Genomic DNA, 115343 nt, shown 5'->3' with positions numbered 1-115343 from the left:
GTGACTGGAACGAAGCAGAAGCGCTTCGCAAGCAATCTGAAAAACTGCATCGCGAATTACAACGTCAAATTATTGAATTTAACGAAGAACGTGATGAACGATTATTAAAAGCGCAAAAAGAAGGAGAAGAAAAAGTCGAAGCTGCAAAGAAAGAAGCAGAAGGCATTATTCAAGAACTTCGTCAATTGCGCAAAGCACAGCTTGCAAACGTGAAAGATCACGAGCTAATTGAAGCGAAGAGCCGTCTAGAAGGCGCAGCGCCAGAGCTTGTGAAGAAACAAAAAGTAAACGTGAAAAACACTGCGCCGAAACAACAGTTACGCGCAGGTGATGAAGTAAAAGTATTAACGTTCGGTCAAAAAGGTCAATTGCTTGAAAAAGTAAGCGATACAGAGTGGAGCGTACAAATCGGTATTCTGAAGATGAAAGTAAAAGAATCTAACATGGAATACATTAATACACCGAAACAAACAGAGAAAAAAGCAGTTGCAACAGTAAAAGGTAGAGACTATCACGTTTCTTTAGAACTTGATCTTCGTGGTGAACGATTTGAAAATGCAATGGCGCGCGTTGAGAAATATTTAGACGATGCCCAGCTTGCAAGCTATCCTCGCGTATCAATCATTCACGGTAAAGGAACAGGAGCACTTCGCCAAGGTGTACAAGATTACTTGAAGAAGCACCGCGGTGTGAAAACATTCCGTTACGGTGATATGGGCGAGGGAGGCCTAGGTGTAACAGTTGTCGAATTAAAATAGAAAACAACGAAACAAAGGGGAAACCATTATATGTTTATGGACAAACTTGCAAAAGTATTGTTAGCTTGTTGCGGAATATTTTTGGTGATTGGGGTTATTTATTTAGTTGTTTTTGCGAAGTAAAGAATTATGAACAGCGTCAATCTTTAATGGTGAACGTATCATTGGATAGACGCTGTTTTATTTAGAGATAAGAACGTATCCTTGTATAAGGCTATATGGATACTAGAGAAGGGGACTAAGAATATATGAAAAAGTTTTTTGGGGTAGCTATAGGGAGTATATTTATATATTTTGTATTAACTATCTGTAGAATGAATTTAGTTGCTTTAAATAATTTATTTACAAATAACATGATGAAGATAGTCCTTATTGCAAGTTTTACATTCGTATTAGGTTTTATGGTTTGTCTGAATATTAAATTAGAACGAAAAGGTTTGTATTATAGGGAACATGGCTATTTGCCGAAACGTTATCTAATGCAGTCAGTGTTCTGGTTAGGGATAGTTGTGAATTATAAAACTGGACCATTACATCAGGTGTATTTTCAAGGTAATCTGTTATCAAATCTATTTGATATAGCTTTTTATTATTCACTTATTTGCCTGATTATTTTTGGTCTCTATTTGTTTGTGAAGATTATAAATAGGCAAATAGAAAAGAAATTTAAAAAACAAAAAAGCAGTAGGAAACCATATTTTTATTCTGATAATCCAGTTATTAATAATAGAGATGATAAATTACATAGAGAAAAATTTGTTAATCATGTTATTAGTAACTTAAATAAGATAAATGGAGAAAATTTAACAATTGGATTTTATGGTAAGTGGGGCACAGGGAAAACATCTATTTTCAAGATGATTAAAGAAAAAATTGAGCATGCAAATAATAAGGATGAATACTTGATTTTTGAATTTAAGCCTTGGTATTTTGGGAAAGATGATCATGAAATAATTGTTGAATTTCTCGAACAATTATTAAATGAAATAAGGAAATCGAATGGATTTGACTCTGAAATCGAAAAAAATATTATTAAATATTCAAATGCCCTTTCTTCAGTCAGCTTGCGTTTACCAGGAATTACAATTAATTTTAAAGAAACTCATAGTTTAATTGAAGAAATATTTGGTGGGAAATCTCAAAGTATAAAGGATATTAAAGAGGTTATTGAAAAATCACTTAAAAAATCTAATAAAAAAATTATAGTATTTATTGATGATATAGATAGGCTAAACAAAGAAGAGATTCAAACCATATTTAGGTTAGTAAGGTTAATTTGTGATTTCCCTAACATAACATATATTGTAGCATTAGATGAAGAAATTGTAGCGTCTGCTTTAGCTGAACTACATGGAAAAGATGAAAATGTTGATGCGAAAAAACTGGGTAGAGATTATTTAGAAAAGTTTATTCAAATCCCTTTGTATATACCAGAAACGGATGTTTATAGTATGAATAAAATGCTATGGGATGGTGTAAGAGAGATATTGGAAGAAAATAATTTGTTAGAAGAATCCGAATTTCTAAATCTGGAATTCTCAAGTACAGAGAGACTAATTGATTTACAGGAACTTGAATTTACACCTCGAAATATTAATCGGTATTTAAATACTGTAAAGTTTATGGTACCACTTTTGAAATCTGAGACTAATATTGATGATTTGTTGTATTTATTACTAATTAAAATTGGATCACCAGGGTTATATGAAACTATTAAAGTTTCATCGAAAGTGTTATTGAGAATTGACTTGAAAGATAACAAGCTGAAAACGGAAATTGAGGAGAAATACCCTGATTATAAATTGATAATAAGGAGGATTTTTCCTGATTTCTGGACGGAATCTGAAGACGAAAAAAACTATGTAATAGACAGGGAAAATAGAATTTGTTCACAAAATCATTTTAAAAGGTATTTCATGTATGATGTACCGGAAAGTGAAAAGAAATTATCAGTTTTTGTTAAAAATTTGGAAATGCGTGATATAAACTCACTAAGTATAGAATTTGAGCGTCTTCTAAGTTTATATTCTGCAGAGAAGGTATTTTCGATTATTGAGTACAATATAGAAAAAATGGATATAGCTGAATATAAAAATGTAATAAAAATCATGCAGATTGCGCTTAGTAAGGAGAGAGAAAATAACTTAACTTATTATACGAATGAATATATAAGAATAATATCTATACAATCAGTATATCTAGGAACTCATAAAGATAATCCAATTATCTCTAATAGTATAGATATTTGGTTAATTAATAGAGTTTATAAAATTTTAGATGGATATTTAGAGGGTAAGCAAATTAGTACAATTCATTTAATAGAAAAAACCAATGTATCATCTTTTATATCCGTTTTAGAGAACAGGATAAAAGAATACTGCTTATCTAAAACGTTGGAGGATATTTTTGAGAAGTATAGTATTGAAGAGGGAGCACAGTTCATTTTGTTATGGGATAATATTGAAGAAATAGGGCGCAAAAGGGAAGTTATTCGTAAATGGATAAAAAATGAGGACAACTTTAAACTAGTATTAGAGTTAATTATGCGCTCTCAAACTCAAGGTGAAAAGTTTAATAGAGCTTTAAAGCAATATAAAAAGGTTGTAAAATTGATAGATATAGAAGTGCTTAACTATTATTTGAATGATTTTAAAAAGGCCGGAAAAGAAGCTCCTTTGTATTACAATAAATTTTTAAATTTACATGAAATGGTGATAAAAGAACTAAATGACAAAATTAGCGATGAAGAGAAGAGAGCTTTAGAGAATAAGTGTGAACTTAATTATGGAAGAGGAATTAAAGGAGATATAGAGATATTAAAAGAATATGGAGATAATAAGATTAAGAAAAAGATACAAGAACATGAGACTAGAGAAGCAGAATTCAATAAAAACATATATCCAGAAATTGCGAGACAGGAAATGATAGAAGAGGGAATTAAGGAAGAATTCGATTTTTAATATATGAAAAGGAATAAGCTATGAAAATCAACCAATATATAAGCGAAGCAAAATCCTGCTCAAGACGCGAAACAGATAGCCTTATTAAAGCCGGGCGCGTAGCGATTAACGGCGAAATATGTACGCACGGTGCACTTGTTAATGAAGGTGATGTTGTAACGATTGATGGACAGGTTATTGCAAAAGAAGAGAAAGAAAAGGTGTATATCGCCTTTCATAAGCCAGTTGGTATTACTTGTACAGCAGCTGATCATATTGAAGGTAATATTATTGATTATATTAATTACCCAGGGCGTATCTTTCCTGTTGGCCGATTAGATAAAGCGTCAGAAGGACTTATTTTATTAACGAATGACGGCGGGATTGCCAATCAAATTTTACACGGTGATCATGAGCACGAGAAAGAATATGTTGTTACAGTTGATAAACCTTTTACAGATTGGTTTATTAATGAGATGTCCAGCGGTGTAAAGATTAAAGATGGAATGACGAAGCCGTGTAAAGTGACGAGAGTAGATCAGTCTACGTTTCGCATCGTTTTAACGCAAGGAATGAACAGACAAATTCGTAGAATGAGCCGGGTTTTCGGGTTTACTGTAAAAAAGTTAAAGCGAGAACGTATTATGAATATAGAGCTAAATGATCTTGAAGTAGGAAAGTGGCGAGACATTACAGCTGAAGAATTAGAATTATTAATAGGACAGTTATAGGGAGGAAAAATTTTCTCCCTATATTTTTTTGTCAGAAAAAATAAAACTATTGATTTTTTAAAAAATAGCCCATATAATAAAAAACAACAAGTTTCGACAAGATATTTTATAAAAGTAATGATGAGGACATGAGTTGTATTTTACGATTCTCAGAGAGGGAAGCCTTAGGCTGTGAGCTTCCTAATACGAAAAGACAAGCTTACCACCTCTAAACTTCAAGAGTGAACTGCATGTATAATGCATTGTAATTCTTGGCGGATAAAACCGTTATCAATTTACACGAGCTATAAAATGAGCTTATTTCGTTATAAATTCATTTTATTAGAATAAGGGTGGAACCACGATTTCAACACTCGTCCCTTTGTTAGGGACGGGTGTTTTTTGCGTTCTTTTACGGGGAAGTATGCTTGAAAGAGGATATATGACGGATTTTAATTCAGAATATTTTGTTAAATTTAAATTAGGAGGTTAGTAGAAATGAAATCATCTTTAAAGTTTTCTGAGATGTTTGCAATAAGTTTAATGTTATTTGCACTATTTTTCGGTGCGGGTAATATGATTTTTCCACCAGCATTAGGACAAGGCGCTGGAACAGATGTATGGATCGCACTATTTGGTTTTGTCGTAACAGGCGTTGGATTGCCTTTATTAGGCGTTATCGTTATAGCTTTAAAGGGAGATATTAATGAGCTAGCAGGGCGTGTACACCCTATATTCGCACTAGTTTTTATTACTGCAATTTATTTATGTTTAGGCGTATTTGTAAGTGTGCCGCGTACAGGAACGGTTGCTTATGAAATGAGTGTTGCACCATTTTTACCAAGTGAAATAGCTGGTCAATCGTATCCACTTGTTATCTTTACATTTATTTTCTTTGCTCTCACTTTCTATTTAGCTTTAAACCCATCAAAATTAGTGGGCCGCATCGGTAAAGTATTAACTCCGATTTTATTAGCTGTTATTGCAATTATTGTAGTGAAAGCACTTATTACACCAATGGGTGAATTTGGTGCACCAACAGAAGCATATAGTGCTCCGCTATTTAAAGGTTTTATTGACGGATATTTAACTTTAGATGGACTTGCAGCACTTGTATTCGGAAATGTTGTAATTCATGCGTTAAAAGAAAAAGGTATTACAAATAAAAATAGCATTGCAAAAGTAACAATTTTTGCAGGATTTATTGCGGCACTTGGTTTACTACTCGTTTACTTAGCGCTTGCTTATCTTGGAGCTTCTAGTGTCTCTCTTGGAATGGGAGCCAACGGAGGGATTATTTTAACAAACGTTGTAAATCATTTATTCGGTAGTTACGGAACTCTATTATTAGGAATCGCAATTACAGCAGCATGTTTAACAACTTCTGTAGGTATTGTTGCAGCTTGCGGAGAATATTTCTCTTCTTTATTACCAAAACTTTCTTATCAAAAGGTTGTTTTCATTTTCTGCGTATTAGCATTTATGGTAGCGAATCTTGGATTAACTCAGTTAAATGCATTAGCATTACCGATTTTAATTGCAATTTACCCAATTGGTATCGTGCTTATTGTATTATCACTTGTTGAAAACTATATTCGTCTTCCTTTAGTCATGTATGTAGGTGGTATTGTAGGAGCATTCATGATTAGTTTCTTTGATGGGTTACACAATGCAAATCTTGAGATTGCAGCATTAACACCAATTTTAAATAAAATTCCATTATATAGTGTTGGGATTGGTTGGTTCGTTCCTGCTCTAGTAGGTATTGTAATTGGATATGTCTTTTCATTGTTTCAAAAGAAAGAAGTTGCTGTAGAAAAATAGAGAAAAGAGGCTTTCTATGAAAGAAAGCCTCTTTTTTTGTAGAAAAAGCCATATATAAGGAAATTCAGATATTTAAAGTTTTATACGTAATATAGTTGACAAAAAAATTATGAGTAGGCTAAGATTGATTTAGTTGTGGAAATATTGGAAGGAAAGTGAGGAGTGAAAGGTATAAGACTTTCTATAACGATATCATTTTGGTAGATAGAGGTGATAGAGTAGAAAAATGGTTAGTTTTATTTTTTTGAGCTTTATTGAGAATGATAATCAAAGGGAAATAGGGACTTATGTTAAAATACGAATCGCTCTTTATAAAGAATAGAGAGGGATATTATTTTTAACATGAATTGAGAATGATAATCAATAATATCTGTATTACATAAACAAATTACAATTAAATAAGGATAGAAGATTATTATTTTTTTCTAATATAATGAGAATAATTATCATTTTCAAAAAAGTATGGATGAAAGATAAACAAGGAGGAAGTAAGCCAAATGAGAAAGATTTCTGTATTACCCGCTTTTATTATAACGTTCGTATGTATGCTAGCTTTTCTTGTCATGCCATATGAGAAAGTTGCAGCACAACTAGCTGACGGTACTTACGATATTAACTATGTCATTCAAAAAGCGGAAAATGATTCAGCTTCAATGGCAAATGATTATTTTGAAAAACCAGCTAAGCTAGTTGTGAAAAATGGTGAGATGAGAGTGCAAATCCCGATGAATCATAGTGCTTGGATTACAGAATTTAAAGCACCTGAGAACGGGAATTTTGTTGATGCAAAAGTCGTTAGTAAAGATGAATCGGCAGATAAAAGAACAGTAGAGTTTAAAATAGATGATTTATCTAAACCAGCAGCTGCAAAAATTCATGTTGTTGTACCAAACGTAAATTATGACCATAACTACACAATTCGCTTTGCATTTGATGCAAATGTAAAAGCGGTAGGTGGAGAAAATAAAGCAACAGCTGTAACAAAGAATAACGATCAAACAAAAACAGATACAAAACTAAAAGAAGAAGTGAAAAAAGAAGAGAGTAAAGAAGCAAATAAAGAAGCGAACAAAGGAACAAATGAAAGTGGTAAAGCTGAAAAAACAGATAACCCAAAAACAGGCGATGAAGCAAGTATCGGATTATTTGCAGCGTTAATCCTTATTTCAGGAGTTTTCTTCATTCGTAAAGTACGTCAAAACTAAATAAAGGAGCGGTATTCCATTGAATAGATATTTTAAAATTGTTGTTGCGATGTTCTTAATGATATTTACATTCGTATCAACATTACAACCTCTTGCAGTTCAAGCAGCGACTCAATTAGCTGACGGTGAATATTCAATCGGTTTTAAAGTTCTTAAAGATACATCGGATGAAGTATCTAAGATGAATGATTATGTTATAAGTCCAGCTACTTTAAAAGTAAAAGATGGCAAACAAAAAGTCTCATTTACTTTAAAAAATAGTGAATGGATTACGAAGTTTATAACAGAAAAAGATGGTCAGTTTGTTGATGTAAATGTGATTGAAGAGAATAAAGAGAAGAATACTAGAGTAGTAGAATTCGATGTGGCAGATGTAGCAAACGTTTTAAATGGAAAAGTCAAAGTCGATATCGATGGGATGAATTATCATCATGTTTTTGATGTTCGCATCAAATTTGATTCAAGCAGTATTACACCAGTTCATGTAGAAAAGCCAAATGAAAAAGAGGATCCAGCAAATAAGCCAGATCCAAATGAAAAACCGGATCCAAGTCAGAAGCCCGACCAAAAGCCTGACCCAGATCAACAACCAAATTCTAACACAATTACAGATGGAGAGTACAGCATTCCATTTAAAGTGTTAAAAGATCAAACAGATGAAGAATCTAAGATGAATACTTACATGGTAAATCCAGGAGTATTAAAAGTAGAAAACGGTAAGAAAAAAGCATTTGTAACACTAAAAAGTAGCTCATTAATTAAAAATTTTCAAACGGAAAAAAATGGTGCATTTATTGATGCAAAAGTAGTGAGTGAAGATAAAGAAAAAGATACAAGAGTCGTAGAATTTGAAGTAGACGATGTATCTAAAAAACTAAATGCAAAAGTTTTTATTGAAATGGCATCAAGAAATTATAAACAAACGCATGAGGTACAGCTTTCATTTGATCAAGAAAAACTTGAGCCAATTAAGAACGAAGAAAAGCAACCGGATGAAGATAAAAAGCCAGAAGTAGAAAAACCAGATGGAAACAAGAATCCAGATGCTGACACAATAAAAGATGGTGAATACAGCATCGATTTCAAAGCTTTAAAAGATCAAACAGAAGAAATTTCAATGATGAATACGTATACAAAAAGTCCAGGCGTGTTAAAGGTAAAAAACGGTAAAAAATATGTATCATTCACATTAACGAATAGTGCATGGATTACAAAGTTTGAATTTGAGAAAAATGGTTCGTTTATTGATGCAAGTGTATTAAGTGAAGATAAAAAGGCTGATACACGCGTAGTGGAAGTAGAAGTAAACGATTTATCTAAAAAGTTAAATGCAAAAGTGAAAGTAGATATCGATTCAATGAATTACCATCATTTCTACAATATCCAATTTGCATTTGATAAAGATAGCATTCAGCCAGTAGAAAACCAAGGTGGAAACAACAACGAAGGTGGAAACGAAAACCAAGGTGGAAACAACAACGAAGGCGGAAACGAAAACCAAGGTGGAAACAATAACCAAGGCAATAACACAACCATTGATCCAAAAGCTCTTAAAGATGGTGAATATAGCATTGGTTTTAAAGTTTTAAAAGATAAAACAGAAGAAATTTCAATCATGGACACATATACAAAGAGTCCAGGTGTATTAAAAGTAAAAGATGGTAAGAAGTATGTATCGTTTACATTAACGAATAGTGCGTGGATTACAAAGTTTGAGTATGAAAAAAATGGTTCTTTCGTTGACGCGAAAGCGTTAAGTGAGAACAAAGAAAAAAACACAAAGGTAGTAGAAATAGAAGTAGATGATTTATCAAAAAAATTAAATGCAAAAGTAAAAGTAGATATTGATGCGATGAATTATCACCATTTCTACGATGTTCAATTTGTGTTTGATCAAAATAGTATTAAAGTTTCAGGTAACGAAGATGGAAACAACAACCAAGGTGGAAACAACAACCAAGGTGGAAACAACAACCAAGGTGGAAACGACAACCAGGGCGGAAACGATAGCCAAGGTGGAAATGACAACCAAGGTGGAAACAATAACCAAGAAGGAGATAATAAGCCGAAAGTAATCGTTGATCCGAAAAATTTAGTAGATGGTCAATACGATATTCCATTTAAAGTGTTAAAAGACAAAACAAATGAACTTTCAAAGATGCATGACTATACTGTGCATCCAGCAAAATTAATCGTTAAAGATGGTAAAAAGTACATTGAGATGACACTGAAAAATAGTGCGTGGATTACGAAATTCCAAACAGAAAACAATGGTCTATTTGCTGATGCGAAAATAGTGAGCGAAGATAAAAATGCAAATACGAGAGTAGTGCAATTTGAAGTAAGTGATTTATTTGCAAAATTAAATGCAAAAGTAAAAGTAGATATTAACGAAATGAACTACCATCATTTCTACGATGTACAAATCCAATTTGATACAAATAATATTGGTGCGTTAGGAACGATTAAAGAGGATCCCAAAAAAAATCCGAAGAATGATTCGAAAAATCCAGTAACTACACCGAAAGTAGATAATGTAAAAACAGTAGGAACTCCTGATTTTAACCGAAATGCAGATGGTAAAAAGAAAAACGAAGCTACAAATAATGATGCGAAAAAAGAGAAAAACTCAAAAACTGCAGATACAGCACAGCTTGGTTTATACATGGTGCTACTGCTTGGGTCACTCGCTTTACTAGTTCGTAAATATAGAGCTGGTAGATTGTAATTTTGGGAGTCTTGATGCGTTTTCGGGCGCATCAAGACTTGTTTCATATTGTTTGGAAAGGAGTGGTGATTAAGAGTGAAGAAAATTGCAAGTGTACTAATGGCTATCATTTTATTAGTGAGTATAGCTGGTTGCTCCCCACAAAAAAAAGAAACAGCGAAGCCGGCAAAGAGTGAAGATAAAGAGAGGGTTGTTGCAACGACCGTCGCTGTTACTGAAATTATGGATGCGTTAGAAGTAGATTTAGTTGGTGTGCCAACGAGTACGAAAGATTTACCAAAAAGATATAAAGGTTTAGCTGAAGTCGGGAATCCGATGAGTCCTGATATGGAAAAAGTAAAGTCGTTAAAGCCGTCAGAAGTATTATCCGTGACAACACTTGAATATGAATTAAAGCCAGTGTTTGACGGTGTAGGTATGAAAGCAAATTTTGTGGACTTAACTAGTTTAAAAAATATGCAAAATTCCATTAGTAATTTAGGTAAGCAATATGGACGCGAAAAGCAGGCTGAAGCAGTTGTAACGAAGTTAGATAAAAAGGTTGCTAGCATTCAAAAAGAAGTAAAAGGAAAGAAAGAACCGACAGTGCTTATTTTATTAGGTGTACCGGGGAGCTATTTAGTAGCAACTGAGCATTCCTATATTGGTGATTTAGTGAAACAATTAGGTGGTAAAAACATTGTACAAGGTGAACAAGTAGAATATTTAGCTTCTAATACAGAGTATTTAAAGAAAGCTGATCCGGATATTATTTTACGAGCAGCTCATGGTATGCCTGATGAAGTTGTAAAAATGTTTGATAAAGAATTTAAAACAAATGATATTTGGAAACACTTCGCTGCAGTTAAAAATAATCGTGTTTACGATTTAGAAGAGCGTTTATTTGGAACGACAGGAAATTTAGCAGCAATCGAAGCTTTAGATGAATTGAAGAAAATGATGTATCCGTGATGCATTTTCATATAAAGGAAGAGTGAAATGAATAAAAAAACTTGGAGTTTCTTCATTGTTACTGTATTGCTTATTGTTATGACGTCATTGTCAGCAATGAAAGGGAGTTTAGAAGTAGGTATTGTTGACCTTGTGCAAGGGATATTTACAGGGGCAAATGAAGATGTTGAAGTCATTAAAGATTTACGTTTCCCACGTATTATTATTGCACTGTTTACTGGGGCGGCTCTTGCTGTTTCTGGTGTGCTTTTTCAAGCTGTTATGAAAAATCCACTCGCTGATGCTGGAGTGATCGGTATATCTTCAGGAGCAAGTTTTATGACACTTGTTATTATTACGTTATTCCCGCAATTCTTTTTCTGGACACCAGTATTCGCCTTTTTAGGTGGTGCGTTTGCGTGTTATCTCGTTTATGCCTTTTCATGGAAGTCAGGGTTAAGTCCACTTCGTATTATTTTAGTTGGTATAGCTATTAATGCGATGTTTACTGGATTAAATGAATCTTTCATTACGATTTGTGGATATTTCATTAAGAGTATTAAGCAAACGACGACTTCTAATATAACGATGAAGACGTGGAGCGATGTAGAAATAATGGTTACGTATGGAACAATTGGTCTTATTCTTGCACTGTTTGTAGGAGCTTGGTGTAATTTATTATCGCTACAAGATAAGACTGCGAAAAACTTAGGTTTGCACGTGACGAGAGTTCGTCTTATTATTTCTGCTATTGCAGTACTTTTAGCGGCAGTATCAACAGCGATTGCAGGAGTCATTGCTTTTGTTGGATTACTTGTTCCGCATATTTCGAGACAACTAGTTGGTTCAGACCATAAAGTGTTGATTCCATTTTCTGCACTTGCAGGAGCGTTATTAATTTTGACGGCGGATACGATTGGAAGGTTAATTGTGCCACCTAATGAAATTCCAGCAGCAACAATTATGGCAGTCATTGGTGGACCATTCTTAATATTCTTGCTTAGAAAGAGTGATAAAGTTCATGGAAATTAAAAATGTAACCTTTTCGTATGATAATGTAACAAATCGTTTAAAGTCTGTTAGTAGTGAAATAGAGATTGGGAAAATTACAACAATCATTGGTCCGAATGGTTGCGGAAAATCAACATTACTTGGTGTTATGTCTAGAAATCATGCTCCTAATAGTGGGGAAGTAATACTTGATGGAAAAACGATTAGTGAGTATAAACCGAAAGAGTTTGCTAGAAAGTTAGCTGTTGTCCATCAACAAAATGAGGCGCCAGCAGATATTACAGTGGAAAAACTAATAAGCTTTGGGCGTATGCCATATAAAAATGTTTTTTCTTCGCAAACTGATGAAGATAGAGAAGCAATTGAGCGTGCACTAACATGTACAAATTTGCAAAGTAAGCGTGAAAAGCCAATTCATGCTTTATCGGGCGGAGAGAGACAGCGAGTTTGGATCGCGATGACATTAGCTCAAAGTACACCAATGCTTTTCTTAGATGAACCGACAACATATTTAGATATTTATTATCAGCTAGAAATATTAGAGTTAGTGAAAGAGTTAAATGAAGTGTATGGATTAACGATTGTGATGGTACTACATGATATTAATCAAGCCATTCGTTATAGTGATCATATTATCGTTATGAAAGATGGGGAAATTGTTACGAAAGGTAATCCTAATGAGGTAATAACAGAAGAAATGGTTAAAGCAATATATGGTGTAGATGTCGTTGTAAAACAAGACGAAGATACAGGGTTATACATGGTACCAATGGGAATTTAAAGGCTGGGCATAATCCGTTTTGAGGTGATAATTTGAATAGTAAGAAAGAACGGAAAAAGAATTCTTTTTTTCAACGAATACTTACAATTGTATTTTTAGGAATCTTTTTCTATTCAATGTATGAATTGGGTGGGATTTTCATGGATTATTATGAAAATCGTAAAGTAATGGCTGAAGCGCAACATATTTATAAGAGAAGTCCAATGGAAGGAAAATCAGAAGATGGGGAAGTACGTAAACAGTTTCAAGCTCTCCAAAAAATTAATCCAGAAATAGTGGGATGGATTACGATGGATGATACACAAATCAATTATCCAATCGTTCAAGCGAAGGATAATGATTACTATTTATTTCGTAATTATAAAGGCGAGGATATGAGAGCGGGAAGTATTTTTATGGATTATCGTAATGATGTGAAATCTCAAAACCGAAATACTATTTTATATGGTCATCGTATGAAGGACGGTTCTATGTTTGGAAGTTTAAAAAAGATGTTGGATGAAGATTTCTTCATGTCCCATCGTAAATTGTATTACGATACATTATTTGAAGGATACGACGTTGAAGTTTTTTCAGTATATACGACAACGACGGACTTTTATTACATTGAAACGGATTTTGAAAGCGATGCAGCGTATACAGCGTTCTTAAAGCAAATTCAAGATAAATCCCTTTACAAAACGGATACGAAATTGACGGCTAATGATGAAATTATAACACTTTCTACATGTGACTATGCACTTGATCCAGAAGCAGGAAGATTAGTCGTACATGCGAAACTAGTAAAAAGACAGTAAATAAAAAAGTATAGAATATGAGAAGTGGTAACGCTTCTCATATTCTATACTTTAAAAAAGAAATATGTTTACTGTGCTGCAGCCATTGGCATACGTACAACTTTTACATCATAGTAAGAGATTTTATTATCAAGAATATAATCTGGCATTCCGCCTTGATGGGAGTGAGCAGCTTTAAATGCTGGGCTCTTTGTCCAACCTTGGAAATCTTCTTTTGCATTCCAGCGCGTGCTAATTGTTACCTCGTCATAATCAACTGTATTTTGCGTTAGAAGAACTTCTAATCCTAAAAATCCTGGCATTGTTTCCACTTGACCTACTTTATTAAAACGATCAATTAATTTATGTCCATTTCCCTTTGTAATTTTAGCTGTATTTGTAACAATAATCATGTTTATTCCTCCTATAAGTTGTAGCCTTTATTTTCGAGAACTCATATACATTAAATGATAATGAAAATCATTATCAATGTCAATGGTAATCTTAAATTATGATAATATTTTTAATCCCGCTATTTGTTGAGCAGTAAGACCCCCACCTCAAAATTTAGCGAAAGCGAAGAAGTTAGGTGGAGGGCGGGCTGATTAAAGTTTCACTTTATGTAGTATAATATCCTCCTGTTGACTATATATTTAACTTGGTTATATATTATGTAAATAGAATCAATCGAAAATATATAGAAGTAAAGTATGGTTTATACTTTGCTGTCGCAATACTATGAACAAGGAGGGCATTATGGTTGAATCACTTTTACTTAGTATCGTTATTATTATTACATTAGGTATTGCTTCACAATGGACTGCATGGCGCTTCCAGCTTCCTGCGATTGTTGTTATGGCAGTTGCTGGATTATTAATTGGTCCGGTTTTCGGTATTATTAATCCCAAAGAGGTGCTTGGGGATGTTTTTAGTCCACTCGTATCACTCTCTGTTGCGATTATATTGTTTGAGGGTAGTTTAAGTTTAGATATACGTGAACTGAGGGGGCTATCAAAACCAGTATTTCGTATCGTTACGTTTGGTGCGTTTATCGCGTGGATTGCTGGCTCGCTTGCAGCTCATTACGTCGCTGGATTAGATTGGGCGGTTGCATTTATTATTGGAGGACTTTTTATTGTGACAGGTCCAACGGTAATTATTCCGTTGTTACGCCAAGCGCGATTAAAACCAAGAACAGCTGCAATTTTAAAATGGGAAGGGATTATCGTTGATCCATTTGGTGCTTTGCTTGCTGTATTCGCCTTTCAAATTGTAAATTTCTTAACGAAAGAAAATGTACAATTACATACGTTGCTGTACTTCTTTGCAGGTTCATTATTTGCAATGGTACTCGGTTATGTATTTAGTATTTTTATGAGCTATATGATTTTAAAGGGAAAAGTACCAGAATATTTAAAAGCCCCAATTTTGCTAGTTACGGTACTGTTATGTTTTGGCATTGCGGATGAAGTGATGCATGAAACAGGTATGCTAGCTGTGACAGTAATGGGGATTACCCTTGCGCGGATGAAAAAATATATTTCTTCTATCGGTGATATTCGTCATTTTAACGAAAATATTTCTGTGCTACTAACGTCGACTGTTTTTATCATATTAACAGCATCCCTTCCAAGAACAACGATTATGGAGATTTTCAGCTGGCCTATTATAAGCTTCGTACTTATGATGCTATTTGTTGTACGCCCTTTATCGATTTGGATATCGACAATCGGCACAGAGTTAACAAAAGCAGAACGGGCGCTAGTTGGCTGGATTGCGCCGCGAGGTATTGTTGCATTAACGGTTTCAAGTTACTTTGCGACGGAGTTATTACAAGAAGGTTATAAAGATGCTTCTATATTAACGGCACTTACATTTGCACTCGTTATTACGACCGTTTGTGCTCATGGATTTTCAATTGGGTTTTTAGCGAAAAGATTGGGATTGGCAAATACGGAGCCACCAGGAATTTTAATTTCAGGTGCGAGTACATTCTCATCTGCTTTTGCATTGCACTGTAAAGAGATGGGTATTCCAAGCTTAATTGTAGATGTATCAGAAGAGCATTTGCAATGTGCAAAGGTGAAAGGGCTTAATACATATAATGGTCAAGTACTTTCTGAACAATTACAATTTGAAGTTGATATGAATCAGTACGAATACTTAATTGCAGTTACAGATACGGATTCTTATAATGTATTAGTCGCAAATACATACGTACCGCAGTTTGGACATCATAATACATTTTTACTTCCAATCCATGATGTGGAAAAGATTGAACAAGAACGCATTTCCCTTTCGAAAAAAGCTCATTTACTGTTTGGTCAAAATGAAATTTATGAAGAATTAAATAGAAAAATTGAAGATGGTTATACGTTTAAAACGATACAAGTTGCAGAAGAACAAAAGATTAATAAAGAAGAAATCGATTCAGAGGATTTAATACTATTTATTCGCCATAGAGATGGTAGTCTTACTTTTTCAACATTGTATAAATATATAGCTGTTATGCCAGGGGATGAGCTAGTTGTACTAGCAAAGCAATAATATGGTATAGTGAAACGAGGCTGTTTTTCAGTCTCGTTTTTTAAGTGCTTCCTATAGAGAAAGCATGCAAATGGAAAGGAAGTTTTTATATGCGATCAGAAGTAACTGTAAAAATAAAACCGAAATTTATAAAAGAAATTAAAAGTGGGTATCCACTTATTTTAAAAGATGCAATCCAAAATTTAAATGATGTTCAGGAAGAAGGAACAATCATTAAAGTAGTAGATGAGAAGAACCAATTCATCGGAAAAGGCTATTATGGAAAACAAAATAAAGGGTACGGCTGGATTTTAACGAGAAAAGAGAGTGAACAAATTAATCAATCTTTCTTTGAAAGTAAAATTAAATCTGCCTTACATAAACGAAAACAATTTTATAAATCAAGTGATACGACAGCATTCCGTGTGGTGAATGGTGAAGGTGATGGTCTTGGCGGACTAATTATCGATTATTATGATGGCTATTATGTAGTAAGTTGGTATAGTGAAGGGATTTATACTTTCAGAGATGAGATTATAGCAGCTCTTCAAAAAGTAGCAAACTTTAAAGGCATTTATGAGAAGAAGCGTTTTGATACGAAAGGGAAATACATTGAAGGCGATGATTTCGTAGCAGGAGAGCGTGGTGAGTTTCCGCTTATCGTAAAAGAAAATGGTGTGAACTTTGCTGTTTATTTAAATGACGGAGCGATGGTTGGTGTATTTTTAGATCAGCGTAACGTTCGAAAACAAATTCGTGATAAGTATGCAAAGGGAAGAACTGTTTTAAATATGTTCTCTTATACAGGTGCTTTCTCCGTATTTGCAGCGCTTGGCGGAGCGAGCAAAACGACGAGTGTGGATCTTGCCAATCGTAGTTTAAGTAAAACGATTGAGCAGTTTAGTGTAAATGAAATTGATTATGAAGCGCAAGACATTATTGTAGAAGATGTCTTTCTTTACTTCAAATATGCAGCGAAGAAAAAGATGAAGTTTGATATGGTCGTACTGGATCCTCCAAGCTTTGCACGCTCAAAAAAATATACATTTAGTGCAGCGAAAGATTATAAAAACTTATTAAAAGAAACAATTGCCATTACAGAAAATAACGGGATTATCGTTGCTTCTACAAATTGTAGCGCATTCGATATGAAAAAGTTTAAAGGCTTTATCGATACGGCATTTAAAGAAATGAATGGCAAATATAAAATATTAGAAGAACATTCTTTACCGGAAGATTTCCGTACCATTGATCAATTTAAAGAAGGAGACTATTTAAAAGTAGTTTTCATCGAGAAAATTAAAGGTTAATAAAGAAAAGGAGCTCGCGTTTACTTGAGCTCCTTTTTCTTATTGAACGATATTTTGTACTCTACCGACTTGCCCGTCCTGTAATCGCACTTTAATGCCATGCGGATGGGAAGGGGAGTTTGTTAAAATATCTTTTACAATTCCACGTGTTAGTTTGCCTGTGCGTTGATCTTGTTTTAATACAATATCAACTTCAAGGCCGGGTGCGATATTAGAACGTTTTTGGCCGTTCATTTATACACCTGTACGTCTACGTTGGTTGTTTGTTTTTTTCGTTTGTTGGTTTTGTAATTTTTTTGTTTCTTGGCTTTGGTTTTTGGCATTCTGACCATTACCGTTACCTTGCTTTTTCTTTGCAAGTTGTTCACGCATTAAATCAGCTAAGCTTACTTTTTTGTTTTCTGACATGATAAGTCTCCTTTATATAAAGTTAATTATGAACTATCGTAGTAAATTTCATCATATCATTGTTAGGGAAGGAAGGGAAGTTGGTTTGAAAATTCATATAATTCTTCACAGTATTCATTCGTTACGATACAATTAAAATGTTAATGTTTGTAAAAAAGGGGATAGACATATGTCACATCATATTTTATTAGTTGAAGATGATATTTCAATTCAAGAGATGGTGGAAAAGTATTTAATAAAAGAAGGATTTCAAGTAACAATTGCGTCTGATGGAGAAGAGGGCGTGAATACATATTTAAAAGGTTCATTTGATTTGATTATCCTCGACATTATGATGCCGAAGTTAGATGGCTTAGAGGTTGTGCGAATCATTCGAGAAAAGAGTGCTGTTCCGATTTTAATGATGTCGGCAAAAGATACAGATGTTGATAAAGCTGTTGGATTAGGACTTGGAGCAGATGATTACATTTGTAAGCCATTTTCTATGATTGAATTAGCTGCACGTGTAAAGGCAGGTATTCGGAGGTCTACGAAGTATTCAGCTACAGAAGAAACAGAAAAGATGATTCAAATTGGTGATCTAACAATTGATCCAATTAATTTTACGGTTGAAAAAAACGGGAAGTCGCTCAAACTTACTTTAAAAGAATTTGAGATTTTAAAGCTATTCGTAAAGAATCAAAATCGTGTATTTACGAAAGCACAAATATACACGTTAGTTTGGAACGAAGAGTATTACGGTGATGATAACGTTATTAATGTTCATATGAGAAGATTGCGTGAGAAAATCGAAAGCGATCCATCTAATCCAGAATACATTAAAACGTTATGGGGCATCGGTTATAAGTTGGAAGTGATGTAATATGGTCAATTTGTTAATAAGTATTATTTTTATATTGTTATGTGTCATTTACATACAATATAAAATGAGAAAAAATAGTAGTAAAAATTTACGATACACATATGAAAAATTAGAAAGTATTGTAAATCAACAAACAGGCGAGAAGTTACTCGTTATGACAGATGATCTAGAATTGCAAAAATTATTAGTAGCAATTAATCAATTATTAGATGCAAAACAGAAAACGAATGCAGATCATGCAAAAGTAGAAATTTCGATGAGAAAAATGCTTTCAAATATTTCACATGATTTAAAGACGCCGCTAACAGTTATTCTTGGATATACAGAAATGTTAAATAAGGATAAAACGATAACTAAAGAAGAACAGCAAATATTACTTGAAAAGGTGCATGTGAAAACATTAGAAGTAATGGAACTAATTCATAAGTTTTTTGACTTAGCAAAACTAGAATCTGGCGACAAAGCAATTGAAATGACAAAAGTAAATATGAATGAAGTTTGCCGCGAGAAGATTTTATCTTTTTATGATTTAGTGACGACGAAAGGGTTTCAAGTTCATATTGATATACCAGAAAAAAATATATATGCACTTGGAAATGTAGAAGTATTAGGTAGAGTATTGAATAATTTAATATCAAATGCAATTACATATGGAGACGATGGAAAGACACTTGGTGTGACGTTAAGAGGTGATGAAACGAGTGTGTATATAGATGTATGGGATACAGGAAAAGGAATTGATGAATCTCATATTGATAAAGTGTTTGAGCGTATGTACACCCTTGAAGATTCAAGAAATAGATTGTACCAAGGAAGCGGTTTAGGATTAACGATTACGAAAAGGCTTGTGGAAGCGATGGATGGAAAAATACATCTTTCTAGTAAGCCATATAAAAAAACGATTTTTACAGTTGTATTAAAAAAGATGTTGTTTTAGCTTGTAGAGAATTAGATTCTACAAGCTTTTTTTCAGCGTAAGGAATTTGTAAGGAATGGGTAAGAAAAAAGAGATTTCCATTGTCTATTATAGAAATATAAAGTAGTGCGAAAGGAGAAAGCGATATGACATATATATTAAAAACAAATCAGTTAACGAAAGTGTTTAAAGGGAAGGAAGTTATTTCTAGCGTTAACATGCATGTGAAAAAAGGAGAGATATACGGTTTCTTAGGACCAAATGGTGCAGGTAAAACAACGATTATGAAAATGATCACAAATTTAATAAAACCGACGAGCGGTGATATTGAAATTTTCGGTGAGAAGTTAACGGATACATCTTATGAATTGTTAAAGCGCATGGGGACAATTATCGAATATCCAATCTTTTATGATAAATTAACGGCGAAGGAAAACCTAGAATTACATTGTGAATATATGGGGTATTACGATAAGAACGCAATTGATCATACTTTACATTTAGTGAAACTGCACGGTATAGATGATAAAAAAGTAAAAGATTTTTCATTAGGGATGAAGCAACGACTAGGTATTGCAAGGGCAATCGTGACAAAGCCAGAATTGCTCATTTTAGATGAACCAATTAACGGTTTAGATCCAATTGGTATTAAAGAATTAAGAGACTTATTTAAGATGCTCTGCAAAGAATATGGTATTACATTATTAGTCTCTAGTCATATTTTAGGTGAGATGGAGCTAATGGCGGATACAATTGGTGTCATTCAAAATGGAAAACTAATAAAAGAAGTTTCAATGAAGAGTATTAACGGAAAACAAACAGAGTACATTGAAATCACTGTTCCTGATGTGAAGCGTGCAGCTTATATTTTAGAAGATAAACTTGGCATAAAAAATTATAAAATAATGAGTGGAAATATGATTCGTGTGTATGATACAGCAGTGTCTCAGCAAGCCATTTCAAAAGCGCTTATTATGAACGATGTGGAAATTGAAAGTATTAATAAGAAACATAGTTCCTTAGAGGAATATTTCTTAAATGTAATGGATGGAGAGGGCATTCATGCTTAATGGATTGTTAGTGAATCTAGTAAGTGGATTGGTCGTAATGTTCATAAGCGGGATTTTATATTATAGGAAACCAGAGCGGAAATGGTTGTTAATTCTACTAATGATAGGAATGTTAAGCGTAGTTACTGCTGGAATTAGAATGTTAGCAGTGTAGAGACAGTTATATAAAGAATGGAGGCGTGGTTTATATGTTTAAATTAATGAAGCTCGAATGGAAAAAACATCAATTATCTAGTTACTTTAAAAGTGTAGCAATTTGTATTATAGCAATTTTCGCTGTAGTAAGTCTTATGGCATGGGGAATGAAAGCTGAGGAAGACGTGCTCTTCTCTGACTTTACACAGAACATGGCTTTAGTAAATATTTTTATTAGAATAACATTCATTATTTTTAGTTCGGTCATTTTATCACGTTTAGTAATTGATGAGTATAAGAACAAAACGATCCAACTATCATTTATGTATCCGCTGCAAAGGAAACTGCTAATGAGCGCGAAATTAACAATTGTTTTTTGTTTTTGTTTTGTGAGCACGATTATCGCTACTTTCATTATTAGTTTGCTCGTATATTTTGTGAGCCCAATGATGGGACTGATTGAAACACCTGCTACGATAGGTGAAATAATCGCTATCATTCCAGCTACTTTTATAAGTGCATTTATGATATCTGGTATAAGTTTAATTCCTTTATTTTTTGGGATGAGAAAGAAATCGACACCGACAACGATTACTTCGGCAGTAATAATTAGTATGCTGATTAGTGGTAACGTTGGGGCTGAAAGCAATCAAGTAAGCATGTTTGATTTTATAGCTATCCCAATCGTGCTCTGTTTATTAGGGATTTTCATTAGTTATCTATCGTTTCGTAAAATCGACAAGATCGATGTGGCGTGAAGCAAGCCTAAAACAATAACGAACTGGGGTATGGGTAGTGAAAAAGATAATAGTAATTGCAATATTATTCATTACAATTGCTAGTGTAGTTTTTGGTTTTAAGGTATTTAAGGGAAAAGATTTTAAGAAAGAAAAGTCTTTTGAGATCAATAATATAAAAGAAATAGAAGTAGACAATGAAAACTGGGATATTGAATTTAGAAGTACAGACGCTAATAAAATAGTAATTTCCGCTCAAGGTGAACGTTTAGATAAAGAGGTAGATCCTGTCGAAATAGAACAGGCAGGGAATAAAGTTATAGTTAAGCAAAAACAAAAGTCGACCAAATTCTTTAATGGTTTTACGTTTAGGAAGAAAAATAGTATATGTATAGCTATTCCGAAGAAAGAAATAGATGAAATTGTATTAAATAATAAATCGGGTGATGTGAAAATAAGCGATATAGAAGTGAAAAATATCGTGACAAAAAGTAAGTCTGGATATGAAATGGTTGTAGGACTATCAGCCGAGAAAGGTGAATTCATATCGAAAAGTGGAGAGTTAGCTGTAAAAGATAGTTCAGTACAAGAGTTAAACATAAAGTCTACGACTGGCGATAACTATATAACAAATGTAAACAACTTAAATATGAACATCACTTCAACATCTGGGGAAGTATTACTGAAAGATATGACAGAAGGAAAATCATTATTTATAGAAACAAAATCAGCGGATATTGGCGTACGGTATAAAGGTGTCCCGGCATCATTGAAGCTTATGGCTAAAAGTAATTCGGCTGACGTAATAGTGGATTTAAAAGGACTTAAGAAAGATAAAAATACAGAAAAAATAAAAGTAGGAACGGTTGGTGATGCAAAAAATAAAGTGGAGATTTTAAGTGAAACAGGGGTAATTTATATCGATTAAAATGTAAATGAAAGGAGGACTATTATGCTACGTCTTATGAAGTTAGAACTGAAGAAGTTTAAGATTGGATGGTATGTGAGGGGAGCGATTATTGCAAATATCGCTATACTGGCATTACTGATCTTTACGAGCATCGTTTCTCAAATAGAAGGAGAACCAGAAATGAGAGATCCACAGATGGTTTTGTTAATGGCTAGTACATTAGTAAGAGCAACATTTATTATTTTTGGTAGTGTGTTAATCGCAAGGTTAATCATTAGTGAATATAAAAACAAAACAATACTACTTATGTTTTCTTATCCAATTAACCGAAAAAAAATGCTGGTTAGTAAGTTGGTTATTACAGCAACATTAACATTTATAACAGTTATTTTATCTAATATTTTAGTAGTAGGAATGTTCTTTGGGATAGATAGCTATTTTTCAATTCTTCCTAATTCATTCACAGTAGATCAATTGACACGAGAAGGGATAAACCTTGTCCCTTTAGCTATTGCTACTGCGGGAATAAGTTTAATCCCATTATATTTTGGAATGCGTAAACGTTCGGTGCCGACTACAATTGTTTCATCTCTTATCGTTGTATCCATTGCAATTAATAATACTCCGATGTTTTCTACAGCAACTTTTCTTCCCCTTCAACTAGCACTTGCTGTAATTGGAGTTGCGATTGCATATTACGGAATTAAAAATATAGAGAAGGAAGATGTAACTGTATGACAAGAATACGAAAAATAGTTTCACATGAAACAAGTTACAGAAAAAGACAAGATGTGTAAACACCTTGTCTTTTTTTGTTGTTACATTTTAGGAGCAACCATTCCAGCTGCAGCCCATTCTTCTTTTGCAGGACCATATACGCCAGGGACTGTTAAGCCGGCTTGTCGCATTAAAACCGTCATTTGCCCGCGGTGATGATTTTGATGATTAATAAGTGTCATTAAAAATATAGAATTCGGCATAGGGCGGCCGAAGAAGTCATTAATAGTAGTTAAGTCTTTATCAGTCCATTCGCTTTGAAGTGCTTCAACAAAAGCCGCATTCACTTTAAGATACCTATCTGCAATTGTTTTAGCTGAAGTTGGTACAGGATAATCTTTCGTTTCTCCTTCAAATTTAAGTCCCGTACCAGATAGTATAACTGGTATTGCCGTCACGATATGCCAAGAGACTCTGCCTAACGTCCAGTGCCCAGGTGCAATTTCTTGTGATAAAGACTCATCGGTTAATGCATCGAGTATCTTTTGAGTAGACTCAGCCTCGTATGTCCATGATTGCAAGAAACCTTCAATAGTTTGATACATATTTATCCCCCCTAGTTATGTTCATAGGTTAAATTCGTGAAAAAAAGATAGTTTCCTTTGGGCTTATGAAAATGAATAAAAAAAGAGGCTTCTCACATAAGAAGCCTCTTTTTTTAATTAATCTTCTTTCCACTCTTCCTTATTAACCATAGGAAATAAGTTGATCCAAGTACAGCAACGTTCAAATCTGTGTTAACAATAAAGGGGTGAATAATCGCTGAGCCGGGAGTTGAAATACCGATTCCTATTAAAGTAAGGGATGTTGAGCTAAACTCTAATTTTCATGAAAAGAAAAGTAAAATTCCAACTGCAAGTAATCCACCAATGAATATACCAATTGGATTGAAATTTATATGTATATGCAGAATGGAGAAAAAGAATTTCGTTTGAGCAAGAAGGCGAAAGTACAAGCAAAAGGAGAGCAAATTGCATGTAATAATTACTAGAATGTATGGAATAAATCTGCGTTTATCCCCACTAGACAAAGTATGTCTTTGTTATTTAGATAGTTGTTTTCTAACTCGTTGATTGTACTTAAAAGATCGAATGTAAAGGAAGTGATCAACATGTCTTCATGGCTCAATAATACAAATGGATATTGTAGTTGTAATAATCAAAATGGTGTACATGTTGATTCATGCTGTTTTAGTTGTGATGGGACAGTACCTAAGGTTGGTCCAACCGGTCCGACGGGGGCAACAGGATCAACGGGAGCGACAGGCCCAACAGGAGCAACAGGTGACATAGGTCCAACGGGAGCAACAGGTGACACAGGTCCAACCGGATCAACGGGAGCAACAGGATCAACAGGGTCAACAGGCGCGACAGGGGTAACAGGGTCAACGGGGGCAACCGGATCAACGGGATCAACGGGAGCAACAGGATCAACAGGATCAACAGGGTCAACAGGTCCAACGGGAGCGACGGGAGTAACAGGAGCGACAGGGTCAACAGGTCCAACGGGAGCGACGGGAGTAACAGGATCAACAGGTCCAACAGGAGTGACAGGAATAACAGGTCCGACGGGCTCAACGGGAGTAACAGGTTCAACAGGATCAACAGGTCCAACAGGAGCGACGGGAATAACGGGAGCAACAGGAATAACGGGTCCAACAGGAGCAACAGGTTCAACGGGTTCAACAGGAGCGACCGGTCCAACGGGAGTAACAGGTACAAGTATCACGGCGACGTATGCATTTGCAAATAATACGTCGGGAACAGCAATATCAGTACTTCTTGGTGGAACGAATGTCCCGCTTCCAAATAATCAAAATATCGGTCCTGGTATTACGGTTTCCGGGGGAAATACAGTATTTACGGTTGCAAATGCTGGGAATTATTATATTGCATATACGATTAATATAACGGCTTCATTATTAGTCAGTTCACGGATTACAATTAATGGAGCACAACTTGCTGGGACGGTTAATGCTCCTGCGTTAGCAACTACATCCTTTAGCGCAACAATTATTACAACTCTTGCAGCAGGAGATGCTATTAGTTTACAACTATTTGGTTTGTTAGCTGTTGCAACATTATCAACAACTACACCAGGAGCTGTATTAACGATAATAAGATTAAGCTAAATAATAACTCTCTTACTTTTTTAAGATTAGGAGAGTTTCTACATATAATAAGAAGTTAATGAAGTAAAGCATAGTTATGTAAAAGTCAGAATATTATGATTGTAACGTTATGGTGACTATAATATAATGAAAACAACCTCATGAATGAACATTCATTTATTTTTTATGTATTTGAAGGGGGAATGAAGGTGGAAAAACCATGGTTGAAAAGTTATCCAGAGGAAATTCCAAGTACGATTTCTTATGATATTCAGCCGCTTCATAAATATGTAGAACAGATGGCTTCTCGCTATCCAGAAAAGAAAGCGCTTCACTTTTTGGGGAAGGATATTACATTTTCGGACTTCCATGATAAGGTGAAGAAGTTTGCAAATTATCTTCAAAAGCTCGGTGTGGAAAAGGGAGATCGAGTTGCTATTATGTTGCCGAATTGTCCGCAAGCTGTAATTGGTTATTACGGTACATTACTTGCAGGAGGTATCGTAGTACAAACAAATCCACTATATACAGAAAGAGAATTAGAATATCAGCTTCATGACTCGGGAGCAAAAGTAATTCTTTGCCTAGATTTAGTATTTCCAAGAGTAACGAATGTTCAATCTGCTACAAAAATTGAGCATATTATTGTAACGCGTATTGCGGACTTTTTACCCTTCCCTAAAAATCTATTGTATCCATTTGTGCAGAAAAAACAGTCGAATTTAGTTGTGAAAGTATCAGAGAGTGAAACGATTCATCTTTGGAATTCAGTAGAAAAAGAAGTGAATACGGATGTTGAGTTGCCTTGTGATCCTGAAAATGATCTAGCACTTTTACAGTACACAGGAGGAACAACTGGATTTCCGAAAGGCGTTATGTTAACGCATAAAAACCTCGTTTCTAACACTTTGATGGGAGTTCAATGGTTATATAATTGCAAAGAAGGAGAAGAAGTCGTTCTTGGGGTTCTTCCATTTTTCCACGTGTACGGCATGACGGCTGTCATGAATTTAAGTATTATGCAAGGATACAAAATGGTTCTTATTCCAAAATTTGATATGAAAATGGTTTTTGAAGCGATTAAGAAGCATAAAGTGACATTGTTTCCAGGAGCACCAACTATTTATATCGCTCTTTTAAATAGCCCGCTTTTAAAAGAATACGATATTTCTTCTATTCGTGCTTGTATTAGTGGATCAGCACCACTGCCGGTAGAAGTACAGGAAAAGTTCGAAACAGTTACAGGGGGTAAACTAGTAGAGGGATATGGTTTAACAGAATCATCTCCAGTTACACATAGTAATTTTTTATGGGAAAAGCGAGTGCCAGGTAGCATTGGAGTTCCGTGGCCAGATACAGAAGCAATCATTATGTCGCTTGAAACTGGTGAGGCATTACCACCGGGAGAAATCGGTGAAATTGTAGTAAAAGGTCCTCAAATTATGAAAGGGTATTGGAATAAGCCAGAAGAAACAGCAGCTGTACTGCAAGATGGATGGCTCCATACAGGGGATGTTGGCTACATGGATGAAGATGGCTTTTTCTATGTGAAAGATCGTAAGAAAGATATGATTGTTGCGAGTGGATTTAATGTGTATCCTCGTGAAGTAGAAGAAGTATTATATGAGCATGAAAAAGTGCAAGAAGTAGTGACGATTGGAGTTCCTGATCCATACCGAGGAGAGACAGTTAAAGCGTTTGTTGTGTTAAAAGAAGGTACGGAGTGTTCTGAGGAAGAATTAAACCAGTTTGCGCGTAAATATTTAGCGGCCTATAAAGTGCCGAAAGTATATGAGTTTAGAGATGAACTGCCGAAAACGACAGTTGGGAAAATTTTGCGCCGTGTCCTAATTGATGAAGAGAAAAGAAAGAATGAGGATGAGCAAACGGGCTAAGGCCCTTTCTTTTTGAAAAAATAGGATTGACACTTTTCTAAATAGTCAGTATTATAAGAATATGAATGACTATTCATTCAGTCATCTTCTTGAAGGGGACAGTAAAGTGAAGAAAAATAGACCGAAATACAATCAAATTATTGATGCGGCAGTCATTGTGATTGCGGAGAATGGGTACCACCAAGCGCAAGTTTCTAAAATAGCAAAGCAAGCTGGGGTAGCTGATGGCACGATTTATTTATATTTTAAAAATAAAGAAGATATATTAATATCCTTATTCCAAGAGAAGATGGGAGAATTTGTCGAAACAATTCGTCAAAAAACAGCAGGAATTGAAAGCGCTGTATCGAAGTTATTCATGTTGGTAGAAACGCACTTCTTGCTGTTGTCGCAAAATGATCCTCTTGCTATCGTTACGCAATTAGAGCTAAGACAGTCCAATCAAGACTTACGCCTGAAAATAAATGAAGTATTAAAAGGCTACTTACAAGTTATGGATGAGATTTTAGAGACAGGTATAAAGCAAGGTGAATTCCAAGCGGATTTAAATGTTCGCGTGGCAAGACAAATGATCTTTGGAACAGTAGATGAAGTTGTGACCAATTGGGTAATGAGCGATCATAAGTATGATCTGGTCGCACTTTCAAAAACGGTACATGGGCTACTTATTGCAGCTTGTGGTTATCGTCAATAATGGGAGGGATCATGTTGAAATTCCTATCTGTAAGAGTTGAAGATCATATCGCGGTGGCTACGTTAAATCATGCGCCAGCTAACGCGATGTCTTCACAAGTTATGCATGACGTTACTGAATTAATTGATCAAGTGGAGAAGGATGATAACATTCGTGTTGTTGTTATTCACGGTGAAGGGCGCTTCTTCTCGGCGGGAGCAGATATTAAAGAATTTACATCTGTTACTAAAGCGAAACAAGCGACTGAATTAGCGCAGCTTGGACAAGTTACGTTTGAGCGCGTTGAAAAATGTTCAAAACCAGTTATCGCGGCAATTCATGGAGCGGCACTTGGCGGCGGCCTTGAGTTTGCTATGTCTTGCCACATGCGCTTTGCAACTGAAAGTGCAAAACTTGGTTTACCTGAATTAACACTTGGATTAATTCCTGGATTTGCAGGTACACAGCGATTACCGCGTTATGTTGGGAAAGCGAAAGCTTGTGAAATGATGTTAACAAGTACACCGATTACTGGTGCAGAAGCATTAAAATGGGGACTAGTTAACGGAGTTTTTGCTGAAGAAACATTTTTAGATGATACGCTTAAAGTTGCAAAACAGATTGCTGGAAAAAGCCCAGCGACGACTCGTGCTGTACTAGAGTTATTGCAAACAACGAAATCGTCTCATTATTATGAAGGTGTACAACGCGAAGCTCAAATCTTTGGTGAAGTATTTACGAGTGAAGATGGAAGAGAAGGTGTAGCAGCGTTTTTAGAAAAACGTAAGCCTTCATTTAGCGGCAGGTAGTTCAATTATTTTTTTAATATAAATTAACAGAAAATTAGAATTGATAGAATCTTTCTGAAAAACAAGGGGGTAAATGGAATGAACATCTACGTACTCATGAAACGAACATTTGATACAGAAGAAAAAATCGTAATTAAAAACGGTGCAATTTACGATGGCGAAGCGGAATTCATCATCAACCCTTACGATGAATATGCAATTGAAGAAGCAATTCAAGTAAGAGACGCACAAGGTGGAGAAGTTACTGTCGTAACAGTCGGTGGCGAAGATAGTGAGAAAGAACTTCGTACGGCGTTAGCGATGGGCTGTGATAAAGCGGTATTAATTAATATTGAAGATGATGTAGAGAATGGTGACCAGTTTACGACAGCAAAAGTGCTTGCTGAATATTTAAAAGATAAAGATGCAGATTTAATTTTAGGCGGAAACGTTGCAATTGATGGTGCATCTGGACAAGTTGGCCCGCGTGTAGCTGAAGCGTTAAATATTCCGTATGTAACGACAATTACAAAACTTGCAATTGACGGTAAAAACGTGAAGATTGAGCGTGATGTTGAAGGCGATACAGAAGTGATTGAAACTTCATTGCCAGTTTTAGTAACAGCACAGCAAGGTTTAAATGAACCACGTTATCCATCGCTTCCAGGTATTATGAAAGCGAAGAAAAAGCCACTAGAAGAATTAGAATTAGATGATTTAGATTTAGAAGAAGATGATGTGGAAGCAAAGACAAAAACAATTGAAATCTATTTGCCTCCTAAGAAAGATGCAGGAAAAGTGTTACAAGGCGAGCTGCAAGACCAAGTAAAAGAACTTGTATCGTTGCTCCATACAGAAGCGAAAGTAATCTAATAAAATACGAAATTATATATGCAGGAGGGAAAATCTATGGCTCGTAAAGTATTAGTAATGGGTGAAGTTCGTGATGGATCGCTACGTAACGTTTCATTTGAAGCGGTAGCAGCAGCAAAAACAATTGCAGAAGGCGGTGAAGTAGTAGGTCTTCTAGTTGGAGACAGCGTTGCCTCTTTTGCAAATGAATTGATTCATTACGGTGCAGATCGCGTTGTGACAGTTGAAAATGATAAATTAAAATCATATACATCTGATGGGTATGCACAAGCATTTTTAGCTGTATATGCTGAAGAAAATCCAGAAGGTATTGTATTTGGACATACAGCACTTGGTAAAGATTTATCACCAAAATTAGCAGCGAAGCTTGAAGCTGGTCTAGTTTCTGACGTAACTGCTTTAGAAGTTGAAGGTGGAAATGTTATCTTCACTCGCCCGATTTACTCTGGTAAAGCGTTTGAGAAGAAGATTGTAACAGACGGCATCTTATTTGCGACAGTACGTCCAAATAACATCGCAACGCTTGAAAAAGATGAGTCTCGCAGTGGTGACGTGTCTTCTATTACAGTAGATGTGAAAGACTTACGTACAATCATTCAAGATGTCGTCCGTAAGACGGCAGAGGGCGTTGATCTTTCTGAAGCAAAAGTTATTATCGCTGGCGGACGCGGTGTGAAGAGTGAAGAAGGATTCAAGCCATTAAAAGAGTTAGCTGACGTATTAGGCGGCGCTGTTGGAGCATCTCGTGGTGCTTGTGACGCTGAGTATTGCGATTACTCATTACAAATTGGTCAAACTGGTAAAGTTGTTACGCCAGACTTATACATTGCATGTGGTATTTCTGGTGCGATTCAGCATTTAGCTGGTATGTCTAACTCAAAAATAATCGTTGCGATCAATAAAGACCCAGAGGCAAGTATCTTCAAAGTAGCTGACTACGGTATTGTTGGCGATCTATTTGAAGTCGTACCTCTTTTAACAGAAGAGTTTAAAAAGTTAAAAGTACATTCATGATTTGAGTACCCTTGAGTTCCAAGTGAAGTACCCCTATATATAGAAAAAGGTGAGAGATCCCCTGTCTCTCATCTTTTTAGTATTTAATCCGTATTTTTATATAGTATAAAGGAACACTTTTTTGTTACAATACATAACGATACATATTATTCGCCACGTATATAAGTTAATGATATACTCTTGGTAGAATATACTTGAAGGAGGAAATAAAATGGCAATTGTAAACGCAAATGACCAAAGCTTCGCAGCAGAAACTAGCGAAGGTGTTGTATTATTAGATTTCTGGGCACCTTGGTGTGGACCTTGTAAAATGATCGCTCCTGTATTAGAGGAAATTGATGCAGAACTAGGCGAAAAAGTAAAAGTAGTAAAAGTAGACGTGGATGAAAATCAAGAAACTGCTCGTCAATTCGAAGTAATGAGCATTCCAGCTCTTTTCGTATTAAAAGACGGTAAAGTAGTTGATCAAGCGTTAGGTTACAAACCGAAAGAAGCGTTAGTAGAATTAGTTTCTAAACACTTCTAAAATAAAAAGGCTACCATTTGGTAGCCTTTTTTATTTTCTTTTTTTACACCTTTCCGTTACAATAAAAGAACGTATGTTGGGTATTTTGGCATAGTATGTTTTCATGTGAAAATAAAAATGCTAAGCATGTAGAAATGGAGGGTAACGAGTGCACGAACATTTAAAAGAGAAGTTGGCTATTTTACCAGATCAACCTGGTTGTTATTTAATGAAAGATAAGCAAGGAACGGTTATATATGTTGGAAAGGCAAAAGTGCTTAAAAATCGTGTGCGCTCGTACTTTACTGGTTCGCATGATGGGAAAACACTTCGGTTAGTAGGAGAAATTGTAGATTTTGAATATATTGTAACCTCCTCAAATCTAGAGGCGCTCATTTTGGAGTTAAACTTAATAAAAAAACATGACCCAAAATATAATATTCAATTAAAAGATGATAAAACATATCCTTTTATTAAAATTACAGCTGAGAAACAACCGCGATTACTTATTACGCGAAATGTAAAAAAGGATAAGGGAAAGTATTTTGGTCCTTATCCGAATGCACAATCAGCTCATGAAACGAAAAAACTGCTAGATCGTATGTACCCGCTTCGTAAGTGCTCAAATATGCCCGATAAAGTTTGTTTATATTATCATATGGGTCAATGTTTAGCACCTTGTGTGAAAGAAGTTACGGAAGAACAAAATAAAGAAATTGTAGATGAAATTATTAAGTTTTTAAATGGTGGACATAAAGAAGTTCGTTCAGAATTAGAAACAAAAATGTATGAAGCTTCAGAGAAACTAGAGTTTGAACGTGCAAAAGAGTTACGTGATCAAATCGCTCATATCGATGCGATTATGGAAAAACAAAAGATGATTATGAGTGATTTAGTGGACCGTGATGTGTTTGGCTATGCAGTTGATAAAGGGTGGATGTGTGTTCAAGTTTTCTTCGTTCGAAAAGGAAAGCTAATTGAACGTGATGTTTCTATGTTTCCAATATATGATGAACCAGAAGAGGGATTCTTAACGTTTATCGGCCAATTTTATGAAAACAGCAGTCATTTTAAGCCGAAAGAAATAGTTGTTCCAGGAAGTATAGACTCAGAATTAGTAGAACGCTTTTTAGAAGTGGAAGCGACACAGCCGAAACGCGGTAAGAAAAAAGATCTTGTAGAACTGGCAAATAAAAATGCGAAGATTGCCTTGGAAGAGAAATTCTATTTAATTGAACGTGATGAAGAGCGAACGATTAAAGCGGTAGAGAATTTAGGGAAGCAGCTCGGAATTGAAACGCCTTATCGTATTGAAGCGTTTGATAACTCAAATATTCAAGGGACAAATCCCGTTTCGGCAATGATTGCTTTTATTGATGGGAAACCAGCTAAGAAAGAATACAGGAAATATAAAATTAAAACAGTTCAAGGACCAGATGATTATGAGTCTATGAGAGAAGTTGTGAGACGCCGTTATACAAGGGCGCTGAAAGAGGGTTTACCTTTACCCGATTTAATCATTATTGATGGCGGAAAAGGCCATCTGGCGGCTGCAAGTGATGTTTTAGAAAATGAGCTCGGTTTATATATTCCGATGGCAGGTCTTGTAAAAGATGACAAACATAAAACATCTCATTTAATTATTGGAGATCCACCTGAACCTGTGATGCTTGAGAGAAATAGCCAAGAATTTTATTTATTGCAGCGTGTTCAAGATGAAGTACATCGATTTGCGATCACATTTCATCGTCAATTACACGGGAAATCTGTCATTCAATCAGCACTGGATGATATCCCCGGAATCGGTGATAAACGGAAAAAGGTATTGTTAAAACATTTTGGTTCATTAAAGAAGATGAAAGAAGCTTCTATAGAGGAATTTGTCGAAGCAGGTATGCCGAAAAATGTCGCAGAGACGATTTATAGTTATTTAGCGGATAAGAAGGCGTTGTAGTTTACAACGTCTTCTATTTTTTGGTATAATTTCTGAAGATTTAAAATAAATTCAAATGAATGAAAATGCAAAAAGTCAACTAAACTGATATGTCTAGTTGACTGTGGGTAATGCTACACTTCAATGAGATCTTTTATATCCCATTTTACAAGAAATGTAATAGAGTCTGAACGTTTTTTCTTTTCTTCGTAGGACTCTGCAACGACGTTTCGTTGCTTTTGAATTTGTTCAGCGATGAAGCCAGCTTCTAATTGATAAGAAGAATGTCTTTTTTGTTTTTGACGTTCAGCGATGAGTGTGCCTTTAAGTTGGAACTGCATTTCACGACGCTTATGTTCAATAATGCTTAAAGTGCCCCAGCCAGCTTTTTCAAAGAACTGAATGACTTCTTCAATTGTGTCTAGTGGATATTTTCTTGCAAGGTTTCTACCGGACCAGTATAAAATACCATCTAGATCGTTACCGATTAAATCAGGTAGTAATTCTTCACGTAGCAATTCGTAAGCGAAGGCGTTCAATGAAACATCTTCTAAAGATGTTGTATCGATTGTATTTTTACTCACAATATTCCCCTCTTTCTATAGGGATTATTATATAACATTTCTCATTTATAAAAACAGATTTTTCTTTGGGAAAATCTGAATATATAAGAAGAAAAAAAGAATTGGCAAATTATATGCAAATTATGTATACGTTTTCTTGACGCTTCGACAAAAATAGGAGTAAAATGAACTTGGTATCAAATTATGCTGAAATATTTCGAATAATTTTTTCAGTTTTTCTTATGCCAATAGTGAAAAAACATTATTGCCATAAACTAATCTGAAAACAGCAGTCAATCATTCAAGGGGGGTAATGGGGACATGAAAGGCCGCGAGTATACGTTTCGTAAGTGGCACTCATTAATGGGGGTCATCCCGGTTGGTGTCTTTTTGACGCAACATTTAATTGTAAACAACTTTGCAACACGAGGAGCAGAGGCTTTTAACAAAGCTGCAGGCTTTATGGAGCTCCTTCCATTCCGGTATGCGCTAGAAATTTTCATTATCTTTTTACCAATACTGTACCATGCTATATATGGCTTATATATTGCATTTACAGCTAAGAACAATGCGGTTTCTTACGGTTATTTCCGTAACTGGATGTTCGTCTTCCAAAGAATTTCAGGTATCGTTACACTGATTTTCATTTCTTGGCACGTCTGGGAAACTCGTATTCAAGCAGCGTTAGGTAAAGAGGTAAACTATGACATGATGGCAGATATTTTAAACAATCCAGCTATGTTTGCATTCTACTTAGTTGGTGTTGTTTCAACAATTTTCCACTTTGCAAATGGACTATGGACATTCTGCATCAGCTGGGGAATTACAGTATCTCCACGTTCACAAAGAATCTCTACTTATGTAACATTAGCTATTTTCTTAGGTCTATCTTATGTAGGTGTGAGTGCATTATTAGCGTTCATCGATCCACAGCTAGCAAACCAGTAAGGAGTGGGAGAGCATGAAAGGGAAACTTATAGTAGTCGGCGGTGGCTTGGCTGGCTTAATGGCAACGATTAAAGCGGCGGAAGCAGGAGTAAATGTTGAACTGTTCTCTTTAGTACCAGTAAAACGTTCGCATTCTGTATGTGCCCAAGGTGGAATTAACGGTGCCGTAAATACGAAAGGTGAAGGGGATTCTCCATGGATCCACTTTGACGATACAATTTATGGTGGGGACTTCTTAGCGAACCAACCACCAGTTAAAGCAATGTGTGAAGCAGCACCTGGTATCATTCATTTAATGGACCGTATGGGTGTTATGTTCAACCGTACGGAAGAAGGACTTCTTGATTTCCGTCGTTTTGGTGGAACTCAACATCACCGTACAGCATTTGCTGGTGCAACAACTGGACAGCAATTACTATACGCATTAGATGAGCAAGTACGTCGTCACGAAGTAGCAGGACTTGTAACGAAATATGAAGGTTGGGATTTCTTACGAGCTGTTATTGATGATGAAGGTGTGTGCCGAGGAATCGTTGCACAAGACTTACAAACTATGGAGATTAGAAGTTTCCGAGCTGATGCCGTGATTATGGCAACAGGGGGCCCTGGTATCATTTTCGGAAAATCAACTAACTCTATTATTAATACAGGTACAGCAGCTTCTGCTGTATATCAACAAGGCGCATATTATGCAAACGGTGAGTTCATTCAAATTCACCCAACGGCAATTCCTGGAGACGATAAATTACGTCTGATGAGTGAATCTGCACGTGGTGAAGGTGGACGTGTTTGGACATATAAAGATGGTAAACCATGGTACTTCTTAGAAGAAAAATATCCGGCTTACGGAAACCTTGTACCTCGTGATATCGCAACGCGTGAAATCTTTGATGTTTGCGTAGAGCAAAAACTAGGTATTAACGGTGAAAACATGGTGTACTTAGATCTTTCTCATAAAGATCCGAAAGAACTAGATATTAAACTTGGTGGAATTATTGAAATCTATGAGAAATTTACAGGTGACGATCCTCGTAAACTACCAATGAAAATCTTCCCAGCTGTTCACTATTCAATGGGCGGGCTATGGGTTGATTATAAGCAGATGACAAGCATTCCAGGTTTATTTGCAGCAGGTGAGTGTGATTATTCTATGCACGGTGGTAACCGTCTTGGCGCGAACTCACTATTATCAGCAATTTACGGTGGTATGGTAGCAGGACCAAATGCAATTGAATATATGAAAGGTCTTTCTAAATCATCAGATGCTGTTTCATCTACTGTGTATGAACAAAATGAATTAATCGAAACAGAGAAATTTAACAATATTTTAACGCTCGATGGTAACGAAAATGCGTATGTTCTTCATAAAGAGCTTGGAGAATGGATGACAGATAACGTTACAGTAGTTCGTGAAAATAAAAAATTATTAGAAACAGATGCAAAAATTGAAGAGTTAATGGCTCGCTACAAACGTATTAACATTAACGATACAGCGAGATGGAGCAACCAAGGTGCTTCATTTACACGCCAACTTGCAAATATGTTTGAATTAGCACGTGTTATTACAATTGGCGCATATAACCGTAATGAGAGTCGTGGGGCGCATTACAAACCTGAATTCCCAAATCGTGATGATGCAAACTTCTTAAAAACTACGATGGCGAAATTTGAAGGAGAAGGAAATGCACCGGCATTCCATTACGAAGACGTGGATATTTCATTAATTAAACCACGTAAACGTGATTATTCTTCAAAACACGATGTAGCTGCTAAGAGTGAAGAGAAGGGGGATAAACAACATGTCTGAGAAAACAATCCGCCTCATCATTACGAGACAAGACGGACCAGATGCGCAAGCGTTTGACCAAGAGTTTGAAATTCCGTATCGTCCGAATATGAATATTATTTCGGCGCTTATGGAAATTCGTCGTAATCCTGTTGATTCAAAAGGAAACAAAACAACTCCGATTGCATGGGATATGAACTGTTTAGAGGAAGTATGTGGTGCATGTTCGATGGTGATTAATGGAAAACCACGTCAATCATGTACAGCGCTTATCGATCAATTAGAACAACCAATTCGCTTAAAACCGATGAAGACATTCCCGGTTGTTCGTGACTTACAAGTTGACCGTAGTCGCATGTTTAATGCTCTAAAACGTGTTAAAGCTTGGATTCCAATTGATGGTACGTATGACTTAGGACCAGGACCAAGAATGCCAGAGAAGAAACGTCAATGGGCTTATGAGCTTTCAAAATGTATGACATGTGGTGTTTGCTTAGAATCATGTCCAAACGTAAATAGTAAATCGGACTTTATTGGACCAGCACCGTTATCACAAGCTCGTTTATTTAACTCACATCCAACGGGTGAAATGCATAAAGCAGATCGCTTACGTGCAATTATGGGTGATGGAGGACTTGCAAACTGTGGTAACTCTCAAAACTGTGTGCAATCATGTCCAAAGGGTATTCCATTAACAACTTCAATTGCGGCGTTAAACCGTGATACAACAATTCAATCGTTCAAAGATTTCTTTGGTAGCGACAATAACTATTAAAAAATATTGCCTCTTCATTTCGAAGGGGCAATATTTATAACTATATTTTTCTGTTTATTCTGTTTATTTCAAAGTGAAAAGGAGAGGGAACAATGAAGAGGATTTCTTATATTGAAGACTTTGAGCAATGGGAAAGTGGTTTTTCGTTTTACAATCCTGTAAAGGTTCGTTTTGGTGAAGTAGATATGTTTGGACATGTAAATAATGTCGTTGCCTTCACCTATTTTGAAGAAGCGCGTATCGCATTGTTTAAAGAACTTGGATTTATGCAAGAATGGACGCATGAATCTTCAGAAACGATGATTGTTGTTGCGGATTTACAATGTAATTTTATTAAACAAATATATTTTGATGAACAGTTGAAGGTGTATGTAAAAGCGGGATCAGTTGGAAATTCTTCATTAGATTTGCATTATATGGTGAAGAATGCAGAAGGAGAGGTTTGTTTAGTTGGTCGTGGAATGATGGTCCAAGCGTCGAAAAAAACGGGAAGAGGCGAACCGTGGCCTGAAGAGTGGAAGGAAAAATTAATACAATGATAGAATGAAAGAAAAATAAGAGAGCAAATTGCTCTCTTATTTTTTGTCTTCCAGCGCCTCTTCTAATGTTAAATGATGTTTATATATGTATGTAGCGTATGGATTTCCAACGTAGCGCAAATGCCACGGTTCATATGAGTATTCTGTTGTTTCTGTTTTATCTTCTAAATAACGAATGACAAAGCCAAATTCATGAGCATGTTTTGCAACCCATTTACCTTCGTTTGTCTCTCCAAAAATAGGCTCTAATTGGAATTTAGCAGATTTTGAACTAATATCCATTGCTAAACCAGTTTGATGTTCACTCGTACCGGGAATGGCACTTACTGAATCCGCCTCAGCTTTTCCTTGGCGTCTAACGTATGTATCATGTAATGATTTTTGGCGTTTGTATGAACGATAACCAGATACAGCTGTAAGTTCAAGTCCTTCTTTCTTTGCCGCTTCAAACATACTTTCAAGCGCATCTGCAGCATCTTTGCGCAGCAATGTTTTTTCTTTATCTTTTGGACTAGTAAATGGTACGTTTGGTCTCGTTAAGTCTTCAGGTGTGTATCCGTCTGGTAGTTTTCGATGTTTATTAACTAATACAAGATTAGACTCTGGATTTGTTACAACGGAAAAATCATTGTCTAGCTTCTTTGCATTATCATCAGCTTTTGGAAAAGCAGGAATCTCTTCTTTTTGGTGGTTACTATGCTGTTGACTTTCGACAGCTTTCGCATTATTTTGTAGTGGTGATTTAGAACTAAAGTAAGCGAAAGAAGTGATACCGATTACAATAGTAGTGGCAGAAATAATAATTATCTTTTTCATGATGCCTTGTAATCACAGTCCTTTCTTAATAAAATGTGTATCGTTTCTTATTATAAGTCTAGTTTAATGAAAAAGAAATATAAGAGTCGTAACGTAATAGAAATGCAAAGAAAATGTCAGAAAATGTGTGAAATTGTAGTATTTTTTTATATAATTCATTTCTTGTCTTTCATGAAATTCATTTTTTATGTAATATATATACATAAGAAGATGTAGCGATTATCGAGAATAAAGAACTTCTTGTATAGACTAGGAGTGAATGGGAATGGATTTTGCAACACTTATTGGAATCATTTTAGGAGTAGTGGCGGTAGTTGTAGGGATGGTCGTCAAGGGCGCTGACGTAATGGCCTTAGTTAATCCTGCCGCAGCATTAATTATTTTTGTTGGTACATTTGCTGCAGTATGTATCGCATTTCCGATGGATCAATTAAAAAAGATTCCAAAATTATTTAAAGTTCTTTTTGGTTCTAATAAAAAAGATTTAAGTTATGAACAGTTGCTAGAATTGTTTGTTCATTGGACATCTGAAAGTAGAAAATACGGTATTTTGTCTTTAGAGCAGCAATTAGACAAAATTCAAGATGAATTTCTTTTGCGTGGTATGAAGTTTGTGATTGATGGCGTATCTGCAGAAGATTTAGAACAGATTTTAGAAGCTGAATTAGAAGCAATTGAAGAAAGGCATGCAAAGGGGGCAGCAATTTTTTCTCAAGCTGGTACATATGCACCAACATTAGGGGTTTTAGGTGCTGTTATTGGTCTTGTAGCTGCACTTGGTAATTTAACTGATATTGAAAAGTTAGGTCACGCTATTTCGGGTGCATTTATTGCAACGATTTTTGGTATTTTCTCAGGTTATATACTATGGCATCCATTTGCAAATAAATTAAAGCAAAAATCTGCAGCTGAATTAGAGAAAAAACGTTTAATTATTGATTGTCTATTAATGTTACAAGAAGGTACATATCCGTTTATTATGAAGAACCGCATTTTAGGTGCACTTTCTGCAACTGAGCGCAAAAAGCTTGAAAAAGGGGCAGAAAAAAATGCGGAGTAAAAAAAATAGAAGAAGTAAAAAGAAAAAACACGAAGAACATATCGATGAAACTTGGCTAATCCCTTATTCTGATATGTTAACGTTGTTGTTTGCATTGTTCATCGTTTTATTCGCAATGAGCAGTATAGATGCTGCTAAGTTTAAACAGATGGCTGTTGCTTTTCGAAGTGAATTAGCTGGTGGAACAGGTAACAAAGAATTTTTAAGTGATCAGAAGCCAAATGATGAAAAGGAATTATCAGCAAGTAGTTTAGAGTCTGAGAAGATTAAAAAGAATGCTGAAGCTGAAGTAAAGCAACAAGAAATGAACGAATTAAAAGCGGTACAAAAAGGTATTGATAAGTATATTGAGGAAAATCGATTATCTTCTTCTTTTAAAACTGATTTAACAGAAAAGGGATTGAAGGTAACGATATTAGAAAATGTACTATTTGATTCTGGGAAAGCGGACGTAAAATTAGAATCGTTAAGTATTGCGAAAGAAATGTCTAATTTACTTGTTTCAGCATCACCTCGTGAAATCACAGTATCTGGACATACAGATAATGTTCCTATTGCAAATGCGCAATTTGCATCGAACTGGGAATTAAGTACGCAGCGGGCAGTTAATTTTATGCAAGTATTACTGCAAAATAAAGAATTACAACCAGGAAAATTTAGTGCAGTTGGTTACGGAGAATACCGGTCAATTGCTCCAAATGATACGCAAGAAGGAAAAGCGAAAAATAGACGTGTAGAAGTGTTTATTTTACCTTTAACGAGAAATATGCAATAAAAGAGGAGGGCACATGCCATCCTCTTTTATTTTGCATCAAATGATTTTAAGTTGTCATGGCGGATTTTATTTTTTTCTGCATCTGATTTTTTGAAATCATAATCATATAAAGCGCCTTCCCAATCACCATACATCGGATTAGGGAAAATAATAAATTTCTCACCAAATTGTGCTTTTGAATCTGCTACTGCTTGATTGCGATCTTTTACAGACTTTCCATCAAAACCAGTGAAGTCAGATAAGTTATCACCGAAGAATAAGACGATATCATGTGTTTGAGAAACGAGTTCACGTCGTTTTTCTTTTCCTTTTTCTTTCGGGTCTTGTAGTAATATATGTTCTTTCGTTGCTTGAGGAGCGCCTACACGCTCAAGATTTTTAATTGTTGCATCTAGTTGGTTTGTTTTACGATTTGAGATGTAGTAAATATCTACACCTTTAGACTCTGTATATTTTAAGAAATCAATTGCACCTGGAAGGGCCTCAGCTTCAGCCTTATTAATCCAATCATCCCATTTATACGGATAGCCTTTTCCTGTTTTTACGCTCATTGCTTGATGAGGACTGTTATCTAAAACAGTTTCATCTAAATCAAGTACGATAGCGGGTTTTTTCTCGGTTCCTTTTGCAAGAGCTGCATCAAGTTTCAATTGACCGATATTGTATCCTTGGTAGTACAGTGCTTTCGTTTCACCGGCTGTTTGATACCATAAATCAGCCATTAATTGCTGGTCTGTTAATTTTACTTTCTCTTCTTTCGCCACTGTTTTCTCTTGTGTTCCTGAACATGCTACAAGCGATGTAGATAGAACCGCTACAGATAATAAAGTGGTAATGCTCCTCTTCATCTTCATATGTACCCTCCTTGATGTTAGAAAACCAGTTAATATTATATATCGAAAAATAATATTTTTTGTATGAACATTTGCATATTGTCTTTTATATATATAGTAGTATGTCCTATATTATAAAAATGAGAAAAAATGATGGGAATTATTTTGTCAATTATAATTGTCGGAATGACAATTATAATTGACAAATCACGTGATTTTATTTACAATTTTAACTAAATGAAACAAATGATGGATTAGAGAGATGCTACATAATAAGAGGATGGAGTGTAGTGCTATATTTTATCCTGAATAAACATAGTCTTTGAAAGAGAGTATGAATGATACTAAAGGGGAGGCTTTATACTTTGAGTTTACAAATTCAAAACTTAACGAAACAATTTGGGGAATCAAAAGCTGTTAACAGCTTGCAAATTTCATTACCAAAAGGTGAAGTGTTAGGATTACTTGGACGAAACGGTGCAGGAAAAACAACGACAATCAAAATGCTTCTCGGACTATTAACGCCTAATGAAGGCTCTATTACATGGGATGGAAAACCATTTGGGACTAGTGGGGTAACGATAGGATACTTACCAGAAGAAAGAGGTTTATATACTAAAAGTAGAGTAATAGACCAGTTGCGATATTTTGGTAGATTAGAAGGAATGACGAAAAAAGAAGTAGATCTTGCTATTGATCACTGGTTAGATCGATTAGCAATACCAGAATATAAATTTAAAACAGCAGGAGAGCTTTCAAAAGGGAACCAGCAAAAAATTCAATTAATTGCTGCTCTTCTTCATAATCCAGAACTTCTCATTTTAGATGAGCCATTTAGCGGACTGGATCCAGTGAATGCTGGAATGTTAGCTAGCATTATTGAAGAACAAGTACAGAGCGGAAAGACAATTATTTTATCTAGTCATCGTATGGAACAAGTAGAGGCCTTTTGCCAACATGTATGTATTTTGAAAAAAGGAGAAGCGGTTGTAAAAGGCCAGTTAAGTGATATTAAAAAAGAATACGGTTTCCGTAATTTAACGATTGAAGATACAGAAGAGAATGAGAAAGGATTATCAGCTATTCATGTACCGTATGAAAAGCAACAAGGCCTTCTTTATGTGCGAGTACAAGATGATGCAGAGGCTTTAAAGATTTTACAACAGTTGCAAGAACAAGGTATTACCTTACGACAATTTAAAATGTTAGAGCCGACGTTAAACGAAATCTTTGTAGAGAGGGCGAAATAACGATGCGTAAATTTTCTCACGTATTTTCATTTTATTTTAGAGAAGCGTTTTTATCTAAAAAGTCATTAATTACGAGTGCGATTTTATTTTTAGTTGTGTTTGGGCTTTTTGCATTTAATCATTTCACTGCTGATAACGATAAAGGAAAAGATAAAATTGCGGTAGTAACGGAAAGCGATACTTATAAGGTGCAAGAAAGTGATGTGAAAAAGTTACTTCCGTCTGTTAAAGTAACTGTAGAGAACAAGGATAAATTTAATGAGCTACGTAAGCAAGTGGAAGATGGGGAGTTAGACGGTTTATTCCGTATTACAGAAAAGAATGGTATTCCAGAAGTGACGTATATGTATAGTGGTTTTCCGAGTCAATCAACGGCTACACTTATGGCAAGTTATTTAAAGGAGCAGTATACAGCGGTAATGATTGAAAAAAATAATGTATCTGCCGAAGTAGCAAAACAGTTACAGATGGAAATTCCGTTAAAACAAGAAGCAGTAAAAGATCATGCATCTTCCTTTGGAATTGGTTATGTTTTCTCGTTTGCTTTATATATGTTTATTATTGTGTTTGGAACTGCAATTGGGACGACGATAGCATCTGAAAAGTCATCTCGTGTTATGGAGTTAATGCTGCCGAAAGTAAAACCATTAACAATGCTACATGCTAAAATTTTAGCAATTGTTTCTAGTGCGTTACTATTACTTATTACTGCTTCCTTTGGCTTTATTGTACCGTATTTATTAGGATGGGTAGATTTAGATAACGCATCTTTAATGGGACTCACACTAGATTTTTCTAAATTGGACGCGGTAGTAATTAGTATGTTCGTTGTATACTTTGTTGCGGGCTATTTACTATATGCAATGTTATATGCAGCAGTTGGTGCTGTTGTATCAAAAATTGAAGATGTACAGTCTCTTTCATTCCCAATTACAATGTTAGGAATAGCAGCATTTTTCATTAGTATTAAATCATTATTTGATCCGAATAGTACATTAGCTATAGTTAGTTCATACATTCCATTCTTTACACCTATGGTTACATTTTCAAGACTTGTAGCTGGAGAAGCTGGTACTGTAGAGATTATTGTAACGTTAGTAATTTTATTGGTGACTATTGCTATCGTCAATATGCTTGCAAGCCGCATTTACGTAAACGGCGTAATGAATTACTCAGACAAAGTGAAATTTAAAGACTTAGCGAAATTTATAAAGCGTCAATAATGAGAGAAAAGCATGATTTCCTATTGAAATCATGCTTTTTCTTTATGTATAAATTAAAAATAGTATATAATAATAAGAGTCGTCTTTTAATAGAATGAATAAAAAGGAGGGTGTGCAGATGGGAATTAGTAGTCGTTTTACAGTAGGTGTTCATATGCTGACATTACTTGCGATAGATCGAAACTCTCGCTGTACCTCTGAATGGATTGCCGGTAGTGTGAATACAAATCCAGTTGTGATTCGTCGCATTACAGGAATGTTGAAGAGAGCAGGACTTGTTGATGTACAAGCTGGTAAAGGTGGTACGACACTTGCTCGTGATTTAGAAGAAATTACATTACTTGATGTATATAAAGCAGTGGAAGTTGTAGAAGAAGGACAGCTATTTTCCTTCCATGAAAATCCCAACATTGAATGTCCAGTAGGAGCTAATATTCAATCAGTATTAGAAATTATTTTAATGCAAGCGCAAGAAGCGATGGAAAATGTACTTGCAAATGTAACAGTAGATCAATTAGTTACAAATTTAAAGTCTAAAATGAAAGAGTAAAAAAGCGAGCATCCTCATAATGAGGGCTCGCTTTTTTTATTTAGAAATATTGAAAATTCTATTTTTCAGTATTTAAAATGAATTTGCCTACGATAGCTGCTACGATACCGCCAACAATTGGTGCAACGATGAATACCCATAGTTGAGAAAGTGCTTCTCCGCCAACGAATAAAGCTGGTGCGATACTACGAGCTGGGTTAACAGAAGTCCCAGTTAACGGAATACCTAATAAGTGGACTAAAACTAATGTGAAACCAATTACTAATCCTGCTAGAGAAGAACTTCCTTTTTTACCTGTTACAGCAACGATTACTAAAATGAATACGAAAGTTAAAATAAATTCAACTAGAAATGCTCCAGATAAACCAAGAGTTCCAAAACCATTTTGTCCTAAATTATCTAAAGGTGTTTTAGCGGATTGTAAAATTGTTACCAATGTTGCAGTTCCTAATAAACCACCTAAAATTTGAGCTAATACATAATAACAAAGTTCCATAGCGTTCATTCTTTTATTGATGAACATAGCTACTGATACTGCTGGGTTAATGTGACATCCAGAAATTGTTCCGATACTATATGCCATAGCCACAATAGATAGACCGAAAGCCATAGCGATTCCTAATGTCCCAATTCCTTCAATTCCGCCGCCAATGACAGCTACTCCAGTTCCGAATAATACTAGTACAAATGTACCAATAAATTCAGCGATTGCTTTTTTTAACATAATTTACCTCCTATTATTGCGCATGAAACGTATTATAACATAGGTTTTAGTATAAACAGCCAATGAAATACTATTCTGATAAGGCGAAATAGGGGGACAATAAAAAAAGAGTATGGTTCTTTGTTATAGAACCATACTCTTTTTTATGCTGTTTTTTTCTGTTTAACGACTGGAACAGAACGGTTTAAAATGCTATTTGCAACCATTCCTAACATAATAATAATCATTCCAAGTAGGGAAAGCCCGCCGGGAAATGAACCATTCAAGAAAACAATTTCGCCAAGCACGGTAAAGACCATCGTTCCAGCTTGTGTTGCTTCAACAGCTCCAAGCAGAGCGAGATTATCTTTTGCTAAGTCAGTAGCAAAGAAAAATGTCATTGTCGCTATAACGCCAGAACATAATGCTAACAAAAATCCTTGCAGCATTTGGCTTGATGTTGGAATACCCGTAGTAGAAAATCCGTATATACCAAGTAAAATGGTTATAGGAAGACTGCCTATTGCCATGCCTAATACACGTTGGAATGTATCAAGACGCCCGCCGACAAGTTCCATCATTTTTCGATTACCGAACGGATATAAGAAAGCAGCTAACACGACAGGTAAAAAACCTGAAATGAACTGAGTTATTGTAATGTGACCTGCAGCAGTTGCTTGCATACAAATTACACCAAGTAAAATAAATAATGCGACATATAAACTACGAAGTGGAATTTTTCCGCGTACAAGTTTCGTACCTGATTTTGTTTCTATTTTAACGAAAAATAATGGCGAGAGTAGTAAGCCTGCTAATATAGTAACTTGCCAAGTTCCAGCAACGAGCCAAGCGGGAGAAAAGACAGCTGCAAAACTTAATAAAGAATAGAAACCAATACCAGCAACAGACCCCCACCCGATCCAAGCCAATGGATGTTTCTTTAATTCTTCCCATAACCCCCTTAAGTTTTTGCGAAATAAAACGATAAGGAATAAAATAGGGAGAGCAAATAAAAAACGGAAGGAAGCTGTCCAAGCCCAGCTCGTTCCAGATATATTCATCGCTCGATTAATAATAAAGGTTGCGGAAAAAAAGGCTGATGATAAAAGGCCTAATAAAATTGCGCGCATGAAGTATAGCACTCCTTTCGAAATTTGAACAATATGTATAGTATAATATACTTTAACGTTATAAAAGTAAACTATTTTATATTTTAAGGTGGTTTTATAGATGAAAGAACATGAAGATATGCAAACGAAAGAAGTCATTCAGCAAGTAGGTCAGTTATTAAGACAAATTCGAAATGAGCAAAAATTAAGTTTAGAAGAATTAGCCCAAAAAACAGGAGTTAGTAAATTAACATTAGGAAAGATTGAAAGAGGCGAAACGAATCCGACGTTAGCTGTCATTTGGAAAATAACGAAAGGGTTATCCATTCCTTTATCGAGATTGATGGTTGTTGGAGAACCTGTAGCGGTTGCGCGCTGCGGAGAAGGATTTGCAGTAGACGTAGGACAAGCATGGCATTTAGAAACAATGTTCCGTTATACGAAAGAAACGGGTATGGAAATGCACCGTGCTTGTTTAAGGTCGAATAGTATATATGAACCAGAAGCTCATCATGAAGGTGCTATTGAGCTTGTAACGGTAATGAAAGGGAAAGTATCGATTCAAGTAGAAAGCGATGTATACGAATTAAATGAGTTTGACTCTATTCAATTTGAAGCGAATAAGAAACATAGTTATAAGAATGAAGAAGATGAAGTGGCAGTATTACATTTAACGATGAAATATTCTTCGTGAAAAAATCACCTATAGAATGCTATAGGTGATTTTCTATATTTCCATTAAGTATATGCATAATGTCACTAGTACGAACGCGGCATAAGTAATAAACAAATGAAATAAACTAAAAAACCAGTCCCAAAACATAAAATAGCAATAACCCAAAGTATGCGAATAAGAGTAGAGCTAATATCAAAATATTCTCCTAAACCACCACATACACCAAATAACATTTTATCAGTTTCGGATTTATATAATTTTTTTGACATATTACGATCAACTCCTTTTTATAGCAAACTATATACTTCTATTCTATATGGAAATTTATGAGAAGACTATGAGGTTGTATGACATTTTTTTTAGGAACAGTCATATTAATTGTCTTAATTTTCAGTTGATATTAAAATTATGGTAAGAGGTAACTTTTAATAAAGGGTGGGGAAATAGAGATGGCAGTATATTGGTTGACTAATGTAATGCTTGAATCGGGATATACATATGAAGAGGGGATAATTTCCCGAACAGAAACAGAATTATGTAGTTTACTTATTGAGGATGGTCGAATAAAAAAAATTATAGCTGGGGCTGTTCAAGAGGAAGGAGTACTCATTCTTGATGCCAATCGCTTATTAATTTTACCGGCTTTTGAAGAGATGCATATTCATATTGATAAAACCTATTATAGTGGCCAGTGGAAAGCTTGTATGCCAGCAGAAAGTATCTTTACACGTTTGAAAGAAGAAGAAAAGATTTTGCCAAAGCAACTAGCAACAGCTCAAGATAGAGCGGAAAATATGCTAGCGTTATTGCTTCGAAACGGTGCGACGAATATAAGAACGCATTGTAATGTTGATCCGATTATTGGACTTGGTAATTTGGAGGCGACGTTAGCGGCGTTGGAAACATATAAAAAACAGGTTTCTGGTAGAATTGTTGCTTTTCCGCAACATGGATTATTGCGCAGTAATTCTGTGCAACTTGTGAAAGATGCGATGCGTATGGGTGCGCAACTAGTCGGTGGAGTGGATCCAGCTACAGTGGATAATGATATTGAAAAATCATTACATACCATTATGGATATCGCGGTAGAATTTAATGCGGATGTTGATATTCATCTGCATGATGCGAACAATCTTGGAACGTTTACGATGAAAAGATTGGCAAGTTTAACAGAGGAAGCGGGATGGCAAGGGCGCGTAACGATTAGTCATGCGCTTGGACTTGGTGGTGTTACGGATAAAGAAGCTGAAGAAGTGGCAGAAAGACTAGCTGCTTTAAACATTGATATTACTTCAACGGTGCCAATTGGGAAACAAGTAATTCCAATTCCGTTATTAGATAAAAAAGGTGTGAAAGTTTCGTTAGGAAATGATAGTATTACTGATCATTGGTCACCGTTTGGAACAGGTGATATGCTGCAAAAGGCAAATCGGTTAGCGGAACGTTTCGGATGGAGTGATGAAAGGTCTTTAGGAAAAGCACTTCGCTTTATTACGGGAGGAAAAGAAACGTTAAACGATGATGGGAAGCGAGCATGGCCGAATGTAGGAGATGAAGCGAGTTTTGTTTTGACGAATGCAACATGTACTGCTGAAGCGGTAGCGCGTCAAACAGAGAAGCGTTTAGTCGTGCATAAAGGGAATATTGTTGTTGGAAGTTTAAGTGAGGTTAAATTAAATAATCTTGTGTAAAAGAATCGTTTAAATGTTTTGAGGAGGGTTCTAATTGTGAGTATAGAACTCTTCTTTTTTATGTTTGAAATATATTTCTTATAGGTTACTAGGAAGGATGAAAAATTTGGACAATCAACATAATCAAAATCATATTATGGGAACTTTGCAATGGTTGATATTTTTATCCTTTTCGGCAAGAAGGTAGGCTGAACTCTTTTGTTTCGCTCATAATAATTTTTGAGGCGAATGTTTGTTTCTTTTTGTCTTACGATATAGTGTAGATAAGGGGGGGATAGATTGCAAGACAACGAAATTAGATAATGATTATCATTCCGCTACTTGATCCAAAAGGAATTACGATGAAGAATATGTTCTTGTTCCATTTCTTTCTAAATATTAATTTGTCAAAAGTAATTTTAATGAACTCTCTAAGAAAGGTGGTGAAAAAATGGCTAGAAAGAAAGTAGTGAAAGTATTACGCAAACAAAAGAAAAGAGAAACTATGCAACGATTCACGCAGAAACAAAATATCGGACGAGCTTGTCTCACGGCTAAAGAATTTCGTTTACTGCAACGTATGTCACATAGTTCAAAAGCGTTGCGAAATGTTGGATTGTATATGATTAAACAAAGTTACTTGAATCATAACAAGATAGCTACTGTAAAAGAAGTGGACACTGTTATGCAAGCCGATATGAACTACTGGGGCATTCAATCAAACTCTGTGCAGGCTATTCGTAGAGCCTTATTTACAGAAGTAAAAAGCTTTTTTAAGGCATTGGAACAATGGAAGAAAAAACCTGAAACCTTCACAGGTCGTCCTAAGTTTCCGAATTATTCTCGTTCGACTGACAAACGAATTATTGAAATCTATCAAGTTCCAAAAGTGGATGAGAACGGGTATTGGGTGATTCCAATGAGTGTTGCATTCAGAAAAAAATTCGGTTCCATTAAAATACGTATGCCAAAGAACTTAAGAAATAAAAAAATCTCCTACATTGAGATTGTACCGAAGCAAAAAGGTCGGTTCTTTGAGGTGCATTACACATATGAAATGCACGTATCTCAAATGAAGAAACAATCTACGACCACGAGTAATGCTTTGAGTTGCGATTTAGGTGTAGATAGATTAGTAAGTTGTGTAACGAATACAGGTGATGCATTTTTAATGGATGGGAAGAAATTAAAATCTATTAACCAGTACTTCAACAAAAAGATACGTAATTTACAGCAAAAAAATATAGAAAATGGAATTTCAAAACGCGTCGTAACGAACAAAATGGCTGCACTTTGGCATAAACGAGAACGACAAATAAATGGTTATATTTCACAAACTGTAGGCCTGTTGTTCAAAAAGATGAAAGCATTTAACATTGATACGGTTGTCGTAGGGTATAACGCTGGTTGGAAACAAAAATCTGGTATGGGGAAAAAGAATAATCAACAATTTGTTCAAATCCCATTTCATAAACTGATCGCGGCAATTGAGAATAAATGCAAAAAAGAAGGCATCCGATTTTTGAAACAAGAAGAAAGCTATACTTCAAAAGCTAGTTTTCTGGATAAAGATCCGGTTCCAGTTTGGTCTAAGGATGATAGGACCCAGTATCGCTTTAGTGGCAAACGAATGACTCGTGGTCTGTACCAAAGTAAAGCAGGAACATGTATCCATGCTGATATTAATGGTGCACTGAATACGTTGGAAAAATCAAGAGTGGTACAATTGGATGAAAATCTTAAAGTAAAAACGCCAATTCTATTAGAAGTGCAAAAACGTAAGGCTGTTGCTTCGTGCATAGCTTAGTGGGTGCGTCAACCATCCATGTGTACTCGACTTGTCGGGGCTTGTAGCACACGCCAGATTCATCTGAGTGGTGGCTTCTTCCATAAGGAAGAATTGCTCTTTTTCGAAAGGGTGGTGCAAGTGGGAAAACAATCGTTTGATGCCAGTACCAACCAAAAACTTACTTGGGGTGTTACCGTAAGGCGGCATGAATGCTAGAGCGTCAAACTGTCTAGTCATAGATGAAAAGACCTAGCGTTCTAACTCAAGCCCCCACTGAAACGTTTCAACTCAGTGGGGGTGTTTGACACGTTTAACGAAACAAAAATATATACAATCGTTCTTACTAGCATGTATGTTATTAGTCGTAATGTCGCTGTTTCCAAGTATTATCCGTTACTTAGCATCTTTACCATCGGCCGCCGCATCTGCGGTTTTAATGGCTTCATTCGTACAGCTAATTGGAATTGGATTCAATAATATAAAACAAGTGGAGCTTAATGAAAGGAATGTAACAATTTTAGGCGTTGCAGTATTATTTGGCAGCGGTGTTATGTTTTTACCGTCTGGAGCGCTCCAGTCCTTACCGTCTGTCATACAATATATATTTGGAAATGGTTTGTTCGTAGGTACAGTTGTCAGCATATTACTAGAACAAATATGGCGTACCGAAAAGTAAGTGGATATAAAGAGTGAACGCACTGTATAAAAGTCTAAAATAACATGTGAAATAAAGCCCATTTTCATTCACCACCCGCACATTTCGTTCATACAATATCTTGACTAAATAAACACCCAACTTACACATACACAGCTCTGGCTTAAGCAAGGAGGGTTATACCAGTTGAAGGAAAAAGCGTATCAATCTAAACCTTTACTCACAAAGAGAGAGAGAGAAGTATTTGAATTACTGGTTCAAGATAAAACAACGAAGGAAATTGCAGGTGAACTTTTTATCAGTGAAAAGACAGTTCGTAACCACATCTCAAACGCAATGCAAAAGCTAGGGGTTAAAGGACGTTCACAAGCAGTTGTTGAGCTTCTTCGCATGGGAGAGCTCGAGTTATAAAAAGAAAGCCGACTTTTATAAGAGAGTCGGCTATTTTTCTGTTTATATTTTGAACTTAAAAAAGGTATCTCAGACTGTGAGGGGGAAGATATGTTAAAAATAACTATTTTAAAATATGATGAGGTGTCCTTGTCATTCATGGATAAGAAGGTGCAAATATGAAGTTGTATTTTAAAGATATGGAGATAGGTGAAATTAAAGATGTTTTTGGAGATATGCCATGGATGTATGGAACAATTCGTCTATACGATAATAGTAAACCGTTCCAAAAATATTTTCGTGAGATGGTAGACGAAGATAGTGCATTTGATTTTGAAAGCATAGACCCTGAATTTTTATATGAAGAAAATTGGTCTATTTTTGATGAGGATGCTCAGCGGCATTTAGGGATTGATATACCTGCTATTCATATGGAGGATACAACAATTGCGTGGCGTTGGAGATAAAAGCTATACAGTTGTGAACATCTTCGTATGAAAGAATTCAAACGATAACAATAAGCTCACTTTTTACAAAAGGTCAGCTTATTGTTATCGTTTTTTCGCTTGCTATATGAATGATAAGAACACTCCATACATAAATAGGTAGTAAGGAGGGGGATATGTTGAAAAGGATATTGTTAGTTTCAACAAGCGCTCATGATATGAATGGACACCCGACTGGTTTGTGGCTGGAAGAGCTTGCAGCTCCGTATCATGTATTTAAAAAGGCTAAGTTCGATGTTGATATTGTGTCGATAAAGGGCGGTAAAGTACCTATTGATAGAGTGTCTATTCCGAACGGGATACCTCGTGAATTTAAGCATGTCGCTTCTTTATTGCAAAATACGAAGCTGATCTCAAAGGTTCATTTTTCGGATTATGATGCGGTTTTATTTGGTGGTGGGCACGGGGCAATTGTAGATTTTCCAGGTAATCCATATGTTGCAAATTTAATTGTGAATATGTACAACAACAACCGAATTGTAGCGGCTGTTTGTCACGGAGTAAGTTCTTTAGTCGGTGTGAAAAATAAGGACGGCTCGTTTTTTAGTGCGGGTAAGCATATAACAGGTTATACAAATGATGAGGAAAAAGCTGTACATTTAGAAAAGCGAGTGCCGTTTTTGTTAGAAAATAAATTGAAAGAAGAAGGGGCTTTGTTTTATGTTGCTCCAAATTTTACGCCGCACGTCGTAGTAGATGGGCGTTTAATTACAGGGCAAAACCCGCAGTCTAGTATGGAAATAGGGAAAGCTATAAGAAGAGCTGTAAATAAATTATAGAAAAAGTGCTCGCTACTCATCGAGGTAGTGGGCATTTTTTCTGTAGTGTAAATGATCTTTAAACTAAAAAGATATATTGAGTATAGTGACTTCATTTATAATTAATCGTGAATTTGCTATACTATTTTGTATGGACAAAAGGGGAGGCTCTTTTAATGAGAAAAGTTGCGTGCGCAAATACTTATATTAATAAAATAAAGCCCGTTATTAGAAAAACGAGTTTTAGCCAATTGAAAATAGATGAAATTGCGAAATATATGGATATTAGTAAAGCTACTTTATATAAACGCTTTTCTTCAAAAGATGAGATTATTGAAGCTGTGGTAGAAGATTTTATGAACTATCTTCTTGAAGGAGATGCGGATAATCAAGATGAAAGTATGTCTTTTGCAGAACGTTTCCAAAAGACGTTTATTCACTCTTTAAAATGTGTGACGTATATTTCAGATGTCTTTTTACAAGATTTGAAAGAGGCATATCCGCACTTATCTGATCAGTTAGTCGCTGCACAACAAAATCGTAATCATAATTTGCAAATGTTTTTTGAAGCTGGTATGGAACAAGGTTACTTTAATAAAATGAACGCACAATTATTTATGGTGCAAGATGATGTGATGTTAAGACGTATAATAGATCATTCTTTTTGTATTCAGTACGATATTACGTTAAAAAAAGCGATACTTGATTTTTATCAACTAAAGAAGTATCAACTTTTTAAACCAGAGTATATAGACGCAATTGATGATTCGGAAATTGAAAAAGAAGTTATTGCTATTTTGCAAATGATTTCGTAAAAAAGCAGGTTTTCCTATAGTAATGGAAAACCTGCTTTTTTATTATCTGTTATTTGTTTACGTGTTGTAATACTAATTCAGCTACTGGACCACCTGAAGCTGGGTTTTGGCCAGTTATAACGCGATTATCTTCTACAGCGTAAGCTTCCCAAGGCTGCGCAGCTTTTTCGTAAAATCCTCCATTTTTAATAAGTTCATCTTCTGTTAAAAATGGAACGAATTGATCTAATTCAGCTAGTTTTTCCTCTTCATTTGAGAATCCTGTTACTTTTTTACCGCTAATTAAACGTTCCCCATTACTTAATGTAATATGAAATAAACCAGCAGCTCCGTGACAAACAGAGGAAACAATTCCGCCATTTTCATAAATGCTACGGCTAATCATTTGGAGTTCTTTATTTTCAGGGAAGTCCCAAATCACACCGTGACCACCTGCGTAATAAATAACAGCATAGTCTTCTGGGTTCACCTCACTCGGTTTCATTGTAGAACCGAGGCGATTCATAAATTCTTTCTTTTGATACCATTCCCAATCGATGCTCTCCGCCATTGCTAAACTATGCGGATCAATCGGTGTATAACCACCTTGTGGGCTAACATAATCTACTTCGTAACCAGCTTCTTCAACTTTTTTAACGAAATGAACAGCTTCACCAAGCCAAAGGCCAGTAGCTCGATTTAAATTTGGATATTTTTCAACGCTCGTTAATACAACTAACATTTTTTTCTTCATCATAATCCTCCTGTAATGTTTCTTCTGTATACAAGTTCATTGTTTTATTAAGTTAGAAATTGCAAATTTGAATAACCGTGTTAGTCCTCCTTATATCGGATTCGAAATTAGTGTATAACAATTTTTGAACAAAGTAAACCAAAAACACTAAATTAGTTTACTTTGTATATTTTTCGTTGACAAACTGTAATGCTGAAACTATGATAGTTCCATGGATATCGAACAACGTACATGTTTCGTTTCGAATTCAATTTGTCGCGCGATAAATGTATACATTTGATGAAGTTGTCTAGTGATAATAGAAGAGCTAAACAACTTCATTTTTCGTTTTCAATTACTACAATCAGGAGAGGTGTTACACATGGGGGAAGATATAAGTAATCATTCAAAATGGTTTGTTTTCACATTATGTTTTATCGTTTTATTAGGACCGATGAATGCGGTTTTATTTAATGTAGCGTTAGAGGAGATTGCTCATGATTTATCCATTAGCCAATCGAAGGTAAGTTGGGTTGTAGTAGGGTATTCCTTAGTTGTCGGTATTGGTTCGATGATCTATGGGAAACTGGCTGATCGTTATAGCGTAAAAAAACTATTAATCATTTCAATTATCATATTTGCAGTAGGTTCTATTATTGGATTTATGAATCAATCTTATGCGATTACCATTCTTGCAAGATTAGTGCAGGCGAGTGGGGGCGCGGCATTTATTGCGCTTAGTATGATTGCAGTGGCAAAGTTAGTTGTTCCTGCTAAGAAGCCTGGTGCGTTAGCGATGATTAGTTCTTCTATTGCATTAGCAGTAGGTATTGGCCCTTTAGTTGGCGGGGCTATTACAAATACACTAGGGTGGCCATATTTATTTTTATTTATGGTTATTTCAGTAGTGGGGATTTTCTTGCTTATAAAATTTATGCCAGAAGAAGCACGGCAAACGGATGAAGCGTTTCATTTTGATTACATTGGAGCGGCGTTACTATTTGCATTCATTACGACTGTTTTATTAGGTGTCAATATGAATCGTTGGCTATTTGTGTTAGCGATAATTTCTTTACTTTTATTCACGGTTCGTATGAAGAAAGCGGAGCATCCATTTATCGATATTGAGTTGTTTTCGAACAAAGCATTTCTTCGTTTAATAACAGTCGGATTTATAATTAATGTGGCGTTATGTGCTAATTTATTATTGTTGCCATTACTGTTAGGAAGAGAGCACGGATTGTCTCCATTTGTTATCGGAATTGTATTATTTGTTGCATCACTCTTTGGTATTGTGTCTAGTTTTATTACTGGAAAGATTGTCCCTTCGTTTGGAAATGTGAATATGATTTATGTAGCGTCTGTCATTATGATTGTTGGCTTTTTAATTTTAGGGTTTATTCCGAATGGAAGTATAGTCGTTATTGTATTGGCGATTATTTTAACGTTTATGAGTTATTCTGCCATTCAAGTATCATTGAACACATTTATACCGAAAACATTACATGTAGCTAAAGTTGGAGTCGGTCTTGGTTTATATAATTTAATTAACTTTTTCGGCATGGCATTTGGACCAGCTGTTGCGAGCAAAATTATGGAATCTACAAATAGTTATCGTTTCAATTTTATTTTAATCGTCATGTTAATTTCTGCTCATTTCTTCTTATTAATAGGAATGTCTTCTTTCCAAAAAAAGATGGAGCATTAAAGATGTACTTTATTATAGAAGAAACCGACTTTCATATAGAAGGTCGGTTATTTTTCTGTCTTGCAAATTATGAAAAAAAGGAGCAAAATAAAAAAGGTCCTAGTCTATACAGGTACAAATGAAAATTTTCATACAGAAGCAGTTTAAGTGCGCGAACTTAAAGTGTGTAAAATATAATGATAAAATAAGATGATGAATGAGAAAACGGGTGATGAAGTTGAATAGAGCAATCGGTGTTATCGATTCAGGAGTTGGCGGCTTAACAGTAGCGAAGGAATTAATTCGTCAGTTGCCGAAAGAGCGCATTATATATTTAGGGGATACAGCACGTTGCCCTTATGGTCCACGTTCTCGAGAAGAAGTGCGCCAATTCACGTGGGAAATGACGGAGCATTTACTAGATTTAAATATCAAAATGTTAGTTATTGCATGCAATACAGCAACTGCAGTTGTATTAGAAGAGATGCAGAAACAATTACCCATTCCAGTGGTAGGAGTTATTCACCCAGGATCACGTACAGCTTTAAAAATGACAAACACGTATCATGTTGGGATTATTGGAACGATTGGAACGGTGAAAAGTGGTGCATACGAAGAAGCGTTAAAGTCTATTAATAATCGTGTTATGGTAGAAAGTTTAGCGTGTCCGCCTTTTGTTGAGCTTGTAGAGAGCGGTAATTTCGAAAGTGAAATGGCGTATGAAGTTGTAAGAGAAACGTTGCAACCGCTGAAAAACACTGATATTGATACGCTTATTTTAGGCTGTACACATTATCCAATTTTAGGTCCTGTTATTAAACAAGTAATGGGAGATAAAGTGCAACTCATTAGTTCTGGTGATGAAACGGCGCGTGAAGTAAGTACTATTTTATACCATAGTAAAATGTTGAATGAGGGAGAGGAACAAAGTGATCATCTCTTCTTAACAACAGGGAAAATAGGTCTATTTAAAGAAATTGCATCAAAATGGTTCGGTCAACCGATTGAAAATGTGAAACATATTTATTTAGAAAAAGAATAATAATAGAATGCATATAAGTGAACTCCTGAGAAATCAGGAGTTTTTTTGTTTATAGGGAGCACAGCTTGTTCTAAAACATGAAACAGCTCGTATACATAATAGTACAAACTTAGATTTTAGGGGGGAATGGCATGCCTAAATCCACTTTTAAATGGGTTATTGGTGCTACTGTGAGCGCTGTTTTACTAACAGGGTGTGGCTTTATAAATCAAGAGAAAGCAACGGAACAAATTGATCCACCAAAACAAGTTACGTATACAGAGGGTGGAAAGAAAGAAGTATCTAAAAAAGATAAGCAAGGACAAACGGTGAATAGAGAATTATACCTTGTTGATAAAAATGGCTATGTTGTACCGCAGACGTTAGCTATACCTACTCCGAAAGCAAATGAGGTTATTCAGCAAACGTTAGAGTACCTTGTGAAAGATGGGCCGGTAACCAATTTATTACCGAATGGGTTCCGTGCAGTCATTCCAGCGAATACATCGATGACCCTTAACTTGAAAAAAGATGGGACGGCAGTCATTGATTTTTCTAAAGAAATGAAAAACTATGCGAAAGAGGAAGAACGTCAAATCGTTGAATCTATTGCATGGACGTTGACGCAATTTAAAGAAATAAAACAAGTGCAGTTCCAAATAAATGGTGAAAAATTAGCGAAGATGCCTGTTGGTGGTACACCGCTTGGTGAAGGGGTGAGCCGTGCGAACGGTATTAACTTCGATGATGAGCAAGTAGCGGATGTAACAAATACAAAACCAGTAACACTTTATTTTATGGCACAAAATAATAATAAACAGCAATACTACGTACCAGTAACACGCCGCGTTGTAGAAGGAAAAGAAAATGATTATGCAGCAATTGTAGATGAACTTGTAAAAGGACCGATTCATCAATCGCTCCTAAATGATTTTAATCCAGGAGTTAAGCTGATTACGAATCCGAAATTACAAGACGGAAATCTTACATTAAACTTTAACGAAAATATATTTATAAACCCAGATAAAAATATGATTTCAAATTACGTATTGAAGTCATTAGTTTTATCTTTAACAGAAAAGAAAGGCGTGAAAAGCGTTTCTATTGAAGTAAATGGTAAAGCAAATCTTATAGATGAAAAGGGCGGAAAGTTAATAAAACCTGTAGATCGTCCAGAAAACGTGAATACAGGTAGTTTTTAATCGTCAATAATTTGATATACTTAAGTAAGAAAGGGGAATTGCTTTTTGGGTTCCCCTTCTTTTATTGTATACATATCATACATTTAAATTTGGCTATACTAACAAGTAGTTATGAGGAGGTTATTGTTATGCGAGTAGATGGTAGAGAAAAAACAGAATTACGCCATATACATATTCATACGAATTATTTAAAACATCCAGAAGGATCAGTGTTAATTGAGGTTGGGGATACTAAGGTAATTTGCTCAGCGACAATTGAAGAGCGTGTCCCGCCTTTTATGCGTGGAGAAGGTAAGGGCTGGGTAACAGCTGAATATGCGATGATTCCACGTGCGACAGAACAACGTACAATTAGGGAGTCAAGTAAAGGGAAAGTAACAGGACGTACAATGGAAATCCAGCGCTTAATTGGACGAGCATTACGTGCGGTAGTTGACTTAGAAGCGCTTGGTGAGAGAACGGTTTGGATTGATTGTGATGTTATTCAAGCGGATGGTGGAACGAGAACAGCTTCTATTACAGGTGCATATGTAGCAATGGTATTAGCGTTTGAGAAATTATTACAAGCAGAAAAAGTATCTAAAATTCCAGTAAAAGATTATTTAGCAGCAACGTCAGTAGGAATTGTTGAAGAACAAGGTGTTGTTTTAGATTTAAACTATGCAGAAGATTCTAAAGCAGACGTTGATATGAACGTAATTATGACTGGAAAAGGTCAGTTCGTTGAAGTGCAAGGAACTGGAGAAGAAGCGACGTTTAGTAGAGCGCAGTTAAATGAATTACTTGATGCTGCAGAACAAGGCATTTTCCAACTGATTGATATGCAAAAAGAAGCGTTAGGTGACATCGTATCTCATATAGAGTAGAGGTGGAAAAAATGAAACAAGTTGTTGTAGCGACAAAAAATATGGGGAAAGTACGTGAATTTGCTGAGTTATTTGAGCGATTTGATTTAGAAGTGAAATCATTACACGATTTTCCTCATATTGAAGAAGTCGAAGAAACTGGTGAAACATTTGAAGAAAATGCAATCTTAAAAGCGGACAGTTTGAGTAGACAATTGAATGCAATTGTAATTGCGGATGATTCAGGTCTTATTGTAGATGCTTTAAACGGGAAACCAGGTGTGTATTCAGCACGTTTTGCTGGAGAGCCGAAAGATGATCAAGCAAATATTGATAAAGTTTTACAAGAATTAAATGACGTAGCGTTTGAAAAGCGTAAAGCTCGTTTCTACTGTGCATTAGCAGTGGCTTTCCCTGAAGGGGATAAAAAGCCTGTCATTGTAAATGGGACGTGCGAAGGGTTTATTTTAGAACAACGCCGCGGGGAAAACGGCTTCGGATATGATCCGATTTTTTATGTGGAAGAATATAAAAAAGCGATGGCCGAACTAAGTTCAGATGAGAAAAATGCTATTAGTCACCGTGGACGTGCTCTACGTAAGCTAGAAGAAAAAATCCCTGAATGGTTTTTAGGAGAATAAGGGAGAGAGATTGATGAAAGCTTTAATCGTAAGCGATAGTCATAGCTCTGTGAAGGAATTACAGCAGTTAAAAGAGAAGTATGAAGGGAAAGTAGATATCATGATTCATTGCGGTGATTCAGAGCTAACGCCTGCTCATGAAGAGTTGCAAAGTTTCCATGTTGTAAAAGGGAATTGTGATTATGCTAACTTTCAAGATGAAATTGTAACTGATGTAGATGGTGTTCGTTTCGTAGTTGTGCACGGACATCGTCATAACGTGAAAATGACGTTACAAACATTAGCGTACCGTGCTGAAGAGGTAGGAGCGCAAGTTGCATGCTTCGGACACTCTCACGTATTAGGTGCGGAATTAATCGACGGCGTTTTATTTATTAATCCAGGCAGTATTTTATTACCGCGTCAGCGTGTAGAAAAAACATTTGCTTTATTAGAAATGGATGAAAATCAAATGGAAGTTCGTTTTGAAACACTAGACGGACAGCTAGTTGAACAAGCAGTTTTTAAAAGAGGATAAGAAAAATTATCCTCTTTTAAAAAAGGTGTTGACTTTATGTATGGTTATACATATAATAAATATTGTCGATAGGGCAACGGCGCTAACGAATGAAAATAAAATAACATATGCGGGTGTAGTTTAGTGGTAAAACAAGAGCCTTCCAAGCTCTGGTCGAGAGTTCGATTCTCTTCACCCGCTCCATGTCCCAGTAGCTCAGCAGGATAGAGCAACGGCCTTCAAGAAAAATAGGAGCCTTTATAGGGAAACAAGAACCTATAAAGTGGACGACACTATATCGGTGAAGCCTTAACAGTTCGGCTGATGGTAATACCGAGGAAACTTACGATCTTGAAAAAGATTAAGGAGTTTTGAATGATTAAGTGAAACTTAATGGTAAAGACTCTGAAGTATGATGAAAATCATCGTGAGGTTCCGTAGAGACTACACGTGTCGCACCTGAAATGGTGAAGATATAGTCCAGACTACAAACAGTAATTGCTGGTAGCGAAAGCTATGGTGGTAAGCTAAGCCGTCGGTCGGGAGTTCGAATCTCTCCTGGGACGCTAAGAAAACCTTGTTATCTTTTGATAACAAGGTTTTTTGTTTGTCTACAAATTGATGTATGTGCAAAAGGTGTAAAAAAATAACGTAATATATGGTAATTATTATGTGTAACGGATTAAAGTGCATGAAGAAAAGAGCGCCATTTACGCGCCCTATTCCTCTTATTTCATTTCAAGAATCAATAGGTTTATGATGGAACTCAAATCCATATCCAGATTCTCCTAACTGTTCACTTACAATATTATAAAACTTTTTACCGTAAAAACTAGGTTCATTCTGCGAATACACTTGTATAATGAATTGTGTTCTTCCTATTGTACTTGGAACTTTTTCATAGATTTCATCACTTTCGATGAATCCTAAATATGTATTGATTTTGTCTTGTAAAAGTAAAATGTGTTCATCATCAAGTTCTTCGCTTTTATTCCACTCTAAAGCATCAAAGATTGCTAAGTATACATTATCGTTATTATCCTCATCTATTAAAACTAAATCGACTTGATCCGTATCATGTAATGCCATATAAAAGCCTCCTCATTATTCTTTTCTTATTACATTTATTTTCGTTGGTGGAATCTCTTCTAAATGTTCAAATGGTGGTTTGTTCCTACTTTTAACTATTGCACCTGATTCTGCAATTTCAGGGAAGGCTTTTTTCTGATTTTTAGTAAGAGGTGCAGTAGGTGAAGATTTTAACTCTACTAAGTCAATCTTACCATTTGCGTCCTTGCCTCCTATATCTATACGAGTGCGTACGCCCGATTTTGTTTGTACGGTTATTTGTTCATTCAATTCAGATTTAGGTTTTTGTTGTTTTATAACCTCGAACATTTTTGTTTCGTATTCTTTACCTGCTAAGCTATTAGCTTTTAAAGTTTTCCGTTGTTTTTCTAGTGTGGCTGCTGCATCTATTGCATTGGAAACTTTTTTTGCACCTTTGACTACTTTTATTCCCTTACCAACAGGCGTAAGTCCCGCGAAAACCATGACACCGGCACCAGTGCGTTCCCACCATGAAAGTTTTTCGCCAGTATCGGGATCAATACCTTCTATAACACGTCGTACATCGTATTCTCCCGATAACTCGCCCACTAGATCCCTAGTAACTTTCTCTAAACTTTCACCATCTTTTTTCGAAGAAGATACACCAGGTGATGTGTTGTTATTTTCTGAAGAAGGGGTGTTAGCTATAATCTCACTTTCAACTAGATTGCCGTCGTACTCAGTATCTGCCATGCGGAATTTTTCCGCAACTCTTTCTAATTCGTCAGCTATTTTATCGAATTCCGTTAAAACTGTGAACATTTTTGGTTTAGCTTCGTTAAACATTTGATAAAAATGTTGGCTAGTTGCTCCTGCCCAGTTTGCGGCAATATGTTCTGTTTGATTGTATAAACCATTATGTATTTGTTCTAAGGTGTACCGTACGTTCTTTACCGTCTTGGCTACTTGCTCTAGACGTTCAGGTGTTACTTTTATTTGTACCATACCATCCCTGCTTCTCCTATAATATTTTTACAAGAAAATTATACCATATCTATACATTAGCCAGTGTATGTTAAACAAACGATGAAAGAATCGCTTATATATTGTAGATAATAGGTGGGCCGGAAGTTCGGATCTCTCCTGGGACGCTAAAAATTGATGTTTTGGTGTAAGAGATGGGGGAGGAATGAAATAGCATAATTAATACGAGTGAAAGATTATCGCAAGAAGTGATTACTTATAAGTTTCGCGTCTAGTTTGGGTTATAATTGTAGCTCATGCTTAATATCTGTAACCTTTCCTTAGATATTAAGTAGTTGTATATGTAATTCTTTTTCTTAAATAAAAGGAGCGCCGTTTATGCACCCTGTTTCTCATAGTATTTCATTTCAAGAATCAATAGGTTTATGATGGAACTCAAATCCATATCCAGATTCTCCTAACTGTTCACTTACAATATTATAAAAATTTTTACCGCCTTCGTACGATTGAGCAACCGTTATCGAAACTTATCCCCGTTAGTGTGTTACAATGAATAGAAGCGGAAAACGAAAATCTCCAATTGACTAGACCTGTGATTGGTTAGACAGTTTAAGAAGGTTGTATAAAAAAAAGGAGATGGCGCAAAGATGGCGAGAGCAAATGAGAACGATTTAACGGAGAAATTGGCAGAAGGTCACCGAAAATATGGTGATGGCAACTTTACAGTACAGAACATCGGTGATGAAACTAACCCGGATTGGACTATCGTAAAAAATGTGAGGAAAGGATCGGCAGGTATTCGAGAAGAGGAAGATATATTAAGACTGCGATCAAAATATATAAAATAGTACGGAAATGGGCGGAGTGGGAGCTCGAAATTCTCCTGGGACGCTGAAAAAACCTTGTTATCTTTTGATAACAAGGTTTTCTGTTTAGTTATTAATAAACTTCTCAAATACAAAACCATAATCTTTCACATTATATTGTTTCTTCGTATCAACGAGCCAGTTAAAGGCGATTTCGTTCATTTCTTTAAATTGCTCTGCTAAATTTACTTGTGCATTTGAAATACGGCTAAAAGCGTTAGATGCCATATCTAAACTTTTATGTGCATACTGCAATGTAATATCGTTGTCGTATGAAATTTCTTCGATTTTAAGTAAAGCTTTATATAAATCTTTTAATTCCTCGATATGTTTTTTATGAACATCAATTGAATAATGTTCATCTCCCATTTGAAATTTAATTTCTACATCTAAATCAATCGTTCCCGCAGTTTCAAGCGCTACGTTTTTAATTTGATATTTACTATAGCTAAAGCGGCGTAGTGTACGTTTTTTGCTTGTCGCACTTGTCCCGTCTAGGTGAAGTAATCCTTTGTTTGTGAAGCAATATTCATCTGATTTCGATTTAATTAGAAAATAAATTTTCTCTCCATCTTCATGCATTACGTAATCATCAGCATCGACCTTGTCATAATCTTTCGGTGTAATGACAGACCCTACATCACTTAACCCTAAAACATCAGCAGCTACTTTTTTGAACATATATAATCCCCCTTGTAAATCAAATTCTTAATTGTATAAAAATATATTAACACGATTTTAATAAAGTGTTTTCTTATAATTGGAAATATTTAAAGGTAAGTCAAGAAAAGTAACGAATGATTATTTCAATCCCAAATTATTTAGTAAATCTATTAGTTTAAGAGTGGATTCTGCGAAAAATAAACAAGAGAAAAAAGTTAATTTTGCAAGTGATTATAGAGAAATTCCGTAAAAACACTTCAAGTTATGTGAGGTGTTTTTCTATCCTCTTTTGAAATCTTACAATTCTGTAAGGTAACTGTAAGGTAGTTCGATGGTAACAAATTGTTAATCCTCTATAATGAAGGTAACAACGATAAAACGAGGAGGAAGAAATAATGAAGGGATTAATCGTAACGGGTTTAACAGTTGCTTTTGGATTTGTAGCGTATGAGAAATTAACGTATGTAGTTGATGTTGTAAAACATTTAATCGCGTAGAGGAAACTACCATGAGAGGGAAAGGGAATGAGTGAATGAATGGAATGGTTATTTGGAATTATAGGTACTTGTAGTGTTGTGTTATTGTTCTTTGTCCCAAGTGGTATACTTAGTTCGACAACGAGTTTGTTCTTCTTAAGTTTGTTTGCTTGTACAATGCTCATCATTATGTTTTTAATGAAGCGAAGTAAACCAATCTTCTACTTTAGCATGATTGTTATGGCAATTATTGTTCTCCAAATTATTACCCTTGTTATATACCCCACTATTATAAAAGCTTTCCATTAATGATGAATCCTCTGCTTGAATTGCTGAGGGTTTTTATTTGCATATTTTTAATTTTGAGTAGGAATTCACTTGTATTGAAATGTGAAAATTAAATATTTCTATATTTCAAACAAAGGGTTTCGGGATGTTGTGTTCTCATTACTCATTTGATATATTTACTTTAAAGATAATTAAAATCTAGAAAAAGAGGCGGACGTATGGATAAAAAAGAAAATACGGTCGTATTGTTTCCGCAACTATCAGAGCGCTATATTGATGAAGGTTTTTTAGCGCTGAAAGAGCGGAAATTCGAAGATGCATTGCGCTGCTTTGAAATATTACGTCAGTATAATGCAGAAACGGAACAAACGGAACTAGCTTCGGTTATTTGCTTGTTAGAATTAAAACATATGGAAGAAGCGAAAGAGAAATGTGAACAGTTACTGGAAACAGGAGCGGTCTTATTTGGTGATATTCTTGAAACGTATGTGACAATTTTAGTTCAAACAAATGATTATGAAGGCGTTATTGAAACTGTTGAAAAAGTTTTGCAAACGAAAGATGTAATGCCTGAGCAAAAGGAAAAATTAGCACAGCTCGCTTTATTTGCAGAAGGTATGTTAAATGAAGTAGATACATCACGAGTTGATTCGAATTTTGAGTTAGATGAATTTACTAATGAAATATTTGGAGAAAACTTTGGGCAAAAGCTAAGAGCGATTCAGCAACTTTCGTTAAAAGACATGGATCTTGCATTACCTATTTTAAAGAAATTTTTAATAGACGAAAAACAGCACCCTTATTTGAAAACTTCTATTTTATATAAAATGATAGAAAATCAAATAGAAGAAGAGATAGAGGTAGAAAAGTTTGGGAATACGATCAAGGTAATTCCGGCATTTACAGGTCATAATGAGGAGCAATCCGATAACATTATACATAGATTATCAAGTCGATTAGAGCAAAATTATCCTGATATATTTGATGCGATGGTTACATATTGGAAAGAATTACAAATTAGCATTTTCCCATTCGCTCTATTAATGGATAAAGTGGAGATTTGGGCTGCTGTTTTAGAGAGAATTGGTAGAAAGCGTTTCGGGTTGACTATTGATGAAGAAGAGCTTATGACAGCGTATAATATTGAATTAGAAGAGTTTCATATTGCCTATCAATGGTTATTACGTGTTGAAAGAGAAGGATATTTGCCCGTATAATTATGAAAAAGAATCGTTCGGTTCTTGAAACGAGCATATTCTATGTTATAATGTAAGGGTTGCAAAAGGCAGAAATCTGCCTGTTTGTAAGAGAAGAGAAGTGTAATTCTCTTACTTAATATGTTTCATATTATTCTCGAACAAAATATACCGTAGTTGTCTTTTAGGCAATTAGTAGATTGGAACATTATATCTGAAAGCTTTTGCTAGAGGATTATTTGTACTTTTGTTATTTCAAAAAAGAGATAATGAAGATCTTAATCTATAGAGGTATGTGCATACATTATTATAGTTGGAGGGAAAGAATAAATGGCTGCAAAATGGGAAAAATTAGAAGGTAACGTAGGCGTTTTAACAATCGAAGTTGATGCTAAAGAAGTAAACAACTCTATCGACGCTGCGTTCAAAAAAGTAGTAAAAACAATCAACGTACCAGGTTTCCGTAAAGGAAAAATGCCTCGTCCGTTATTCGAACAACGCTTTGGTGTTGAATCTTTATACCAAGATGCTTTAGATATCATCTTACCAAAAGCATACGGTGAAGCAATCGATGAAGCTGGTATCTTCCCAGTTGCTCATCCTGAAATCGACATTGAGAAGTTCGAAAAAAATGCTAACCTTATCTTCACTGCAAAAGTTACAGTGAAACCTGAAGTTAAATTAGGTGAGTACAAAGGTTTAGCAGTAGAAAAAGTTGAAACAACTGTAACTGACGAAGATGTAGAGAACGAATTAAAATCTTTACAAGAGCGTCAAGCTGAGCTAGTTGTTAAAGAAGAAGGAACTGTTGAAAACGGTGATACAGCTGTAATCGACTTCGAAGGTTTCGTTGATGGCGAAGCATTTGAAGGCGGAAAAGGCGAAAACTACTCTCTAGCAATCGGTTCTGGTACATTCATCCCAGGTTTCGAAGAGCAATTAATTGGTCTTAAATCTGGTGAGTCTAAAGACGTTGAAGTATCATTCCCAGAAGAGTACCATGCTGCTGAATTAGCTGGCAAACCAGCAACATTCAAAGTAACAGTTCACGAAATCAAAACAAAAGAACTTCCTGAGTTAAACGACGAGTTCGCTAAAGAAGCTGACGAAGCGGTTGCAACTCTTGATGAATTAAAAGCAAAACTTCGCACAAACTTAGAAGAAGGCAAAAAGCATGAAGCTGAGCACAAAGTACGTGACGAAGTAGTAGAATTAGCTGCTGCTAACGCTGAAATCGACATTCCAGAAGCTATGATCGACACTGAGTTAGATCGTATGGTTCGTGAATTCGAGCAACGTTTAAGCCAACAAGGTATGAACCTTGAGCTTTACTACCAATTCACAGGTACTGATGCTGACAAGTTAAAAGAGCAAATGAAAGAAGACGCTCAAAAACGCGTAAGAATCAACCTTGTTCTTGAAGCTATCATTGAAGCTGAAAACATCGAAGTTACTGAAGAAGAAGTAACTGCAGAAGTTGAAAAAATGGCTGAAATGTACGGTATGCCAGTAGACGCTATCAAGCAAGCTCTTGGAAGCGTAGACGCTTTAGCTGAAGATCTTAAAGTTCGTAAAGCTGTAGACTTCTTAGTAGAAAACGCTGCATAATAAAATAACAAGGCGCGATTTTAATCGTGCCTTGTTTTATAAATATAGAAATATATTTATAAAACTTTTCGATGAAGAAGGAAAACTTCCTTAATAAGTCGAATATACATATTTCAAAAGTTTTAAAAACTTTTTATTTGTACATAACTAGTCATATTATTTGTATTTCTCGCCACGTAGTGACATAATATGTATTTACATACGATACATTTATCGTGTACATACGAAGGCAAGAGGTTAGCACTTTGTAAGGGGTGTGAAAATATGTTTAAATTTAATGATGAAAAAGGGCAATTAAAATGTTCTTTCTGTGGTAAAACACAAACGCAAGTCCGAAAGTTAGTTGCAGGTCCAGGTGTTTACATTTGTGACGAGTGTATCGAACTTTGTACTGAAATTGTACAAGAGGAGCTTGCGAAAGATGAAGAAGTAGAATTCAAAGATGTACCGAAACCGGTAGAAATTCGTGAAATTTTAGATGAGTATGTCATCGGACAAGATAACGCGAAAAAAGCACTAGCGGTAGCGGTATATAACCATTACAAACGCATTAATTCTAACAGCAAAATTGATGATGTAGAATTAGCGAAGAGTAATATCGCACTTATCGGGCCAACAGGTAGTGGTAAAACATTACTGGCACAAACGTTAGCGCGTATTTTAAATGTTCCATTTGCAATCGCGGACGCAACATCTTTAACTGAAGCTGGGTACGTTGGGGAAGATGTAGAAAACATCTTACTTAAATTAATCCAAGCAGCTGATTATGATGTAGAGAAAGCGGAAAAAGGAATCATTTATATTGATGAGATTGATAAAGTGGCACGTAAGTCCGAAAATCCATCAATTACACGCGATGTATCTGGTGAAGGTGTGCAGCAGGCACTTCTGAAAATTTTAGAAGGTACTGTAGCAAGCGTTCCACCTCAAGGTGGCCGTAAGCATCCGCATCAAGAGTTTATTCAAATTGATACAACGAATATCTTATTCATCTGTGGTGGAGCGTTTGATGGCATCGAGCCAATTATTAAACGTCGTCTTGGTGAAAAAGTAATTGGATTTGGTTCTGAGAAGAAAAATGCTGATGTAAATGAGAAGCATGTTTTATCTCACGTATTACCAGAGGACCTTTTAAGATTTGGTTTAATTCCAGAGTTTATCGGTCGTCTTCCAGTTATTGCGAACCTAGAGCCGCTTGATGAAGATGCTCTTGTTGATATTTTAACGAAACCGAAAAATGCACTTGTTAAGCAATTCCAAAAACTATTGGAGCTTGACGATGTTGAGTTAGAGTTTGAAGAAGGCGCACTAATTGAGATTGCGAAAAAAGCAATTGAACGTAAAACAGGTGCTCGTGGACTTCGTTCTATTATTGAAGGCTTAATGCTTGAGGTAATGTTCGAGCTACCATCTCGCAAAGATATCGAGAAGTGTATTCTTACAAAAGAAACAGTAGCTGATAATGCAGCACCAAAATTGGTGTTACAAGACGGTACTGTACTTGATACAAAAACATCTGCATAATGCGAAGGAGAAACAGCAATTTTTATAATTGCTGTTTTTCTTTATGTTTAGCTATGTTCCTCCGCGGAAATACTAAGAGATAAAACATTGCGGGAGGAAATAAATGATGAGCTGGACAAATATATTTTTACTTGTTCAACTTGTTTTTGGTGTAATTGTCGGATTGTATTTTTGGCATTTACTTCGAAATCAGCGAACACAAAAAGTTTCAATTGATCGAGAATCGAAAAAAGAATTAGAACAGCTTCGTAAAATGCGCGAGATTTCTTTAACAGAGCCGCTTGCGGAAAAGGTGCGTCCTACATCCTTTTTAGATATTGTAGGGCAAGAGGACGGGATTAAGTCGTTAAAAGCGGCTCTTTGTGGTCCAAACCCGCAACATGTGATTATATATGGTCCGCCAGGTGTCGGAAAGACAGCGGCAGCGCGTCTCGTATTAGAAGAAGCAAAACGAAATCCAAAATCTCCATTTCGCACAAATGCAACATTTATTGAACTGGATGCGACGACAGCTCGGTTTGATGAACGTGGTATTGCAGACCCTTTAATTGGTTCGGTGCATGATCCAATTTATCAAGGTGCTGGTGCGATGGGGCAAGCAGGTATTCCGCAACCGAAAAAAGGTGCGGTAACAGATGCTCACGGTGGTATTTTGTTTATTGATGAGATAGGTGAACTACATCCGATTCAAATGAACAAAATGTTAAAGGTGCTAGAAGATCGAAAAGTGTTTTTGGAAAGTGCATACTATAGTGAAGAAAATACGATGATTCCAACGTATATACATGATATTTTTCAAAAAGGTTTACCAGCCGATTTTCGCTTAGTTGGGGCGACGACACGTTCGCCAGATGAGATACCTCCTGCTATTCGGTCGCGCTGTTTAGAAGTGTTCTTCCGTGAGTTAGATACAGAAGAAATTCAAAAAGTAGCGAAGAATGCGGCTGAAAAAGTGGAAATGCAAATCGGTGAAAATGGTATTGAAATGATTGGAATGTATGCGAGAAATGGGCGAGAAGCGATTAATCTTGTACAAATTTCTGCTGGAATGGCAATAAATGAAGAACGTCCTTTCATTAAAGATGAAGATATAGAGTGGGTTGTTCACTCTAGTCAGCTCACACCGAAGTATGAAAAACGCATTTACCCTATTCCGAGAATCGGTCTTGTAAATGGACTTGCTGTATACGGACCAAATACAGGTGCGTTATTAGAAATTGAAGTAACAGCAATCAAGGCGAAAGATAAAGGATCGGTAAATGTTACCGGAATTGTTGAAGAGGAAAGTATTGGTAGTCAAACGAAATCCATTCGTCGTAAAAGTATGGCGAAAGGTTCTGTAGATAATGTATTAACAGTGCTTCGATCTCTAGATGTATTGCCAGAAGGGTACGATATACATATTAATTTTCCAGGTGGTATCCCGATTGATGGGCCTTCGGCGGGAATTGCTATGGCAACAGGTGTGTATTCAGCAGTGCATCATACGTATGTGAATAATGAAGTAGCGATGACTGGTGAGATAAGTATACACGGGGAAGTGAAACCTATCGGTGGTGTGTACGCAAAAATAAAAGCTGCGAAAAAGGCAGGAGCTAAGAAAGTTATCATTCCTGCTGAAAACATGCAACCATTTTTGTATACAATAAAAGGAATTGAAATTATTCCTGTTCGGAAGTTGAAGGAAGTATTTGAGCTAACGTTTATACAGGAAAATATACATCGAGAGCTTGATGTACATACTACGATAGACGAAACAGATGCACAATCAATGTGAGAATGAACGATAATAGTATTTGCCAGACTTCGTTTAAGTTTGTATGCTTAAGCGGAGTCTTTTTTCTTTTATAAGGGAGAAAAAACGAGGGATTTACAGTTGCGGAGAATCTCTGCAATTGCATCTAGATGTATTGTAATATAAAATAGTTGAACAGGAGTTTAATTTATTATGGAGGTGCTATGTCTAGTATGAATACGAATGAAAGAATCGTGCCCCTCCTACCATTAAGAGGCGTTCTCGTATATCCAACGATGGTTCTGCATCTTGATGTAGGACGTGATAAATCGATACAAGCACTAGAGCAGGCGGCAATGGATGAAAATATCATCTTTTTAGCAATGCAAAAAGAAATGAATATCGATGATCCGAAAGAAGATGACATATATAGTGTAGGTACAGTGGCGAAAGTGAAGCAAATGTTAAAATTGCCGAACGGTACGCTTCGTGTCCTTGTAGAAGGTTTACATAGAGCAGAAGTAGTAGAGTTTATCGAAGAAGAAAATGTAGTGCAAGTTTCTATTAAAACGATAACGGAAGAAGTGGAAGCTGATTTAGAAGAGAAAGCTCTTATGCGCACATTACTGGAGCATTTCGAACAATATATTAAAGTTTCGAAAAAAGTTTCAAATGAAACATTTGCAACGGTAGCTGATGTAGAAGAGCCAGGAAGATTAGCGGATTTAATTGCTTCTCACTTGCCAATTAAAACGAAGCAGAAACAAGAGATTTTAGAAATCATATCTGTGAAAGAACGATTACATACACTTATTTCAATTATTCAAGATGAACAAGAATTACTTAGTTTAGAAAAGAAAATTGGACAAAAAGTGAAACGTTCAATGGAGCGCACGCAAAAAGAATATTTTTTACGTGAGCAAATGAAGGCGATTCAAACTGAACTTGGCGATAAAGAAGGTAAGGGCGGGGAAGTTGAAGAACTTCGTGAGAAAATTGAACAGTCAGGAATGCCTGAAGAAACAATGAAGGCTGCGCTGAAAGAATTAGATCGTTATGAAAAGTTACCAGCAAGTTCTGCGGAGAGCGGTGTTATTCGCAATTATATGGATTGGTTATTAGCACTTCCGTGGACAGAGGCAACAGAAGATATGATTGATCTTGCTCATTCTGAAGAGATTTTAAACAAAGATCATTACGGTCTTGAGAAAGTGAAAGAGCGCGTACTTGAATATTTAGCGGTACAGAAGTTAACGAATTCATTAAAAGGGCCTATCCTTTGTTTAGTAGGACCACCTGGGGTCGGAAAAACTTCGTTAGCGCGTTCTATTGCAACATCATTAAATCGTAATTTTGTCCGTGTATCCCTTGGTGGTGTGCGTGATGAATCTGAAATTCGTGGTCACCGCCGTACATATGTTGGAGCAATGCCAGGACGTATTATTCAAGGTATGAAAAAGGCGAAATCAGTTAATCCAGTCTTCTTATTAGATGAGATTGATAAAATGTCTAACGATTTCCGTGGAGATCCTTCAGCAGCATTACTTGAAGTGTTAGACCCAGAACAAAATCATAACTTCAGTGATCATTATATTGAAGAACCATATGATCTATCGAAAGTTATGTTTGTAGCAACTGCGAATACACTTTCAAGTATTCCAGGCCCATTACTTGACCGTATGGAAATTATTTCGATTGCTGGGTATACAGAACTTGAAAAAGTTCATATTGCTCGTGAACATTTATTGCCGAAACAATTACAAGAGCATGGCTTACGAAAAGGTAATTTACAAGTACGTGATGAAGCGCTTCTTGAAATGATTCGCTATTATACACGTGAGGCTGGTGTTCGTACACTAGAGCGCCAAATTGCAAAAGTTTGTCGTAAAGCAGCAAAGATTATCGTTACAGCAGAACGTAAGCGTATTGTAGTAACAGAGAAAAACGTTGTTGATTTACTTGGTAAGCACATATTCCGTTATGGGCAAGCTGAAAAAACAGACCAAGTTGGTATGGCGACAGGTTTAGCGTATACGGCAGCAGGTGGCGATACACTGGCGATTGAAGTGTCTGTAGCGCCAGGTAAAGGGAAATTAATTTTAACAGGGAAACTTGGGGATGTTATGAAAGAATCCGCACAAGCAGCGTTTAGCTATATTCGTTCTCGTGCAGAAGAGCTTCAGATTGATCCTGATTTCCATGAGAAAAATGATATTCATATTCATGTTCCAGAAGGAGCAGTTCCAAAGGATGGACCGTCAGCAGGTATTACGATGGCAACGGCACTTATTTCTGCGCTAACAGGTATTCCTGTAAGTAAAGAAGTGGGGATGACAGGTGAAATTACACTTCGTGGTCGTGTATTACCGATTGGTGGTTTAAAAGAAAAAACATTAAGTGCTCACCGCGCAGGTTTAACAAAGATTATTTTACCAGCGGAAAATGAGAAAGATTTAGATGATATTCCAGAGAGCGTAAAAGAAAACCTTACGTTTGTGCTTGCATCTCATTTAGATGAAGTATTGGAGCACGCATTAGTAGGAGTGAAACAATGAAAGTAACAAAAGCAGACATTGTAATTAGTGCTGTTAAACCAGAACAATATCCAGACGGTGACTTACCAGAAATTGCATTAGCAGGTCGTTCAAATGTCGGGAAGTCTTCCTTTATTAATAAAATTTTAAATCGTAAAAAGTTAGTACGTATTTCTTCTAAACCAGGAAAAACACAAACATTAAACTTCTTCTTAATTAATGAGATGATGCACTTTGTGGACGTTCCAGGTTACGGATATGCGAAAGTATCTAAAACAGAGCGCGCGGCTTGGGGTAAAATGATTGAAACGTATTTTACAACACGTGAGCAATTAGATGCAGCTGTATTAGTAGTTGATTTACGTCACAAACCAACAAATGATGATGTAATGATGTATGATTTCTTAAAGCATTATGACATTCCAACCATTATTATTGCAACGAAAGCCGATAAAATTCCGAAAGGGAAATGGCAAAAGCATTTAAAAGTTGTAAAAGAAACGCTTGATATTGAAAGTGGCGATGAAGTCGTTCTATTCTCTTCTGAAACAGGACTTGGGAAAGAAGAAGCATGGAAAGCAATCCATAAATTTACAAAAACAAAAAACGCGTGACGAATGTCGCGCGTTTTTTTCTTTATACACTTTTAGCGTACGTTTAATGTAACCTCAATATTTCCTCGTGTTGCTTTCGAATAAGGACATACGCCGTGAGCGGCTTCTACAAGTTCTTGTGCTTCGCTATGTGAAACGCCAGCGACATGTACATCAAGTACAGCAGATAGGCCGAAACCACCATCTGTATCTTTTCCGATAGAAACGTGAGCAGTTACTTCTGTACTTTCTACTTTCACACGTTTCGTACGAATGACAAGTTGTAATGCACTATCAAAACAAGCAGCGTAACCAGCAGCAAATAGTTGTTCTGGATTTGTTGCCTCTCCGCCTGCACCACCTAGTGCTTTCGGCATTTTCACATCAAGATTTAATATGCCATCATCTGATACTACTTTTCCATTTCTTCCACCTGTAGCAGTTACTGAAGCAGTATATAATTTATCCATGTTTATTCCCCTTTTCTATCATTAATTGTTTTCATTGTTTCAATTAGTTTATTTAATTGAATTAATAAAGAACGATATTCTTGTTCTGTAATTCCTAAATTTGTTGCCATCGTTGTCGGCAATGAACAAGCCTTATCTTGTAAATCTTTTCCTTGTTCTGTTAATTCAATACACACTTTTCGCTCATCTTCTTTGGAACGAACGCGTTTTACAAGGTTTAATGATTCCATTCGTTTTAACATAGGTGTTAACGTACCGGAATCTAAAAATAGACGTTCTCCAATTTCTTTTACTGTTAGTCCATCTTGCTCCCATAGTACGAGTAAAGTGATGTACTGTGGATACGTAATGCCCATTTCTTCTAAATACGGTCGGTAAAAGCGTGTAACCTCTCTAGAACAAGCATAAATAGAAAAACAAAGTTGATTATCTAGATGCAAAGAATCTTCTGTCATGAATGACTCCTTTCTAATTAAGTTGTGCACAATTTAATTTTGTAAAATCAATATAACGAAAAAGAAATACAATGTCAAATACATTGTATTGAGAAAGTTTGTGCTACAATTTGGAACAATCATACATATTTTCCTTCATGATGAAAGAAGATAGGAAAGATGATGTTATAATTCATATGGAATAGTTTCCATCACTTGATTATGAGGGCTTTTTTTGGTAACGTACAAATAGAGTTATTAATTTATAATCATTATAAAGTAGAAAAATTTTATTCATTTTACTGAATCTCCTTTCTTACATATGGAGAATAAATAAAAAAATAATCGGTTGTTCACACGATTGTCAGATTCATAAGAGGAAAGTTGTATTATGATAGTAGATAAAGTGATAAAACGGGTGAAGGGGGACATGCTGCGTGCATATTCTTGTTGTTAGTGTAAATTATCGAACAGCCCCTGTAGAATTTCGTGAGAAACTCACATTTCAGACAGCAGAGCTAGAGCAAGCAATGACTACATTACAAAATCAAAAGAGCGTGTTAGAGAATGTCATTGTATCAACTTGTAATCGCACTGAGGTTTATGCTGTTGTCGATCAATTACACACGGGACGGTATTATATTAAGAAGTTTTTAGCTGATTGGTTTCAGCTTGAAATAGAAGAAGTCGCACCATATTTAACTATTTTTGAACAAGATGGTGCAATCGATCATTTATTCCGCGTAACGTGCGGTTTAGATTCTATGGTAGTTGGAGAGACGCAAATTTTAGGTCAAATAAAAGATAGCTTTTTAGAAGCGCAACAAGTAAAAGCAACAGGGACAATTTTTAATGAATTGTTTAAGCAAGTTATTACATTAGCGAAACGTGCTCACTCAGAAACGACAATTGGTGAAAGTGCGATGTCTGTTAGTTATGCTGCTGTTGAGCTTGGGAAGAAAATATTTGGCGAGTTAACAGATTGTCACGTACTTATTCTTGGTGCTGGTAAAATGGGTGAACTTGCACTACAAAACTTATATGGAAGTGGTGCTCGTAAAGTAACAGTCATGAATAGAACGCTTTCAAAAGCAGAAATAATGGCTGAGAAATATATGGGACACGCAAAACCTTTAAGTGAATTACAATGTGCATTATTAGAAGCTGATATTTTAATTAGTTCAACTGGTGCATCGGATTATGTCATTACGAAAGAGATGATGACAAAGGTAGAGAAAATGCGCTCTGGTCGTCCATTATTTATGGTTGATATTGCAGTGCCGCGTGATATTGATCCAGCAATTGATGAGCTAGAAGGTTCTTTCTTGTATGACATTGATGATTTGCAAGGAGTAGTGGAAGCGAACCGTGCTGAACGTTTAAAAGAAGCAGAGAAAATTCAATTTATGATTGAAGAGGAAATTGTTGTATTTAAAACGTGGTTAAGTACACTTGGTGTCGTTCCGTTAATATCAGCTCTTCGTGATAAGGCACTTGCTATTCAAAGTGAAACGATGGAAAGTTTGGAACGAAAAATACCAACTCTTAGTGATCGTGAGAGAAAAGTAATTAGTAAGCATACGAAAAGTATTATTAATCAATTATTAAAAGACCCAATTTTAGTAGCGAAAGAAATAGCTGCTGAAGAGGGAGCAGACGAAAAATTAGCGTTATTTGCAAAGATTTTCGATTTAGAAATGGAAGACGTAGAGAGTCGTGCGGAAGAAGTAGAACATAAAAGAGCGTGGACACCATCCGTTCCATCTTTATAATTTGGAAGGATGATCGGATGAGTTTTTTAAATAACAGTATTATTTATCATATTGCAATTATTTTATATGCTTGTAGCATTAGTTTATATTTTATAGATTATTTCCAAAGTAACCGAAAGGCGAACCGATTTGCTTTTTGGTTACTTTCGATTGTATGGGTTCTGCATTCTATTTTTATGTTGCTTAGAGCTACAGATTCAGAAACGAACCCCCTTTTAACCTTATTATCAGGCATTTATTTTTATGTTTGGCTATTGATTACGATGTCGTTAGTCATTAATCGATTTATGAGAATCGATTTTTTAGTCTTTTTTACAAATGTTGTTGCATTTGGCGTAAGCGCTTTTTCTATTTTTACGCCGCTTGGAAAGATGTCGCCGGTACTTGCAGAGCAATTAGTTTCGGAGCTTGTATATGTACATGTCGGTATGGCTATTATTTCTTATGCAACTTTTACTGTATCGTTCATTTTTTCTATTATGTATTTATTGCAATATCGCCTATTAAAAAAGAAAAAATGGAATGCGAGATTAAGAAGATTAGGGAATTTACCGAAGCTAGAATCGATGTCTTACGGATTAAATTTATTTTCTGTTCCATTTTTCTTACTAGCTATTTTATTAGGATGCATATGGGGATATACAAAATTGGACAATTTCCATTGGTATGATACGAAAGTAATCGGGTCTTTTGTCGTTCTATTTGTATATTGTGCTGGCCTATATTTACGCGTGGCAGATGTGTTGCAAGGGAAGAAAATCGTGCAGTGGAACATCGGAGCATTTCTCGTAATGCTAATTAATATTTTTCTATTAAGCAGTTTATCCAACTTCCACTTTTGGTATTTATAATGAGGAGAGAAAATTATGCGCAAAATTATTGTAGGGTCACGAAAGAGTAAATTAGCATTAACGCAAACAAATTGGTTTATTGATCAGTTAAAAGCGCTAGGTTTACCATATGAATTTGAAGTGAAAGAAATCGTCACAAAAGGCGATGTAATTTTAGATGTTACTCTTTCAAAAGTAGGTGGCAAAGGCTTGTTTGTGAAAGAGATTGAACATGCGCTACTTACGAAAGAAATTGATATGGCTGTACATAGTATGAAAGATATGCCGGCCGTACTTCCAGAAGGATTAATGATTGGTTGTACACCAAAGCGTGTTGACCCTCGTGATGCTTTTATCTCAAAAAACGGAGCGTCGTTTAAAGAGTTAGCAGAAGGCGCTGTTTTAGGTACGAGTAGTTTAAGACGTAGTGCACAGTTACTCGCTGCGAGACCAGACTTACAAGTGAAGTGGATTCGCGGAAATATCGATACACGTTTACGCAAATTAAAAGAAGAAGATTACGATGCAATTATTTTAGCGACAGCGGGATTACAAAGAATGGGCTGGGATAATGAAGTTATTACAGAACATTTAGATGAGACGTTATGTGTACCTGCTGTAGGACAAGGTGCATTAGCGATTGAGTGTCGTGAGGATGATAAAGATTTACTGCAGTTGTTAGCTCATATGAATGATGGAGTAACAGAAAAAACAGTGGCAGCAGAACGCGTATTTCTTCATAAACTTGAAGGGGGATGCCAAGTTCCGATCGCTGGATATGCAACTCTTACAGAAAACGATGCAATCGAATTAACAGCTCTTGTCGGGTCTATGGACGGTTCTGTTTTATTGAAAGAGACAGTAGTAGGAACTGATCCAGAGAAAGTAGGATTAGAGGCTGCGGACCGTTTAATTAACCAAGGCGCAAAAGAACTCATTCTTGCTGCAAATAAGGGGCAACAATAAGTATGAACGCTCTCGCTGGCAAAACGGTATTGGTTACGCGTGCCCAGCATCAAGCAAAACAAATGAGTGTAGCGGTGAAAGAAAAGGGCGGAATTCCATTGGAAATTCCGCTTTTGCGTATGGAAGGTATGTCTCATAGGCAAATTCAACATATAGCAGGGCAGTTACATTCGTATGACTGGGTTATTTTTACGAGTAAAAATGGGGTAGCTTTTTTTCTAGATCGTTTGAGACAGAAGCTACCTGTAACGACTAAAATTGCTGCAGTAGGTGTGAAAACAAAGTTAGAGTTAGAAAAGCGAGGCTATGGAGTGGATTTTGTTCCAACTTCATTTGTTGCAGAAGTATTTGCAGAAGAGTTTGTAAAAAGATTAAGTGGAAACGAACGTATTTTATTTCCGAAAGGGAATTTAGCAAGAGACGTAATTCCAGTTGCGCTTCGTGAAATGGGTGTTTCTCTAGATGAGCTTATCGTATATGGTACGAAAGAAAATGTAGAGAAAAAGCAAGAGCTTATAGAAGCGTTAGAAGTAGGGAAAGTAGACATTATTACATTTACGAGCCCTTCCACTGTTACTAGTTTTGTTCGTTTACTTGAGGATACAAACTGGAGAGAATGGACAAAAAAATGTACAATTGCTTGTATAGGGCCTATTACGGAAAAAGAGGCGAGCCTTTATTTTCCGCATATTATTATGCCGAAAGAGTACACTGTAGAAGCATTACTACAATGTGTTTGTGAATCTATAAAATAAAAGAATGGGGATAGAAATCTATGAACTCTTTACAATTTAATCGTCATCGTCGCTTAAGACAAAGCGGGGGCATGCGTGCGCTTGTGCGTGAAACGTTTTTACATACGGAAGATTTTATTTACCCTATTTTTGTATTAGAAGGAGAGAATGTTCGTAATGAAGTGCCTTCTATGCCAGGCGTATATCAAATATCTTTAGATTTATTGCAAGCTGAAATGCAAGAAGTTGTTGATTTAGGTATTCGTTCTGTTATTGTATTTGGTTTACCTGCTGAAAAAGATGAAGTTGGATCATCAGCATATTGTGATCATGGAATTGTGCAACGTGCGATTCAGCAAATTAAAGGTGAATTCCCTGATCTAGTAGTAGTTGCGGATACATGTTTATGTCAATTCACAAGCCATGGTCATTGCGGTGTAATTGAAGATGGTATTATTTTAAATGACGAGTCTCTTGCAGTTCTTGCAAAAACAGCTGTAAGCCAAGCGAAAGCAGGAGCGGACATTATTGCGCCATCAAACATGATGGACGGATTCGTAACAGCAATTCGCCACGCATTAGATGAAAATGGTTTTGGACATGTACCAGTTATGTCGTACGCTGTTAAATATTCATCAGCATTTTACGGACCATTCCGTGATGCGGCGCATGGTGCACCGCAATTTGGTGATCGTAAAACATATCAAATGGACCCAGCGAACCGCATGGAAGCATTCCGTGAAGCAGAATCAGATGTAATGGAAGGGGCAGATTTCTTAATTGTAAAGCCAGCTCTTTCTTACTTAGATATCGTTCGTGATGTGAAAAATAACTTTAATTTACCAGTCGTTGCTTATAACGTAAGCGGTGAATATTCAATGATTAAAGCGGCAGCGCAAAATGGCTGGATTAATGAAAAAGAAGTTGTACTTGAAAAATTAATTAGTATGAAACGCGCAGGAGCAGATTTAATTATTACGTATCATGCGAAAGATGCAGCAAGATGGTTACAAGAAGGAGGCGCTAAATAATGAAAAAGTTTGATAAGTCGATTGCAGCGTTTGAAGAGGCTCAAGATTTAATGCCTGGTGGCGTAAATAGCCCAGTTCGTGCTTTTAAGTCTGTCGGTATGAATCCGTTGTTTATGGAGCGTGGAAAAGGCTCTAAAGTATATGATATCGATGGAAATGAATACATCGATTACGTATTATCATGGGGTCCATTAATTCATGGTCATGCAAATGATCGTGTTGTTGAGGCTTTAAAAGCTGTTGCTGAAAAAGGTACGAGCTTCGGTGCTCCAACGGAAATTGAAAATAAATTAGCGAAACTTGTTATTGAGCGTGTTCCATCAATTGAGATTGTGCGTATGGTTAACTCTGGAACAGAAGCGACAATGAGTGCGCTACGTTTAGCTCGTGGTTATACAGGGCGTAACAAAATTTTGAAATTTATCGGTTGTTATCACGGTCATGGTGACTCGTTATTAATTAAAGCGGGTTCTGGTGTAGCAACGTTAGGTTTACCAGATAGCCCTGGTGTACCAGAAGGTGTAGCGAAAAATACGATTACAGTAGCGTATAACGATTTAGAAAGTGTGAAATACGCTTTCGAACAATTCGGTGATGATATTGCTTGTGTCATTGTAGAACCAGTAGCAGGGAATATGGGGGTTGTTCCTCCGCAACCAGGATTTTTAGAAGGTCTTCGTGAAGTAACAGAGCAAAATGGCGCATTGCTTATTTTTGATGAAGTAATGACAGGATTCCGTGTTGCTTATAATTGTGGACAAGGTTATTACGGTGTAACACCTGATTTAACTTGTTTAGGTAAAGTAATCGGTGGTGGATTACCGGTAGGAGCATACGGTGGTAAAGCAGAAATTATGCGCCAAGTTGCACCGAGCGGACCGATTTACCAAGCAGGTACTTTATCAGGTAACCCACTTGCAATGGCAGCAGGTTATGAAACGTTAGTACAGTTAACGCCAGAATCGTATGTAGAATTTGAGCGTAAAGCTGAAATGTTAGAAGCTGGCTTACGTAAAGCGGCTGAAAAACATGGCATTCCACATCATATCAATCGTGCGGGTTCTATGATTGGTATCTTCTTTACAGATGAACCAGTTATTAATTACGATGCAGCAAAATCTTCAAACTTAGAGTTCTTTGCGGCTTACTATCGTGAAATGGTAGAACAAGGTGTATTTTTACCGCCATCCCAGTTTGAAGGTTTATTCTTATCGACAGCACATAGTGATGCAGATATTGAAGCGACGATTGCAGCGGCTGAAATTGCAATGTCAAAATTAAAAGCTTAATTGAATAAAAAAAATCGCTCTCCGTAAGGGGAGCGATTTTTTTTATTCATAAAGTCAGCTTTCCGTACATAAATCTGTAATGACATATAGTTTGGGAGGGGGAAAAGAAGTGGCAACAGATCATTCATTACGTTTTTCATTAAAAGAATCTGTTTGGTTCCAAAAAGGACAGGAAGTCGAAGAACTTTTGTCAATTTCGTTAGATCCAGACGTTGAGATAGAAGAGCTTGATCATGAGGTAATTGTGAGAGGGCAATTAGATTTAACGGGAGAGTATGTTGCAAGGCAAGATGATTCAGCTTATTCATTAAGAGATCTATCGCCAGCGAAGTCCATTGATTATGTAGAAACGAGAGAAGATGGGGTTAATGAACTTGTTCATTCCTTCCCGCTTGAAATATCAATCCCAAGAAACCGTGTGAAAGTAATTGAAGAACTATATGTATCTATCGAGGAATTTGATTATGAACTAAAGGAAAATGGTTGCTTACAATTATTAGCGGATATATCTATTACAGGTTTATGTGATGAAGAAAGAATTGAGGATGAGGAGGAAGAAACGGCGTATGCTGAGTTAGAGGATGATTCTGCGCAAGAGCATGAAACTAGACCAACGCCACAAGTCGAAGAGCCAACCTATAAGGAATCAGATGAGTGGGAAGATTACGCGTTTGAACCGTTCCAACTAGAAGAAAGAAAAGAGCAGGAAGTAGAAGAAGAGGAAATAGAAGAACATGAATTTGTAGAGCGTGAAGAGGAGAAAGAAACAACGCCGCAATTTGAATTGTTCGGAAGAAAAGATTTCAAGAAAGAACAAGCGAAAAAACAAGAAGTACAAGAAGAGGAAACGTATTCACAGCGGGATGAAAATGCGCTTTATTTAACGAAATTATTTACGAAAGAACCGGAAGAAGAATTTACAAAGTTAAGAATGTATTTTGTGCAAGAAGGAGATACGATCGAATCTGTTGCAGAACGTTATGAAACATCTGTACAAAACTTATACCGTGTCAATCAAACAGAAGATATATATTTAACTACAGGACAAATTATTTATATTCCTGTTTCAAGAGCAAAAGCGAAATAAGTGAGTGTTTTCACTCACTTATTTTTCTAAAGGCTATGTTTTGAATAGAAAGGGTTATTCGTATGGATATGGAATTACGAAATCGTTATGAACCCATTGTAAGGCAATATAGATTGGATACGCAGCATATGGAAGAGCACGGAAGTGTGACGAAAATTTATACGAATCAAGGTCCATATGCGCTCAAGAAAATAGAAGGCAGGAAGTTAGAGCGGAATAACTTTTTGCATCATATTCAATATTTGAAGGAGAAAGGTTTTTCAAATTATGTACCTATATATCATGCGACGGACGGAAATTATATTTTAAGTGATGGTACGTATAATTATTATTTAATGCCTTGGTTAGAGCGTGCGGAAGGGAACGGCGAGGATAATGATCAATACCATAAAATGTTTCAGACTCTCGGAACGTTGCACCAAAAAACGGTAAAAGAAGAAACGTATACAGAAGAGGATTTAGAAAAACATTATACAAATATATCCAATCGTTGGGAAAATGATGGAGAGATGTTAGAAGAGTTTCTTGTAGAATCGGAAGCGAAGTGGTATATGTCTCCGTTTGAATTGCAGTATTGTACGTACTATCATCATGTAATGAGAGCGCGTGAGTTTGCAACGAAGCAATTAAATGAGTGGAACGATGCAATGAAAGAAAAAGAAACAACGCGCATTACTTTTGTACATGGTAACGTATCGCTTAATCATTTTTTATTTGATTATGAACGGAATGGCTATTTTATTAGTTTAGAAAAATCGAAGTTTGCAACACCTGTGCAAGATATTGTAGGCTTTTATTCTCGGTCTTTAAACACATATCCAATTGCGCGAAGTGATCGGTTTGAATGGTATCAAATGTATCAAAAAAATTTCCCTTTTACGAAAGAAGAGCAACTACTCATGTTTGCGTATATGACGTATCCATCGCAATTTATTCGGCAAATCCAGTCTTATAAGAAAAGAAGAGAGCGGCGTAATGAGGAAAATGAACTTCTCGGAGTAAAGAGTTTGCAACAAGCGCATTGGCTCGTTAGTAATATAGAATATTTTCTTTCGCAATTACAAGCTGCCCAGCAAGGGAACGGATAAAGAAGGTAAGTAGAGGATGCTACTTATCTTCTTTTTTTTACTCAAAAAGCTGTAGTCTTAAATTTATCTTGACGAATAAGGTTTCGTTTTTTACACTATTGTATATAATAATTAACAATCATATAAATGCCTTGAAGGGGAAGAGTATAACAAGAAACGTCTTCAGAGAGGAGAATCATTAGCTGGGAGATTCTCTAGATAGTTATGTTAGAAGGTAGCCCTGGAGCATCTTTTCTGAACGGAATAGTTCTCATTAGGAAAAGACGGATTTGTCCGTTATCAAATTAAGAGTATAAGCAAATTCCTGAATTTGTTTGTAAATAAAGGTGGTACCGCGATGTCCCTCGTCCTTTTTTGGATGAGGGGCATTTTTTATTTTAAGGAGGGAAAATAATGTCAAACACGGAAAAGAATTTACCAACTAAATATGATCATATGTCCGTTGAAGAAGGCCTTTATCAGTGGTGGTTAGAAGGCAAATATTTTGAAGCAACAGGAGACGAGAAGAAACAACCGTATACAATTGTAATTCCACCTCCGAACGTAACTGGTAAGTTACACTTAGGTCATGCTTGGGATACAACTCTTCAAGATATTTTAACTCGTACGAAGCGTATGCAAGGTTACGATGTATTGTGGCTTCCAGGAATGGACCATGCGGGTATCGCAACACAAGCGAAAGTAGAAGGGAAACTTCGTGAAGAAGGTATTTCACGTTACGATCTTGGCCGTGAGAAATTCCTTGAAAAGGCTTGGGAATGGAAAGAAGAATACGCTTCTCACATTCGTCAACAATGGGGGAAAGTTGGTTTAGGACTAGACTATTCTCGCGAACGTTTCACATTAGACGAAGGTTTATCTGATGCGGTTAATAAAGTATTCGTTCAATTATACGAAAAAGGCTTAATTTACCGCGGTGAATATATTATCAACTGGGACCCGGCAACACGCACAGCTCTTTCTGATATTGAAGTAATTCATAAAGAAGTTCAAGGTGCATTCTACCATATGAACTATCCGTTAACAGATGGATCTGGTCACATTCGTCTTGCAACAACTCGTCCAGAAACGATGCTTGGTGATACAGCGGTAGCGGTTCATCCAGAAGACGATCGTTACAAGCATTTAATCGGAAAAACAGTTACACTTCCAATCGTAGGCCGTGAGATTCCGATTATTGCTGATGAGTATGTAGAAAAAGATTTCGGAACAGGTGTTGTAAAAATTACGCCAGCTCATGACCCGAATGACTTTGAAGTAGGTAACCGTCATGACTTACCACGTATCTTAGTAATGAACGAAGATGGAACGATGAACGAAAAAGCTGGTAAGTATAACGGTATGGATCGTTTCGAGTGCCGTAAAGCGTTAGTAAAAGATTTACAAGAAGCGGGCGTATTAGTAGAAATCGAGCCTCATATGCATTCAGTAGGTCATAGTGAGCGTAGTGGTGCAGTTGTTGAGCCTTACTTATCAACACAATGGTTCGTAAAAATGGCTCCACTTGCTGAGAAGGCAGTAGCGCTTCAGCAAAAAGAAGAAGAGAAAGTAACGTTCGTACCAGATCGTTTCGAAAACACATATTTACGTTGGATGGAAAACATTCACGACTGGTGTATTTCTCGTCAATTATGGTGGGGACACCGCATTCCAGCTTGGTATCATAAAGAAACTGGTGAAGTATACGTGGGTACAGAAGCGCCAGCAGATATTGAAAATTGGAATCAAGATAACGACGTACTTGATACATGGTTCAGTTCAGCGTTATGGCCATTTTCAACACTTGGTTGGCCAAATGAAGATGCAGCGGACTTCAAACGTTACTATTCAACTGATGCACTAGTAACGGGTTATGACATCATCTTCTTCTGGGTATCTCGTATGATTTTCCAAGGTTTAGAGTTTACAGGCGAGCGTCCATTTAAAGATGTATTAATTCACGGTTTAGTTCGTGATGAGCAAGGACGTAAAATGAGTAAATCTCTTGGTAACGGTATTGACCCAATGGAAGTTATCGAGAAGTACGGTGCAGATGCAATGCGTTTCTTCTTATCAACGGGAAGTGCACCAGGTCAAGACTTACGTTTCAGCATGGAAAAAGTAGAATCTACTTGGAACTTCATTAATAAAATTTGGAATGCATCACGTTTCGTATTAATGAATATGGATGACATGAAGTATGAAGAAATCGATTTAACTGGTGAAAAATCAGTTGCAGATAAGTGGATTTTAACTCGCTTAAATGAAACAATCGAAAGCGTAACGCGAAACATGGATAAATACGAATTCGGTGAAGCTGGTCGTTCATTATACAACTTTATTTGGGACGATTTCTGTGACTGGTACATTGAAATGGCGAAACTTCCTCTATACGGTGAAGATGAAGCAGCTAAGAAAACAACTCGTTCTATTTTAGCTTACGTATTAGATCAAACAATGCGTCTGTTACACCCATTCATGCCATTCGTAACAGAGAAGATTTGGCAACATTTACCGCACGAAGGCGAATCTATTACAGTAGCAGCGTGGCCAACAGTACGCGAAGATTTACAAGATGCAGAAGCTGCAGCAGAAATGCACCTTCTAGTTGATATCATTCGTTCTGTTCGTAACATCCGTGCAGAAGTTAATACGCCAATGAGCAAAAAAGTTCAAATGCAAATTAAAGCAAAAGATGAGGCTGTACTTGCTCAACTTACGAAAAACAGCTCTTACATTGAGCGTTTCTGTAACCCAAGCGAATTAACAATTCAAACGGACTTACAAGCGCCAGAAAAAGCAATGACTGCAATCGTAACAGGTGCAGAGTTATTCTTACCGTTAGCTGATCTTATCAATCTTGATGAAGAGAGAGCACGTCTTGAGAAAGAGCTTGAGAAGTTCGACAAAGAAGTAGAACGTGTACAGAAGAAACTTTCAAACCAAGGTTTCGTAGCGAAAGCTCCTGCAGCAGTTATTGAAGGAGAGCGTGCGAAAGAGCAAGATTACCTAGAAAAACGCGAAGCAGTTCGCCAACGTCTAGCGGATCTTGAGAAATAAAAATGTTTTTTAGAGACTCACTATATTGGTGAGTCTCTTTTCTTTGCGTATAATAGAAAGGTGAAGGTTGTCTTTTGAAAGGGGAAAGCATACGTGATACATACATACGAAGAAGCGATAGGGTGGATTCATAGCCGATTGAAATTTGGTATTAAACCGGGATTAGAAAGAATGAGATGGATGCTAGAAGAACTCGGAAATCCAGAACGTCACATAAAATGTGTTCATCTTGCTGGTACAAATGGAAAAGGTTCAACGTTAACATATATGCGCTACATGTTAGAAAATGCAAAATATAAGGTAGGAACATTTACCTCCCCTTATATTGAAACATTTAACGAGCGTATTAGTGTGAATGGAACACCAATTGCAGATGAAGAGATTACTGAACTTGTAAAGATGGTAAAGCCAGTCGTTGAAAAACTAGATGAAACGGATTTAGGGGAAGCGACTGAGTTTGAAATTATTACTGTTATGGCAATTTGTTACTTCGGTAAAGTTAATTTCTGTGATGTTGTTTTATTTGAAACAGGGCTTGGAGGGCGCTTTGATTCTACGAATGTGATTCATCCAGTTCTCACGATTATTACGAATATCGGTCACGATCATATGCATATTTTAGGTAATACATTAGGAGAAATTGCATATGAAAAGGCGGGAATTATTAAGTCTGGTGTTCCGGTTATTACTGGTGTGCAAGATGAGGAAGCGTTGCAAGTCATTCAAAAAGTTGCAAAGGAAAATCATGCAAATGTATACGAGATGGGCAACCATTTTACATCGTTACATAAACAGTCTAGCGAAGATGGAGAACATTTCGATTTCACTTGCCCTTTCGCCTCTTTTGAAGATGTGCGAATTTCAATGAAAGGCAGCCATCAAGTAGGAAACGCAGCACTTGCACTTATGGCAGTCATGTATGTAAAAACATACTTATCATTTTTAATTGAGGAAGAAGAAATAAGAACGGGATTACAGGAAGCGTATTGGGTGGGGCGCTTTGAAAAACTGCAAAGTAATCCGGATATTATTATAGATGGTGCTCATAACCCAGAAGGTATTGAAAGTCTTGTGAAAACGGTAGAATCACATTACAAAGATAAAAATGTAATAGTTTTATTTACTGCCCTTGGTGATAAACAATTGCACAATATGGTAGGTCAATTAGAAAGCATCGCCGATGAAATTATTTTTACAACATTCGCCTTTGATCGTGCGATTTCTGCTGACAAACTTGCATCGTATGCAAAGGAAGAGTCAAAATTAGTTTTTGAAAATTGGAAAGAGGCAATTGATACGAAGGTTGAAATGCTTGGAGAAAATGATGTTTTTATCATAACAGGTTCTCTTTATTTCATTTCGGAAGTTCGAAAATATATTCGCGAAAAAACTAGATAGTCTTTGCTATCTAGTTTTTTTGTTCTACAAATGAAGTCAAATGCATACATATAAGATAAATATATAGGGTTATTTGGCGAATTCCTCTGACAAATATCTCGTTTTTTTGTGAAATGAATATGATATGATGCGGACAACGATAAGAGGTGAGGTGTGAGTGTATGGACAAGCAATCACGAACGATCTCAGTGAAAGTGAATGGAACAGAAGCGAAGTATGAGGAGAAGAAGAAAGATGAATTTGATTGGATGGTAGTAGAAAGTGAAAGGCCAAAAAACGTTGTTCTGTTTCAAAAATCGAAAGTAGCGTCTACGGAAAAAAATCGAAAGAAGTGGAGCAATACGTTAATTGCAATCGTTGCAACTGCAATTATTATTGGTACGGCGTTTGGGATGGGGATGCTACAGTTACTGAAAGGACAAGGTGCGACAGGAGGAAGCGAAGTAACAGCTTCGAAGCAGATGCGAAAGGAAGAATCAAAGGTGGGTGGAACGGCAGAACAAACACCAGCACCAAAAGAGGAAAAAACAAAAGCACAGACAGGAACGTCATTAGATCCAATGAAATTATTTTTTGTTCAAGGAGGAATCTATTCTTCTGAAGAAAAGGGACAGGCCGCTCTTGAAGAGTGGAAAGGTAATGGAGGTGTAGCAGCCTTAAAACCGAGCGGCGATAAGTATGCATTAGTTGTTGGTATTGCTAGCGATGAACAAGGCATAAACCAATTAATGACGCAGTATAAAAAAGATAATGTCTCCGTATTGAAAAAGGACTGGGATATAACAGATAAAGCGTTACTTAAAGATGATAAAGAAGTCGGGGCGTTTTTAACAAAATTACAGCCATTATATACTCATTTAGCAAAATATGCTTCTAGCGTACAAGCTAGTGAAAAAAGTAATACAAAAGATATAGGTGCGATCGAAAAAGAGTGGAAAGCGATTGAAAAAGAAGGGAAAAGTATGAAGCAGGAAGAAGCGAAGAAATTGTATATGTATACGTCGGTAGCTGTGCAAACAGTGAAGGACGGAAAAGATGATAAGGAATCATTAGCGAAATTAAATCAAGTTATCATTGATGGTATACTTTCATACGAAAAAATTGTTTCACAAAAGGTGAAATAATAGGATAATGAAATGACGAAGGAAGAAGTGTAAAGGCTTCTTTCTTTTCTTTTGAATTTAGAGTAAAGTGCTTTCTCTATGACAGGAATATAATCGTGTTTTGGTAAGGAAGTATTATTTTGTTTAGAGAAAATAATATTTCTTTTATTTGTGGACAAACTATTCCTTTGATACGATTGATATAAATGATTCTGCTTCATGTGAGAAAGGAAGGAGAAAATATGAAAAAAATTATTTTAGCTTCAGGATCACCTCGCAGGAAGGAATTGCTTGAGTTAGCGGGTGTACCATTTGAAATTGTTGTAAGTGAAGTAGAAGAAACGATTGGTGCGTATTCATCGCCTTCTGATATTGTTATGTCCCTTGCCCTGCAAAAAGCATCTGCGGTAGCAGAAAATAACAGTGATTATATTGTGTTAGGTGCAGACACAATTGTTACATATGAGTCGCGTATTCTTGGAAAGCCATCTAATGAGGCTGAGGCGAAAGAAATGTTGCAATTATTATCAGGGAAAACACATGAGGTGTATACAGGTGTTGCAATTATAGCAAAGGACAAAACAGTCACTTTTTACGAGCGTACAGAAGTTACGTTTTGGGAATTAACAGAAGAGGAAATTGACACATACATTGCATCAAAAGAGCCTTTGGATAAAGCAGGAAGTTATGGGATTCAAGGTAAAGGATCTATTTTTGTTCAACATATTCAAGGGGACTACTATAGTGTAGTTGGGTTACCAATTTCACGTCTTGTTCGGGAATTAAAACAATTTAATATTGATGTAACCCATGCGTAAAACTGCATGGGATTTTCTTTGAGAGAACAAATAAAGGGGTGGAGAAATGAACGGTATTCGTGATGTTGTCAAAGAAGAACAGCCACGGGAGCGTTTATTGTTAGAAGGGGCTGGAAGTTTATCCAATCGGGAGCTTCTTGCAGTGTTACTCAGAACAGGTTCTAAAGAAGAAACAGTTTTAAAGTTATCGGATAAAATTTTGCATCATTTTGATGGTTTACGTATGTTGAAAGACGCAACGCTAGAAGAGTTAGTGAGTATACATGGTGTTGGAGTTGCGAAGGCATCACAGCTCATCGCTGCTTTTGAACTCGGTAGAAGAATGGTGCGTTTAGAATATCAAAATAGATACAGCATTCGAAGCCCGGAAGATTGCGCCACATATATGATGGAAGAAATGCGCTTCCTGCAGCAGGAGCATTTTGTATGTCTATATTTGAACACAAAGAATCAAGTTATACATAGGCAAACGATTTTCATTGGAAGTTTAAACTCATCAATTGTACATCCAAGGGAAGTTTTTAAAGAAGCGTTTCGCCGTGCAGCAGCCTCTATCATATGTCTTCATAACCATCCCTCAGGAGACCCTGCGCCGAGCCGAGAAGATATTGAAGTAACAAAACGCTTAGTAGAATGCGGCCGGATTATCGGAATTGAAGTGCTCGATCATATTATAATAGGTGACCATAAATTCGTGAGTTTAAAGGAAAAAGGTCATATTTAAGACTATGCTTTTTACTTATTTTGTTTTATAATGTGATTTATGAGTTTTTTGTAGAAAATTATCTACAAAAAGGATAAAGATATAAAAAACGTACTGTTTTTATAATATAAAGTAAGAAAAAATGAGTCCGTGAAAACAAGAAAGGAAGATAAATAATATGTTTGGATTTGGTGGCTTTACTCGCGATCTTGGAATAGACTTAGGAACTGCGAACACGCTTGTATATGTAAAGGGAAAAGGTGTAGTTTTACGTGAACCTTCAGTAGTAGCGTTACAAACTGATACGAAACAAATCGTTGCTGTAGGTAGCGATGCAAAACAAATGATTGGTCGTACACCAGGAAACGTTGTGGCACTTCGCCCGATGAAAGACGGTGTAATTGCTGATTACGAAACAACAGCAACAATGATGAAATATTACATTCAACAAGCTCAAAAATCAAATGGATTCTTCTCACGTAAGCCTTATGTAATGGTATGTGTACCATCTGGTATTACAGCTGTAGAAAGACGTGCAGTAATCGATGCGACTCGTCAAGCTGGTGCTCGTGATGCTTATCCTATCGAAGAACCATTTGCAGCAGCAATTGGTGCAAACTTACCTGTTTGGGAACCAACTGGTAGCATGGTTGTTGATATTGGTGGCGGTACAACAGAAGTTGCAATCATTTCTTTAGGTGGTATTGTAACAAGTCAATCAGTTCGTGTTGCTGGTGATGATATGGATGATTCAATCATTCAGTACATTAAGAAAAGCTACAACTTAATGATCGGTGAAAGAACAGCTGAAGCATTAAAATTAGAAATTGGTTCTGCAGGCGAGCCAGAAGGTATCGAGCCTATGGAAATTCGTGGTCGTGATTTAGTAAGTGGTTTACCAAAAACAGTACTAATTCAACCAGAAGAAATTGCAGATGCATTAAAAGATACAGTAGATGCCATTGTAGAATCTGTTAAAAATACGTTAGAGAAAACTCCACCAGAATTAGCGGCAGACATTATGGACCGTGGCATCGTATTAACAGGTGGCGGAGCATTACTACGTAATTTAGATAAAGTAATTAGTGAAGAAACAAATATGCCAGTTCTTGTTGCAGAAGATCCATTAGATTGCGTAGCAATTGGAACGGGTAAAGCATTAGACAATATCGATCTTTTCAAAACTGCTGCTCGATAATATTGCAAAATAAAAATCAATGAAATTAAGAGGGTGTGAACGTGCCACAGTTTTTCTTAAACAAAAGATTAATTGTTTTGTTAGTTAGTATTATTCTTCTCGTGGCATTGATTGGAATCTCATTGAAAGAACGGAACAGTTTAACATGGCCAGAGCAGTTTGTTAAAGACACTGTCGGTGTTGTAGAACGTGTATTCCAAAAGCCAGCGAAATACGTAGCTGGATTCTTCGAAAATGTAGAGGATGTAAAGCGCACGTATGAAGAGAATAAAGAATTAAAAGCAAAATTAGACAATTATGCAGGTCTATCAGGGAAAGTAAAACAATTAGAAGATGATAACAAGAAGTTACAAGAGTTAACGGGTAAAGATAAGTTAAATAGCGGTTATACTGAAATTCCAGCGACTGTTGTTTCTCGTAATCCAGATAAATGGTACGATTTAGTTGGACTTGATAAAGGGGCACAGCAAGGAATAAAAAAAGATATGGCTGTATTAACTCCACAAGGTTTAGTGGGACGAGTGAAAAGTGTATCTCAGTTTACATCATCAGTAGAATTGTTAAGTTCTATGAGCCGAACAAATCGTGTTTCTGCTATCGTACAAGGGAATGAGAAAATCTTTGGATTGATTGAAGGTTACGATAAAGAAAAGCACTTACTTCTTTTCACAAAGATTGGTTCTGATGCACCGGTAGATAAGGATCAACTAGTTGTAACATCTGGGCTCGGTGATATTTTCCCGAAAGGTCTTGTAATTGGAAAAATCGTTGAAGTTCAGCAGGATCCATACGGTTTAACAAAAACAGCTTATGTAAAGCCAGCCGCTGATTTAAATGACGTAGAGCATGTTGTAGTTGCGAAACGTGAAACGCCTTCAGCGCCATTAGAATAGGAGGGGGAGAAGAGATGATGAAGATTTTAAAAAGAGCAGCTCTTCCTCTTTTGCTCCTTTTTGCTTTTTTATTTGAAAATATGTTTGCTACTATTGTTCCAACAGAGGTTTTTTGGAAAGACAGTATAGCATCACCTCATTTCTTTATCATTGTGTTATGTTTTATTACTGTGTACTATAGTCCGGTCCAAGGGATTTATTACGGACTATTATTTGGTTTCTTATTTGATACCGTATACACGGAACTTGTTGGTATATATATTTTTGCGTATCCGATTTTAGTGTATTTAGTTTATAGTGTGATGAAGGTACTACAATTGAATTTATTTATTGTTACTTCTATCGTACTAGCTAGCATAGTAGCATTAGAGTATTATGTGTATGGATTTTTAACTTTGTTAGGACGTACTCATATGTCGGCGTATGTCTTTTTCACAGATCGTCTCCTGTCTACTTTATTGCTAAATGCAATTTTCTTATTGATAGTTTGTTTCCCACTGAGACGATATTTAGTGCGTCTTTCAAAAGCGATGGAAGAAAAAGAAAAAAGGATTTTCTAATTTTATGTCGAATTGAATCGGTGGGGTGAACTTTAGTGGAAGAAAAAAAGCAACAAAATGTAACAATAAAAGGGACAAAAGACGGAATAACCCTTCATTTAGATGATTGTTGTTCATTCTCTGAATTATTGAAGGAATTAGATGAAAAGCTTTCTACACATTACTATGATGGTGATGGACGCTCTTTAATTGAAGTGCATGTGAAAGTAGGAAACCGTTATTTAACAGAAGTCCAACAAGAAGAGATTCGTACGTTAATTCGTAATAAAAAGAATCTCGTTGTGGATTCGATTGAAAGTGATGTTATAACGAAAGAGGAAGCAATAGCTTGGAAAGAAGAAACAGAAATCGTCCCTATTTCCAAAATTGTTCGCTCTGGACAAGTTTTACATGTAAAAGGAAATTTATTGTTAATTGGTGATGTTAATCCAGGCGGAACGGTTATCGCTGGGGGGAATATTTTTGTCGTAGGATCATTAAGAGGAATTGCACATGCGGGGTATTATGGGGATTCAGATGCTGTAATCGCTGCATCTGTTATGAACCCGATGCAACTTCGAATTAGTGATGTGGCAATGCGGGCTCCGGAAGAGAAAGAAGACGGAGCGGAGGCGGCAGAATGTGCGTATATTAATGAGAACAATCACATTGTTGTCGATCGACTGCAACTTCTCACTCATCTTAGACCTAATTTAACAAAGTTAGAAAGGGGAATTGTATAGCTGTGGGAGAGGCAATAGTAATTACATCTGGAAAAGGCGGTGTAGGTAAAACTACAACGTCTGCGAACATTGGGACAGCCCTAGCGTTATCTGGAAAGAAAGTGTGCTTAATTGACACAGATATCGGTCTTCGAAACTTAGACGTAGTAATGGGGCTGGAAAATCGTATTGTATTTGATCTTGTTGATGTCGTTGAAGGGCGTTGCCGTTTACCTCAGGCTCTTATTAAAGATAAACGTTTTGATGATCTTTATTTATTACCTGCAGCACAAACGAGTGATAAATCAGCGGTAACACCTGAACAAATGGATGAATTAATACAAGTATTACGTCAAGATTATGATTACATATTAATTGATTGTCCTGCGGGGATTGAGCAGGGATTTAAAAACGCGGTAGCTGGTGCGGATAAAGCAATTGTTGTTACGACGCCAGAAGTATCCTCAATGCGCGATGCGGATCGTATTATCGGGCTTTTAGAAAAAGAGGATATTGAACCACCGAAACTTGTTATTAATCGTGTGCGTAGTCATATGCTTCATGAACAGGATATGTTAGATGTTGATGAAATCGTACGTACATTGTCAATCGAGCTTCTTGGTGTTGTCGAAGATGATGATGAAGTTATTCGTGCTACAAATACAGGTGAGCCTGTAGCGTTGCAACCGAGCGGAAAAGCAGCGTTAGCTTATCGTAATATTGCAAGACGTTTGTTGGGTGAGAATGTCCCATTACAAGCATTTGAACAAGAAAAGGTATCGGTATTTACAAAGGTGAAAAACTTCTTTGGAATCCGTTAAAAGCACTTCGCATATTTGCGGAGTGCTTTCTTTTTTCTTCACACGAATATCTTCCATACCTAGTTCATACATATGTACAAACTGTATACAACTGTTTCTATGTACATTAGCTTAACGAAAGAAAGGAGACAGTATGAAGAATAGACGTGTAGAAGAAATTAAAAAACGGATTGCGAAGAGGAAGGCAGAGCAAGAAAGGATGGAGGAAGAGCAGTATTTTGCTGGAGGGAATTTTGATAGTGAAACAGTATTTATTGAAGATGGAGAAAAGGAAATTCATCCTTTATTTCGAAAAGAAGTGTTTTTCTTCAAAGTATTGTTATCAGCAATATTAGTTCTTTCTGTCGCTATTTTATATAAGAATGCACCAGCTTCTTTCGACGGCGCTAAAGCTGTTACAGAAAAAGTGATGAAAGAAGAATTTCAGTTTGCTACTGTAGCGAAATGGTACGAAAAACAGTTTGGAAAACCGCTCGTGTTTTATTCGCCTAATGAGAAAAAAGAAGAAACGATTCAGCAAAAAGATTATGCCATTCCTGCTTCCGGAAAGGTGATGCAAGGGTTTCAAAAAAATGGCCAAGGTGTATTTGTACAAACAGCTACAAATGCAACTGTTGAGTCAGTGAATGAAGGGCTAGTAGTTTTTGCAGGCAAGAAAGAGGAACTTGGTAATACAGTTCAAATTCAGCATGCAGATGGTACGGAGTCATGGTATGCAAATTTAAATGATATGTCAGTGAAATTATATGATTACGTTTCAAAGAAACAAAAAATTGGAACAGTGAATAATGATGCGAATAATAAAAATGGTAAGTTTTATTTCGCAATAAAAAAGGATGAAAAATTTATTGATCCGATTCAGGTGATTTCATTTGATTAAATATAGAGATGTTTTAACAAAGATTTCAGTGCATCCATTGTTTTGGGTTATTATTGTCATTGGTATTTTCACGGCACGTTTTAAAGAGTTACTACTGTTATTTTGTATCGTTCTCATCCATGAACTTGGGCATGCTTTTGCAGCGGCACACTATAATTGGCGTATTAAGAAGATTCAACTTTTGCCGTTTGGTGGTGTGGCTGAGCTTGAGGAACATGGGAATAAATCATTGAAAGAGGAACTAGTTGTTGTAATTGCAGGACCTATTCAACATATTTGGATGATGGCGGTAGGCTATATGTTGTTTGAAGCTGGTTGGCTTCATGCGGAATTATATTATTTCTTTATGTGGAATAATATAATTATTTTAGCGTTTAATTTACTACCTATTTGGCCTCTTGATGGTGGAAAAGTATTGTTTAACGTACTATCATATCGTTTTCCTTATTTACAAGCACATGAAAAGATGATGCAATTATCATGTGTTTTTTTTAGTGTCATACTAGGATGGCAGTTACTTTGGAATAGTAATAATATTATGATGTGGGTACTACTCATATTTTTAGCGGTGTCGTTATATCAAGAATGGAAGCAAAGACGGTATGCCTTTATGCGTTTTTTATTAGAACGTTATTATGGGAACAAAAGAGGAATTGAAAAGATTGCACCGATTGAGGTGCAATCAGAAGATCATTTATATAAGATATTCACAAAATTTCGTAGAGGCTATAAGCATTCTATTATCGTCCGCGGAAAATATAAAGAACGTTACACATTGGATGAAAATGAATTGCTTTATGCGTATTTTACTGAAAAACGAACAACTTCATCTGTTGAAGAATTAATCGGTTAGTGTTGACGTTAGCACTAACCTTTTATTATTGTAAAAGCAAAGAAGATTATAAAGTGAGGAAAGTATTTTGAAAACGTTATATATTAACTATGCTGGATCGGAAAAACGCGTTGCAATTGAAGAGAAGAAGAAAATTGTTGAGTTTTTATGGAAACGAAATGAAGAACAAGAGATTGTTGGGCATATTTATGTTGGACGTATCGTAAGAACGATTGCTGGAATGAATGCAGCTTTTGTAAATATAGGTTTAGAAAAACATGCGTATCTTTCGTACGATGATGTACCATCTTCTTATCATATACATGAAGGAAAAGCGGTACTCGTACAAGTTGTAAAAGAGGCAATTGATACGAAAGGGCCAAAATTGACAGCAAATATAGAATTTACCGGGAAATATGTCGTTTATATGCCATATGATGAAATGCGTGCGGTTTCTCGGAAAATAAAAAACAATAAAAGAAGGCAACAATTACTCCAAATTGAAGTAGAAGGGAAAGGAGGTTATATTTTCCGCTCAGCTTCTGAAAAAGGAGAAATTGAAGAAATACAAGCTGAAATGCAAAGGTTACAGCAGTTATATGAAGAGTTAAAAAGAAAAGAGGGCCAAGGAAAGGCACCGTTACTACTTCATCGGCCAGCAACCTTTTTAGATCGTGTATTTCAAGAGAATCCAATTGAAACGATTGAAAAAGTAGTTGTAGATACAAGAAGTATAGTAAAAGAATTAGAAGAAAAAGTCGGCAAAGAAAAAATATCTTTTTATAATGAAAAGTCTTCAATATTTAACCATTTTGGCATAGAGCGTGAGATTGAGAAAGCACTTCAAAAAATTGTTTGGCTCCCAAATGGTGCTTATTTAATTGTGGAACAAATGGAGACGATGACTGTAATTGATGTGAATACGGGTAAGTTTACTGGAAAACAGAATTTACAAGATACAGTCCTTCGTACAAATGAAGTAGCAGCTGAAGAGATAGCGCGTCAATTAAGACTCCGTGATATTGGTGGTATGATATTAATTGACTTTATTAATATGAAAAGAAGAGAAGATAAAGAAAAGATAAGAGAATGTCTCATCGCTGCTATGCAAAATGATCGCACATATACAAGAGTGCTCGGGTTCACAGAGTTAGGGATTTTAGAGATGACACGTAAACGTAAAAAACATTCTTTACGTGACGTATTACTTGAAGAGTGTGCACCGTGCAAAGCGACGGGTTATGTCATGTCATATGAAACGATTGCGTATGAGCTAGAGAGAGAGCTAATTTCATATGGCAATATAGAAGATGAGGCAGTATTAATCTCTGCACCTAAAGAATTACAAAAACAATTTTTGCAAAAAGAATTACAAAAAAATATTCCATTTGAAATTTATTTCAAAGATGATATGATCGAAAAGTACGCTATTATCCGTTTTGGAAGTAAAAAAGAAATTATAGAACGGAAAAAATAGTTATTAGAACTTTCATTGACAATAGTCTATGATTCATGATAACATCTTTATGTTATAGTTTATAGCACCTAAACGGCTATATGCTACAACCGCACAAGACAGGTCCCTTAAAGGCATTTATGTCTACCTCGTTTTTGGCGAGTCTTAGTAATTAAGAGGAGGTGCAAGTATGTACGCAATTATCGAAACAGGTGGAAAACAAATCAAAGTTGAAGCTGGTCAAGAAATCTACATTGAAAAATTAGATGTTGAAGCTGGTGAAACTGTTACTTTTGACAAAGTTCTTTTCGTTGGTGGCGAAAACGTGAAAGTTGGTAGCCCAGTTGTAGAAGGTGCAACAGTTACTGCGAAAGTTGAAAAACACGGTCGCGCTAAGAAAATCATCGTTTTCAAATACAAAGCGAAAAAGAACAATCGTAAGAAACAAGGTCATCGTCAACCTTACACTAAGCTAGTTGTTGAAGCTATCAACGCTTAATTCTGGTTAACATGATTAAAATTACGATAAGTCGCACGAAATTAGGAAGTATCCAATCATTTAAAATGACTGGACATGCCGATTATGCGCCACATGGACAAGATCTTGTCTGTGCTGGAACTACAGCGGTTGTGTTTGGTTCCATAAATGCTGTGGAAGAACTTTGTAATGTGCAGGCAACTATTGAACTCGGAAGTGATGGTGGATTCTTAACGTATGAATTGCCTAATGATTTAGACGTTCATACAGCAGAAAAAGCACAGATACTTTTAGAAGGATTGGTTGTTTCGCTTAAGACGATCGAACTTGATTACGGAAAGTATATCCGTTTAATAGAAAAAGTGCAGGAGGTGTAACGTATGTTAAGATTAGATCTTCAGTTTTTCGCATCTAAGAAAGGTGTAGGTAGTACAAAGAACGGTCGTGACTCTCAGTCAAAACGTCTTGGTGCTAAACGCGCAGATGGTCAAACGGTTACAGGTGGTTCAATTCTTTACCGTCAACGCGGTACAAAAATTTATCCAGGTGTTAACGTTGGTCGTGGTGGCGATGACACTTTATACGCGAAAGTTGACGGCGTAGTACGCTTCGAGCGTCTTGGCCGTGACCGCAAACAAGTGAGCGTATATCCTGTTGCTCAAGAAGCATAAGAACTCACGGAAAACTCTAACCTGAGTGCAGGTTAGAGTTTTTCTATATTAAGGAGTATCTAAATGAATAAAAAATGGACAATTATAGATGCATTGCGCCATTCAAGACATGATTGGCTCAATCGTATGCAGATGGTGAAAGGAAACCTTTCCCTTGGAAAAGTGGAAGAAATTCATAGTCTCATCGATCGTTTTGTCCAAGAAGCGAGACAAGAATCCAATCTGATGGGGCTATCAATGCCTTTATTTTCAGAGTGGATTTTAACATATAATTGGAAACAGCAGCCGTGCTTATTGGAGTACGAAGTATTAGGGAATTTACATAACTTATCTCACTTAGATGAGACTGTATGTACATGGACGAATCAATTTTTCTCAATGCTTCAGCATAGTTTAGACGTATATGTTGAAAATTATGTTTGTATCACAATTGAATGTGACGCGGAGAATGCTCGTTTCTTTTTTGATTTTCGTGGTAAGCTAACGAGTGTAGAAGAACTACAGAATTGGCTTGCGAACCAAAACAATAAATGGTATTCCATTTCTTATACAGTAAGAGACGAAGAAGTCTCAGTTATATTACAACCAATTGAAAAAAGTGTGGTGAAATAATGTTTGTAGATCAGGTCAAGATATATGTAAAAGGCGGCGACGGTGGTAACGGAATGGTTGCGTATCGTCGTGAGAAGTATGTTCCAAAAGGTGGTCCAGCAGGTGGCGACGGTGGTAAAGGTGCAGATGTTGTTTTCGTTGTTGAAGAAGGCTTACGTACATTAATGGACTTCCGCTACCAACGTCATTTCAAAGCTGATCGCGGTCAGCACGGAATGAGTAAAGGTCAGCACGGCCGTAAATCTGAAGATTTAATCGTTAAAGTTCCGCCAGGAACAGTAGTAAAAGATGAAAAAACTGGTCAAATTCTTGCCGATTTAGTAACGCATGGACAAACAGCTGTAATTGCAAAAGGTGGCCGCGGTGGCCGTGGTAACTCACGTTTCGCAACAGCTACGAACCCAGCGCCAGAAATCGCTGAGAATGGGGAACCAGGTCAAGAACGTGATGTCATTCTAGAACTTAAAGTACTAGCAGACGTTGGACTTGTTGGATTCCCAAGTGTAGGTAAATCTACATTATTATCTGTCGTATCATCAGCACGTCCGAAAATTGCAGAGTATCACTTTACAACAATCGTTCCAAATCTTGGTGTTGTTGAAACTGGTGATAACCGCAGCTTCGTTATGGCTGACCTTCCTGGACTAATTGAAGGCGCACATGCTGGCGTCGGACTTGGTCATCAATTCCTACGTCATATTGAGCGTACACGTGTAATCGTGCATGTAATTGATATGTCTGGTTTAGAAGGCCGTGATCCATATGAAGATTACGTAACGATTAATAATGAATTAAAAGAATACAATCTTCGCCTAACGGAGCGTCCACAAGTTGTTGTTGCAAACAAAATGGATATGCCAGATGCAGAAGAAAACTTACAAGCATTTAAAGAGAAAGTGGGAGACGAAGTAAAAATCTTCCCAATCTCAGCTGTAACGAAACAAGGTGTTCGTGATTTACTATTTGAAGTAGCGAACTTATTAGAAACAACACCTGAATTCCCAATACATGAAGTTGCGGATGAGTCTGATACAAGTGTAATGTACAAACTTGAGACTGAAGGTGTTAAATTTGACATTACACGTGAAAGTGATGGCACGTTTGTTATCTCTGGTTACGATATCGAGAAAACATTCAAGATGACAGACTTCTCACGTGATGAATCTGTACGTCGTTTCGCTCGCCAAATGCGCGGAATGGGTATTGATGAAGCGCTTCGTGCACGTGGTGCAAAAGACGGAGATATTGTAAAAATTCTTGAATATGAATTTGAATTTATCGACTAAGACTGCCGAAATATGGCAGTCTTTTTTTATATCGTAAAAGTCTGATTTATACAGGAAAAAATCCCCACTAATTAAATTTTCAATTTATAATAGAAAAAGAAGTGGTTTTATAAGAACTTTTTATGGGGAGAAAGTGAACATGTATAAAATATTAATTGTAGAAGACGATGAAAAAATCGCGGGAATATTAGAAGAGCATTTAGAAAGATATGGCTATCAGTCATTTCGAGCGAGTGATTTACGACATATAAAAGATGAGTTTGTAAATGTAAATCCACATCTTGTGTTACTTGATATTAATTTACCGTATTTTGATGGTTTCTATTGGTGTCGTCAAATCCGCACTGTATCGAATGCACCAATTATTTTTGTTTCTGCAAGAACGGGGGAAATGGATCAAGTAATGGCAATTGAAAATGGAGGAGATGATTACATTACGAAGCCATTCCATTTAGACATTGTAATGGCTAAGGTGAAAAGTGCACTTCGTCGTGGGTATGGTGAGTATGCTTCTGCGGCAGAAAGCGATTGTTTAGGTGTAAATGGACTGTTGTTATTCCCATCTCAGCACGTTGTTGAGTGGCAAGGGCAACAAACAGAACTGACAAAAAATGAATTTTACTTATTAGAGTGTTTAATGAAACAAGCAAATCAATATGTAACGCGCGAAGAATTGTTAGAAGCCCTCTGGGATGAGGTAGCTTTTGTTGATGATAATACATTAACCGTAAATGTAAAACGTGTAAGAAAGAAACTAGAGGAGCTAGGTATTAAAAATGCAATTGTAACGAAACGTGGATACGGTTATGCGCTTCTTACAGAGTGGGGAGAAGGACATGAAGGTTAAAGATTACCTCATGGACCGCTTTTCTTTAATTCTTTCTTACATTGTTAGTCTCTGTTTATTTGGGCTCGTTTTGCAGTTGCAAAGCCTTTTAGAAAAGCGATCTATTGATTGGAATACGTGGTTATACGGACTTTTATTAGGGACAGTTGTTTTTACTGTATATCTCATTTACGATTACCGAAAACGGAGTGTGTTTTTAAAGAGGATTGAAAGGTATGTTACTGGCGGAAATACATTACATGATTCCTTACTTATTGATACTTCTTATACGGCAGAGCAAGAGATGGTCGTTGAATCGTTTACGCTATTAAGACAGCAATATATGAATGAAGTTCATAAACAACATGCAAAAGAACAACAGCAAATGATATTTATGAACCAATGGATTCATCAAATGAAAACACCGGTATCTGTTATTGAGTTACTATTACAGAAGTTTGGTAAAGAGCATCGTGTAGCAAGGGCAACAGTTGAAAGTATTCGTGAAGAAAATAATCGCATACTAAATGGTTTAGATTTAGCGTTACATATGGCAAGGTTAGAGCAGTTTGCGAAAGATTATAAAGTAGAAGTAGTAAATGTGATAGATATTATTAGAGGTATTATTAATGAAAATAGAAAGTCCTTCATTCAATCGTCTGTATTTCCGAAAGTGATGTTTGAGGAAGATACTTGTATGGTTGCCTCTGATAGAAAATGGCTCAGTATTGCTATAGGACAAATTGTTGTAAATGCAATTAAGTATACAAAAATTTCGGAAGCAGAGAAAAAGGAAATTCAATTTCAAATTGAAGAGAAAGATCAAAAGGTGTTATTACATATTAAGGACAATGGAATCGGTATTCCAGAGCAAGATGTAAAGCGTATATTTGATCCATTCTTTACAGGGGTAAATGGTCGGAAAACGAGAGAAGCGACTGGAATGGGTTTATATATTACGAAGGAAATTTGTGATAATTTACATCACGGTATGTATGTGCAATCGGCTGAAGGAGAAGGGACAACATTCACGTTCCAATTTGCAAAAGATGAAGAATATCATACATTAATGAGAAAAATGACAAAACTGTAAGATAACAAACCGTTTTGTAAGGGAAATCACTCGTTTCTTTTTCTTTTTTTTCTTATAGTAAATGTAAGAAGAAAACACATAGGGGGATTAGAAATGAGTGTTCTTGAAGTAAAAGGGTTAACGAAGGTGTACCAATCAAAAGGTTCAGTAGCGACGACTGCTTTAAACGATATAAATTTTAAAATAGAAGAAGGCGAATTTGTAGGAATTATGGGTCCTTCAGGAAGTGGGAAAACAACGCTTTTAAATTTATTAGCAACAATTGATAAGCAAACTTCAGGTCATGTGCTTGTAAATGGAGAAGAAATTAATCAAATGCGTGCTGCAAAATTAGCGGAATTTCGCCGTACACATTTAGGATTCATTTTCCAAGATTTTAACTTACTTGATACGTTATCGATTAAAGAAAATATCATTTTACCACTCGTAATGGCGAAGAAATCTGTAAATGAAATCGATGCGAAAGTACTGGAAATTGCGAAGTTTTTAAATATCGAAGAAATTTTAAATAAAAAGGTTTATGAAGTATCAGGCGGGCAACAACAACGTGCAGCAGCTGCGAGAGCGATCATTCATGAACCGACGCTAATTTTAGCAGATGAGCCAACTGGAAACTTAGATTCTAAGTCGGCAAAATCATTAATGAGCGCGTTGCAAGATTTGCATGAACAAAAGAAAGTAACAATTGCAATGGTAACGCATGATCCAGTAGCGGCGAGTTATTGCGAACGTATTCTTTTCATACGTGATGGAGAGATTTTCTCAGAAATACATAAGGGAAGAACGAAACAAGCCTTTTTCCAAGAAATTCTGGACGTACTTGCGATGCTAGGAGGGGAATATCATGAACTTTCGCCAGCTCGCGCTTAATAATGTAAAAGGAAATTGGCGTAATTATAAAGCGTTTCTTATAAGTAGTTGTTTATCGATAGTCGTATTTTTCATGTATGCTTCCTTCATTTATCATCCAGATGTTGTAGGCGGTAATATTAGTATGAGGGAGATGATTTCAAAAGGGCTAGAATCAATGAATTATATTGTAGTCATCTTCTCAGCACTCTTTATTTTATATGCAAATTCAACGTTTTTACGAGCAAGGAAAAAAGAGTTTGGTTTATTAACATTAATAGGTGGAACAAAATCGCAGCTCGGCCGAATGATTATATTAGAGCAGCTTATGTTAGGTAGTATTGCAATTGTAGTAGGTATTGGACTTGGTATGCTTTGTTCAAAATTATTCTTCCAAGCATTAAGCGTAATATTGAAAATAGATAAAACACTTCCACTCGTATGGAATAGTAAAGCGGTTTTGATTACAGCAGGTGTATACTTTATTCTATTTTTAATCTTATCATTGTTTAGCGTTTGGACAGTAGGACGCTTGCAAATTATCGATTTATTAAGAGAAGCAAGAAAACAAAAAGTAGAGCCTTTTGCATTTACATGGTTATGCGTAGTTGGTATAGGATGTATTATTGTTGCATATGTACTTAGCTTCCAAGTAACATTTATGAATTTTATCATTCTGTTTTTACCGATTGTAGGGCTGACGATAGGCGGAACTTATTTGCTGTTTACACAAGGTAGTACAGTCGTATTAAAGGCGTTACAAAAACGAAAAAAATCTTTTTATACATATCCAAATATGTTCGTACTTAGCAATCTTATTTATAAAATGAAAGATAATGCTCGTTTTCTATTTGTAATTTCTATTATTACGGCGGTAGTATCTTCAGCAGTTGGTACGCTGTACGTATTTTTTGAGGATATGAGTTATAAGGCAGTAACTAGTACCCCGCATGCTATTTCGTATGAGGAAAAGGGAATACATACGCATAATGTCATCAAAGAAGGAAAAACAAAAGAATTAATAAAAAAACACGGATTTGAAGAAGCGCGAGAAGTAACATACGTAAAACTTCCTGGAACTCAAAAAATCACGATGTTTAACAGTGAACATGAGATGCCAATGGCGATTGTTTCAGAAAAAGAATATAACGCTGAAGTACGTAAACAAAAAAGAGAGCAAGTTAGAGAAGTTCATAATGCTCCAGGTAGTGCAACAATGGTCATAACGGATATGGCGAATGATATGATGAAGATAGATCGTACGAAACCGCATGAAATTAAAATTAACGGACAAACGCAATCTGTTCAATTAAATAACCCAACTTCATTTTCTGTTTTTAATGATAGTGAATATCTCATTGTGAATGATCAAGATTTTGAGACATACGCAAAGCTCGTACCTGATGAAGAAAAGACGAAATATTACGGTTATTATATAGAAGACTGGAAAAGTACGGAAGATCTTGTGTTAGATTTGAAAAAGGAAATTGTACCAGATAAACAAGGGGAACTAAACAACTCAGTGCTCGTTTATAAAAATATAAGGGAATCAGGGGCAATTACAATGTTCATCGGTTTCTTCGTAGCAGTACTATTCTTCTTCTTCGCTTGTAGTATGACATACTTTAAATGGTTTAACGATAAAGAACAAGATCGTATTCAATTTAAATCATTAAAGAGAATCGGTATGACAGATAAAGAAATTCGTAAAATTGCAATTCGACAAATGGGCGTTATCTTCTTTATCCCAATTGTAATTGGTGCCATTCATAGTGGATTTGCTCTTCATACGTTAGGAAAAATGCTTTATCTCGATTTATGGAAATCAGGTGCGATTGTAATTGGATCGTACATTGTAGCTTCTGCGATTTACTTTATAATCGCGCAAAGAGGATATTTGAAACATGTGAAAAGCTAGAGAAATCTCTAGCTTTTTGCCTATGTAGTAAGTTATAGGAGGACGATAGATGAACATTCGGCAACTAGCGCTGCAAAATATAAAAGGAAATTGGCGTAATTATAAAGTGTTTTTCTTAAGTAGTTGCTTTGCAATATTTGCGTCTTTTGCATACATGTCTGTCATTGTACATCCGTATATGCAGGAGACGATGTGGTATCAAAACGTACGCTGGGGACTGATCATATGTAATATTATAATCATTTCTTTTTTCGTCATATTTATTTTGTACTCTACTTCTATTTTCATAGAGGCACGTAAGAAAGAACTAGGATTATACATGTTAATGGGAGCAACGAAATCTAACGTAATAGGAGTAATTATGACCGAGCAAATGTTGATCGGGGTATTTGCTAATATTTTTGGCATTGGGCTTGGCATGATCTTTTTAAAGCTCTTCTTCATGGTGTTTAGTATGTTGTTGGGGCTTCCGAAAGAACTCCCTGTCATATTTGACGTGAGAGCAATTGGAGGAACGTTTATTACATATATGGTTGTTTTTATTCTATTATCTTTTATAAGTGCTTTACGTATATGGAATATAAAAATCATTCGGTTATTGAAAGAATTTCGAACGGATAAAAAAGAGAAGAAAACATCAATGTGGCTTTGTATATGCGGCTTTATTTGTTTAGGGGGAGGGTATGTGTTAGCGTTACAAGCGACGATGCTAAAGATAGCGTTATACTTTTTTCCTGTGTCTATACTTGTCTTTTTCGGAACGTATTTTTCATTTACACACGGCACTGCTCAAATATTAGAAATGATAAAACGAAATAAAAAGATTATGTATACATATCCGTATTTATTTATAGTGAATCAATTATCACATCGAATGAAGGAAAATGGTCGTTTTTTCTTTCTAATGTCAATGGCAACGACGTTTGTAGTTACAGCAACAGGTACAGTGTTCTTATATTTTTCTGGTATGCAAGATATGTGGAGGGGCGGAGGAGTGCACTCATTTTCTTACATAGAAAAAGGTACTTCTTCTCATGAAGTCTTTGCGGAAGGTACGGTTGAACAATTATTGCACCAATATGGATATGATGATTTTCAATATATGAGTTTTGTTGGAGTGTATGCATCTTTTCAGTCCAATAAGGGAGAAACGACAATAGTACCGCTTATAAAAGGAAGTGAATATAACCAAGAAGCAAGAAAACAAAAACAGAAAACGTATCATCCTAAAAAAGGTACAGTGACACTTGTTTATTATAATAAATACAATCATTCGAATGTATATAATCAAAAAGAGATTCAATTGCAAGTAATGAATCAACCATATCAATTCGTATTTAACGGCCAGAAAGAAGGGGTCCAATTTAACTATCATCCTTCGTATATTAATGGTTTGTTCTTCGTTATGAATGATGAAGATTTTGATAGTATAGCAAATCAGGTTCCTGATTCTGAAAAAATGATATATAGAGGCTATACATTACCAAATATCGAAAATACGAAAAAATTAAATGAAGATTTACGGAAACATATGAAACAAGATAAAGATAATGCATTTCGAAGTAATATGGAGTTATATGTGAATATGAAAGAGTTTGGCAATATTACTCTATTTATAGGCTCATTCATTAGTATATTATTTTTCCTTACTTCATGTAGCATCGTATATTTTAAATGGTTTCATAATATTGCATCGGACCGAAAGCAGTACGGGGTACTCTCTAAACTTGGAATGACAAAGGAAGAAGTATGGAAGATTTCCCGCTGGCAATTATGTATGCTATTTTTTGCGCCAATTATAGTAGGGAGTATGCATAGTGCAGTTGCGTTATATACGTTTCATAATACGATGTTTATGGATGGTTCCTTACGAAAAGTAGGCTTGTTTATTCTATTTTATATCGCAGCATGCATCATGTATTTCTTTTTTGCTCAAAGAGAATATAGGAAACATTTAGACTAGCGAATGCTAGTCTTTTTTAAATATTCGAAATTTACATAGAAGAATATAAAAAAGTATGGTATAACAGTAAGAAAACGAAAAAGAGGGGAAAAGACGATGATTCGAGTAGGATATTTAGGACCAGAAGCAACATTTACAAATATGGCGGTGAGTCGTTTTTTTCCGGAAGCAGAGCATGTACCGTATCGAACGATTCCAGATTGTATAGATGCAGCTGCAAATGAAAATGTAGACTTCGCAGTTGTACCGTTAGAAAATGCAATAGAAGGTTCCGTGAATATAACAGTTGATTATCTCGTGCATGAGCAACCACTTTCTATTGTAGGAGAAATTACAGTGCCCATTCAGCAACATTTACTTGTACATCCGCAGTATGCAGAAGTGTGGGAAGAAGTATATGCAGTGCATTCTCATCCACACGCTATTGCACAATGTCATAAGTTTTTAAATGAAGAATTAAAAGGGATAACTGCTCGAGATATGACATCAACAAGTGCTGCTGCGCAATATGTGAAAGAACATCCTGAAGAAAAAATTGCTGCCATTGCAAATGAAGCAGCTGCAGAGAAATACGGATTAACGATTGTAAGACGAAGCATTCATACACATAAAAATAATCATACACGTTTCCTAGTGCTCCATAAGAAAAAGAAAGCAATACTCTCAAATAATGGAGAAAACCGCGGAGAGAAAACGACGCTTATGATAACGTTACCTGCTGATTATGCAGGGGCACTATATCAAGTGTTATCAGCTTTCGCATGGAGAAAATTAAACTTATCAAAAATTGAATCGCGCCCGATGAAAACGGGTCTTGGAAATTACTTTTTCTTGATTGATGTCGATAAAGCATACGATGACGTATTATTGCCAGGCGTAACGATGGAACTTGAAGCACTCGGTTTTTCTGTTACGGTGCTGGGGAGTTATTCTTCTTATTGGTTATAAGGGAGAATTAGGCTATAACGTGTGATAGATCAATAAAATCCCACCTATAAATGGTGGGATTCTTTATTTTAACTTCGCAAGACGCTCTTCTAATTGACCACGCCAAACGTCAGCTAGTTCTGGAACAGCAAGAATCTTTTCGATGCCATCTCTATCTTTTCTATTATGAAAATAAATTTCGTTAGAGAACAAGACAGAAACATTGCTCGGTTGACGTTTTAGTAATGTGATTTTTGAATCTTTACGTACAGTACCTTCTTGAAGAACGCGGCATAGGTAGCCAGTATAGCCAGTTGCTACAATGCGCGGCAGTATGCCAGGAATACCGAGGCGTTTTGAAATCGTGCTACAAGGTACTCTTGCTTGTGTCACCTGAATGATTGCTTCACCTAATTTGTATGTATCTCCGATGCAAACATCACGCTCTAACATATTTGTTACGGTAATGTTTTCGCCAAATGCGGAAGCGGGGAGTGTTGTTTGGAATTCTTCTTCCCATAGTGCGTAATGCTCGTGTGGATACACGCAAACGGCGCGATCAGGTCCACCATGGTGTTTTAAATCAGCTACATCATCACCAAGGAAGCCATCTTTTGAGAGAAAAGCTTCTTCTGTAGAATCTTTACATATACCTGTTATCATTTCTTTATCTTCGCTATATTTCATTTGTTTCGGTTTGCCAATGCTAAAGTGAACGAGTTCAATTCTCATATTTGATCTCCTTTACAATTGATTACAATATTATAGCATTAAAAAAGCACAGAGAATTATAAAAACTCTGTGCTTTACATTAATAAACGAGAAATCCTGCTTTATCTAAAGCCTCGCAAGCAGCATCTAATTTTTCTTTTGAATCTGCCTCAATAGTATGTAAGTGAATACCGTCTGTTAATTGCGATAGATAGGAAGCATTTGTGTTTTCGATTTTTTGTAAATATTGCTCTACATCAAAGCGATTGCTTACCATGATGGATGCTGTTAAGTCACCGTATACAGGATGCTCAACTTTTACATCTTTAATCGTAACACCGTGATCAACAAGCATTGTAAGTTCTTGACGTACTTCCGCTGGTTTATGTTGGCATACAATTACACGTTCGAAAGCTTGTTGTTTCTCTTGTGGTTTTAAATATAAATATCCTTGAGCAGTTGCAATAATCGGTTCGTTTCGTGCTTTAAGCAAGGAAATATCTTGCACGATCACTTGCCTACTTACGTTTGTCTTTTTCGATAGCTCATTCCCAGATAACGGTTCATTTGCAGCAAGAAGCCACTGAAGGATAAGCTGTCGTCTTTCTTCACCTAAAATCTTTTTTTGTTCATTTTGTTTCATTATGATTTAACACCTCTATAAAATTGATTTCCAATTGTGTGTAGTGCATGAATAGTAGTATCAATTTGATCTTTCGTTGTTTGTTGTCCGAAAGAGAAGCGGACATATTGTTTTGCCTCTTCATACGTTTTTCCAATTGCAAGCATTGTTTTCGAAGGTTCTTGTTTACCGACTTGGCAAGCACTTCCGGTGGAAATGGCAATACCATGGCGATTACATTCTAGCATTGTATACTGACCTTCTATTCCTTTTATTGTAACCCCAATAATATGTGGTAAACAAGAAGTAGAATGACCTTCTACTTCAATTTCTAGCGGAAGTGTTCGTATTTGCTCTAAAAAGTAGGATCGTAACTCTTTAAAACGTAAACTTTCTTCCTGTTGATTTTTTAATATATTCTCAGCAGCTGTTAAAAAAGATGCGATGCCAGGAACGTTCACTGTGCCAGGGCGAAACCCTTTTTCGTGAGAGGTTCCCGGGAATATTTGTGTCCAGCGAACTTGCGGATTGATATAGCAAGCGCCAACACCCTTCGGTCCGTATATTTTATGTGCTGAAACAGAAAGACTATCAATCCCCATCTCAAAAACATGGATAGGAAGTTTACCAAAGGTTTGTACACAATCTGAATGAAATAAAACGTTATATTTTTTCAAAAGTGCCCCAATCTCTGCGATATTTTGAACGGTTCCGATTTCAGAGTTTCCGTGCTGTATACTTGCTAGCACAGTATCTTCTGTAATAGCTGCTTCTAAATCTATTAAACGAATGAGTCCATTTTTATCAACAGGAATTTCAGTAATTGTATACCCTTTTGATTGTAAGGTTTGAAAATAACTTCGAATGGATGCATGTTCCATAGGTGTCGTAATAATATGCTTCTTATTTTGGGCATTGAGAAGGGACTGAATCGCAAGATAGTTCGATTCTGACCCACCGCTCGTGAAGAATATCCCTTGTTCCTTTCCGCCAATCATTTCGGCAAATGTTTTTCTACAAACTTGTAATAAAGAAGAGGCCGTTCCTCCAATATCGTGTAAACTTTGTTCATTTCCGAAGTATTGCGATGCTGCTTTCGTATATGTTTGTAATGCTTCCGCGCTCATAGGTGTAGTAGCTGCATAATCAAGATATATCATCATGTAAGTTCCTCTCTCTAGTAAGAGTTACATTTCTTTTATTTTTTTAAATGGTAGTGAAAATAAGAATTATAAAAAAACTCTTGTCATTATTTTAAAACTATGTAAATATAGGTGTCAAGACAGTTGAAAAGTGTAAAGTAGGAGGCAACAATTATGCCAAGTGCAGATGTCTTAATTATTGGAAGTGGCGTTGCGGCACTTCGTGTTGCAAAAGAGATTTGTCACGAAAAGAATGTGATTATTATCACAAAGGAAACGAATCGTAATAATAATACATATTTAGCGCAAGGTGGAATTGCCGCAGCCGTAGCTACATATGACAATCCAAATGATCATTTTGAAGATACGTTAGTAGCAGGATGTCATTATAACAATGAAGATGCGGTTCGTTATTTAGTTGAAGAAGGGCCGAAAGAAATGAATCATCTCATTGAAAATGGAATGAAATTTGATGGAGATGAAACGGGCCCTCACCTTGGAAAAGAAGGTGCACATCGGAAGCGGCGTATTTTACATGCAGGTGGCGATGCAACAGGAAAGAATTTATTGGAGCATTTCATTCAAGAAGTAGTTCCGTACGTTACGGTAGTGGAACAGGAAATGGTGCTTGATTTTATTATAGAAAACGAAAAATGTGCTGGAGTTTTAACGCGAGATAGTGAAGGGAAGTTGAAGCGTTATGATGCAGATTATACGGTGTTAGCCTCAGGCGGGATTGGTGGTTTATATGCCTTTACTTCTAATGACAAAACAATTACGGGTGATGGACTTGCGATGGTGTACCGCGCGGGTGGGGAGCTTGCAGATTTAGAATTTGTACAATTCCATCCAACGATGTTATACGCGGGCGGACGATGCTGTGGCCTCGTTTCTGAAGCTGTCCGTGGTGAAGGAGCTGTCCTTATAAATGGAAAAGGGCAGCGTTTTATGATGGATATACATCCAGATCATGATCTCGCACCGCGTGATGTAGTGGCAAGAGCGATTCATGAACAGCTTTTGGCGGGTGAAAAAGTGTATTTGAATATCGAGTCTATCCAAAATTTTGAAGAACGTTTTCCGACTGTATCATCATTGTGTAAAAAGAATGGTGTTCATATAAATGAAAAACGTATTCCGGTCGTACCGGGTGCTCATTTCCATATGGGCGGCGTGAAAACAAACTGTGATGGAGAGACGTCCATTCCACATTTATATGCGGTTGGTGAAGTAGCTTGTAACGGTGTTCATGGAGCAAATAGATTAGCGAGTAATTCATTATTAGAAGGTCTTGTGTTTGGAAAAAGAATAGGACAGCATCTTTTAACGAAAGCGACAAAAGACAGATTGAACAACTTTGCTGAGAAGGAAAAGAAGTTTATCGTTCTGAATCATTTGCCGACCAAAGAGGAAATACAAGAATGCATGATGAAATATGTTGGGATTGTGCGAACAGAGCAAAGTTTATCTTATGCAAAGAGATGGCTTAGTAAGTACGGTGTTCGAAATATGATATTACAACATGATGTTCTTACAAATGAAGAGATAACGCTTATTAATATGTTAACAGTTTGTGAGCTTATCGTCGTATCAGCTTTGCAAAGAGAAGAAAGCATTGGTGGCCATTATCGAAGTGATTATCCACATAGAAATAGCGTAAAAAAAGAAATCGTTCGAGTGAAAAGAAAACTACAACTTGTGTAATGAGGGGAAGAGGGGTTTTATGAATACGATAAAGGTTAAAGAAGCATTAAATCGATTTTTTCTAGAAGATATAGGAGAAAGAGATGTAACATCTCAGCTTATTTTTCCAGATAATTTACTTTCAAAAGGAACGTTTCTTGCAAAGGATACAGGAGTCTTTGCGGGACGTTTAGTCATTGAAGAAGGGTTTAAATTAATTGATGAGAGAATTAAAGTGGAGCTTCATAAAAAAGATGGAGATCTTGTAGAAAAAGGCGAAATAATTGCAACTGTCCAAGGACCAATCGCATCGTTATTAACGGCAGAGCGCGTTATATTAAACGTTATCCAGCGTATGAGTGGGATAGCGACAATGACATACGAGGCTGTTCGTGCCTTAGATAGCAGCCATACACGTATTTGTGATACGCGAAAAACGATGCCAGGGCTACGTATGTTTGATAAGTATGCAGTCGTGTGCGGAGGCGGATTTAATCACCGTTTCGGCTTATATGACGGTGTCATGATCAAAGATAATCATATTGCTTTTGCTGGTTCTATTACGAAAGCTGTTACATCAGTGAAAGAAAAGTTAGGACATATGGTGAAAGTAGAAGTTGAAACAGAAACAGAGGAGCAAGTGAGAGAGGCTGTAGCTACTGGTGCAGATATTATTATGTTTGATAACCGTACGCCAGATGAGATTCGGGAGTTTTCAAAGATTGTGCCAAGCGCTATCGTGACGGAAGCTTCAGGGGGCATTACAATTGAAGATTTATCGAAATACGGAAAAACAGGGGTAGATTATATTTCACTTGGAGCGTTAACACATTCAGTGAAAGCACTTGATATTAGTTTCAATATTGAGGCGTAAGGAAAGTGGCTTAGAGGGGGAGAAAGAAATATGAGTATTTTAGAAAAAGTACAACCGATTGAAACGATGTTACCAGAGCGTTATTACACGATGTCAACAGAAAACATGGAAAAGCGGGTTCGTGAAATTAAAGAAAAAATGGGGGAAACGCTATTTATTCCAGGACATCATTACCAAAAAGATGAAGTGGTACAATTTTCTGATGCGGCAGGAGATTCACTTCAGCTTGCGCAAGTTGCAGCGAGCAATAAAGACGCAAAATATATTGTATTTTGTGGTGTACACTTTATGGCAGAAACAGCAGATATGTTAACGACAGATGATCAAATTGTTATTTTGCCAGATATGCGTGCAGGGTGTTCGATGGCAGATATGGCAGATATAGAACAAACAGAAAGAGCGTGGAAAGAGCTCACAAAATTATTTGGAGATACGATGATTCCGTTAACGTATGTGAACTCTACGGCTGCAATTAAAGCGTTTTGTGGTCGTAATGGCGGAGCAACAGTAACTTCTTCTAATGCAAAACAAATGGTATCATGGGCTTTTACGCAAAAAGAGCGTCTCGTTTTTTTACCGGATCAACATTTAGGAAGAAATACAGCGTACGATTTAGGTATCCCGTTAGATAAAATGGCAGTATGGGATCCACATACTGATTCATTAGAGTACGATGGAGATATAGAAGAAATTCAAGTGATTTTATGGAAAGGGCATTGTTCAGTTCATCAAAACTTTACAGTGAAAAATATAGAGAATGTACGGAGAAATCATCCGGATATGAATATTATTGTACATCCGGAATGTTGCTACGAAGTTGTAGCTGCTTCGGATTATGCAGGTTCAACGAAATACATTATTGATATGATTGAAGCGGCTCCATCCGGAAGTAAATGGGCGATTGGTACAGAAATGAATTTAGTGAACCGAATTATTCAACAACATCCAGATAAAGAAATTGTTTCACTTAACCCCTTTATGTGTCCATGTTTAACAATGAACCGAATTGATCTGCCGCACTTATTATGGGCACTTGAAACGATAGAAAAAGGAGAAGAAATTAACGTTATTAGCGTAGATAAACAAGTGACTGAAGAGGCAGTTCTTGCATTAAATCGTATGTTAGAGCGTGTGTAAAGCAGCGGATTCCCGTTGCTTTTTTTCGTACATATAATCATAACGAGAACAAAATGGGCATACATTGTTTTGAAGAAATCATTGCGATTATCTTATACTTATTCCGCTTCTAATGATATCGAAAATCGAAGAAGTGATACAAGTGAAAAGAGGTTAACGTTATTTAGAAAGGGTTACTTCATGAGATTTGTTACTTATAGATAAGTTATACAGGAGGGGGAAAATTTGAAAATTCATATCGTGCAAAAAGGGGATACCCTTTGGAAAATTGCGAAAAAGTACGGAGTGGATTTTGATACGTTGAAAAAAACAAATACACAACTTAGCAATCCAGATTTAATTATGCCAGGTATGAAAATTAAAGTACCATCAAACAGTGTACACGTAAAACAGCATGCTGGAGCAGGTTCAGCACCTCCAAAACAATATGTAAAAGAAGTGCAACAAAAAGAATTTGCAGCAACGCCAACGCCGCTTGGAATAGAAGACGAGGAAGAAGTTACGTATCAATCAGCACCAATTACACAAGAGCCTGCCATGCAACAAACACAAAAAGAAGTGCAAGTAAAACCACAGAAGGAAATGCAAGTGAAATCACAAAAAGAAGTACAGGTAAAACCACAGAAGGAAATACAAGTGAAGCCACAAAAGGAAGTACAGGTGAAACCGCAAAAAGAGGTGCAAAAAGAACAGCCAATTCAAAAAGAAAAACCAGTTGAAAAACCGTCAGTGATTCAAAAACCACCTGTTATAGAAAAACAAAAACCAGCGGAAAAAGAAAATACGAAGTTTTCGGTAAATGTGTTACCGCAGCCGCCGCAACCACCAATAAAAACGAAAAAAGAATATAAAATTTCAGATGTAATTAAAAAAGGAAGCGAGTTAATTGCTCCTCAAATTACTAAAATGAAACCTAATAACATTATTTCTCCGCAAACGAAAAAAGATAATATAATATCACCGCAAGTAAAGAAAGAAAATGTAGGAAACATAGTGTCACCGCAAGTAAAGAAAGAAAATGTAGGAAACATAGT

General features: G+C 36.2%; 111 protein-coding genes, 1 tRNA gene, 4 pseudogenes and 3 other annotated features (1 of these 119 running past the window's edge). Of the genes and pseudogenes, 95 read left to right on the top strand and 21 right to left on the bottom strand.

The window, feature by feature from the left end:
• The 10 genes from FH036_RS15520 to srtB all read left to right on the top strand — a co-directional run.
• Positions 1-758: the end of an endonuclease MutS2 gene (locus tag FH036_RS15520; RefSeq protein ID WP_071728173.1), read on the top strand. It extends 1603 nt beyond the left edge of the window; the window shows 758 of its 2361 coding nt (coding positions 1604-2361); its start codon lies beyond the left edge, outside the window; the stop codon is at positions 756-758.
• Between the two features lie 248 nt (positions 759-1006).
• Positions 1007-3718: a KAP family P-loop NTPase fold protein gene (locus FH036_RS15515; protein WP_139895970.1), complete on the top strand. Its 2712-nt coding sequence runs from the start codon at positions 1007-1009 to the stop codon at positions 3716-3718.
• Positions 3719-3738: 20 nt separating this feature from the next.
• Positions 3739-4428 carry a 23S rRNA pseudouridine(2604) synthase RluF gene (locus FH036_RS15510; protein WP_000700755.1) on the top strand — a complete coding sequence of 230 codons (690 nt, stop codon included), beginning with the start codon at positions 3739-3741 and terminating at the stop codon, positions 4426-4428.
• A gap of 108 nt (positions 4429-4536) precedes the next feature.
• Positions 4537-4792, top strand: a binding site (T-box leader).
• A 113-nt stretch (positions 4793-4905) separates the two neighbouring features.
• On the top strand, positions 4906-6231 hold the full coding sequence (gene brnQ6, locus FH036_RS15505; RefSeq protein ID WP_000842665.1) for a branched-chain amino acid transport system II carrier protein BrnQ6: 1326 nt from the start codon (positions 4906-4908) through the stop codon (positions 6229-6231).
• A 497-nt stretch (positions 6232-6728) separates the two neighbouring features.
• Complete coding sequence (gene isdC, locus FH036_RS15500) at positions 6729-7436, top strand: heme uptake protein IsdC (protein WP_044790616.1); 708 nt, start codon at positions 6729-6731, stop codon at positions 7434-7436.
• 19 nt (positions 7437-7455) lie between these two features.
• Complete coding sequence (locus tag FH036_RS15495) at positions 7456-10164, top strand: NEAT domain-containing protein (RefSeq protein WP_139895969.1); 2709 nt, start codon at positions 7456-7458, stop codon at positions 10162-10164.
• Between the two features lie 75 nt (positions 10165-10239).
• Positions 10240-11115, top strand: a complete 876-nt coding sequence (isdE, locus tag FH036_RS15490; protein WP_000717360.1) for a heme ABC transporter substrate-binding protein IsdE — start codon at positions 10240-10242, stop codon at positions 11113-11115.
• Between the two features lie 27 nt (positions 11116-11142).
• Positions 11143-12126, top strand: a complete 984-nt coding sequence (locus FH036_RS15485; RefSeq protein WP_001036822.1) for a FecCD family ABC transporter permease — start codon at positions 11143-11145, stop codon at positions 12124-12126.
• Complete coding sequence (locus FH036_RS15480; RefSeq protein WP_000403755.1) at positions 12116-12886, top strand: ABC transporter ATP-binding protein; 771 nt, start codon at positions 12116-12118, stop codon at positions 12884-12886. The genes FH036_RS15485 and FH036_RS15480 overlap by 11 nt, the downstream gene beginning before the upstream one ends.
• Before the next feature lie 32 nt (positions 12887-12918).
• Complete coding sequence (gene srtB, locus FH036_RS15475; RefSeq protein ID WP_001086117.1) at positions 12919-13683, top strand: class B sortase; 765 nt, start codon at positions 12919-12921, stop codon at positions 13681-13683.
• A gap of 68 nt (positions 13684-13751) precedes the next feature.
• Here srtB and isdG read toward each other — a convergent pair whose 3' ends face one another.
• Complete coding sequence (isdG, locus tag FH036_RS15470) at positions 13752-14075, bottom strand: heme oxygenase (protein WP_000587815.1); 324 nt, start codon at positions 14073-14075, stop codon at positions 13752-13754.
• A gap of 343 nt (positions 14076-14418) precedes the next feature.
• Here isdG and FH036_RS15465 point away from each other — a divergent pair, with 343 nt between their 5' ends.
• Together FH036_RS15465 and FH036_RS15460 are read left to right on the top strand one after the other, a co-directional pair.
• Positions 14419-16209, top strand: coding sequence for a cation:proton antiporter (locus FH036_RS15465; RefSeq protein ID WP_000230341.1), 1791 nt, complete (start codon positions 14419-14421; stop codon positions 16207-16209).
• A gap of 89 nt (positions 16210-16298) precedes the next feature.
• On the top strand, positions 16299-17498 hold the full coding sequence (locus FH036_RS15460) for a class I SAM-dependent rRNA methyltransferase (protein WP_001255965.1): 1200 nt from the start codon (positions 16299-16301) through the stop codon (positions 17496-17498).
• 39 nt (positions 17499-17537) lie between these two features.
• Here FH036_RS15460 and FH036_RS15455 read toward each other — a convergent pair whose 3' ends face one another.
• Positions 17538-17732 carry a YwbE family protein gene (locus FH036_RS15455; RefSeq protein WP_001014310.1) on the bottom strand — a complete coding sequence of 65 codons (195 nt, stop codon included), beginning with the start codon at positions 17730-17732 and terminating at the stop codon, positions 17538-17540.
• On the bottom strand, positions 17733-17906 hold the full coding sequence (locus FH036_RS27150; protein WP_001293578.1) for a hypothetical protein: 174 nt from the start codon (positions 17904-17906) through the stop codon (positions 17733-17735).
• Positions 17907-18075: 169 nt separating this feature from the next.
• On the opposite strand from FH036_RS27150, the gene FH036_RS15450 reads away from it, so the two are divergent.
• From FH036_RS15450 to FH036_RS15425, 7 genes are all read left to right on the top strand, one after another.
• On the top strand, positions 18076-18768 hold the full coding sequence (locus tag FH036_RS15450; protein WP_000018027.1) for a response regulator transcription factor: 693 nt from the start codon (positions 18076-18078) through the stop codon (positions 18766-18768).
• 1 nt (position 18769) lies between these two features.
• Complete coding sequence (locus FH036_RS15445) at positions 18770-19705, top strand: HAMP domain-containing histidine kinase (RefSeq protein WP_000247687.1); 936 nt, start codon at positions 18770-18772, stop codon at positions 19703-19705.
• A gap of 125 nt (positions 19706-19830) precedes the next feature.
• Positions 19831-20754, top strand: coding sequence for an ABC transporter ATP-binding protein (locus FH036_RS15440; protein ID WP_139895968.1), 924 nt, complete (start codon positions 19831-19833; stop codon positions 20752-20754).
• Positions 20747-20908, top strand: coding sequence for a hypothetical protein (locus tag FH036_RS27145; protein WP_000931774.1), 162 nt, complete (start codon positions 20747-20749; stop codon positions 20906-20908). Before FH036_RS15440 ends, FH036_RS27145 begins: the two co-directional genes overlap by 8 nt.
• 34 nt (positions 20909-20942) lie before the next feature.
• The gene (locus FH036_RS15435) at positions 20943-21647 is read left to right on the top strand and encodes an ABC transporter permease (protein ID WP_000475556.1); all 705 of its coding nucleotides are present in this window, start codon (positions 20943-20945) and stop codon (positions 21645-21647) included.
• Positions 21648-21684: 37 nt separating this feature from the next.
• Positions 21685-22554 carry a DUF4097 family beta strand repeat-containing protein gene (locus FH036_RS15430; protein WP_139895967.1) on the top strand — a complete coding sequence of 290 codons (870 nt, stop codon included), beginning with the start codon at positions 21685-21687 and terminating at the stop codon, positions 22552-22554.
• A gap of 24 nt (positions 22555-22578) precedes the next feature.
• On the top strand, positions 22579-23274 hold the full coding sequence (locus tag FH036_RS15425) for an ABC transporter permease (protein WP_000945184.1): 696 nt from the start codon (positions 22579-22581) through the stop codon (positions 23272-23274).
• Between the two features lie 80 nt (positions 23275-23354).
• Here FH036_RS15425 and FH036_RS15420 read toward each other — a convergent pair whose 3' ends face one another.
• Positions 23355-23858 (bottom strand): DinB family protein, encoded by a 504-nt coding sequence (locus FH036_RS15420; RefSeq protein ID WP_139895966.1) that lies wholly within the window; start codon positions 23856-23858, stop codon positions 23355-23357.
• 155 nt (positions 23859-24013) lie between these two features.
• A pseudogene (locus tag FH036_RS27640) lies at positions 24014-24205 on the bottom strand (hypothetical protein); the annotation flags it as partial.
• 219 nt (positions 24206-24424) lie between these two features.
• Here FH036_RS27640 and FH036_RS27725 point away from each other — a divergent pair.
• From FH036_RS27725 to uvrC, 8 genes are all read left to right on the top strand, one after another.
• The gene (locus tag FH036_RS27725) at positions 24425-25444 is read left to right on the top strand and encodes a collagen-like protein (protein ID WP_139895965.1); all 1020 of its coding nucleotides are present in this window, start codon (positions 24425-24427) and stop codon (positions 25442-25444) included.
• A 188-nt stretch (positions 25445-25632) separates the two neighbouring features.
• On the top strand, positions 25633-27318 hold the full coding sequence (locus FH036_RS15410; protein ID WP_139303856.1) for a long-chain-fatty-acid--CoA ligase: 1686 nt from the start codon (positions 25633-25635) through the stop codon (positions 27316-27318).
• Positions 27319-27424: 106 nt separating this feature from the next.
• On the top strand, positions 27425-28012 hold the full coding sequence (locus FH036_RS15405; protein ID WP_000742223.1) for a fatty acid metabolism transcriptional regulator FadR: 588 nt from the start codon (positions 27425-27427) through the stop codon (positions 28010-28012).
• Between the two features lie 11 nt (positions 28013-28023).
• Entirely contained in the window at positions 28024-28800 is a 777-nt protein-coding gene (locus tag FH036_RS15400; RefSeq protein WP_139895963.1) for an enoyl-CoA hydratase, read from the top strand.
• 78 nt (positions 28801-28878) lie between these two features.
• Entirely contained in the window at positions 28879-29652 is a 774-nt protein-coding gene (etfB, locus tag FH036_RS15395; RefSeq protein ID WP_001029026.1) for an electron transfer flavoprotein subunit beta, read from the top strand.
• A 36-nt stretch (positions 29653-29688) separates the two neighbouring features.
• Positions 29689-30666: an electron transfer flavoprotein subunit alpha gene (etfA, locus tag FH036_RS15390; protein WP_000101965.1), complete on the top strand. Its 978-nt coding sequence runs from the start codon at positions 29689-29691 to the stop codon at positions 30664-30666.
• Positions 30667-30877: 211 nt separating this feature from the next.
• Positions 30878-31192 carry a thioredoxin gene (gene trxA, locus FH036_RS15385; protein WP_001018943.1) on the top strand — a complete coding sequence of 105 codons (315 nt, stop codon included), beginning with the start codon at positions 30878-30880 and terminating at the stop codon, positions 31190-31192.
• Positions 31193-31340: 148 nt separating this feature from the next.
• Positions 31341-33125, top strand: a complete 1785-nt coding sequence (uvrC, locus tag FH036_RS15380) for an excinuclease ABC subunit C (RefSeq protein ID WP_000544274.1) — start codon at positions 31341-31343, stop codon at positions 33123-33125.
• Positions 33126-33238: 113 nt separating this feature from the next.
• Here uvrC and FH036_RS15375 read toward each other — a convergent pair whose 3' ends face one another.
• Entirely contained in the window at positions 33239-33688 is a 450-nt protein-coding gene (locus FH036_RS15375; protein ID WP_000042220.1) for a YslB family protein, read from the bottom strand.
• A gap of 300 nt (positions 33689-33988) precedes the next feature.
• Between FH036_RS15375 and sdhC the strand changes: the two genes are divergently transcribed.
• From sdhC to FH036_RS15355, 4 genes are all read left to right on the top strand, one after another.
• A complete protein-coding gene (gene sdhC, locus FH036_RS15370; RefSeq protein ID WP_000678352.1) occupies positions 33989-34615 on the top strand; it encodes a succinate dehydrogenase cytochrome B558 in 627 nt (208 codons plus the stop codon).
• Positions 34616-34628: 13 nt separating this feature from the next.
• Positions 34629-36422: a succinate dehydrogenase flavoprotein subunit gene (gene sdhA / locus FH036_RS15365; RefSeq protein ID WP_000676735.1), complete on the top strand. Its 1794-nt coding sequence runs from the start codon at positions 34629-34631 to the stop codon at positions 36420-36422.
• Positions 36415-37176: a succinate dehydrogenase iron-sulfur subunit gene (gene sdhB / locus FH036_RS15360; protein ID WP_001291826.1), complete on the top strand. Its 762-nt coding sequence runs from the start codon at positions 36415-36417 to the stop codon at positions 37174-37176. The genes sdhA and sdhB overlap by 8 nt, the downstream gene beginning before the upstream one ends.
• A gap of 92 nt (positions 37177-37268) precedes the next feature.
• Positions 37269-37715, top strand: a complete 447-nt coding sequence (locus tag FH036_RS15355; RefSeq protein WP_000822738.1) for an acyl-CoA thioesterase — start codon at positions 37269-37271, stop codon at positions 37713-37715.
• Positions 37716-37751: 36 nt separating this feature from the next.
• Here the strand turns inward: FH036_RS15355 and FH036_RS15350 are convergent, their stop codons facing one another.
• The gene (locus FH036_RS15350; RefSeq protein WP_000720207.1) at positions 37752-38531 is read right to left on the bottom strand and encodes a M15 family metallopeptidase; all 780 of its coding nucleotides are present in this window, start codon (positions 38529-38531) and stop codon (positions 37752-37754) included.
• 265 nt (positions 38532-38796) lie between these two features.
• On the opposite strand from FH036_RS15350, the gene motA reads away from it, so the two are divergent.
• Both motA and motB read left to right on the top strand, forming a co-directional pair.
• Entirely contained in the window at positions 38797-39591 is a 795-nt protein-coding gene (gene motA, locus FH036_RS15340; protein ID WP_000344867.1) for a flagellar motor stator protein MotA, read from the top strand.
• Positions 39581-40366: a flagellar motor protein MotB gene (motB, locus tag FH036_RS15335; RefSeq protein WP_001256753.1), complete on the top strand. Its 786-nt coding sequence runs from the start codon at positions 39581-39583 to the stop codon at positions 40364-40366. Before motA ends, motB begins: the two co-directional genes overlap by 11 nt.
• A gap of 26 nt (positions 40367-40392) precedes the next feature.
• On the opposite strand, the gene FH036_RS15330 is transcribed toward motB, so the two are convergent.
• Positions 40393-41220, bottom strand: a complete 828-nt coding sequence (locus tag FH036_RS15330; RefSeq protein WP_000782823.1) for a 5'-nucleotidase, lipoprotein e(P4) family — start codon at positions 41218-41220, stop codon at positions 40393-40395.
• A gap of 344 nt (positions 41221-41564) precedes the next feature.
• Between FH036_RS15330 and FH036_RS15325 the strand changes: the two genes are divergently transcribed.
• The 3 genes from FH036_RS15325 to FH036_RS15315 all read left to right on the top strand — a co-directional run bounded on the left by FH036_RS15325 (position 41565) and on the right by FH036_RS15315 (position 44222).
• A complete protein-coding gene (locus tag FH036_RS15325) occupies positions 41565-42449 on the top strand; it encodes an ABC transporter ATP-binding protein (RefSeq protein WP_000058138.1) in 885 nt (294 codons plus the stop codon).
• 2 nt (positions 42450-42451) lie between these two features.
• Positions 42452-43672 (top strand): ABC transporter permease, encoded by a 1221-nt coding sequence (locus FH036_RS15320; RefSeq protein ID WP_001225006.1) that lies wholly within the window; start codon positions 42452-42454, stop codon positions 43670-43672.
• A 118-nt stretch (positions 43673-43790) separates the two neighbouring features.
• Entirely contained in the window at positions 43791-44222 is a 432-nt protein-coding gene (locus FH036_RS15315) for an Rrf2 family transcriptional regulator (RefSeq protein ID WP_000512998.1), read from the top strand.
• Between the two features lie 58 nt (positions 44223-44280).
• On the opposite strand, the gene FH036_RS15310 is transcribed toward FH036_RS15315, so the two are convergent.
• Together FH036_RS15310 and FH036_RS15305 are read right to left on the bottom strand one after the other, a co-directional pair.
• On the bottom strand, positions 44281-44946 hold the full coding sequence (locus FH036_RS15310; RefSeq protein WP_139895960.1) for an aquaporin: 666 nt from the start codon (positions 44944-44946) through the stop codon (positions 44281-44283).
• A 143-nt stretch (positions 44947-45089) separates the two neighbouring features.
• Positions 45090-46055, bottom strand: coding sequence for a DMT family transporter (locus FH036_RS15305; protein ID WP_139895958.1), 966 nt, complete (start codon positions 46053-46055; stop codon positions 45090-45092).
• A 100-nt stretch (positions 46056-46155) separates the two neighbouring features.
• Between FH036_RS15305 and FH036_RS15300 the strand changes: the two genes are divergently transcribed.
• Positions 46156-46728: a helix-turn-helix domain-containing protein gene (locus tag FH036_RS15300; RefSeq protein ID WP_000658051.1), complete on the top strand. Its 573-nt coding sequence runs from the start codon at positions 46156-46158 to the stop codon at positions 46726-46728.
• 65 nt (positions 46729-46793) lie between these two features.
• Here FH036_RS15300 and FH036_RS15295 read toward each other — a convergent pair whose 3' ends face one another.
• Positions 46794-46979: a PspC domain-containing protein gene (locus FH036_RS15295; protein ID WP_000038792.1), complete on the bottom strand. Its 186-nt coding sequence runs from the start codon at positions 46977-46979 to the stop codon at positions 46794-46796.
• A 180-nt stretch (positions 46980-47159) separates the two neighbouring features.
• Between FH036_RS15295 and FH036_RS15290 the strand changes: the two genes are divergently transcribed.
• From FH036_RS15290 to FH036_RS15255, 7 genes and pseudogenes are all read left to right on the top strand, one after another.
• Entirely contained in the window at positions 47160-48401 is a 1242-nt protein-coding gene (locus tag FH036_RS15290; protein ID WP_139895956.1) for an amidohydrolase family protein, read from the top strand.
• A gap of 430 nt (positions 48402-48831) precedes the next feature.
• Positions 48832-50187, top strand: a complete 1356-nt coding sequence (locus FH036_RS15285) for an RNA-guided endonuclease TnpB family protein (RefSeq protein WP_070806898.1) — start codon at positions 48832-48834, stop codon at positions 50185-50187.
• A 289-nt stretch (positions 50188-50476) separates the two neighbouring features.
• Positions 50477-50845 (top strand): annotated as a pseudogene (locus FH036_RS15275) (purine/pyrimidine permease); the annotation flags it as partial.
• A gap of 165 nt (positions 50846-51010) precedes the next feature.
• On the top strand, positions 51011-51235 hold the full coding sequence (gerE, locus tag FH036_RS15270; protein WP_000659484.1) for a spore germination transcription factor GerE: 225 nt from the start codon (positions 51011-51013) through the stop codon (positions 51233-51235).
• A gap of 158 nt (positions 51236-51393) precedes the next feature.
• On the top strand, positions 51394-51681 hold the full coding sequence (locus FH036_RS15265) for a hypothetical protein (protein WP_044790607.1): 288 nt from the start codon (positions 51394-51396) through the stop codon (positions 51679-51681).
• A gap of 155 nt (positions 51682-51836) precedes the next feature.
• Positions 51837-52499 carry a type 1 glutamine amidotransferase domain-containing protein gene (locus FH036_RS15260; RefSeq protein ID WP_139895954.1) on the top strand — a complete coding sequence of 221 codons (663 nt, stop codon included), beginning with the start codon at positions 51837-51839 and terminating at the stop codon, positions 52497-52499.
• 155 nt (positions 52500-52654) lie between these two features.
• Positions 52655-53293 carry a TetR/AcrR family transcriptional regulator gene (locus FH036_RS15255; protein WP_001233020.1) on the top strand — a complete coding sequence of 213 codons (639 nt, stop codon included), beginning with the start codon at positions 52655-52657 and terminating at the stop codon, positions 53291-53293.
• A 49-nt stretch (positions 53294-53342) separates the two neighbouring features.
• Here the strand turns inward: FH036_RS15255 and FH036_RS15250 are convergent, their stop codons facing one another.
• Entirely contained in the window at positions 53343-54026 is a 684-nt protein-coding gene (locus FH036_RS15250) for a type 1 glutamine amidotransferase domain-containing protein (RefSeq protein WP_139895952.1), read from the bottom strand.
• 361 nt (positions 54027-54387) lie between these two features.
• Here FH036_RS15250 and FH036_RS15245 point away from each other — a divergent pair, with 361 nt between their 5' ends.
• The 7 genes from FH036_RS15245 to FH036_RS15215 all read left to right on the top strand — a co-directional run bounded on the left by FH036_RS15245 (position 54388) and on the right by FH036_RS15215 (position 60101).
• Positions 54388-55713, top strand: a complete 1326-nt coding sequence (locus tag FH036_RS15245; RefSeq protein WP_139895950.1) for an MFS transporter — start codon at positions 54388-54390, stop codon at positions 55711-55713.
• A gap of 211 nt (positions 55714-55924) precedes the next feature.
• On the top strand, positions 55925-56734 hold the full coding sequence (gene racE / locus FH036_RS15240) for a glutamate racemase (RefSeq protein ID WP_000773996.1): 810 nt from the start codon (positions 55925-55927) through the stop codon (positions 56732-56734).
• A 131-nt stretch (positions 56735-56865) separates the two neighbouring features.
• A complete protein-coding gene (gene gerM, locus FH036_RS15235) occupies positions 56866-57915 on the top strand; it encodes a spore germination protein GerM (protein WP_001126737.1) in 1050 nt (349 codons plus the stop codon).
• A 128-nt stretch (positions 57916-58043) separates the two neighbouring features.
• Positions 58044-58781 (top strand): ribonuclease PH, encoded by a 738-nt coding sequence (gene rph, locus FH036_RS15230; RefSeq protein ID WP_001261765.1) that lies wholly within the window; start codon positions 58044-58046, stop codon positions 58779-58781.
• 11 nt (positions 58782-58792) lie between these two features.
• Entirely contained in the window at positions 58793-59401 is a 609-nt protein-coding gene (locus FH036_RS15225; RefSeq protein ID WP_000815935.1) for an XTP/dITP diphosphatase, read from the top strand.
• A gap of 13 nt (positions 59402-59414) precedes the next feature.
• Positions 59415-59918 carry a metallophosphoesterase gene (locus FH036_RS15220; protein WP_044790600.1) on the top strand — a complete coding sequence of 168 codons (504 nt, stop codon included), beginning with the start codon at positions 59415-59417 and terminating at the stop codon, positions 59916-59918.
• 109 nt (positions 59919-60027) lie between these two features.
• Positions 60028-60101 (top strand) — tRNA-Gly (locus FH036_RS15215).
• A 534-nt stretch (positions 60102-60635) separates the two neighbouring features.
• Here the strand turns inward: FH036_RS15215 and FH036_RS15210 are convergent.
• The 3 genes and pseudogenes from FH036_RS15210 to FH036_RS27720 form a co-directional block, all read right to left on the bottom strand.
• Positions 60636-60986, bottom strand: a complete 351-nt coding sequence (locus tag FH036_RS15210; RefSeq protein ID WP_098101632.1) for a DUF6572 domain-containing protein — start codon at positions 60984-60986, stop codon at positions 60636-60638.
• Between the two features lie 15 nt (positions 60987-61001).
• On the bottom strand, positions 61002-61952 hold the full coding sequence (locus FH036_RS15205) for a WXG100 family type VII secretion target (protein ID WP_044793661.1): 951 nt from the start codon (positions 61950-61952) through the stop codon (positions 61002-61004).
• A 386-nt stretch (positions 61953-62338) separates the two neighbouring features.
• Positions 62339-62425, bottom strand: a pseudogene (locus FH036_RS27720) (DUF6572 domain-containing protein); the annotation flags it as partial.
• 153 nt (positions 62426-62578) lie between these two features.
• On the opposite strand from FH036_RS27720, the gene FH036_RS15200 reads away from it, so the two are divergent.
• Positions 62579-62779, top strand: coding sequence for a hypothetical protein (locus FH036_RS15200; RefSeq protein WP_044791181.1), 201 nt, complete (start codon positions 62579-62581; stop codon positions 62777-62779).
• Between the two features lie 84 nt (positions 62780-62863).
• On the opposite strand, the gene FH036_RS15195 is transcribed toward FH036_RS15200, so the two are convergent.
• Positions 62864-63478 (bottom strand): PH domain-containing protein, encoded by a 615-nt coding sequence (locus FH036_RS15195; RefSeq protein ID WP_000475206.1) that lies wholly within the window; start codon positions 63476-63478, stop codon positions 62864-62866.
• A 518-nt stretch (positions 63479-63996) separates the two neighbouring features.
• On the opposite strand from FH036_RS15195, the gene FH036_RS15190 reads away from it, so the two are divergent.
• The 7 genes from FH036_RS15190 to ysxC all read left to right on the top strand — a co-directional run bounded on the left by FH036_RS15190 (position 63997) and on the right by ysxC (position 73435).
• Positions 63997-64245: a hypothetical protein gene (locus tag FH036_RS15190; RefSeq protein ID WP_001983650.1), complete on the top strand. Its 249-nt coding sequence runs from the start codon at positions 63997-63999 to the stop codon at positions 64243-64245.
• Between the two features lie 197 nt (positions 64246-64442).
• The gene (locus FH036_RS15185) at positions 64443-65441 is read left to right on the top strand and encodes a hypothetical protein (RefSeq protein ID WP_139895948.1); all 999 of its coding nucleotides are present in this window, start codon (positions 64443-64445) and stop codon (positions 65439-65441) included.
• 309 nt (positions 65442-65750) lie between these two features.
• Positions 65751-67028 carry a trigger factor gene (tig, locus tag FH036_RS15180; RefSeq protein ID WP_000729258.1) on the top strand — a complete coding sequence of 426 codons (1278 nt, stop codon included), beginning with the start codon at positions 65751-65753 and terminating at the stop codon, positions 67026-67028.
• A 264-nt stretch (positions 67029-67292) separates the two neighbouring features.
• Complete coding sequence (clpX, locus tag FH036_RS15175) at positions 67293-68552, top strand: ATP-dependent protease ATP-binding subunit ClpX (protein WP_000472282.1); 1260 nt, start codon at positions 67293-67295, stop codon at positions 68550-68552.
• Positions 68553-68658: 106 nt separating this feature from the next.
• On the top strand, positions 68659-70329 hold the full coding sequence (gene lonB / locus FH036_RS15170) for an ATP-dependent protease LonB (protein WP_014481760.1): 1671 nt from the start codon (positions 68659-68661) through the stop codon (positions 70327-70329).
• Between the two features lie 182 nt (positions 70330-70511).
• On the top strand, positions 70512-72842 hold the full coding sequence (gene lon / locus FH036_RS15165; RefSeq protein WP_139895947.1) for an endopeptidase La: 2331 nt from the start codon (positions 70512-70514) through the stop codon (positions 72840-72842).
• Positions 72839-73435, top strand: a complete 597-nt coding sequence (gene ysxC / locus FH036_RS15160; RefSeq protein ID WP_000869113.1) for a ribosome biogenesis GTP-binding protein YsxC — start codon at positions 72839-72841, stop codon at positions 73433-73435. The genes lon and ysxC overlap by 4 nt, the downstream gene beginning before the upstream one ends.
• 32 nt (positions 73436-73467) lie before the next feature.
• Here ysxC and FH036_RS15155 read toward each other — a convergent pair whose 3' ends face one another.
• Both FH036_RS15155 and FH036_RS15150 read right to left on the bottom strand, forming a co-directional pair.
• Entirely contained in the window at positions 73468-73884 is a 417-nt protein-coding gene (locus tag FH036_RS15155) for an organic hydroperoxide resistance protein (protein WP_000359781.1), read from the bottom strand.
• Between the two features lie 2 nt (positions 73885-73886).
• Entirely contained in the window at positions 73887-74339 is a 453-nt protein-coding gene (locus FH036_RS15150; RefSeq protein ID WP_000133920.1) for a MarR family winged helix-turn-helix transcriptional regulator, read from the bottom strand.
• A 416-nt stretch (positions 74340-74755) separates the two neighbouring features.
• Between FH036_RS15150 and hemA the strand changes: the two genes are divergently transcribed.
• From hemA to pheA, 32 genes are all read left to right on the top strand, one after another.
• Positions 74756-76090 carry a glutamyl-tRNA reductase gene (gene hemA, locus FH036_RS15145; protein WP_139895945.1) on the top strand — a complete coding sequence of 445 codons (1335 nt, stop codon included), beginning with the start codon at positions 74756-74758 and terminating at the stop codon, positions 76088-76090.
• A gap of 17 nt (positions 76091-76107) precedes the next feature.
• Positions 76108-76941: a cytochrome C assembly family protein gene (locus tag FH036_RS15140; protein ID WP_139895943.1), complete on the top strand. Its 834-nt coding sequence runs from the start codon at positions 76108-76110 to the stop codon at positions 76939-76941.
• A gap of 15 nt (positions 76942-76956) precedes the next feature.
• On the top strand, positions 76957-77886 hold the full coding sequence (hemC, locus tag FH036_RS15135) for a hydroxymethylbilane synthase (protein ID WP_139895941.1): 930 nt from the start codon (positions 76957-76959) through the stop codon (positions 77884-77886).
• Between the two features lie 2 nt (positions 77887-77888).
• Entirely contained in the window at positions 77889-78641 is a 753-nt protein-coding gene (hemD, locus tag FH036_RS15130; RefSeq protein ID WP_139895939.1) for a uroporphyrinogen-III synthase, read from the top strand.
• Positions 78642-78661: 20 nt separating this feature from the next.
• On the top strand, positions 78662-79651 hold the full coding sequence (gene hemB / locus FH036_RS15125) for a porphobilinogen synthase (RefSeq protein WP_001087058.1): 990 nt from the start codon (positions 78662-78664) through the stop codon (positions 79649-79651).
• On the top strand, positions 79651-80940 hold the full coding sequence (hemL, locus tag FH036_RS15120) for a glutamate-1-semialdehyde 2,1-aminomutase (protein ID WP_000712926.1): 1290 nt from the start codon (positions 79651-79653) through the stop codon (positions 80938-80940). Before hemB ends, hemL begins: the two co-directional genes overlap by 1 nt.
• A 109-nt stretch (positions 80941-81049) precedes the next feature.
• Positions 81050-82027: a stage VI sporulation protein D gene (gene spoVID / locus FH036_RS15115; protein ID WP_139895937.1), complete on the top strand. Its 978-nt coding sequence runs from the start codon at positions 81050-81052 to the stop codon at positions 82025-82027.
• A gap of 62 nt (positions 82028-82089) precedes the next feature.
• Positions 82090-83115, top strand: a complete 1026-nt coding sequence (ysxE, locus tag FH036_RS15110) for a spore coat protein YsxE (RefSeq protein WP_000367002.1) — start codon at positions 82090-82092, stop codon at positions 83113-83115.
• A gap of 122 nt (positions 83116-83237) precedes the next feature.
• Positions 83238-83470, top strand: a binding site (T-box leader).
• A gap of 38 nt (positions 83471-83508) precedes the next feature.
• Positions 83509-86154 carry a valine--tRNA ligase gene (locus FH036_RS15105; protein WP_000072228.1) on the top strand — a complete coding sequence of 882 codons (2646 nt, stop codon included), beginning with the start codon at positions 83509-83511 and terminating at the stop codon, positions 86152-86154.
• A gap of 93 nt (positions 86155-86247) precedes the next feature.
• Positions 86248-87552: a bifunctional folylpolyglutamate synthase/dihydrofolate synthase gene (locus FH036_RS15100; RefSeq protein WP_138321055.1), complete on the top strand. Its 1305-nt coding sequence runs from the start codon at positions 86248-86250 to the stop codon at positions 87550-87552.
• A gap of 161 nt (positions 87553-87713) precedes the next feature.
• Positions 87714-88676, top strand: coding sequence for a hypothetical protein (locus tag FH036_RS15095; protein ID WP_000360981.1), 963 nt, complete (start codon positions 87714-87716; stop codon positions 88674-88676).
• Between the two features lie 221 nt (positions 88677-88897).
• Positions 88898-89473 (top strand): Maf family protein, encoded by a 576-nt coding sequence (locus tag FH036_RS15085; RefSeq protein WP_000720488.1) that lies wholly within the window; start codon positions 88898-88900, stop codon positions 89471-89473.
• A gap of 46 nt (positions 89474-89519) precedes the next feature.
• Entirely contained in the window at positions 89520-90197 is a 678-nt protein-coding gene (gene radC, locus FH036_RS15080) for a DNA repair protein RadC (protein ID WP_001013383.1), read from the top strand.
• 157 nt (positions 90198-90354) lie between these two features.
• Positions 90355-91374, top strand: a complete 1020-nt coding sequence (mreB, locus tag FH036_RS15075) for a cell shape-determining protein MreB (protein ID WP_000466737.1) — start codon at positions 90355-90357, stop codon at positions 91372-91374.
• A gap of 41 nt (positions 91375-91415) precedes the next feature.
• Positions 91416-92267, top strand: coding sequence for a rod shape-determining protein MreC (gene mreC / locus FH036_RS15070; RefSeq protein ID WP_001135483.1), 852 nt, complete (start codon positions 91416-91418; stop codon positions 92265-92267).
• A gap of 14 nt (positions 92268-92281) precedes the next feature.
• Positions 92282-92827: a rod shape-determining protein MreD gene (gene mreD, locus FH036_RS15065; protein WP_000975746.1), complete on the top strand. Its 546-nt coding sequence runs from the start codon at positions 92282-92284 to the stop codon at positions 92825-92827.
• 35 nt (positions 92828-92862) lie between these two features.
• Entirely contained in the window at positions 92863-93549 is a 687-nt protein-coding gene (minC, locus tag FH036_RS15060; RefSeq protein WP_000391517.1) for a septum site-determining protein MinC, read from the top strand.
• Positions 93550-93551: 2 nt separating this feature from the next.
• Complete coding sequence (gene minD, locus FH036_RS15055; RefSeq protein WP_000503311.1) at positions 93552-94349, top strand: septum site-determining protein MinD; 798 nt, start codon at positions 93552-93554, stop codon at positions 94347-94349.
• A gap of 133 nt (positions 94350-94482) precedes the next feature.
• The gene (gene spoIVFA, locus FH036_RS15050; RefSeq protein WP_000797468.1) at positions 94483-95229 is read left to right on the top strand and encodes a stage IV sporulation protein SpoIVFA; all 747 of its coding nucleotides are present in this window, start codon (positions 94483-94485) and stop codon (positions 95227-95229) included.
• A complete protein-coding gene (gene spoIVFB, locus FH036_RS15045; protein ID WP_000599051.1) occupies positions 95222-96082 on the top strand; it encodes a stage IV sporulation intramembrane metalloprotease SpoIVFB in 861 nt (286 codons plus the stop codon). Before spoIVFA ends, spoIVFB begins: the two co-directional genes overlap by 8 nt.
• A gap of 67 nt (positions 96083-96149) precedes the next feature.
• Positions 96150-97538, top strand: a complete 1389-nt coding sequence (locus FH036_RS15040) for an Rne/Rng family ribonuclease (RefSeq protein WP_070806881.1) — start codon at positions 96150-96152, stop codon at positions 97536-97538.
• Between the two features lie 77 nt (positions 97539-97615).
• Positions 97616-97693 (top strand) — a sequence feature (ribosomal protein L21 leader region).
• A gap of 14 nt (positions 97694-97707) precedes the next feature.
• Positions 97708-98016: a 50S ribosomal protein L21 gene (rplU, locus tag FH036_RS15035; protein WP_000270908.1), complete on the top strand. Its 309-nt coding sequence runs from the start codon at positions 97708-97710 to the stop codon at positions 98014-98016.
• Between the two features lie 11 nt (positions 98017-98027).
• Positions 98028-98372 (top strand): ribosomal-processing cysteine protease Prp, encoded by a 345-nt coding sequence (locus FH036_RS27140; RefSeq protein ID WP_001993153.1) that lies wholly within the window; start codon positions 98028-98030, stop codon positions 98370-98372.
• A 3-nt stretch (positions 98373-98375) separates the two neighbouring features.
• Complete coding sequence (gene rpmA / locus FH036_RS27135) at positions 98376-98666, top strand: 50S ribosomal protein L27 (RefSeq protein WP_000944958.1); 291 nt, start codon at positions 98376-98378, stop codon at positions 98664-98666.
• A 63-nt stretch (positions 98667-98729) separates the two neighbouring features.
• The gene (locus FH036_RS15025) at positions 98730-99278 is read left to right on the top strand and encodes a sporulation initiation phosphotransferase B (protein ID WP_001037006.1); all 549 of its coding nucleotides are present in this window, start codon (positions 98730-98732) and stop codon (positions 99276-99278) included.
• Positions 99278-100564 (top strand): GTPase ObgE, encoded by a 1287-nt coding sequence (obgE, locus tag FH036_RS15020; protein WP_000497125.1) that lies wholly within the window; start codon positions 99278-99280, stop codon positions 100562-100564. The genes FH036_RS15025 and obgE overlap by 1 nt, the downstream gene beginning before the upstream one ends.
• Positions 100565-100703: 139 nt before the next feature.
• Positions 100704-101411, top strand: coding sequence for a response regulator transcription factor (locus FH036_RS15015; protein ID WP_000276721.1), 708 nt, complete (start codon positions 100704-100706; stop codon positions 101409-101411).
• On the top strand, positions 101401-102483 hold the full coding sequence (locus tag FH036_RS15010) for a HAMP domain-containing histidine kinase (protein ID WP_139895934.1): 1083 nt from the start codon (positions 101401-101403) through the stop codon (positions 102481-102483). Before FH036_RS15015 ends, FH036_RS15010 begins: the two co-directional genes overlap by 11 nt.
• Before the next feature lie 93 nt (positions 102484-102576).
• Positions 102577-103353: an ABC transporter ATP-binding protein gene (locus FH036_RS15005; RefSeq protein WP_000114530.1), complete on the top strand. Its 777-nt coding sequence runs from the start codon at positions 102577-102579 to the stop codon at positions 103351-103353.
• Complete coding sequence (locus FH036_RS15000; RefSeq protein WP_001011375.1) at positions 103328-105250, top strand: ABC transporter permease; 1923 nt, start codon at positions 103328-103330, stop codon at positions 105248-105250. Before FH036_RS15005 ends, FH036_RS15000 begins: the two co-directional genes overlap by 26 nt.
• Positions 105251-105299: 49 nt before the next feature.
• Positions 105300-107213, top strand: a complete 1914-nt coding sequence (locus FH036_RS14995; protein ID WP_139895932.1) for an ABC transporter permease — start codon at positions 105300-105302, stop codon at positions 107211-107213.
• Between the two features lie 96 nt (positions 107214-107309).
• Positions 107310-108161 carry a prephenate dehydratase gene (pheA, locus tag FH036_RS14990; protein WP_000621702.1) on the top strand — a complete coding sequence of 284 codons (852 nt, stop codon included), beginning with the start codon at positions 107310-107312 and terminating at the stop codon, positions 108159-108161.
• A 63-nt stretch (positions 108162-108224) separates the two neighbouring features.
• Here pheA and FH036_RS14985 read toward each other — a convergent pair whose 3' ends face one another.
• From FH036_RS14985 to FH036_RS14975, 3 genes are all read right to left on the bottom strand, one after another.
• Positions 108225-108872 (bottom strand): MOSC domain-containing protein, encoded by a 648-nt coding sequence (locus FH036_RS14985; protein WP_139895931.1) that lies wholly within the window; start codon positions 108870-108872, stop codon positions 108225-108227.
• Positions 108873-108951: 79 nt separating this feature from the next.
• Positions 108952-109494 (bottom strand): transcription repressor NadR, encoded by a 543-nt coding sequence (locus tag FH036_RS14980; RefSeq protein ID WP_000812272.1) that lies wholly within the window; start codon positions 109492-109494, stop codon positions 108952-108954.
• The gene (locus FH036_RS14975; RefSeq protein ID WP_070806876.1) at positions 109494-110636 is read right to left on the bottom strand and encodes an IscS subfamily cysteine desulfurase; all 1143 of its coding nucleotides are present in this window, start codon (positions 110634-110636) and stop codon (positions 109494-109496) included. The genes FH036_RS14980 and FH036_RS14975 overlap by 1 nt, the downstream gene beginning before the upstream one ends.
• Positions 110637-110789: 153 nt before the next feature.
• On the opposite strand from FH036_RS14975, the gene nadB reads away from it, so the two are divergent.
• From nadB to exsA, 4 genes and pseudogenes are all read left to right on the top strand, one after another.
• Positions 110790-112319: an L-aspartate oxidase gene (gene nadB / locus FH036_RS14970; RefSeq protein WP_139895929.1), complete on the top strand. Its 1530-nt coding sequence runs from the start codon at positions 110790-110792 to the stop codon at positions 112317-112319.
• 19 nt (positions 112320-112338) lie between these two features.
• On the top strand, positions 112339-113172 hold the full coding sequence (gene nadC, locus FH036_RS14965) for a carboxylating nicotinate-nucleotide diphosphorylase (RefSeq protein ID WP_139895927.1): 834 nt from the start codon (positions 112339-112341) through the stop codon (positions 113170-113172).
• Positions 113173-113202: 30 nt separating this feature from the next.
• Complete coding sequence (gene nadA / locus FH036_RS14960) at positions 113203-114309, top strand: quinolinate synthase NadA (protein WP_000025313.1); 1107 nt, start codon at positions 113203-113205, stop codon at positions 114307-114309.
• Between the two features lie 225 nt (positions 114310-114534).
• Positions 114535-115343 (top strand): annotated as a pseudogene (gene exsA / locus FH036_RS14955) (spore coat assembly protein ExsA); the annotation flags it as partial.

The organism is Bacillus sp. CD3-5 (assembly GCF_006349665.1).
Classification (GTDB): Bacteria; Bacillota; Bacilli; order Bacillales; family Bacillaceae_G; genus Bacillus_A; species Bacillus_A paranthracis.
The sequence above is the reverse complement of the archived record's forward strand: the minus strand, read 5'-3'. Positions and strand labels throughout refer to the sequence as shown.

What these genes read in the sequence shown, in the direction of transcription:
- FH036_RS15510 (WP_000700755.1), top strand. Translation starts at nt 3,739, where the DNA reads ATGAAAATCAACCAATATATAAGCGAAGCAAAATCCTGCTCAAGACGC.
- FH036_RS15435 (WP_000475556.1), top strand. Translation starts at nt 20,943, where the DNA reads ATGTTTAAATTAATGAAGCTCGAATGGAAAAAACATCAATTATCTAGT.
- nadC (WP_139895927.1), top strand. Translation starts at nt 112,339, where the DNA reads ATGAATACGATAAAGGTTAAAGAAGCATTAAATCGATTTTTTCTAGAA.
- FH036_RS15480 (WP_000403755.1), top strand. Translation starts at nt 12,116, where the DNA reads ATGGAAATTAAAAATGTAACCTTTTCGTATGATAATGTAACAAATCGT.
- rplU (WP_000270908.1), top strand. Translation starts at nt 97,708, where the DNA reads ATGTACGCAATTATCGAAACAGGTGGAAAACAAATCAAAGTTGAAGCT.
- hemB (WP_001087058.1), top strand. Translation starts at nt 78,662, where the DNA reads ATGAACTCTTTACAATTTAATCGTCATCGTCGCTTAAGACAAAGCGGG.
- rpmA (WP_000944958.1), top strand. Translation starts at nt 98,376, where the DNA reads ATGTTAAGATTAGATCTTCAGTTTTTCGCATCTAAGAAAGGTGTAGGT.
- motB (WP_001256753.1), top strand. Translation starts at nt 39,581, where the DNA reads ATGCGGAGTAAAAAAAATAGAAGAAGTAAAAAGAAAAAACACGAAGAA.
- motA (WP_000344867.1), top strand. Translation starts at nt 38,797, where the DNA reads ATGGATTTTGCAACACTTATTGGAATCATTTTAGGAGTAGTGGCGGTA.
- FH036_RS15105 (WP_000072228.1), top strand. Translation starts at nt 83,509, where the DNA reads ATGTCAAACACGGAAAAGAATTTACCAACTAAATATGATCATATGTCC.
- hemC (WP_139895941.1), top strand. Translation starts at nt 76,957, where the DNA reads ATGCGCAAAATTATTGTAGGGTCACGAAAGAGTAAATTAGCATTAACG.
- spoIVFA (WP_000797468.1), top strand. Translation starts at nt 94,483, where the DNA reads ATGAAGAATAGACGTGTAGAAGAAATTAAAAAACGGATTGCGAAGAGG.
- mreD (WP_000975746.1), top strand. Translation starts at nt 92,282, where the DNA reads ATGATGAAGATTTTAAAAAGAGCAGCTCTTCCTCTTTTGCTCCTTTTT.
- rph (WP_001261765.1), top strand. Translation starts at nt 58,044, where the DNA reads ATGCGAGTAGATGGTAGAGAAAAAACAGAATTACGCCATATACATATT.
- FH036_RS15000 (WP_001011375.1), top strand. Translation starts at nt 103,328, where the DNA reads ATGAACTTTCGCCAGCTCGCGCTTAATAATGTAAAAGGAAATTGGCGT.
- FH036_RS14975 (WP_070806876.1), bottom strand. Translation starts at nt 110,636, where the DNA reads ATGATGATATATCTTGATTATGCAGCTACTACACCTATGAGCGCGGAA.
- FH036_RS15465 (WP_000230341.1), top strand. Translation starts at nt 14,419, where the DNA reads ATGGTTGAATCACTTTTACTTAGTATCGTTATTATTATTACATTAGGT.
- sdhA (WP_000676735.1), top strand. Translation starts at nt 34,629, where the DNA reads ATGAAAGGGAAACTTATAGTAGTCGGCGGTGGCTTGGCTGGCTTAATG.
- FH036_RS15320 (WP_001225006.1), top strand. Translation starts at nt 42,452, where the DNA reads ATGCGTAAATTTTCTCACGTATTTTCATTTTATTTTAGAGAAGCGTTT.
- FH036_RS15265 (WP_044790607.1), top strand. Translation starts at nt 51,394, where the DNA reads ATGAAGTTGTATTTTAAAGATATGGAGATAGGTGAAATTAAAGATGTT.
- FH036_RS15185 (WP_139895948.1), top strand. Translation starts at nt 64,443, where the DNA reads ATGGATAAAAAAGAAAATACGGTCGTATTGTTTCCGCAACTATCAGAG.
- ysxC (WP_000869113.1), top strand. Translation starts at nt 72,839, where the DNA reads ATGAAAGTAACAAAAGCAGACATTGTAATTAGTGCTGTTAAACCAGAA.
- FH036_RS15245 (WP_139895950.1), top strand. Translation starts at nt 54,388, where the DNA reads ATGGGGGAAGATATAAGTAATCATTCAAAATGGTTTGTTTTCACATTA.
- FH036_RS14985 (WP_139895931.1), bottom strand. Translation starts at nt 108,872, where the DNA reads ATGAGAATTGAACTCGTTCACTTTAGCATTGGCAAACCGAAACAAATG.
- clpX (WP_000472282.1), top strand. Translation starts at nt 67,293, where the DNA reads ATGTTTAAATTTAATGATGAAAAAGGGCAATTAAAATGTTCTTTCTGT.
- obgE (WP_000497125.1), top strand. Translation starts at nt 99,278, where the DNA reads ATGTTTGTAGATCAGGTCAAGATATATGTAAAAGGCGGCGACGGTGGT.
- FH036_RS15355 (WP_000822738.1), top strand. Translation starts at nt 37,269, where the DNA reads ATGAAGAGGATTTCTTATATTGAAGACTTTGAGCAATGGGAAAGTGGT.
- FH036_RS15010 (WP_139895934.1), top strand. Translation starts at nt 101,401, where the DNA reads ATGAAGGTTAAAGATTACCTCATGGACCGCTTTTCTTTAATTCTTTCT.
- FH036_RS15485 (WP_001036822.1), top strand. Translation starts at nt 11,143, where the DNA reads ATGAATAAAAAAACTTGGAGTTTCTTCATTGTTACTGTATTGCTTATT.
- FH036_RS15445 (WP_000247687.1), top strand. Translation starts at nt 18,770, where the DNA reads ATGGTCAATTTGTTAATAAGTATTATTTTTATATTGTTATGTGTCATT.
- lon (WP_139895947.1), top strand. Translation starts at nt 70,512, where the DNA reads ATGTCTAGTATGAATACGAATGAAAGAATCGTGCCCCTCCTACCATTA.
- FH036_RS15250 (WP_139895952.1), bottom strand. Translation starts at nt 54,026, where the DNA reads ATGAAGAAAAAAATGTTAGTTGTATTAACGAGCGTTGAAAAATATCCA.
- FH036_RS15225 (WP_000815935.1), top strand. Translation starts at nt 58,793, where the DNA reads ATGAAACAAGTTGTTGTAGCGACAAAAAATATGGGGAAAGTACGTGAA.
- FH036_RS15300 (WP_000658051.1), top strand. Translation starts at nt 46,156, where the DNA reads ATGAAAGAACATGAAGATATGCAAACGAAAGAAGTCATTCAGCAAGTA.
- FH036_RS15205 (WP_044793661.1), bottom strand. Translation starts at nt 61,952, where the DNA reads ATGGTACAAATAAAAGTAACACCTGAACGTCTAGAGCAAGTAGCCAAG.
- FH036_RS15310 (WP_139895960.1), bottom strand. Translation starts at nt 44,946, where the DNA reads ATGTTAAAAAAAGCAATCGCTGAATTTATTGGTACATTTGTACTAGTA.
- gerM (WP_001126737.1), top strand. Translation starts at nt 56,866, where the DNA reads ATGCCTAAATCCACTTTTAAATGGGTTATTGGTGCTACTGTGAGCGCT.
- FH036_RS15155 (WP_000359781.1), bottom strand. Translation starts at nt 73,884, where the DNA reads ATGGATAAATTATATACTGCTTCAGTAACTGCTACAGGTGGAAGAAAT.
- FH036_RS15095 (WP_000360981.1), top strand. Translation starts at nt 87,714, where the DNA reads ATGGACAAGCAATCACGAACGATCTCAGTGAAAGTGAATGGAACAGAA.
- sdhC (WP_000678352.1), top strand. Translation starts at nt 33,989, where the DNA reads ATGAAAGGCCGCGAGTATACGTTTCGTAAGTGGCACTCATTAATGGGG.
- FH036_RS15440 (WP_139895968.1), top strand. Translation starts at nt 19,831, where the DNA reads ATGACATATATATTAAAAACAAATCAGTTAACGAAAGTGTTTAAAGGG.
- racE (WP_000773996.1), top strand. Translation starts at nt 55,925, where the DNA reads ATGAAGTTGAATAGAGCAATCGGTGTTATCGATTCAGGAGTTGGCGGC.
- FH036_RS15015 (WP_000276721.1), top strand. Translation starts at nt 100,704, where the DNA reads ATGTATAAAATATTAATTGTAGAAGACGATGAAAAAATCGCGGGAATA.
- hemL (WP_000712926.1), top strand. Translation starts at nt 79,651, where the DNA reads ATGAAAAAGTTTGATAAGTCGATTGCAGCGTTTGAAGAGGCTCAAGAT.
- FH036_RS15460 (WP_001255965.1), top strand. Translation starts at nt 16,299, where the DNA reads ATGCGATCAGAAGTAACTGTAAAAATAAAACCGAAATTTATAAAAGAA.
- FH036_RS27140 (WP_001993153.1), top strand. Translation starts at nt 98,028, where the DNA reads ATGATTAAAATTACGATAAGTCGCACGAAATTAGGAAGTATCCAATCA.
- FH036_RS15315 (WP_000512998.1), top strand. Translation starts at nt 43,791, where the DNA reads ATGGGAATTAGTAGTCGTTTTACAGTAGGTGTTCATATGCTGACATTA.
- FH036_RS15515 (WP_139895970.1), top strand. Translation starts at nt 1,007, where the DNA reads ATGAAAAAGTTTTTTGGGGTAGCTATAGGGAGTATATTTATATATTTT.
- FH036_RS15305 (WP_139895958.1), bottom strand. Translation starts at nt 46,055, where the DNA reads ATGCGCGCAATTTTATTAGGCCTTTTATCATCAGCCTTTTTTTCCGCA.
- FH036_RS15085 (WP_000720488.1), top strand. Translation starts at nt 88,898, where the DNA reads ATGAAAAAAATTATTTTAGCTTCAGGATCACCTCGCAGGAAGGAATTG.
- etfA (WP_000101965.1), top strand. Translation starts at nt 29,689, where the DNA reads ATGGCTCGTAAAGTATTAGTAATGGGTGAAGTTCGTGATGGATCGCTA.
- FH036_RS15420 (WP_139895966.1), bottom strand. Translation starts at nt 23,858, where the DNA reads ATGTATCAAACTATTGAAGGTTTCTTGCAATCATGGACATACGAGGCT.
- nadA (WP_000025313.1), top strand. Translation starts at nt 113,203, where the DNA reads ATGAGTATTTTAGAAAAAGTACAACCGATTGAAACGATGTTACCAGAG.
- brnQ6 (WP_000842665.1), top strand. Translation starts at nt 4,906, where the DNA reads ATGAAATCATCTTTAAAGTTTTCTGAGATGTTTGCAATAAGTTTAATG.
- FH036_RS14995 (WP_139895932.1), top strand. Translation starts at nt 105,300, where the DNA reads ATGAACATTCGGCAACTAGCGCTGCAAAATATAAAAGGAAATTGGCGT.
- FH036_RS15255 (WP_001233020.1), top strand. Translation starts at nt 52,655, where the DNA reads ATGAGAAAAGTTGCGTGCGCAAATACTTATATTAATAAAATAAAGCCC.
- isdC (WP_044790616.1), top strand. Translation starts at nt 6,729, where the DNA reads ATGAGAAAGATTTCTGTATTACCCGCTTTTATTATAACGTTCGTATGT.
- tig (WP_000729258.1), top strand. Translation starts at nt 65,751, where the DNA reads ATGGCTGCAAAATGGGAAAAATTAGAAGGTAACGTAGGCGTTTTAACA.
- etfB (WP_001029026.1), top strand. Translation starts at nt 28,879, where the DNA reads ATGAACATCTACGTACTCATGAAACGAACATTTGATACAGAAGAAAAA.
- FH036_RS27725 (WP_139895965.1), top strand. Translation starts at nt 24,425, where the DNA reads ATGTCTTCATGGCTCAATAATACAAATGGATATTGTAGTTGTAATAAT.
- FH036_RS15285 (WP_070806898.1), top strand. Translation starts at nt 48,832, where the DNA reads ATGGCTAGAAAGAAAGTAGTGAAAGTATTACGCAAACAAAAGAAAAGA.
- FH036_RS14980 (WP_000812272.1), bottom strand. Translation starts at nt 109,494, where the DNA reads ATGAAACAAAATGAACAAAAAAAGATTTTAGGTGAAGAAAGACGACAG.
- FH036_RS15455 (WP_001014310.1), bottom strand. Translation starts at nt 17,732, where the DNA reads ATGAACGGCCAAAAACGTTCTAATATCGCACCCGGCCTTGAAGTTGAT.
- FH036_RS15290 (WP_139895956.1), top strand. Translation starts at nt 47,160, where the DNA reads ATGGCAGTATATTGGTTGACTAATGTAATGCTTGAATCGGGATATACA.
- FH036_RS27150 (WP_001293578.1), bottom strand. Translation starts at nt 17,906, where the DNA reads ATGTCAGAAAACAAAAAAGTAAGCTTAGCTGATTTAATGCGTGAACAA.
- FH036_RS15025 (WP_001037006.1), top strand. Translation starts at nt 98,730, where the DNA reads ATGAATAAAAAATGGACAATTATAGATGCATTGCGCCATTCAAGACAT.
- FH036_RS15005 (WP_000114530.1), top strand. Translation starts at nt 102,577, where the DNA reads ATGAGTGTTCTTGAAGTAAAAGGGTTAACGAAGGTGTACCAATCAAAA.
- FH036_RS15450 (WP_000018027.1), top strand. Translation starts at nt 18,076, where the DNA reads ATGTCACATCATATTTTATTAGTTGAAGATGATATTTCAATTCAAGAG.
- FH036_RS15425 (WP_000945184.1), top strand. Translation starts at nt 22,579, where the DNA reads ATGCTACGTCTTATGAAGTTAGAACTGAAGAAGTTTAAGATTGGATGG.
- FH036_RS15190 (WP_001983650.1), top strand. Translation starts at nt 63,997, where the DNA reads ATGGAATGGTTATTTGGAATTATAGGTACTTGTAGTGTTGTGTTATTG.
- FH036_RS15140 (WP_139895943.1), top strand. Translation starts at nt 76,108, where the DNA reads ATGAGTTTTTTAAATAACAGTATTATTTATCATATTGCAATTATTTTA.
- lonB (WP_014481760.1), top strand. Translation starts at nt 68,659, where the DNA reads ATGAGCTGGACAAATATATTTTTACTTGTTCAACTTGTTTTTGGTGTA.
- FH036_RS15150 (WP_000133920.1), bottom strand. Translation starts at nt 74,339, where the DNA reads ATGACAGAAGATTCTTTGCATCTAGATAATCAACTTTGTTTTTCTATT.
- isdG (WP_000587815.1), bottom strand. Translation starts at nt 14,075, where the DNA reads ATGATTATTGTTACAAATACAGCTAAAATTACAAAGGGAAATGGACAT.
- FH036_RS15200 (WP_044791181.1), top strand. Translation starts at nt 62,579, where the DNA reads ATGGCGAGAGCAAATGAGAACGATTTAACGGAGAAATTGGCAGAAGGT.
- FH036_RS15210 (WP_098101632.1), bottom strand. Translation starts at nt 60,986, where the DNA reads ATGGCATTACATGATACGGATCAAGTCGATTTAGTTTTAATAGATGAG.
- mreB (WP_000466737.1), top strand. Translation starts at nt 90,355, where the DNA reads ATGTTTGGATTTGGTGGCTTTACTCGCGATCTTGGAATAGACTTAGGA.
- hemD (WP_139895939.1), top strand. Translation starts at nt 77,889, where the DNA reads ATGAACGCTCTCGCTGGCAAAACGGTATTGGTTACGCGTGCCCAGCAT.
- FH036_RS15400 (WP_139895963.1), top strand. Translation starts at nt 28,024, where the DNA reads ATGTTGAAATTCCTATCTGTAAGAGTTGAAGATCATATCGCGGTGGCT.
- radC (WP_001013383.1), top strand. Translation starts at nt 89,520, where the DNA reads ATGAACGGTATTCGTGATGTTGTCAAAGAAGAACAGCCACGGGAGCGT.
- trxA (WP_001018943.1), top strand. Translation starts at nt 30,878, where the DNA reads ATGGCAATTGTAAACGCAAATGACCAAAGCTTCGCAGCAGAAACTAGC.
- FH036_RS15195 (WP_000475206.1), bottom strand. Translation starts at nt 63,478, where the DNA reads ATGTTCAAAAAAGTAGCTGCTGATGTTTTAGGGTTAAGTGATGTAGGG.
- FH036_RS15220 (WP_044790600.1), top strand. Translation starts at nt 59,415, where the DNA reads ATGAAAGCTTTAATCGTAAGCGATAGTCATAGCTCTGTGAAGGAATTA.
- FH036_RS15350 (WP_000720207.1), bottom strand. Translation starts at nt 38,531, where the DNA reads ATGAAAAAGATAATTATTATTTCTGCCACTACTATTGTAATCGGTATC.
- nadB (WP_139895929.1), top strand. Translation starts at nt 110,790, where the DNA reads ATGCCAAGTGCAGATGTCTTAATTATTGGAAGTGGCGTTGCGGCACTT.
- sdhB (WP_001291826.1), top strand. Translation starts at nt 36,415, where the DNA reads ATGTCTGAGAAAACAATCCGCCTCATCATTACGAGACAAGACGGACCA.
- FH036_RS15295 (WP_000038792.1), bottom strand. Translation starts at nt 46,979, where the DNA reads ATGTCAAAAAAATTATATAAATCCGAAACTGATAAAATGTTATTTGGT.
- FH036_RS15260 (WP_139895954.1), top strand. Translation starts at nt 51,837, where the DNA reads ATGTTGAAAAGGATATTGTTAGTTTCAACAAGCGCTCATGATATGAAT.
- pheA (WP_000621702.1), top strand. Translation starts at nt 107,310, where the DNA reads ATGATTCGAGTAGGATATTTAGGACCAGAAGCAACATTTACAAATATG.
- FH036_RS27145 (WP_000931774.1), top strand. Translation starts at nt 20,747, where the DNA reads ATGCTTAATGGATTGTTAGTGAATCTAGTAAGTGGATTGGTCGTAATG.
- FH036_RS15330 (WP_000782823.1), bottom strand. Translation starts at nt 41,220, where the DNA reads ATGAAGATGAAGAGGAGCATTACCACTTTATTATCTGTAGCGGTTCTA.
- ysxE (WP_000367002.1), top strand. Translation starts at nt 82,090, where the DNA reads ATGGATATGGAATTACGAAATCGTTATGAACCCATTGTAAGGCAATAT.